The sequence below is a fragment of the Ruegeria faecimaris genome, assembly GCF_900182615.1.
Taxonomy (GTDB): Bacteria; Pseudomonadota; Alphaproteobacteria; order Rhodobacterales; family Rhodobacteraceae; genus Ruegeria; species Ruegeria faecimaris.
Genome location: NZ_FXTE01000001.1, coordinates 853,863 through 969,205 on the forward strand (window position 1 = coordinate 853,863; position 115,343 = coordinate 969,205).

The window sequence follows — 115,343 nt, forward strand, 5'->3', positions numbered from 1 at the left end:
TTCTGTCAACACACCATCCCACTGCTCCAGCAGACCGCCGTAATTGGCGAGATAATGGGCAATGGCTTCGTCGACAGAACTGTTAAGCGCTTCGCGATGTTCCGCAGGCAGTGCTTCGTAGGCGTCGACATTGACCACAACCGGACAGTTTACAGTGCCGGGGTTCAGGTTGGCCGTCCACCAGTCGGCTTCGTTGATAGTGCCGAAAGACAAATGTGCGTGCTGAGCAAAGGCCACTGTATCAACTACACCGGATTCCATCGCATTAAACGCCTCGGTCGCGGGCACCGATGTTGGAACACCGCCAACGGCCTCAAACGCCTTACCCAGCCCGCCGGTCGCACGTACACGCATGCCGTCAAAATCGGCAAGCGTTGAGCGCGGATCACCGGTTCCAACGATATTATACTGGGGCATTGGCGACGTCATGATGATCCGGGCATTCCACTGAGCCATCTCATCCTTAACGGCGGGATGATCATATACAGCGTGGCTGACGGCCACCTCTTCTTCCAAATTGTTCACACCCAGGAACGGCAGTTCAAGTACAGTGATCGCCCGATTTTTGTCGCGGTGATAGCCTGCGCAGAACTGCGCCATCTCGAATGCACCGATCTCAATCCCGTCCAGATTCTCTTTCGGCTTTGACAGCCCGCCATAGCTGACATTGATCGTGAATTCGCCACCGGTTTTTTCGCTGACCAGTTCAGCCAGTTTCTCGACATGTTCGGTAAAGGCCCGGCGTTTGCCCCAGACCGAAGCATTCCATTCTGTTGCTGCAGCTTCGGTAACGAATGCAACAGTCAGGGCGGCGACGGCGGCACCGCTCAACATTTTAGTCATAGTGATTTCTCCCATTGATGCGCCCCCTTTTTTGGGTCGCTTGAGCGTAAAGCTAGCGCCAACATCGATATGTGCCAACCCCTGCCAGACCACCCACCAAAATCTGCAAACCGCCCGCCAGCGCTAACAATCATAAGGTGAATATGAAATGTGTAAATTTCACGGGCAAGCACTTTGAAAACAGTGAAAATGTGATTAACATCTATATTATTGTTTTAAATATATTTTTTTGATACCTAACGATTTCCTTTACAATTCCCTCAAAGAGATTGAAATTTATTAACAAATAAACCCTGCTATTTCTGTAATTTATTTCTTTGTTTTCTGATCTCCGTATTATCCTGCATCGGGAGGAAACAGGTCGACATTGCCTGTTCAGCGGGCAAGATTGTCCCAGTGAATTTAAGTCCAGAGGGAGGAACCTCAGAATGACAACCGCTGCTCAGGCAGATGCCAAAGTTTATCCGCCATCCGCAGAAATTTCAGCGCGTGCGCATGTCGATGCCAAGAAATACGGCGAAATGTACACGGCTTCTATAAACGACCCCGTTGCATTCTGGGGCGAACAGGGCAAACGCGTTGACTGGATCAAACCCTATACCCAAGTGAAAGACGTCAGCTATGATTTGGGCTCGGTCGGGATCAACTGGTATGCGGATGGCACTCTGAACGTTTCAGCCAACTGCCTGGATCGTCATCTGAATACACGCGGCGATCAGACTGCGATCATCTGGGAACCTGATGACCCGAATGAACCCGCCCAACACATCACCTATGCCGAACTGCACCGCCGCACCTGCCGGATGGCGAATATCCTGGTTTCCATGGGCGTGCGCAAAGGCGACCGTGTAGTCATTTATCTTCCGATGATCCCCGAGGCTGCATATGCCATGCTGGCGTGCGCACGTATCGGCGCAATCCACTCGATTGTTTTTGCAGGGTTTTCCCCTGATGCCCTGGCTGCACGCGTCAACGGATGCGACGCCAAGGTTCTGATTACAGCTGATGAGGCCCCTCGCGGCGGCCGTAAGACACCGTTGAAGTCAAACGCAGACGCGGCCCTGCTGCACTGCAAGGACACGGTGAAATGCTTGGTTGTCAAGCGTACCAACGGCCAGACCACATGGATCGACGGGCGCGACTACGACTATAACGAAATGGCGCTCGAGGCGGATGACTATTGCGCGCCTGCGGAAATGGACGCCGAAGACCCTCTGTTCATTCTGTATACCTCCGGGTCGACCGGTCAGCCGAAAGGTGTGGTGCATACCACCGGCGGATATCTGGTCTATGCGGCAATGACGCATGAGATCACCTTCGATTACCATGAAGGCGACGTCTATTGGTGTACCGCCGATGTCGGTTGGGTGACCGGCCACAGCTATATCGTCTATGGCCCGCTGGCCAATGGCGCGACCACGCTGATGTTCGAAGGTGTTCCGACCTATCCGGATGCATCCCGCTTTTGGCAGGTCTGTGAAAAGCACAAGGTCAATCAATTCTACACGGCCCCTACCGCTTTGCGCGCCCTGATGGGGCAAGGCAATGAATGGGTCGAGAAATGCGATCTGAGCGATCTGCGCACGCTGGGCACTGTGGGTGAGCCGATCAACCCGGAAGCGTGGAACTGGTACAATGACGTTGTCGGCGGTGGGCGCTGCCCGATCGTGGACACCTGGTGGCAAACCGAAACCGGTGGTCACCTGATGACCCCCCTGCCCGGCGCCCACGCAATGAAGCCCGGCTCGGCTATGAAGCCTTTCTTTGGTATTCAGCCCGTTGTTCTTGACCCGCAGTCGGGGGTCGAGATCGACGGCAACGGAGTCGAAGGCGTGCTGTGCATCAAGGACAGCTGGCCGGGTCAGATGCGTACGGTCTGGGGCGATCATGAACGGTTCGAGAAGACTTATTTCTCGGACTACAAAGGCTACTACTTCACCGGTGACGGCTGCCGCCGGGACGAGGATGGCGATTACTGGATCACCGGACGTGTGGACGATGTGATCAACGTCTCGGGGCACCGCATGGGTACGGCCGAGGTCGAAAGCGCTCTGGTGGCACATGCTGCCGTGGCCGAGGCTGCGGTTGTGGGCTATCCCCATGATATCAAGGGGCAAGGCATCTATTGCTATGTCACCTTGATGAATGATCGCGAACCCTCGGACGAGCTTGTGAAAGAGCTGCGCACCTGGGTTCGGACCGAGATCGGACCGATTGCCAGCCCGGATGTGATCCAATGGGCTCCTGGCCTGCCAAAAACCCGCTCGGGCAAGATCATGCGCCGTATCCTGCGTAAGATCGCCGAGAATGATTTTGGATCGCTCGGTGACACATCGACCCTGGCTGATCCGTCCGTGGTCGACAACTTGATCGAAAACCGCGCAAGCAAGTGAGGATGTGATGGACGCTGCCACGATCACTACACCCACCGTACTGATCCTTCTCGGCCCCCCGGGCGCCGGGAAGGGTACACAGGCCCGTATGCTCGAAGACAAATTCGGGCTTGTCCAACTCAGCACGGGTGACCTGTTACGGGCGGCAGTTGCCGCGGGAACCGAAGCCGGAAAAGCCGCCAAAGCTGTCATGGAGGCGGGTGACCTGGTCAGTGACGATATCGTAATTGCAATCCTGCGGGATCGTCTTGCCGAACCGGACTGCGCCAAGGGCGTCATTCTGGACGGCTTCCCCCGCACCACGGTTCAGGCACAGGCGCTGGACGCGCTGCTGTCAGAGACCGGTCAGCAGATCAACGCAGCCATCAGTCTTGAGGTTGAAGACGCTGAAATGGTGATCCGTATTTCCGGCCGTTACACATGTGCCGGATGTGGCGAAGGGTTCCATGATCGGTTCAAAACGCCCGCAGTCGAAGGCAAATGCGACAAATGCGGCAAGACCGAGTTCAAGCGCCGCGCAGATGACAATGCTGAAACCGTCGCCTCACGGCTGGCTGCCTATCATGCGCAGACCGCGCCGCTGATCACTTATTACCAAGACCATGGCGTTCTGAAAGGTCTGAACGCCATGGGCAATATCGAAGACATCGCCGGCAATCTGGAACGGATCGTCAGCGACACAATGAACTAGGGGAATATGGCCCGCCCTCAATAAGGGCCGAATTCCTAAAGGAAAACTTCAAAGGACCCGCTCCGGCGGACCAGAGAAGTCTTGCCTGATGCCACCTGGCATCAAGCATATCGAAAAGTGGCCCCGCGCGCTGGAGGGTTAGGACAACGGGCCGCTCAAAGAGGAAGCGAAGGAGGAACCCGCGATGGCGGATCAATCAACACACTCCGCGCAGACTGCCGAAGCCGATAAGGGCTATTGGCAGGCCAACCTGCGTCTTATCTACATCAGCCTGGTGATCTGGGCGCTGGTGTCGTTTGGATTCGGCATTTTGCTGCGTCCACTTCTGTCCGGCATTTCCGTCGGCGGAACCGATCTCGGCTTTTGGTTCGCGCAACAGGGATCCATCTTGGTCTTTCTGCTGCTGATCTTCAACTACGCCTGGCGGATGAACAAGCTAGACGCTGAATACGGCGTTGAGGAGGAGTAAGGCCCTATGGACCAGTTTACCATCAACCTGCTGTTTGTGGGCGCGTCCTTTGCGCTTTACATCGGCATCGCGATCTGGGCCCGTGCTGGGTCCACATCAGAATTCTACGCCGCCGGTCGCGGCGTTCACCCGGTCACCAACGGTATGGCGACAGCGGCAGACTGGATGTCTGCGGCCTCGTTCATCTCGATGGCGGGCCTCATCGCCTTTACCGGTTATGACAACTCGTCCTTCCTGATGGGTTGGACCGGTGGTTATGTGCTGCTGGCGCTGCTTCTTGCCCCTTACCTGCGTAAGTTCGGCAAGTTCACCGTGTCAGAGTTCATCGGCGACCGCTTTTACAGCCAGACCGCGCGTATCGTGGCGGTGATCTGTCTGATCGTAGCGTCTGTGACCTACGTGATCGGCCAGATGACCGGCGTTGGCGTAGCTTTTGGCCGCTTCCTTGAAGTGTCAAACACCACCGGGTTGTTAATTGGTGCAGCCGTTGTTTTCGCCTACGCGGTGTTTGGGGGGATGAAGGGCGTGACCTACACACAGGTCGCTCAGTACTGCGTGCTGATCACCGCCTACACAATCCCAGCCATCTTTATTTCCCTGCAACTGACTGGCAATCCGGTTCCGGCTCTGGGTCTGTTTGGTGATACCGCCAGCGGTGAACCGCTGCTGACCAAGCTGGATGCGATCGTGACCGAGTTGGGCTTTAACGAATACACCGCCCACCACTCGGACACGCTGAACATGGTGCTGTTCACGCTGTCGCTGATGATCGGTACGGCCGGTCTGCCGCACGTAATCATGCGTTTCTTCACCGTGCCGAAAGTGGCTGATGCCCGCTGGTCTGCCGGTTGGGCGCTGGTGTTCATCGCACTGCTTTACCTGACCGCCCCTGCGGTTGGCGCAATGGCCCGTCTAAACATCAGTGACATGATGTGGCCAAATGGCGGCATCGAAGGTGGCGCCGTATCCGTCGAAGATATCGACAACGACGCCCGTTATGACTGGATGGCTACATGGAAGAAAACCGGCCTGCTGGACTGGGAAGACAAGAACGGCGACGGCAAGATCCAGTACTATAACGACAAGAATGCCGACATGCAGGCGCTTGCGGAAGAGAAGGGCTGGGTCGGAAACGAGCTGACCAAGTTCAACCGTGACATCCTGGTTCTGGCCAACCCCGAAATTGCCAACCTGCCGGGTTGGGTGATCGGTCTGGTCGCTGCCGGTGGTCTTGCGGCTGCTCTGTCGACCGCTGCGGGCCTGTTGCTGGCGATCTCGTCCGCTGTGTCACACGACCTGATCAAAGGCGCGATCAACCCGCAGATTTCGGAAAAATCCGAGCTTCTGTCGGCGCGGATCGCAATGGGCGTGGCCATTGTTGTGGCGACATATCTGGGCCTGAACCCTCCAGGTTTTGCAGCGCAGACCGTTGCCCTGGCGTTTGGTCTGGCAGCTGCCTCGATCTTCCCGGCGCTGATGATGGGGATCTTCTCGACCCGCATCAACAACACCGGTGCGGTTGCTGGTATGCTGGCTGGTCTGACTGTGACCCTGGTCTACATCTTCCTGCACAAGGGCTGGTTGTTCATTCCGGATACCAACTCGTTCACGGATGCTGATCCTCTGTTGGGTACGATCAAGTCGACTTCGTTCGGCGCAATCGGTGCATTGGTCAACTTCACTGTCGCCTATGTGGTGGCTGGCATGACCAAAGAAACCCCGCAAGAGATCAAGGATCTGGTCGAAAGCGTCCGCATTCCCCGTGGCGCGGGTGCCGCTCAGGATCACTGAGTAGAGATGCGGCCCCTGAGCACCTTGCCAAAGGCCGTTTCTTTCGACTGACTACTCCCGCCCGGCATTCCACCGGGCGGGATTTTTCGAATAGAAACCGAGGAGTATCCGATGCCCCTGCCCCAAGCCGAGATCACGCGGTTTCTGAAATCCGTTCACCCTTATGACGCCCTGCCCGCCGATGATTTGGCAACGCTGTCTGATCAGATCGAAGTTTGGGAGGTCGAAGAAGGATCCCCGGTGTATCAACTGGGCGCGCCCCTGCCCGGCGTATTCGTGATTTACGAAGGACAGGTTGAAATCACTGACAGGAACGGCGCGATTGTCTCTCATCTGGGGCTGCGCAATTCTTTCGGGGAACGCGGTTTGCTGAAAGACGGTAAAGCCGCGACCAAAGCGCAGGCGCACGCAAACTCGGTTTTTCTGGTGATCCCGCCCAACCTGATCCGAGACCTCATTGATGAACATGAAATCGTCGCCAAATTCTTTGATCGGACCCGCACGGAACGCTCCAGCCCCCAAAGCCTTGCAACCAGCGCTATCGACGTTCTGATGGCACATAACCCCGCAACCTGCCCCCCTAATACCACCGTTCGCGAAGCGGCGCAGATGATGAGGGACAGACATATTTCCTCTCTCTGCATCACCGAGGGGGACATTCTTTTGGGGATCGCCACCTTACGAGATATCTCGGGCAAATACGTTGCCGATGGGATGTCTGTGGATACCCCTGTATCGGCAATAATGACGGCAAACCCGGTGACGCTGTCGCCGTCGGATATCGGATCGGATGTTCTTCACATCATGATGGAGCGCGGCATCGGCCATATTCCGGTATCCGAAGCTGGGCGTCTAGTCGGAATTGTCACGCAGACAGACCTGACCCACTATCAGGCGGTCAATTCCGCCGAGTTGGTGCGCCGGATAGCAAATGCGCAAACCGCGCAGCAGATGGCAGAAGTGACCGAAGAGATTCCCCGGCTTCTGGTCCAGCTTGTCGCTGCCGGAAATCGACACGAGATCGTTACACGCCTGATTACCGATATCGCCGACACAGCCACCAGACGTTTGCTGGCAATGGCGGAAAAACAGCTTGGACCACCACCTGTGCCTTACCTATGGCTGGCTTGCGGATCGCAGGGACGACAGGAACAAACCGGGGTGTCGGATCAGGACAACTGCTTGATGCTGGATGACAAAGTAACCGATGACGACATGCCATATTTCCAGACACTGGCAAAAATCGTGTCGGACGGGCTGGATAAATGTGGGTACTTTTATTGCCCGGGCGACATGATGGCGACAAATCCACGCTGGTGCCAACCGGTAAGTGTCTGGCGTGATTATTTTCGCGGGTGGATCGCCAAACCAAACCCCGAGGCGCAGATGCTGGCCTCGGTCATGTTCGACCTGCGCCCCATTGGCGGCGCATTTCACCTGTTCGATGACCTGCAGGCCGAAACGCTGGCCGCGGCCCAAACGAATTCAATCTTTGTGGCGCATATGATCTCGAACTCGTTAAAGCACACGCCGCCGCTGGGCCTGTTACGCGGGTTTGCCACGGTACGCTCGGGTGAGCATCGCAACACGCTGGATCTAAAGCATAATGGCGTTGTGCCTGTGGTTGACCTGGCCCGGATATACAGCCTTCAGGGGCAACTGTCCCAGGCCAATACACGTGCCCGCCTGAAAGCAGCTGGGGCGGCAGGCGTCCTCAGCCCCTCAGGTACCCGCGACCTGCTGGACGCTTACGATCTGATCGCCGAAACGCGGCTGGACCATCAGGCCCGTCTGGTGAAAGGCAACAAGAAGCCGGACAATTTCCTGCCCCCTTCCGATCTTTCGGACTTTGAGCGAAGTCATCTGCGAGATGCCTTTGTCGTGGTAAAAACAATGCAATCGGCGGTCGGCCACGGTAAAGGAATGCTGGGCTAAACCCTCAGGAACCTTGGAGAGTATTCATGTTCTTAGAACTGATCGGCACGATATTTGCAGGCGTCGCCCTAGCCGGCATCGTGATGGTGATCAACAAACTGACAGGTGGACGCCTGCCTCGTTGGTCCGCACCAGTCGCGGCGGGCATTGGCATGATCGGGATGACGATCAACAGCGAGTATTCATGGTTTGACCGCACGCGCGATACGCTTCCAGATGGTCTGATCATCATTCAAGAGGTCGAAAGCCGCGCTTTGTACCGTCCCTGGACCTATGCGATGCCCTTTGTTGATCGTTTTGCCGCAATCGACACCCTATCTGTGCGCACCAATGACCAAGTGCCTGAGCAGCGCCTCGTTGAACTGTATTTCTTTGGTCGTTGGGCACCGGTTTCAAAATTGCCGGTCGCTGTGGATTGCGACAAGAACCAACGCGCCAATCTGGCGGATGGGGCAGAGTTTGGTGACAACGGCCAGTTGCTGAACGCAGATTGGGTAACAGGCTCTACCAACGATCCGATCATCGAGGCCACTTGCGGAGTGTAACATGCTGACCCGATTAAGCCTGCGCCTGCGGATTTTCCTCTTCTTCTGCCTGCTGGCGGTCGGCGGGGTTGCCGTCAGCTCGGTTGCGCTTTGGGTCAGCTACAGGCGAGCGGCGGATCCGGCCCTTTTCGACGCGTTCATCTTTGCAGAGATCGTCATCGGGTTCGGTCTGCTGGCCCTGATCGCCGCTGTCTGGCTATTGTTCGACGATAATGTCGCCAAGCCGATCGAAAGGCTTTCCGCTGAACTGCGCGCACGAGCGCATGCCGGTGTCAGCCGCGACCTCGATCTGCAAGCCGCGCGGTATCTTGGCGACCTGGCCCCTGCGGCTGCCGGTCTGGCCAACCAACTGTCCGACAAGACCATGGGCGTGGCAGAGGCTGTCGCTGCTGAAACCGAGCATCTGGCTGTGGAACAGCAAAGGCTTAGGGCGCTTTTGACTGAAATTCCTGTAGCCATATTGCTGGCTAGCCCCTCTCACAGGCTCGTTTTGTATGACGGACAGGCGGCCGAGGTTCTGGCACAGATTTCGCATCCACGCCTGAATGCGCCACTGTTCGATTACTTCCAGCCAGACGCGCTGCAGAAAGCCTATGCCAAACTGGCCAAGACCGGGATGGAGGCATCCTGTTCGCTGACCAGCATTGATGGGGCGCAGACCTATTCAGCCCGCATGAAACCGCTGGGGGAAACTTCCGGCTATATGCTGATCCTAGATGACAGCGCCGCCAATATAGCGCCTGAGGCTGCCAGACCTCTGGTCTATGACTTTGGTTTGCTGAACACATCCACCGACCAATCATTCGAGACATTGCCTCTGCGCGAGCTTTGTTTTGTTGTCTTCGACACCGAAACCACAGGCCTGCTGCCGCACAAAGACGAGATCGTCCAGATCGGCGCAGTCCGTGTGGTAAATGGACGGATGGTCGAAGGCGAAAGGCTGGATATGCTGGTGAACCCGGTCATGCCGATCCCTGCCGCCTCGACCAAGGTTCACAAGATCACGGATCGAATGGTCGAAGGCGCGCCGGAAATCGCCGAAGCCGGGCGTATCTTTCACGAATTCGCGCGAAATGCCGTAATCGTGGCGCATAATGCACCTTTTGATATGGCGTTTCTGCGACGCCACGCCGACCGTATGAAAGTTGAGTGGACGCATCCCGTACTGGATACGGTCCTGCTATCAGCGGTCCTGTTCGGCGCCAGCGACACGCACACTTTGGACGCGCTGTGCGAACGGCTGGACATTACAATTCCGCATGAGCTGCGCCATACGGCATTGGGTGATGCAGTTGCCACCGCCGAGGCGCTGGTTCGGATGCTTCCGATGCTGCAAGCGCGCGGGATGAATACGTTTGGCGAGGTCATCGAAGCAACCCGCCGGCACGGTCGTCTGCTTGAGGACCTGAACTGAGGGCGTAATATGCACCTCAGGCGCAGCTTTTCATGGACAATCCCGACTTGCCGTGGCACCTGAGGCGCGGCCACAGAATGAGCGTGAGATGACGGACCGCACCTTCACCCCAACCCCGGACAACAGCACCGCGTTTCGCGAAGCATTGGGGTGTTTTGGAACCGGGGTCACGGTCGTCACCACCGAAACAGCGCTGGGGCCCCGCGCAATCACGGTCAATTCGTTTTCCTCGGTCTCGCTGACGCCTCCGCTGGTGCTGTGGTGCCTGGCGAAGGATTCGAACCGGTTCGACGCTTTCAAAGACTGCGATCACTATTCGATCCATGTGATGGCTGAGGAACAGCAGGAACAGGCCCTAAAATTCGCGCGCGAGGGTGCGGATTTTTCACATGTCAACTGGGCCGCAGATCACCGTGGTCGCCCTCGTCTGGCGGATTGTCTGGCGCGCTTCGACTGCCAGCTTCATGCCCGGCACGAGGCAGGGGATCATCTGATCATCGTGGGTGAAGTCGAACAGGCCATGTTCCGCACCGGCAAAGGTCTGATCTTCAAACGCGGTCAGTTCGGCGGGTTTGCCGATCTTCTATAAGCCCTATTCGTCCAGCGATCCGTGGACGGCCAGCGCCTCAAGCTGGGTTTCCTGCGGTGTGATGATGCGAAACGCCTCAAGCACCCCGGTTTCAGACAGCTCACGGGCGACCGTCAGCAAGGTATTGGCGGCGTGATCATCGCATAGCTCTGCCATATGCGCGATCTCTTCCTGCGCAACACCCATGGCGGCCTCGACCGATGGGGCTCCGTAAAATTGCACGAAATGTTCCGCCAAATTCCGGGCAATCTGGTCGATCTCAGCCTGTTCAACCTGCGTCACTGCTACAAAGGTCACCCGGCCGAATGTCTCAACCCCCAACCAACCATTCGCAAAGGCCTGGCGGGCTTTACCCTCCAAATCGCCTTCGCCCCAATTCGAAAACTCGAACCCGCCGGAAATGCACCATTCACCCGTTCTCGCCGGAGAATGAAACACATTCATGTCGCTTTCATCGAAATGGATCGCACGGGCCAGTTTCATCATCCGTTCTCCAGTAAGTCAGTCAGCGGGTGCAGGCGGGTGTCTGCACCATTGCGGATAAGCATGCCAAACCGTTCATCAGTGCCCAAAAAAACCCCGATCTCGCCAAAGGGTTCGCCAACACCACGCAGCAGCCCCAACCATTCGCTGTGCAGGGGCGCGTTGCCGTCTTCTTGCCAACGGTTGAGCCATGTCAGCATGTGGCGCGACCAGCTTTCGACCAGCTGGACAGGCTGGACCTCGGCACACCCTTCATCATAGAGCGCTGTGATATCCGGGGTCTGGCCTGGCGCAGTGCTGGTCTGTAGCAAGGCCAGCTCCCAGCCGACAATCAACCAGTCAGGCTCAATCTGAGGGTCTGAAGTCGACGCAGCAACCTGAAACTTGCCGCAGGTCGCACCATTCACACAGATAGGGCCGCCCCAGTCCAGATGAACGGCAACCTCGGGCGGGGCCAGAGCGCCCAGCGCATTCTGAAACCCAACTCCGCAAAGCGGCAACATCACCATGGCGTCCTGCAATGGAACCTCAGGTGCAAATACAATGGCAACGCGCAAACGGTTGGCCTGAATATTGTAGACCACCGTTCCGGCATCACAGCCCAGCGCCGCCATCGCCTGGGCGCGTTCGAACGGGTCTTCCCCGCCCTGAACGGCATGTCCAGTCAGCAACGGAGGAAAGACCGGCTGGGTCATGCATTGCCCTTGGTGATCATGTCGCGGGCAATCTTGCGGAAAGCTTCGGCCTGTGCGCTGTCTGGCTTGCTGACAACGATGGGCGCCCCCCCATCCGCCGCAACCCGGATATCCAGATGCAGCGGAATCTCACCAAGCAGCGGAATGCCCAGCGCCTCGGCCTCAGCGGCGACGCCGCCATGTCCGAACACATGTTCCTCATGCCCGCAGTTGGAACAGATATGGGTCGACATATTCTCGATCATCCCAATAATCGGCGTCTTGAGCTGATTGAACATATCGATCCCTTTGCGCGCGTCGATCAGGGCCACGTCCTGCGGGGTCGACACCACGATGGCCCCGTCCACCTTGAACTTCTGGCTGAGCGTCAGTTGCACATCGCCGGTGCCCGGCGGTAGGTCGACAATCAATACATCCAATGCTCCCCACTGAACCTGCCCCATCATCTGCTGAAGCGCGCCCATCAGCATCGGACCACGCCAGACGACCGCCTGCCCTTCGTTGGTCATCAGTCCCATCGACATCATCGTGACGCCATGATTGCGCAGGGGCAGGATCGTTTTGCCATCCGGGCTGGCCGGGCGGCCAGAGACACCCAGCATCCGAGGCTGTGATGGGCCATAGACATCAGCATCCAACAACCCGACACGCCGCCCTTCTGCAGCCAAAGCACAAGCCAGATTTGCGGATACGGTGGATTTACCGACTCCGCCCTTACCGGATGCAACGGCGATGATCCGATCGACACCCGGAACGGCCTGCGGACCTGTCTGAGATGGTTTCGGCTTGGGCTTCAGTTCAGGCGGGGCCTTTTCGGAATGCGCAGTCATCATGGCGGAAACCTTGTCGACCCCCTCCACCAACTGCGCAGCCTGCTCGGCGGCGGCGCGCACCGGCTCCATCCGCTCTGCCTGTTTCGGATCAATCTCAAGCACAAAGCGCACTGTATCGCCATCGACATTCAACGCGCGGACAACTCCGGCGCTGACGATATCCTGGCCTGAAACCGGATCGGTGATTTTCTTCAGGTTCGCCAGAACCGCGTCACGAACACTCATGCCATTACCCTTTTGGTTTGCCCGGTCGTTGGGATACGTTTCATTGCATGTGTCTCCGTCTTTTTTTCGTTCATTTGACGCATTCGGGCGCAGGCCGATAAGCTGCCTCCATGCGGGTTACCTTCTTTTGCCTGAGCTTGCTGCTCTCTGCTACCCCCTCTTGGTCGCAAGAGGCGCTGGGGCTTGCCGCCCCGGATGAGGTTACAGACTCTGGTCTGTTGCAACATATTCTTCCGCGTTTTTCTCTCAAGACCGGGATACGCGTCGTTGCGGACGATACCGGCGCTATGTCTCTGGGTGGATCACCGCCAGGCGATCCGGTTTTCGCGCGTCACGGGGTCACTTACCACCTGCGCATACTGGACGACACAAAGCAGCTTCGGTTTCGGGACTGGCTGCTGTCTGACATCGGCAAGCGCACCGTTGAGAGTTTCGCGCCCGAAAGCGGCCCGCCCTATTCCGCCAGCTTAACGGTCGAGGCCGCGACCGAGACCGACAAGATCGACGGCGACGCTGTCCTGGGTGCGGAGCTGTCGATGACCCATTGCGGGCGCTGCCATGTGATCGGTCCGCAGAACCAGATGAACGGGCTTGGCTCCACCCCCTCATTCGCTGTGCTGCGGGCGATGCCAGACTGGTCTGATAGGTTTCAGGCCTTCTTTGCCCTGAACCCTCATCCTGCTTTTACGCAGATTGAGGACGTAACCCCGCCCTTTGACCCTCTGCGTCCCTCGCCAATCCACCCGGTCGAGATGACGCTGGAGGAGTTAGAGGCGATTCTGGCCTTTGTCTCGGCCATCGAGGCAGCAGATCTGGGCGCGCCGCTACAGCTTCAATGATCCTTTCTTTTCGAGAAATAGTCCTCGGTCGTGACGACTTTGGGTTTCGGGTTTGACTGAAACGGGTTGTCCTTGTGCTGGAACTGCGCGTTCACACGACAGTTGTCACACATCTGGATCATGCGCGCCTGTTCGGATGTCGCAAACATCGGATGCGTACCAGACAGCTTTTCCATGATACGTTCGACGGTCGATTTGACACCAAAGAGGGCACCGCATTCCACACACGCAAAAGGGTCTTCTTCGTTCAACACGTCCTGAGACAGGGCCGCATCACTTAAATCCAGTTGCGGTACCAGAGTTATCGCATTCTCGGGGCAGATTGTTCGGCATAGGCCACATTGCAGACAGGCATCCTGTTGGAAGTTCAGCTGCGGCATATCCGGGTTGTCGGCCAAAGCGCCTGACGGACAAAGGGACACGCAGCTGAGGCACAATGTACAGGCGTCCGTATCCACCGCGATGGCCCCATAGGGTGCATTCTCGGGCAAGGGCAACGGGGCTGCGGCCTGCGGGTTCAGCGCCTGTGCGGCCAGTCGCGTAATCTGCCTGCGATTTCCCAGCGGCAGAACCGGGTCGGCCAAGGGGGGCGGCACGTCCTGCGCATATAGCAGGTCGGACAGCGCATCGGGATCAGCCTCATCGATCTGTGCCAACCCTGCAGTCCCAGCGATAGCCTGCGCCAGCGCCAGTTCGCGGTCCAAGGCATCCCTTTCGGTTGTTGGGGCCAGCAGCACATCAACCCGCGCAAACCCATGTGCCAGCGCGGCCAGCATCTCGGCATGGCCAAAGCCCGAGATCACGTTCAGCTCCAGCGGGATCACATCCGCTGGAATCCCGCGTCCGAAACGGGCGGACAGGCGGATCATTTCGGCCCCATGCGCGTCATGCACCAACAGTCGGGGTGCTTGCCCGCCTGCACGCCGGTAGGTTCGCGACAGAATGTGCATCCGTGACAGCAGCGCAGAAACGGGCGGATCCTCGTAAGTTATCGCGGTAGATGGGCAAACCGCCGCGCATTCTCCGCACCCCGCGCAAACCATAGGGTCGATGGCTACATGTTCGCCCGCAGGGGTGATCGCCCCCGTCGGGCAGATATCCAGGCAATTCGTACACCCGACCTGTTCGGCACGGGAATGCGCACAGAGGGATTCTTCCAACCGGACATAGAGAGGCTTTTCAAATGTCCCGACCAGTTGCATGGCCTCAAACGCCAGCCGTTCGACAGCGACCGCATCTTTGGGATCAGCTCGCAAATACCCTTCGCGCTTGGCTGGGGCCTGAACCAGAGGCGTGCCGCCGGTCAGATCCACAACCATATCGCATGAGGAGTTCGCCCCATCGCGCGGTTCGGTCCAGCCAAAGGCCCCGCGCCCACCGGGTTCAAGCTGTTGCAACGCATCCAGCTTTATCGAAAACCCGCCCAGCGCACCTTTCACAGTACGAACGCGCCCGCGCACCACATCAAAGCTGCGCGACATGGGGTCCATGTCATCAGTAGCCAAGACCGTCACGGCCAACTGGTCCGACAGGCGTTCTGCCACTTCAAAGCTCAGCGCGCCGGGCCCGACGATGAAACACGTCCCTTCGCTGACCACATCGACACTGGGTGTGATCGGCTGAGGCAACACCGCCTCAGCAGCCAGCGCGGCCATTTTGGGGGCAGCATCCTGCCCTTGTTCAGACCACCCAGCACGATCGCGAAGATCGACAAACCCTGGCACCTCGACACCTAACTCATCGGCCAATGCCAGAAAAACATCCTGCTCTTGTGTACAGGCTATTACGACTTTGCCCTCTTGCAGCGGCTGTGCGACGCTTTCCAGTTCTTTCGTACATAATGCGGTGTGAATTCTGGAGCAGGCGACATCGCAAGCTGACGATAGTTTCTCAGCGTCAATGGTTTGCGTTCCCGCGCAGTCACATAGCAGCAATCTTGTTCCCATAACCTCCCCCGGATGTCCTCCCCAGTCCAAGGTAAGCTTAGAACCTCTGAAGAAAGTAGCAATGCCCGTGGGGGTCGGATCGCCGGAACAAAGCCCGATAAGAGCCGCGAGGACCGTAAACAATCGGTGAAGGGTGCATATTCGACCACCCAAGGACTTGGCAGGAAGCTACTTTGTGTACCATAGTAGACCCTGAGGAAGGCAGGGGAGAGCTTTCCAGGGAGGACTTAGTGGCCAAGGCCGCCAGCCAGATTGAAATGCCAATCGGCGTCGTCGTGCGCAAAACACCCGGGGTTACACGCTGGGCGCAATGGAACTGGCGCGCCGTCGCCGTGCTGCCCGGCGCTGGACCGGCCGATTGGCTGGAGATGCGGCGCGAGGGTGAAGCGGTCGAGTACCACGCGGCCACCCTGCCCCTGACCCTTTGGTCAGATGAGGCCGAAGCCTACATGGTCAACCTGTCGGACGGGCAACCCTCGATCTATCTGGTCCTGCGCGATGCGCTGGATGGAACACAGCCGATGGACGCGGTGCTGGTGACCGCCTCACCCTTCGAAGGACAGGACTACGCCGATACCGGCGAAGAGCTTGTCGAGAAAATCCCAATGACTGATGGGCTGATCGCTTGGGTACGTGATTTCGCACTGGAGCATCATCGCAACGAAGTCTTCGTCAAGCGCCGCCGTGATAAGAAACGCACCGATCTGGTTGAGGACGGCAAAGGGGATGTACGCATCCGGCAGGACTCGGATGTTTTCCGCGCCCCGCGGAGGATTGTGCAATGACAGAAACCCGTGATTTCTGGTCGCGCCGCAAAGCCGCCGTTCAGGCTGAGGCCAAAGCCGAGGTTGTAGCAGCACAAGAACAGGCTTTCGCTGAACAGCGGGGCGAACTGGAAGAAAAGACTGACGCTGAAATTCTGGCGGAATTCAATTTGCCCGACCCTGATCAGTTGCAAGTTGGTGACGACGTCTCGGGCTTTATGGCCAAGGCAGTGCCTGACCGGTTGCGCCGCCGCGCCCTTCGGCAGCTCTGGCGCCTAAACCCGGTTTTGGCCAATGTCGATGGGTTGGTGGATTACGGCGAAGACTATACCGATGCCGCCTGCGTGATCGAAAATATCCAGACCGCCTATCAGGTCGGCAAGGGAATGCTGGCTCATATCGAGGCTTTGGCCGCTCAGGCCGAGGAGGAAGACACCGACCAGATCCCTGAGGTTGAAGAAACCACGCAAGAGCCTGAGTTGCCCGAGGTACCCGAGATGCAATCGCCAGAGCCTGTAGTGATTTCTGAAATCGACGACCCGGAAGAGGCAGAGCTTACGCCTGCCCCACGCCGCATGAAGTTTGAATACGAAGGATAACCGTATGACCGCAAGCAACGCGCAAAACCTAGACGTCTCAGCCGAGGATCGTCTGCGCGCGGATTTCTATAACTTCCTTGGGCTGTTGCTGGCCTCTCCACCGGATCATATTTTGCTGTCTCAGGTGGTCGGTCTGACCGGCGATGACACCGATCTGGGACAGGCCATCAAGGCGATGTCGCGGGTGGCAAAAGTGACAAAACCTGCGGCTGCCGAACGCGAATTCAATGCCCTGTTCATCGGGCTAGGACGCGGAGAACTGCTGCCCTATGCCAGTTTCTACCTGACTGGTTTCCTGAACGAAAAACCGCTGGCGCAACTGCGCAACGACATGGCGGTTCGTCAGATCACACGGGCGCAGAACGTGTTTGAACCCGAAGACAATATCGCCTCGTTGATGGAGATGATGGCGGGCATGATTGTCGGACGCTTTGGCGCGCCCGCCTCATTGGAAGATCAAAAAGCGTTCTGGAACAAACACATCGGCCCCTGGGCCGCACATTTCTATTCAGATTTGGAAGCTGCGGAAAACTCGGTTTTCTATGCCTCGGTCGGCACCGCCGGTCGGGTTTTCATGGAAATCGAGCGTGAAGCCTTTCGAATGACGGCGGGATGATCCCGCCATTCGCCAGCGCCCCAATAGGCGCTAGATCGCAATTGGGAAAGGAGGATCCCATGAGCAAAACCAAGGAAGAAGGCGCCACGCGCCGTGACTTCTTGAAACTGGCCGGAACCGCAGCGCCCGCTGCAGTTGCCGCCGCCAGCCTGAGCGGACAAGCCGAGGCAGCCGAGCTGCCGACGGATGAGACCCGCATGCAGGACACCGCGCATACGCGCGCATATCTGGACAGCGCCCGGTTCTGAACCCCGGACGATGTCACCACCCGACTGACGGTTGCGATTGGCCCTGACGTCGGCACCAACAGTACCAAGCCAGCCATAGCTAACATGGCCAGCAAGGGAGGAAAGAAATGCTTAGGAAAAAGACCAACGGGGTTGCGAGACGCTCCCAGCGGACAAGTATCCTGTCCCAGGTCGGCGAGAAAACCGTCGATCGCCGCGCGTTCCTGCGCGGATCGGGCCTGACGATCGGCGGGTTGGCCGCGATCAGCGCCACGGGTGGAACCGTGACGCCAGCCAGTGCCCAGTCAGCGGCCAATCAAGCCGTCGAAAACATCAAATCCATATGCACGCATTGCTCGGTCGGCTGTACCGTAGTGGCCGAGGTGCAGAACGGCGTCTGGATCGGGCAAGAACCCGGCTGGGACAGCCCTTTCAACCTGGGTGCGCACTGCGCCAAGGGGGCCTCGGTCCGTGAGCACGCCCATGGTGAACGCCGCTTGAAATATCCGATGAAAAAGGAAGGCGGCGAGTGGAAGCGCATCAGCTGGGAAGAGGCGATCAACGAGATCGGCGACGGCATGATGAACATCCGCGAAGAATCCGGACCGGACAGTGTGTACTGGCTTGGTTCCGCGAAACATAACAACGAACAGGCCTATCTTTTCCGCAAGTTCGCCGCCTATTGGGGCACGAACAACGTGGACCATCAGGCCCGTATCTGCCACTCGACCACTGTTGCTGGTGTTGCGAATACATGGGGCTACGGCGCCATGACCAACAGCTACAATGACATCCACAACTCCAAGGCTATCTTCATCATCGGTGGCAACCCGGCTGAGGCACACCCGGTCTCGCTGCTGCATGTTCTGCGCGCAAAAGAGCAGAACAACGCGCCGCTGATCGTTTGCGACCCGCGCTTTACGCGCACCGCCGCGCATGCGGATGAATATGTCCGCTTCCGCCCCGGCTCTGACGTGGCTCTGATCTGGGGTATCCTCTGGCACATCTTCGACAACGGCTGGGAAGACAAGGAGTTCATCCGCACCCGTGTCTGGGGCATGGATCAGATCCGTGAAGAGGTCGCCAACTGGAACCCGGAAGAAACCGAGCGTGTGACCGGCGTACCCGGATCGCAGCTTAAGCGCGTGGCGCGCACCATGGCCAACAACCGTCCTGGCACGGTGATCTGGTGCATGGGCGGCACCCAGCATACCAATGGCAACAACAACACACGCGCCTATTGCGTGCTGCAGCTGGCTTTGGGCAACATGGGAACGTCGGGCGGTGGCACCAACATCTTCCGTGGCCACGACAACGTGCAGGGTGCGACGGACCTTGGTGTTCTGTCCCATACCCTACCCGGCTATTATGGCCTGTCCGCAGGGGCATGGGGCCATTGGGCGCGCGTTTGGGGTGAAGACCCTGAATGGCTGTCCGGCCAGTTCGCCTCGATCAAGGACAAGGAGGGCAAGGATAAACCGCTGCAGAATGAGCGCGGCATCCCGGTCTCTCGTTGGATCGACGGTGTTCTGGAAGACCCCGCCAACATGGATCAGGACAACAATGTCCGCGCCATGGTTCTGTGGGGGCACGCTCCGAACTCGCAAACCCGTGGGCCGGAAATGAAGACGGCGATGGAAAAGCTGGACATGCTGGTCGTGATCGACCCGTATCCCACCGTTTCCGCCGTTCTGCATGATCGGACCGATGGCGTTTACCTGTTGCCCGCCTGTACGCAGTTCGAAACCCGTGGCTCGGTCACGGCCTCGAACCGGTCGTTGCAGTGGCGCGACAAGGTGGTCGAACCACTGTTCGAAAGCCTGCCGGACGAGGTCATCATGGCCAAGTTCGCCAACAAATTCGGCTGGGCAGATCGGTTCTTCCGCAACATCGAGATGGAGGACCCTGAGACCCCGAATGTAGAAAGCATCACGCGTGAGTTCAACTCGGGCCTCTGGACCATCGGCTATACCGGCCAGTCGCCAGAGCGTTTGAAAAGCCACATGGCCAATCAGCACACGTTCGACAGAACCACGCTGCAAGCTATTGGTGGACCAAACGACGGCGAATACTACGGTCTGCCCTGGCCGTGCTGGGGAACGCCAGAGATGGGTCATACAGGGACACCAAACCTCTATGACATGTCCAAACCGGTGGCCGAAGGTGGCCTGACCTTCCGCGCGCGCTTTGGCGTGGAACGTGATGGCGACAACCTGCTGGCGGAAGGGGTCTATAGCGTTGGGTCGGAAATTCAGGACGGATATCCCGAATTCACGATGCAGATGCTAATGGATCTTGGTTGGGACGGCGATCTGACGGCCGAAGAACGTGCGGCCATCGACGCCGTTGCGGGGCCAAAGACCAACTGGAAAACCGACCTGTCAGGCGGCATCCAGAGGGTTGCGATTGCACATGGCTGTGCGCCCTTTGGCAACGCCAAGGCCCGCACCGTGGTCTGGACTTTCCCGGACCCGATCCCGTTGCATCGCGAGCCGCTTTATACCAACCGGCGTGATCTGGTAGAGGATTATCCGACCTATGAGGATCGTCAGTCCTATCGCCTGCCAACCCTGTATGCTTCGATCCAGAAGAACGACTTTTCAAAGGATTACCCGATAATCCTGACGTCTGGTCGTCTGGTCGAATATGAGGGCGGAGGTGAGGAATCCCGGTCGAACCCGTGGCTGGCCGAACTGCAACAGGACATGTTCGTCGAGATCAACCCACGCGATGCCAACAACCTGGGCATTCGCGACGGGGCTCAGGTCTGGGTCGAAGGGCCTGAGGGTGGTAAGGTCAAGGTGATGGCGATGCTGACCAACAGGGTTGGTGCCGGCGTGGCCTTTATGCCATTCCACTTTGGCGGCCATTTCCAGGGTCAGGATCTGCGGGACAAATACCCCTCAGGCGCTGATCCCTATGTGCTGGGAGAAAGTTCGAACACCGCCCAGACCTATGGCTATGATTCAGTAACCCAGATGCAGGAGACCAAAGCGACTCTCTGCAAGATCTCAGCAGCGTAAGGAGGACGACAATGGCTAGAGCAAAGTTTCTCTGCGACGCTGAACGCTGCATCGAATGCAACGCCTGCGTAACCGCGTGTAAGAACGAGCACGAGGTGCCTTGGGGCATCAACCGCCGCAGAGTGGTGACGATCAATGACGGCGACCCGGGCGAACGCTCGATCTCGGTTGCCTGTATGCATTGCTCGGATGCGCCCTGTATGGCGGTGTGCCCGGTTGACTGCTTCTATCAGAACGAAGAAGGGGTCGTCCTGCACTCCAAGGACCTGTGCATTGGCTGCGGCTATTGCTTCTATGCGTGCCCCTTCGGCGCGCCGCAATACCCACAGGCAGGCAACTTCGGATCACGTGGCAAGATGGACAAATGTACCTTCTGCGCCGGTGGCCCCGAGGAAACGCACTCGACCGCAGAGTTCGCCAAATACGGTCGCAACCGGATCGCAGAAGGCAAACTGCCCATCTGCGCCGAGATGTGTTCCACCAAGGCCCTGCTTGCCGGTGACGGCGACGTGGTATCGGCCATCTATCGCGAACGCGTCGTGGCGCGCGGTTTCGGGTCTGGCGCCTGGGGGTGGGGCACAGCCTACGACCAAAAAGACGGCTGATCCTTGGCCAAACCTTCCCCGGCGCGCAAACCGTGTGCCGGGGAGCACTAAGATTTTTCGACGAAAAATCTTTGCCCGCCCAGAAAAGGGCCTACGCCAATGACCGCGTCACGAGGTTCATATGACTTTCCTGCGACTTCTGTTCTGTCTCATTGTTTTGGCTGTTCCTGCCCTTGCTCAGGATGCTCCGGATCGCAATTCGACGGGTGGTGCGACCACGCTCGAGGATATCTTGGCCCGGCAGCGTGGCGAGACGGTCGATAACGGTTATCGCTCAGGTAACACCGGTCAAGGCAACGCCGAAGGTCTGATGGGCCAGTTGGGCACACGTGGCGTTGCGTCTGACAGCGACGTCTATCGCGCTTTGCGGTATGGCTCGGCGGATGTGACCGTTTCGTCGAACGGCCCTGCAGCCAGCGTCTTGATACAGGACGGTGGCATGTGGTGGTTGAATTTCCGAACAGGCCCATTGCGCGATTACGGCACGTATATTCTGGCCGGGATGCTTGGCATTCTGCTGCTGTTCTTCTTGATCCGGGGTAAAATCCGCATTGATGGTGAAAAGACGGGACGCACGGTTACGCGCTTCTCGGGCTTTGAGCGGTTCGGACATTGGCTGTTCGCGGGCTCTTTCCTGATCCTTGGCCTGACCGGTTTGCTGACCCTTTATGGTCGAGACTTTCTGATCCCAATCTTCGGGAAAGAAGGCTTTGCGGCCATAGCGCAGGGCTGCAAATGGCTGCATAACAACCTCGCCTGGGCCTTCATGCTTGGTTTGATCATGGTCACTGTGAACTGGATCGCCCACAACATCCCCAACCGCACCGACCTGAAATGGCTGGCCGCCGGCGGCGGGTTGTTCACGAAAGGCAGCCATCCTCCGGCCAAAAAATTCAACGCGGGTCAAAAGATCATCTTCTGGGCCTGTATCCTGCTGGGCGTATCGATCAGCCTGTCTGGCCTGTCTCTGCTGTTCCCGTTTGAGATGCCGCTGTTTGCTAAGACCTTCTCAATCGCAAATGCCACCGGCATTCCGCAGATGTTGGGTATGAACCTTCCGGTGCAGATGTCCCCCCAGGAAGAGATGCAATATGCTCAGGTTTGGCACGTGATGGTCGCCTATGTCTTCATCGCCATCATCATCGCGCATATCTACCTGGGCTCGGTGGGGATGGAGGGCGCTTTCGACGCGATGGGCACCGGCGAGGTCGAGGAACAATGGGCGCGTGAGCACCACTCGCTTTGGCTCGAAGAGGTACAGGAAAAAGAGGCCAATAAGGCAGCGGCCTCGCCTGCGGAATAGATGCGCGGTCTAATCCTTGCACTGGTATTGACCCCCCTGCCCGCAATGGCCGAGTTCTTTACGCTCAAAGGTCATGGAGGACCGATCATGGGGATTGCCGCCGCGCCGGACGGCCGGATTGCGACGGCCAGCTTCGACAACTCCGTCGGCCTGTGGTCAGACCGCACGCCGCAATGGCTTGAAGGGCACGAGGCTGCCGTGAACAGCGTCGCCTTTGGCGACACAGCGATCTATTCTGCTGGTGACGACTTTACCCTGCGCCGGTGGCCGGATGGCCAAATCCTCGGGCGGCACAAAGGCAAGATCGTCGATATTGCTGTTTCAGACTCCTACATCGCCACTGCCAGTTGGGACGGCACGATAGGGGTTTGGCCGCTTGACGGGTCAAAGCCAAGGATATTGGGGCCCACAGGCAGCGGTGTGAATGCTGTTGTGTTCACACCAAACGGAGATGCGCTGTATACCGGCGGGGTTGATGGGGCGGTTCGTCTTTGGGATGTCGCAACCGGTCAGGAAAAACTGCGACTGGTTGATAACGGGTTCGGCATCAACGAACTGGTCCTGAACCCCCATGAAAACTGGATTGCCTATGGGGCCGTCGATGGCGTCACGCGCATTCGTGATCTGATTACAGGCGACGAGCATGATTTCACCCTGGACCGCCGTCCAATCCTTGCGCTGGCTCTCAGCCCGGACCGCCGCCTGCTGGCGGTGGGGGATGGTGAGGGTCATATCATGTTGGTCGATACGATCGAATGGCGTATCGCTCAGGATTTCCGGGCCACACTCCGCGGCCCGGTCTGGGCGCTGGCCTTCTCAACCGATGGTAAAAACATCTATGCAGGTGGTATAGATGAGGCGATGTATAGCTGGCCGGTATCTGACCTAAATGATCAACAGCGGATGGCCGCGACTGAACCAAATTTTCTGAAGAACCCTGACCAGATGGATAATGGCGAACGCCAATTCGTGCGCAAATGCTCGATCTGTCACAGCCTGACGGCGGACGGGCACAGACGTGCTGGACCTACGCTCTCTGGTGTGTTTGGTCGCCGGGCGGGCAGCTTACCGGGATATTTCTACTCGGACACGCTGCAAGACTCTGATATCATTTGGAATGACGAGACGATAAATGCCCTTTTCGACCAAGGACCAGACCATTACATTCCGGGATCGAAGATGCCCATGCAACGGATTACACAAGCGGATGACCGCAAAGATTTGATCGCCTTTCTGCGCCGCGTCACGGCACCGGAAAACTGAACCGGAGGTAAATATGAAAGCCTTTCTAGCCGCAGTTGCCACGATGGCTGTAATTGCCGTCGCTGCGCCGTTTGCCTTAGGCCAATTCGGATTCAGCGCGGCGAATGTCAGCGCGGGTTCGGCCGTGCGCCTCGACTGAATGTCAGAATACCTGACCACCAAAGAACTGGCGGACCTGCTGCGCATTGGCGAGCGTAAAGCCTATGACCTTGCCTCATCCGGCGAGGTCCCCTGTGTCCGTGCCATGGGCAAACTCTTGTTTCCAAGGGCCGAAGTCATTGCCTGGCTGAACGCATCGCGCAGCGGACCGCAGGTCGCAGAACCGTCGCTGCCGCCAATCGTGGCGGGCAGTCATGATCCGCTGTTGGATTGGGCTCTGCGGGAAAGCGGGTCAGGCCTGGCAACTTATTATGACGGCTCATTTGACGGCTTGAATCGCCTGAAAGAACGATCAGCGCAGGCTGCGGCGCTGCATATCCACGAGACAGACGGATTCAACACGCAATCTCTGCAGGACCATCTGGGAGAGGCACCCGTCATTCTGTTCGAACTAGCAAAACGCCAGCGTGGGCTACTGATGGCCCCCGGTGTGACTGGGATATCGGACTTTTCTGACCTCAGGGGCCGTCGCATTCTTCTTCGTCAGGACAGTGCCGCCAGTCAACGGTTGTTCGACACGCAACTGCAGGCGCACGGCCTGAACCGAGACGATCTGGATACCCTGCCGACCTGCGCACGTACCGAAGAAGAGCTGGCCATAGCCCTGCATGACAATAAAGCCGATGCCGGATTCGGCCTGGGTGCGCTTGCGGGGCTGTACAATCTGGGCTTTGCCCCGACCCATACCGAACGCCTGGACCTTGCCATCTGGAGACGCGCCTATTTCGATGGCCCGATGCTTCGGTTGCTCGGCTTTGTGCAATCCGACCGCTTTGCCACCCGGGCAGAAGAATTCGGCGGGTATGACTTGTCGGATCTGGGAACCATCCATCACAATGGAGCCAGCGGCTGACCCTAGTGGGCGTTGGGAAAGAACAGCTGCTGGCCGTCGAGCGTGTAAGATGCGATGGCCGCCTGCCCTTCGGGCCCGGTCAACCAGTCAATAAAGCGCTGCCCCGAGGCCGCCCGCACTTTGGGATGCTTGTCAGGGTTCACAAGAATAACCCCATATTGATTAAACAGGCGCGGATCGCCCTCAACCATAACCTCTAGGTTTCCCTTATTGCCAAAGCTCTGCCAGGTCGCCCGGTCTGTCAGCGCATAGGCCCCCATCCCGCTGGCCACATTCAGCGTTGCCCCCATCCCGGATCCGGTTTCCCGGTACCAAGTGCCCGAAGCGTCGGTCGGGTCAATACCGGAGGTGGCCCAATGGCCCAGTTCCGCCTTATGCGTCCCGCTGTCATCCCCGCGTGAGGCGAAGGGCGCCTTGGCTTTAGCCACGGCGGTCAGCGCCGCGACAATGTCAGTCCCACCTTTCACTCTGGCGGGATCGGATTTTGGCCCCACAAGGACAAAATCGTTGTACATCACGTCCGACCGCTCAACACCCCAACCATCTGCCACAATCTTCTCTTCGGCAGGTTTAGCGTGAACCAGTAAGACGTCCCCGTCACCATTTATCGCATTGCGGATCGCCTGCCCTGTACCAACGGCCACTACGCGGACATCAATCCCGCTTTCGGCCTCAAAGCCTGGCAGGATATGGTCAAACAAGCCCGAATTCTGCGTCGACGTGGTTGATTGGACTACAATAAATGGCGTTTCGGCCAATGCGGCTGTAGTGTTCAGGCCAAGCGCGATTACTGCAGCCCCGACGAATTTGCGGATCATTTGAACTCCATACTCTGATTAGGTTACCAGACCACCGGCAACAAACCGGCGCGCGGCGTCACTTGTCGGGGCATCCAGAACTTGTTTGGCAGCACCGTGTTCGACCACGTGCCCGGCCTGCATCATGACGATATCCGCAGCCAGACGGCGTGCCTGACCGATATCGTGGGATACCATGACAATGCGTACCCCTCGGTTCGAAGCGCGCAAGATCATCCGTTCGATCATCTGCGTAGCACCGGGATCAAGCGAACTGGTTGGTTCGTCCAGGAACAAAGTCTCCGGGTCCAGCGCCAGCGCGCGCAGAATGGCCAGCCGTTGCGCCTCGCCCCCGGACAGCGATCTGGCGGACTGGCGTGCCTTACCCTCTAGCCCACCTTCGGCCAGCAATTCGTCGATCCGGGATTTGCGAATTGCACGGGACATGCCCTGACGCTTTAGCACAAAATCAAGATTGGCTGACACGGACCGGCGCAACAGAACCGGTCTTTGAAACACCATCGCCTGTCGTGATTTGTGATACGCATTCAGGGCAATCCCGTCCTGCTGAACCCTGCCGCTATCCGGGACGATAAGCCCGTGCAAACAGCGCAAAAGCAGGCTCTTGCCCGCTCCGTTCGGCCCAAGGATCAAAGTTGGTCCCAGCCCCATCAGGGATAACTCTGGCACTTGAAGCAGTGTCTTTCCCTTGCGGGAAATCTGTAAACTGTGAACAGAAAGACATTTCACCATCTCGGGCACCAGATCACGCATGGCGCAACCCTTCCTTCTCGGCCCGCAGGCTAAGCGTGCTGACCATGGCGTTTACTGCGATGGCTATGGCAATCAGGATCGCCCCAAGCGCAAGCGCCAAGGCCAAATTACCCTTGGACGTTTCAAGGGCGATTGTCGTCGTCATCACCCGCGTGACGTGATTGATATTGCCGCCAACGATAATAACCGCTCCAACTTCGGCAATCGCACGGCCAAACCCCGCCAGAAATGCCGTAACAAGAGACAGCCGCGCATCCCACAATAGCACCGGAATCGATGCCATCCGCGACAGGCCGAGTGAGCGGAGTTGCTCGGAATATTCCTCGGCCAGCATTTCGACCACTTGACGTGTCAGTGCGGCAACGATCGGGGTCACCAGAACGACCTGAGCAATAATCATCGCCGTCGGTGTGTAGAGCAATTCAAGGACCCCCAACGGGCCGGAACGCGACAGCATCAGATAGACCAGCAAACCAACCACAACCGGGGGCAAGCCCATCAAGGCATTCATCAAGACGATCAGAATCCGCCGCCCTGGAAAACGCGCAACGGCCAAAGCCGCGCCCATGGGCATCCCGATAACGGCAGAAATCAGAACGGCAAAAACAGAGACTTTCAGGGACAACAGAACAATCGCCCACAGCTCCGGATCCCAATGAAGGATCAAAGCAAGCGCCGACCTGAATTCTGTTGTAAAATCCTGCATTATCTACCTGATATCTCCCATGTTGAACAGTTTGCTATAATTTACAGGTAATTACTATGACAAACGCCATACAAGTTCAGTCACATTTTCGACGCTTCCAACAAAAAACGCGGCCCCATTTGGGACCGCGCCATATTCCATCGTGAACCTGACTCAGTTCAGTGCTGCATCCGAAATCTGATGCGTCCAGGCACCTTCGGGTTGTTTTGTGATAACGGGATCAGAACCACCGGCAAGCAGCGTCCCTACAGTGCGCTCAAAATCCGCCGGATCAAGCGATCCGTTTGAGCCCGCAGTCAGCTTGGCAATCTCACCCATCATACGTTTCTGATGCGCTTCGGTCTGGGCGCCAGTCGCGTCATTTTCAAGCACGATATCGGCCGCTTCATCTGGGTTCTCCTCGGCATATTTCCACCCCTTCATCGACGCCCGCACGAAACGTTCCATCTTGTCGACAAATGCCGCGTCGTTCAGGTTCTCTTCAAGAACGTACAGGCCGTCTTCCAGCGTCGCGACGCCCTGATCTTCGTATTTGAATGTGACCAGTTCGTCGGGGCTGACGCCGGAATCTATGACCTGCCAGTATTCGTTATAGGTCATGGTGCTGATGCAATCAGCCTGACGCTGCAGCAGCGGGTCGACATTAAAGCCCTGCTTCAAAACCTCGACGCCATTTTCGCTCTTGCCACCGGTATCAATGCCCAGCTGGCTCATCCAGCTCATGAAGGGGAATTCGTTGCCAAAGAACCAGACGCCCAGTGTCCGGTTCTTAAGGTCTTCTGGTGCGGAAATACCGGCATCTTTCCAGCAGGTCAGCATCATACCCGAGCTTTTGAAAGGCTGGGCAATATTCACCAGCGGCAGGCCCTTTTCGCGCGCGGCCAACGCAGCTGGCATCCACTCGACCGTCACGTCAGCGCCGCCACCGGCAATGACCTGTGTCGGCGCTATGTCCGGGCCGCCTGGCAGAATGGTGACATCAAGACCTTCTTCTTCGTAGAACCCTTTGTCTTTGGCTACGTAATAACCTGCGAACTGAGCTTGCGTGACCCATTTCAACTGCAATGTCACCTCATCCGCTGACCAGGCTGCACTGGCGGCCAGGCTAAAGGCGGCAACCGCCCCGCTGAGTATCTTTTTCATCTTCATATCTCCTAGTTTCAGTTGGCGCCCCATTTTTCATTTTTGGGGTCTGTTGAATTTTTATCCGCGCTGCGATGGGTGCCAGAAGGTCACCGCCTTTTCGATCATGGCCACCAGACCATAAAATGATGTCCCGGCCAAAGCCGCCACTACGATCTCGGCCCAGACCATATCCAGTGAGAGCTGCCCCACGCTGGTTGATATCCGAAAACCCATGCCAAGCGTCGGTGAGCCAAAGAACTCGGCCACGATAGCGCCGATCAATGCAAGGGTGGTGGATATCTTGAGACCATTGAAAACAAATGGCATCGCGGCAGGCAAGCGCAGCTTCAGAAAGCTTTGCCAATAGGTGGCGGCATAGGTCTCCATCAGGTCGCGCTGCATTGCTGTCGCCTCGCGCAGCCCGGCGACGGTGTTCACCAGCATTGGGAAAAAGACCATCACGACAACCACCGCCGCTTTGGAGTGCCAGTCGAACCCGAACCACATGACCAGAATCGGCGCGGTGCCAACAATCGGCAGAGCGGCCACGAAGTTGCCCACGGGCAAAAGCCCGAGGCGCAGAAAATCCCACCGGTCCACTGCAATCGCCATCAGGAAGGCGGCTCCACAGCCGATGATGTAACCGCTCAGCGCGCCCTTGATGATGGTTTGCACGAAATCCATCCAAAGCGTTGGCAAACTGTCCCAGAACCGAATCCAGATAACCGATGGAGCGGGCAGAATGACCAAAGACACCTCAAGGCCGCGCACTAAAAGCTCCCAGATGATGATGATAGTCAGACCAAAGATCAGCGGAGCCAGAAACCGGACCATCCGCGTATCAGCATAAGGCCCGCTGGCCAAGCGGCTGTTCAACCACCATCCCAACAGCCACACACCGAGTGCGCCCAGAATTGGTATCATTGCGCAATCCCCATCCGTTTCAGGACCGACTTTTCAATCAGCCCCAGAAGCCCCACAAGACAGGCCGCAAGAATCGCCGCCGCAAACAGGGCCGACCAGATTTGCACGGTCTGACCATAATAGCTGCCTGCCAGCAGGCGCGCGCCCAGTCCCGCAACTGCCCCGGTGGGCAATTCACCCACGATGGCCCCTACCAATGAAGCCGCAATGCCTATCTTCAGCGATGTGAACAGATACGGCATCGAGGCCGGCAAACGCAGTTTCCAGAACCCCTGCGCGTGGCTCGCGCTATAGGTACGCAGCAAATCCAGTTGCATCGCATCCGGGCTGCGCAAACCTTTGACCATGCCCACCACGACAGGAAAAAAGCTGAGATAGGCCGATATGACTGCCTTGGGGATGATCCCCTGCACGCCAACGGAATAGAGGACCACAATGATCATCGGGGCCAGAGCGATGATCGGGATGGTCTGGCTGACTATCGCCCAGGGCATGACCGACAGGTCCATGACCCGGCTATGTACGATCCCAACAGCCAGCAGAATTCCCAGACCGGTGCCAATGGCAAAACCCAATATCGTCGCACTCAGCGTCACCCAGCCGTGATAAACCAGCGAGCGCTTTGAGGTGATTTTCTTCTGAACTGTTGTCTTCCATATCTCAACGGCCACCTGATGCGGAGCGGGCAACCGAGGACGATCCTGTTCCCACGTGGCTGGAATGGCAAAGCTATTGTCCAGAACCAGGCTGAATTCGGACAGATCGCGACGATCTTTTGCCGAGGGTGGCTGAACTGTGGCCCCGGCCCGTTCTTGTTCGGTCAGAACGCCTTTGATATTCATCGGAATACAAGCGGCGTACCAAAAGGCTACTATGACGGCCAGTACCGTCAATACAGCCCAGAATGCCTTGAACCCGCTGCTATTCATCCGAATGCCCCGCGCGCAACCCTTCTCGCACCCTATGGGCAACTTCGATGAATTCCGGCGTGTCGCGAATATCGAGCGGCCGCTCTTTCGGCAACGGACTGTCGATCACGTCAGTGATCCGTCCGGGCCGAGGGCTCATTACAACGATCTTGGTGCTCAGATAGACGGCCTCAGGGATGGAATGGGTGACAAACCCAATGGTCTTTTCAGTCCGCGCCCAAAGTGCCAGAAGCTGCTCGTTCAGGTGATCGCGGACAATCTCATCCAACGCGCCAAAAGGTTCGTCCATAAGCAGGATATCCGCATCAAAGGCCAGCGCCCGTGCAATGCTGGCCCGTTGCTGCATTCCCCCCGACAACTGCCAAGGAAACTTTCCACCAAACCCTTCAAGATCAACAAGTTCCAAAACCTTTTTTACGCGTTCTTCCTGCTCGGCAGCTGTAAACCCCATGATTTCAAGCGGGAGCTTGATGTTCTTGGAAATGGTGCGCCAAGGGTACAGACCCGCGGCCTGAAATACATAACCATAGGCCCGTTTCCGCCGCGCCTCATCCGGGGTCATACCGTTGACGGTCAATGTCCCGCCAGTCGGTGTTTCCAACGCAGCGATGCACCGCAAAAAGGTGGTCTTACCACAGCCGGAGGGTCCGATGAAGCTGACGAATTCTCCCTTTTCGATGGTCAGGTTCACATCCTTCAAAGCGTGGACCGGCCCGTCATTGGTCTGAAAGGTCAGATCCAGTTGCCGCGCCTCGATTACAGGCGGTGCAGCGGTTTCAATATTCATTCCATCCCCTTGAACTTAAACCGTAATAAGACGTGATATCTGCCACATATTCTGTCATACACCGGTTGCTGGAATACCGGTGCGCACCACCGGTCGCGGCGCTGTCAGCTCTTTCCAAGTACTCAGCGCCTTGTTGACGGTAGTATTGGCCTCGCGTTCAACAAATTGGCCATGGCCTTCCTGAGTCCTGATCTCTCCGTCATGCACTGCAACCTGCCCACGGGTCAGAGTAAAGCGCGGCAAGCCTTTGACCTCTTTGCCCTCAAACACGTTGTAGTCGATCGAAGATTGCTGCGATTTCGCGCTGATCGTCTTGCCTTTCTCAGGATCCCACACCACCAAATCGGCATCGGCACCTACAAGAACTGCGCCCTTTTTTGGATAACAATTCAATATCTTGGCGATGTTTGTTGAAGTAACTGCCACAAATTCATTTGGCGTCAGCCGACCAGTATTCACCCCATGAGTCCACAGCATCGGCATCCGGTCTTCCAACCCTCCGGTACCGTTCGGGATCTTGGTGAAATCCCCCACGCCAAAGCGTTTCTGATCCGTCGTAAAGGCGCAATGGTCGGTGGCCACGACACTCAACGAACCAGATTGTAATCCGTTCCACAGGCTATCCTGATGCTGCTTGTTTCGGAACGGAGGGCTCATGACCCGCCGCGCCGCGTGGTCCCAATCCTGGTTGAAATACTCGCTCTCATCCAAGGTCAGATGCTGGATCAAAGGTTCCCCCCACACCCGCTTGCCCTGCATCTTGGCACGCCGAATGGCCTCATGCGCCTCTTCGCACGAAGTGTGCACCACATACAGCGGCACTCCGGCCATATCCGCGATCATGATCGCGCGGTTGGTCGCTTCGCCCTCGACCTGCGGCGGACGGGAATAGGCATGTGCCTCGGGACCTGTATTGCCTTCGGCCAACAGCTTGGCGCTGAGCTCGGCAACAACATCGCCATTCTCGGCATGCACCATGGCCGTTCCACCCAGCTCAGCAAGACGCTTGAACGAAGCATACATTTCATCGTCATTGACCATCAACGCGCCCTTATAGGCCATGAAATGCTTGAACGTGTTGATGCCGCGTGTCTCGATCACCGTCTTGAGGTCATCAAACACCTGCTCGCCCCACCAGGTCACCGCCATGTGGAAAGAATAGTCGCAATTTGCACGTGTCGACTTGTTATCCCAGCGCTTGAGCGCATCCAACAGGCTTTCACCTGGGTTGGGCAGAGCGAAATCAACCACCATCGTGGTTCCTCCGGCCAATGCCGCCCGGGTTCCGCTCTCAAAATCATCGCTGGAATAGGTGCCCATGAACGGCATTTCCAAATGCGTATGCGGGTCGATCCCGCCAGGCATCACATAGCAGCCTGTCGCATCCAGTTCCGTATCACCTTTTAGGTCCGGCCCAATCTCGGTGATCACCCCATGCTCGACCCTCACATCCGCATGGTAAGACAAATCCGCGGTTATGACGGTCCCGTTCTTGATAACAGTGCTCATATCAATCTCCCTGATGCGGTCTGCGCCGCTTGCTTCATCTGGCTACAAATACCTCGGGGGGAGTCGCCCAACGGGCGACGGGGCAGAGCCCCCTATTCCACAATTCCAGCCGTCTCTACGACCGCATGAAACAGAACATCCGCCCCGGCGGCAGCCCAATCCTTGCTGATTTCTTCAGCTTCGTTATGGCTTAGCCCATCCACACAAGGGCACATCACCATCGCTGTTGGTGCAACCCGGTTGATCCAGCAGGCATCATGACCGGCGCCCGAAATGATATCTGTATGAGAATAACCCAACCGTTCAGCCGCATCGCGCACGGCTGCCACGCAGCCTTCATCAAATTGCACCGGATCAAATCCGCCGACCTTCTCAAACTCGATCTGTAGGCCCATCTCATCCACGATATCTTCGGCCGCTACGCGCAGACGATTTTCCATATCGGTGATCACGTCCAGATCGGGCGAACGGAGATCGACAGTAAACACAACTTTCCCCGGGATCACGTTACGCGAATTCGGAAACACATCAATATGCCCCGCCGCACCCACCGCGTGGGGCGCATGGGACCAAGCAATCTCGTCAACCTTTTCAAGGATACGCGCCATCGCCAATCCGGCATTCTTGCGCATCGGCATCGGCGTAGACCCGGTATGGGCGTCCTTTCCGGTAACTGTAATCTGGGTCCAGCTGAGACCCTGACCATGGGTGACAACGCCGATATCCTTCCCCTCGGCCTCAAGAATGGGGCCCTGTTCGATATGCAGCTCAAAAAAGGCGTGCATCTTTCGGGCGCCAACCTCTTCGTCACCGCGCCAGCCAATGCGGCTCAGCTCATCTCCGAACTTCTTAGCTTCGGCATCCTCACGGTCATAAGCCCAATCCTGCGTATGCATCCCGGCAAAAACCCCCGAGGACAGCATCGCAGGTGCATAGCGCGTGCCTTCTTCATTCGTCCAGTTGGTCGCGACGATTGGATGTTTGGTCTTGATCCCCAAATCATTGAGCGTGCGGATGATTTCCAACCCGCCCAATACACCCAGAACACCGTCATATTTGCCGCCTGTCGGCTGCGTATCCAGATGTGAACCCACATAGACCGGCAATGCCTCGGGGTCCGTGCCCTCTCGATGCGCAAACATATTGCCCATTTGGTCCAGCCCCATGGTGCACCCGGCCTCTTTGCACCATTTCTGAAACAGCGCGCGGCCTGCCGCATCTTCATCCGTCAGGGTCTGACGATTATTGCCCCCCGCAACACCCGGGCCAATCTTGGCCATCTCCATCAGGCTGTCCCACAACCTGTCGCCATTGATCCTGAGGTTCTGCGCCGGAGCTGCCATCCTAGTCTTCCCTGTTGCTTGCGATTTGCTCGCTTTTGGTGTCTTGATTTGACCATCTGGTCAAACTCACGCTATCACGGGTTCGACATCAGTCAAGAAATAGCAGAGCTCGGTGGGAATTTTTGGCATATTCCGCACTTGCGAGCCCAAAAATCAGACAGGCAAAGACATGTCCAAAGACCGCGCACCAACACGAATTCAGAAAAAAAACCGCGCTGCAATTCTAGAAGCCGCTTTGAACGTGTTTTCTGCCTACGGTTTCCGCGGTGCCACCGTCGACCAGATTGCTGCCGAGGCCGGGTTGAGCAAGCCGAATCTTCTATATTATTTCCCCTCAAAAGAAGCGATTCACACGGCCCTTCTATCTGGCCTTCTCGAGATTTGGCTGGCCCCTCTCCATGATCTCGACGCCGACGGGGACCCATTGGAAGAGATACGCGCTTATATCCATCGCAAACTGCAAATGAGCCGGGAACTTCCGCGCGAAAGCCGTCTGTTTGCCAATGAACTGGTCCAGGGTGCGCCACGCATACACGATGCATTGTCCAATGATCTCAAAACTTTGATGGATGAGAAGACCGCAATCCTTACGGCCTGGATGGAACAGGGTAAAATCGCGCGCCTCCACCCCTACCACCTTATTTTCTCCATCTGGGCTTTGACACAGCATTATGCGGATTTCGATGTCCAGGTTCGGGCCATTCTTGGCGACGAAGACCCATATGAGGGTGCTGAACCGTTTATCGACACGCTCTACCGCAAATTGCTGGCGCCTTAGGTTTTCGTTAGCCGGAACCCGCTCACCCTGAGCCTAGGATGACGCTACTCTTTTCTTCCCTGTCCACACACAGGTGCCGTGGTAAGGCTTTCGTTGGGTGGGTAGAGCGAGAAGTGGGACATAAGGCGTTCCAAGACTAAGTGAGGAGGCGCGGATATCATCTGATCCGCACCGCCACCCAATATGTCGCAAACTGCCACAACGCCCCCCATCGACATCCTGTTCTAAGAAGATTCGACGAATTTTCTTGGACTACTCGGCGGCTTTCGCCATTGGATTGTTGGGATGGGTTGTCCAGTTGCTATATTCGGGCTGCACTTCCTGTCCCGTGCGCGGGTCGATTTCGCCAGCGTCCATCGGCACCATGGAAATACATCCCTCGACCGGGCACACATCCACGCACAGGTTACAGGCCACACATTCGTCATCCATAACCTCGAACACGCGCTCTTCGGACATTGAAATGGCCTGGTGGCTGGTGTCTTCGCAGGCGGCATAGCAACGACCACACTTGATGCACTGATCCTGATCAATCTTGGCTTTGGCGACATAATTCAGGTTCAGATATTGCCAGTCGGTCACGTTCGGAACCGCAAGACCGACAATTTCCGAGACGTCCTGATACCCTTTTTCATCCATCCATTTCGACAGACCCGCCGTCAGTTCGTCAATGATCTTGAACCCATAGGTCATCGCCGCCGTGCAGACCTGAACATTGCCGCAACCCAATGCCATAAACTCTGCTGCATCGCGCCAGGTGGTCACACCGCCAATACCCGAGATCGGCATTCCGTTCGTTGCCTGTCCACGCGAAATCTCGGACACCATCGACAGGGCAATCGGTTTCACCGCAGGGCCACAATAGCCGCCGTGGCTGCCTTTGCCGTCAATCGAGGGTTCAGGGCTGAAGCTATCCAGATTGACACTGGTAATCGAGTTAATCGTGTTGATCAGCGATACCGCATCCGCACCACCATTCTTTGCGGCCTCGGCGGGCTTGCGGATATCAGTGATATTCGGCGTCAGTTTCACGATGACCGGACGGTCATAGTATTTCTTGCACCAGCGCGTCACCATCTCGATATATTCCGGCACCTGCCCTACGGCTGCCCCCATCCCGCGCTCGCTCATCCCGTGTGGACAGCCAAAGTTCAGTTCGATCCCGTCGGCACCGGTTTCGGCAACACGCGGCAAGATAGCCTTCCAGGCTTCTTCCTCGCACGGCACCATGATCGAGGCGATCAGGGCGCGATCTGGATAATCAGCCTTAACCCGCGCCATTTCTTCAAGGTTTACCTCTAATGGGCGGTCTGTAATCAGCTCGATATTGTTCAGACCCAACAACCGACGGTCTGCGCCGTAGATCGCCCCATACCGCGGGCCATTAACATTGACGACCGGTGGACCTTCGGACCCGAGTGTTTTCCACACGACCCCCCCCCATCCGGCCTCAAAGGCACGGCGGACGTTATATTCCTTGTCCGTCGGCGGCGCAGATGCCAGCCAATATGGGTTGGGGCTTTCAATTCCCAGAAAGTTCGATTTCAAATCAGCCATTTATCCGGCCTCCCTGATGCTTGCAGGCATCTTGATCATTGAGTTTCAGACAATCAGACTTGCGTGGATATCCATCGCGGCATCGCGCCCCTCGGCCACTGCGGTCACGGTCAGGTCATCCCCACCTGCGGCGCAGTCGCCTCCGGCCCAGACCGCTTGTACCGATGTGCGCCCGGCGCCCGTGACGGCGATCTTGTTCCCGTCCAACGTCAGCCCTTCGGGCGCTCCTTCCAGCGTCTGACCTATCGCCTTCAGCACCTGATCGGCAGGCAGGCGGGTTTTCTCGCCGGTGCCCTTCAACTGACCGTCATGGCTAGCAGTATACTCCAATTCGATCTCGGCGGCTGCCCCGTTGCCGTGTACGGCTATGGGCTGAACATTGGTCATGATCCTGACGCCGTGCGATGCGGCCAGATCCTGCTCATAGCGGCTGGCACCCATCGCCTCGCGTCCGCGCCGGTAGGCGATGGTGACGTTTTCCGCGCCCAGCAATTTCGACTTTACAGCTGCGTCAACCGCGGTCATGCCGCCTCCGATGACGACGACATTCCGCCCAACGGGCAGCTCAGCCAGATCGGCCGCCTGACGCACATCCGAGATAAAGTCGACCGCGTCGCGCACGCCGGTCAGATCCTCGCCGCCCGCTCGCAATGCATTCACACCTGTCAGACCGATGGACAGGAAAACCGCATCATAGTTGTCAACAAGGCCATCCAGCGACAGGCCCTCGCCCAGCACCGATCCGGTCTCGATGGTGATGCCGCCGATCCTCAGCAACCAATCGATCTCAGCCTGAGCGAAATCATTGGTCGATTTATAGGCGGCAATTCCATATTCATTCAGACCGCCGGGTTTTGGGCGGCTTTCGTGAATGACCACATCATGCCCCAGCATCGCCAGCCGATGAGCACAGGCTAGCCCTGCGGGCCCTGCCCCGATCACGGCCACCGTTTTGCCGGTGAATGCGGCGCGCTGGAACGGATGGTCGCCCGATACCATAACGCTGTCAGTAGCAAACCGCTGCAAACGCCCGATCTCGACTGGCGATCCTTCGGCGGTTTCGCGTACGCAGACTTCCTCGCACAGCGTTTCGGTCGGACAAACACGGGCGCACATGCCACCCAAGATATTCTGGCCAAGGATGGTTTCACCCGCAGCTTCAGGCTGACCGGCTTGAATCTGGCGCATGAACAATGGAATATCAATGTCTGTCGGACAGGCCGTCACACACGGCGCGTCATAGCAGAAATAGCACCGATCCGCGGCCACTGCGGCCTCATGCGGGGCAAGTGGTGGATGCAGATCCGTGAAATTCGAGGTCAGCTCATCGCTGGAAAGCCTCCCGGAGACTATGCCGGGGACCATCTGGCCCTGTGCCATCGCTCTACTCCCTGTAGATATGTTGTTATGGCCTCAGCTTGGCACAATCTGATTTTTTATCAAATGGTAAATTTTGCCAAATGGTCAAAAAATGAATAACTAGGCCGAAACACCCGGTTTTTTACTGTACATTGCTGGTTTTTTGGGCCGGAACCGCTCAGATCATCTGTGACAGGTGCCCCGATTTGATCCAAATTCGCGCGCCCTCTGCTCCTGCCAAAGCAGTGGAACGCGCACCTGGCGGTAATCTCAACCAGTCCCAGACCGAAAATTCTTCGTCGGATTCCTGCACCGAACCTGCGATGACAAACAACTCCAACCCATCGACTGCATCCAGATCCAGCTTTTCGCCAGGTGACAAATTCAATACGCGAACATCTTCGCGTGAGTCCTTGAAAAGCTGAAGATTCGAATCCCCAGTAATCGACCGACGAATTTCGGTCCTGTCCTCAGGGTCAAACTGGTGCAGTTTGACTAGTATCGTCGCGCCTTCTTTTGCCGAAGGCGTATGGGAAGATGTCGGAGGATTGCGCACATAACTACCTGCAGGAAAATCACCGGTCTCGTCCTGAAACACACCGTCCAGCACCAAATACTCCTCTCCTCCATCATGCGTATGGGCGGCAAAGGCGCTTCCTGGGGCAAAGCGGACAATCGTGGTGGCGCGGGCGACCTCTTCCCCGATCCGGTCCAACATCTTGCGCTCGACCCCTGCGGCAGGTGACGCAATCCAGTCATTCCGGTCGAAATGCACAGCAACACGTTTTGTGAAATCTGCGTTAACTCTCATGCGGCTTCTCCTGTTTGGTCTGGTCTCTAGATGGTTGCGCAAGTCCTGAATTCAAATTTCAGATGCATGATCTATGATCACATCTGGTTTTGTGCCACGTCTCTACCTAGTGTACGCCCAACCAAAATTCGAGCAGTGCTGGCCCAACGCCACGAACCCGAGAGACGCCCGATGCAGACCGCCAACAATAAATTCAATATCGTGGTCATCGGCCAAAACAACCGGCTGCAATACGAGGCACTGCTGTTTGCAGCCTCGTTACGACACAGCTGTCCCGATTTCGCTGGCCGCCTGTTCGTTGCCGTTCCTCAACCGGGGGCCCGATGGTCACAGGACCCCAGCATTCAGGATGAGGATGTCCTGAAAGCGTTACACCAGCTTGGGGCCGAAATTCTACCGTTTGAAAACCGGGCTTTCGGTGGAAGCTATCCCTATGGAAACAAGATCGAGGCGCTCTTTTCCTTGCCCAAGGGGGAACCATTTGTCTTTTTCGACAGCGATACGCTTGTCACCGGAGACCTGAATAGTGTGCCCTTCGATTTTGACCGCCCCGGTGCCTCGCTGAAAGTTGAGGGGACATGGCCGCGCCCGACCCTGTATGGTCCGGGGTATGACGGTATCTGGCGCGCCCTGTATGAACGGTTCGAACTGGATTTCGACAGCTCCTTGGACAAGGCCCAACCAGCCGAATACTGGCGGCGCTACCTGTATTTCAATGCGGGTTATTTCTTTTACAGATGCCCACGCCAGTTCGGCGAACGGTTCCTGGAATATGCCTGCACCATCCGGGATGAGGATATCCCGGAACTCGCGGGCCAAACACTGGACCCATGGCTGGATCAGGTCGCATTGCCGCTGGTTATCCATGCCCTTGGCGGCGGCCGCGACGCACTGCCCACTGGCCTGCTGGACGGGTCGGTCACGTGCCACTACCGTCTGTTTCCTCTGCTGTATGCACGCGAAAGCGACAATGTGATCGAGGTTCTGGAAACTGTGGTTGCGCCCAACAAGTTCAAGAAAGTGCTCAAGGGCTATGACCCAATAAAGAAACTGGTGCTCCAGCGCAAAGGGCACAAAATACGCGAGATGTTCGATCGCGAAAACCTGCCTCAGCGCGAGCAGGTCATTCGCAACAAGATCAAAAGCAAAGGTCTATGGATGCGCTGACAGCAATGTTGTGCGCACGCGTCCAATCGCCTAGAGATTCTGCAACACATAGTCCAACAGGAGATTTCCACCATGTCTGACGGCCCCACCTACGGTTTCGACACGCTTCAAATTCACGCAGGCGCGCGCCCTGATCCGGCAACAGGTGCCCGTCAGACGCCGATTTATCAAACAACGGCATATGTGTTTCGCGATGCAGACCACGCGGCGGCTCTGTTCAACCTGCAGGAAGTCGGCTTTATCTATTCCCGCCTGACCAATCCCACCGTGGCGGTTCTGCAGGAACGCGTGGCAACGCTTGAGGGTGGCGTTGGAGCAGTTTGCTGCTCGTCCGGTCATGCCGCCCAAATCATGGCACTGTTTCCGCTGATGGGACCTGGCTGCAACGTGGTGGCCTCGACCCGGCTGTATGGCGGCACGATCACTCAGTTTAGCCAGACGATCAAACGGTTCGGCTGGTCTGCCAAGTTTGTGGATACTGACGATCTGGACGCTGTGAAGGACGCGATCGACGAAAATACACGAGCGGTGTTCTGCGAATCCATCGCCAACCCTGGCGGCTATGTCACCGATATACGCGCACTGGCGGATGTGACAGATGGCGCCGGCATTCCGCTGATCGTCGACAACACCTCGGCCACACCCTATCTGTGCCGCCCGATTGAGCACGGCGCGACGCTGGTTGTGCATTCAACCACCAAATACCTGACCGGCAACGGCACTGTCACCGGCGGCTGTATCGTGGATTCGGGCAAGTTCGACTGGTCCGCGAATGACAAATTTTCCTCGCTCAGCCAGCCGGAACCGGCCTATCACGGGCTGAAATTCCACGAGACATTCGGTCCGCTGGCTTTCACATTCCACGGCATCGCAATCGGCCTGCGTGATCTGGGCATGACGATGAACCCACAGGCGGCGCATTACACGCTGATGGGGATCGAGACTCTGTCTCTGCGAATGGAGCGTCATGTAGAGAACGCGCAAAAGATCGCAGCCTGGCTAGAGGCCGATGACCGCGTGGAATATGTGACCTATGCGGGCTTGCCCTCGTCGCCCTATCACGACCGGGTCAAGACGCATTACCCCAAAGGGGCCGGTGCGCTATTCACTTTTGCGGTCAAGGGCGGCTATGACGCCTGTGTCAAACTGGTGAACGCGCTGGAGATCTTCAGCCATGTGGCCAACCTGGGCGACGCGCGGTCGTTGATCATTCATTCGGCCTCGACCACCCACCGTCAGCTGACCCCGGAACAGCAAGAGGCCGCAGGCGCCGGTCCCAGCGTTGTTCGGGTGTCCATCGGCATCGAAGACGCCAACGATCTGATTGCCGATCTGGATCAGGCGCTGGCCAAGGCAACGGCCTGACAAATGGCTGGGCACGATACCAACGATCTAGGCCAGCCCATCGGCCGGCCGGTTTCGGGCAATTTTCCGCGCCCGACGCCGCCTTATACACCGATGGAAGGTCAATACTGCTCGGTCGTGCCCCTTGATGTGAACAGGCATGCGCCCGGTCTGTACCGGGCGTTTGCCAATGACACTGATGGGCGGAACTGGACTTATCTGCCCTATGGCCCATTCGACAGCGAAGAAGATTTCGCCGCCTGGACCCGCGCGTCCTGTATGGATGCCGATCCCATGTTCCACACAGTGCTAGACGGTGATGGCACCCCGATTGGCATGGCCTCGTTCCTGCGGATTGAACCTGCGGCCGGTGTGGTCGAGGTTGGGCACATCCATTTCTCACCGCTGCTGCAGCGCAGTCCGAAATCCACCGAGGCGATGTACTTGATGATGCGCCGCGTGTTCGACGAGCTGGGGTATCGCCGGTACGAATGGAAATGCGACGCGCTGAATGCCCCGTCCTGCAGCGCGGCCCAAAGGCTGGGCTTTACCTTCGAAGGCGTCTTTCGGCAGGCCACCCATTACAAAGGGCGCAACCGCGATACGGCCTGGTACTCGATCCTCGATACAGAATGGCCGCGCATCCGCTCGGCTTTCGAGGGCTGGCTTTCACCAGAAAATTTTGATCAGTCGGGCCAGCAGCGGCAATCCCTGATGGCCCGAACCAGCGACACATCCTAGTCGGAAATCAGAAATTCCATCGACACGTTGACCGAGACCGAAATCTCGCCCCCGGAAACCGGAACGCCGCCCTCAGCCGCCATGTTCATTGCACGCATTTGAGGCATGGGATTGAACCCTCCGGCCTGTTCGCGGATCATCTGAACCGGGCCCAGCGTGACTTCGGCTGCCTGTGCCAGTTGGTTGGCCTTTGCCCTTGCCTCACCCACTGCCTTGGCCCGCGCCTGTGCCTCAAGCGGTGCAGGGTCCTGAATTCCGAAACTCAGCCCGCCGAAATTGTTGGCCCCGTCGTCAATGACCGCATCCATGATGGTACCCAGCTGCGACAGATCGCGAACACGCACCACGACGCTGTTGGATGCGACAAAGCCGGAAATCTCTGGCCGCTCTCCGCTAGAACTGTTCCGCCCAGACCATACCGGCGACAAAGACAGATCACGTGTCTGCACATCACGGGTTTCGATCCCCATCTCATCCAGTCGAGTCAGAATTTTGGTCACCGCGTCCGAAGTCGCCTGCATCGCATTTGATGCCTGTGCATCTTCGTTTGTTACACCCAGGGTAATGGTGGCCATATCCGGGGCCGCATGCACCATGCCTACCGCATCAACAATGATGCGACGTTCTTCCGCAGTTGCCATCCCTACCGACGACATGGCCAGCACAGCAGCCAGAAAAGCGATTTTCTTCAATATCTTCCCTCCAATTATCCTGATTTCAACATGGGGCTGCACCGGGTCACGGGGCAAGAGGAGACGCAGGCTTTTTCTTTCCCTCGGCGAGATCCTGCTTTAATGTCGGTCTGCGGACGAGGCATCGTTTGCATTGCAACTGACAATTATGGTTCCTCCGGATTATGAAACCCGCTTTTGCGCTGTCCATTTCTACAACCGGAATTTCTTTGCACCACAATTCCGATGGCGACTGGTTCGCCATAGGTGAGGTGTCGTTGGATGCCTCCTACTTGGAAGAGCAGTTGAAAGTGCTTCGGGACAAGGGGTTTGCGCTTGAAAATGACCTGAGTTGCAAGGTCGTTATCCCAAGGGATCAGGTCAAATTCATCAAAGTCGATACGGCCGGATCATCCTTCGAAGAAACCGAACAGGCTGTGCAAAATGCTGTATCCGATGCCACCCCTTATGACCTGACAGAGCTGGTATATGTCACGGCAGATGACGGGGCGACCACATGCGTCGCCGTCGTTCCACGCGATACACTGGAAGAAGCTCGGGGGTTTGTGCTGGGATACGGATTCGTTCCGGTCGCGTTCAGCGCTGCATATGAAACAGATGACTTTCCGACCGAACCGTTTTTCCCGCTTGGGGACGCGCCTGCGACCACGAACGCGCCCAAAGTGATCGCCACAGACCCCGCGCAGGATAGTCCGGTTGTTCATGCGATCGCCGATTCTACCGCTCCGACCAGCTTTTGGCCTGTCCAAAAAGTGGCCGCACCTACCTGGACCTCTCTGCCATCAGTGCGAATTGCAGCGGCGGTGGCTTTGATGTTGGTGGCCGGTGGCATATGGAGTCTTTTCAGAGAAGACAGCCCTGCCCCTGCCGATTCAGAACTGGCCCTGCTGGACGAAACAATATCCCAACCCGAACCGAGTTCTGGACCTGTCGAGCCTGCAGAAACACCCGCAGCACAGGCCGAAGTCACAGTGCCCGAGGCCGCAGAGCCAGAAATGGCACCGACCTCTGAATCAGAGCCAGAGCTGTCTGCAACCGACCAGGCAATTCTTGAGGCGCTGAACGTTGCGCCCACGTTGGTAGACGAAATCGAGCTTGAGCCTGAACCTCAGTTAGTTCCGACACAGCCGGAGATCGAAATCACGTCACCAGGCCTTTTGATAGCGCCAGCGCAGGATCCGCAAATTGAGCTGTATCTGGCCTCCAAAGACGACTCGAATCTGTCGCGTGATGCAATCGCATTGCCGCCAGTACACACATACGACACCGACCTGCCATTTGATTTCGAACCACTTTCAACCGCTGCCGGGGCAAGGTTCAGCCTTGACGAGCGCGGGCTGGTAATACCAACCAAAGAAGGCGTCTTGAACCCGGACGGAGTGGTTGTCTATTTGGGAACACCTTCGAAAACTCCCCCTCCATCGGCTTTGGTCCGGCTGGAAAAGGCACCTGTTGAGGAAGTGGTCGACAACAGGCTGGCGACATTGCGACCAAAACCAAGGCCCGAGAACCTGACCGAAAATTTTGAACGGCAACGGCTTCAAGGGCGTACATTGAAGGAATTGTCCGGAATTCGCCCGAAACCGCGCCCGGAATCCCTGTTGCGTGCCCCGCCGCCCCCGGAATCGACTGAGCCCCTTGCGGAAATGAGGGTGCCGCGCCCCAAACTCCGACCGGCCGGACTGACCCGGCAGGCCAGTGCAGGTACTGCGACTTTGGGTTCGGCAGCTGGAATTGAACAGCTCAACAATGAGGTCGGAACGTTCCAGCCCAAAACCACAGCGCCCAAAATCCCATCCTCGGCTTCGGTTGCACGGCAGGCCACAATCGACAATGCAATCAACCTGCGGAAACTGAACCTGATCGGGGTTTACGGCAGCCCATCCAATCGCCGCGCATTGGTTCGGCTGCCCAGTGGCAGGTACAAAAAGCTTAAGATCGGGGACAGGCTTGACGGCGGCAATGTCATTGCTATCAGCGACAATGAATTGCGCTATCAGAAACGCGGGCGAAACGTGGTTCTCAAGATGCCACGTGGTTAAGGGGCGGCCTGCGCGAGTGACCACGCAGGATTACCTTCTTGCATCAAGCTGCTGAAATTTCTCCACTTTCAATCTGCTCTCGCTCGATGGATTCGAACAGCGCCTTAAAGTTTCCCTCGCCAAACCCATCGTCGCCTTTGCGCTGAATGAACTCGAAGAAAATCGGTCCGATGACCGTTTTCGAGAAGATTTGCAGCAGAATCCGGGTCTCACCACCGTCCAGAACGCCCTCTCCATCAATCAGAATGCCGTGCTTCATCATCCGGTCCAACGGCTCTTCATGATCGACCACGCGGGTTTTAGACAACTCATAATAGGCTTCGTTCGGGCCGGGCATGAACTTCAGCCCCTTTTCGGCAATCGCATCGGTCGAGGCATAGATATCCTCGCTGCCCACAGCGATATGCTGGATGCCCTCGCCCTTGTATTTCTTCAGGTAGGAAACGATCTGCCCGGTTTCACCGCGATCTTCGTTGATCGGAATGCGGATACGCCCGCATGGAGACGTCAGCGCGCGACTAAAAAGACCGGTGAATTTGCCCTGAATGTCAAAAAAACGGATTTCACGGAAGTTGAACAAATCACCATAGAACTTGAACCACTTGTCCATATTGCCCTTGTAAACATTGTGGGTCAGGTGATCGAGATAATAGAACCCATCCCCCCGGGGCTTGGACTGTTCGATCCATGTGAATTCCTGATTATAGGGCGATGTTTCGTAATATTGATCAATGAAATAGATCAACGATCCGCCAATCCCCTTGATTGCAGGCACATTCAGTGTCTTGTCTGCCGCGTCATAAGGTTCAGCCCCTTTCGCTACAGCGTGCTCATAGGCTTTCTGCGCATCCACAACGCGCCATCCCATCGCCGGAGCACAAGGGCCATGCTCGCCCACGAACCGGGCAGAATAGCTGTCGGGATCTGCATTCAGGATGTAAGTCACATCACCCTGTTGCCACAACTCAATCGCAGGCTTGTCCTTGTGGTGACCTACCAGCGCGAATCCCATCTTTGCGAACAGATCGCGCAGCTCTTGCGGCTCGGGATGTGCGAACTCGACAAACTCGAACCCATCGGTTCCGGCGGGGTTTTCATCCGATATGATTGATTTCGGGGCGTTGTGAGGGAAAGGACCCATGGCGCGTCTCCGTTAATACAGGAATTTATTTGCTGATTTCAAAATACGTCTTAATCGGCACTTTTTTCGCGCATAGTTTTCCAATAACTTAAAGGGGCGCGCGTAAATTGCGCATAAGATTGGCCAATCACGGAGTTTTTCCGCACATGCTTGATTCCACTGATACGCGCCTGCTGTCAGCGCTGCAGAAAAACGCCCACCTAACAGCACACCAACTTGGAGAGATGTTGAACCTGTCGCCCAGTCAGGCTGGTCGCCGGCGCCAACGGCTGGAGGCTGAAGGGTATATCACCAGCTATGTCGCTCGCCTCGATCCTCTAAAGTTAGGGTTGCAGGTGCAGGGTTTTGTTCAGGTTCATCTGAGTACGCACGGCCCCGAGCAATCTGAAGGCTTTGCCCGTATGGTCGAAACACGCGCCGAAATCACCAGCGCATGGACAATGACAGGTGAGGCCGATTATTTACTACATGTCTATTGCGACGATCTATCCGCGCTTAATCGCTTGCTTCATCAGGTAATCCTTCCACATCCTGCAGTGGCTCGGATACAAAGCCAAATCGTTATGGATCAGCTCAAACGCGACGCCCCCCTGCCCACCTGAGCGCATTGAAAGGACGATCATGGACAACTTCCTTTACCAGGCGACGATCTATCTGGCTGCGGCTGTGATCGCCGTGCCGCTTTCGGCGCGTCTGGGACTGGGCTCTGTACTGGGATATCTGGCCGCGGGCCTTGTCATAGGGCCGTTGTTCGGATTGGTGGGTGCGGAAACGGAAAACCTGCAGCATGTGGCTGAATTCGGCGTAGTCATGATGCTGTTCCTGATCGGACTTGAACTGGAACCGCGCGCTCTTTGGGATATGCGGGACAGGCTTTTGGGGCTTGGCGGCCTCCAGGTGCTTTTATCGACCGCAGTGATCGCCAGCGTCGCCATGTATGCAAATCATCCATGGTCCGTAGCCCTGGCAGTGGGGTTGACGCTTTCCCTGTCATCAACTGCGATTGTTTTGCAGACCCTGTCGGAAAAGGGCTTGATGAAAACGAATGGAGGACGGGCGACCTTTTCAGTACTGCTGACTCAGGACATCGCGGTCATACCAATCCTGGCACTGCTTCCACTGCTGGCTCTGCCTGCCATTCCCCAGATTGCAAATGACGGATCTATCAACCGCATATCCACGGGGCACCACGGCGCGGCGCATCATAGCTTGTCATTGGTCGAGGGGTTGCCAGGGTGGGCGGTAACGCTTGTCACCATTGCCGCGATCGGTTTCGTCATTCTCGCCGGAGTGTACCTGACCAGGCCCTTGTTCCGCTTTATTCATGCGACCCGGCTCCGCGAGATGTATACGGCGCTGGCGTTGATGATTGTGGTTGGCATTTCCTTCCTGATGACGCTGGTTGGCCTGTCACCCGCTCTGGGCGCGTTTCTTGCAGGTGTGGTGCTGGCCAGTTCCGAGTTCCGGCATGAAATGGAGAGCGACCTAGAGCCGTTCAAAGGCCTTTTCCTTGGTCTGTTTTTCATCACCGTTGGCGCGGGCATCGATGTCGCCTATTTCTTTGACGACCCCTTCGACCTGATCGGACTGGCCCTGTTGGTAATCTTGGTCAAAGGGATCATTCTGTTCCTGGTTGGCCGCGCCTTTAAACTGCGCGGACGCGATCACTGGCTGTTTACACTGGGGCTGGCGCAAGCAGGTGAGTTCGGCTTTGTCCTGCTGGCGTTTTCGACCCAGCAGAATGTGATTCCAGGGGATCTGTCACAAAAACTTTTGATGATCATTGCGCTGACCATGCTGATCACGCCGCTTTTGTTCATCATTTATGATCTTCTCTCGCGCCGGATGGGGGATGGCACACCGGCACCCGAACCGGATGAGATCGACGAGAAAGGCCCGGTCATCATCGCCGGGATCGGGCGATTTGGTCAGATCGTCAATCGTCTGGTGCAGGCAAGCGGGTTCAAAACCATCGTTCTTGACCATAACATCGAAACCATCCAGCTGATGCGTCGCTTTGGCGTAAAAGGGTTCCTGGGGGATCCGACCCGTCCGGAATTGTTGCGCGCGGCCGGCCTTGAAAAAGCATCTGTTCTGGTGGCTGCGATGGATGATCGCAAGAAGGTGACGCGTCTTGTCGGCTATGCGCGCCGCCAGCGCCCAGACCTACACATCGTCGCGCGGGCACGGGATCGGACCCATGTGTACGAGCTGTATCAAGCCGGCGCGAACGACATTGTGCGCGAGACATTCGATGGCTCATTGCGGGCCGGGCGATATGTGCTCGAGAATGTGGGTCTCAGCGAATACGAGGCAGCGCAGGCCGAACAGACTTTCTACCACCATGATCGCATGTCGGTTCGTGAACTGGCAGAGCTCTGGATTCCCGGGCTGCCCACCGCCGAGAACAAAAAATACATCGAGCGGGCGCAGCAGCTGGAAAAAGACCTTGAGACCGAACTGCTGGAATTGGCGGAAGAAAACGACAAAAAATCGGCCTGACCTTCAACTGACGGTCAGGCCGCGCGGATCAACTGTCCGAGACGCCAGCTTCGGCAAAGGTCGCCATGCCGGAATGACAGGCAACAGCGCTTTTGAGGATATTGATCGCCAGCGCCCCGCCAGAGCCCTCACCCAGTCGCAGCCCCAGCTTCAGCAAAGGCTCTTTACCGAGCTTGGCCAACACAGCGCCATGCGCACCTTCCGCGCTCTGGTGCCCGGCGATCGTGTGATCCAGCGCGCTCTCTGAAATGTCAGACAGACACGCGGCGGCCGCTGAGCAGATAAAGCCATCCAGAATAACCGGAATGTGCAGCGCGCGTGCGGCGGCAATGGCTCCGGCCATAGCGGCGATCTCGCGTCCGCCCAGACGGCGCAGAATCTCTAGCCCATCGCCCGAACCGCCATGTAGCATAACACCTTCGGCCACCACACGGGTTTTGTTTGCTAGTCCCGCATCATCGACACCTGTTCCGCGACCAGTCCAATCACCCGCCTCACCTCCGAACAAGGCGCAAGCAATCGCCGCTGCGGGGGTCGTGTTGCCGATACCCATTTCACCAACAACAAGAAGATCGGCGTCTGGTCTGACCGCAGCCCACCCGGTGCGCAGCGCCTGCAACAGGTCGTCCTCTGACATAGCTGGACCTGATGTGAAATCCGCGGTCGGTCGTTCAAGCTCCAGCGCGTGGACATCCATCGTAGCACCAGCCGCCTTGGCCAGCTGGTTGATGGCCGCCCCGCCATGTTCAAAGTTCAACACCATCTGCACGGTCACTTCCGGCGGAAAGGCCGAAACACCCTGTGCTGTGACACCGTGGTTTCCGGCAAACACGATAACCTGCGGCGAGGTGATCTGCGGGCGGGCATCCCCGCGCCAGCCTGCATACCAGATTGCCAGGTCTTCCAACCGACCAAGCGCGCCCGGAGGTTTGGTCAGCTGCCCATTACGGTCAGTCGCCCCTTGCGCAGCGGCATCATCGGGCCCGGAGGCTTGCCGGACAGCTTCGCGGAAAGAATTCAGATTGTTAATTTCGGGCAGCATCCAAAGCCTCGTTGCATCAGAGTGGTCCTGCGTGTTTAACCGAAGCGATCAAACCGACAAGACCCTGAAAGGCGCAGGAGTGCTAAAAAACGACACCAAGCTCATTTCTGCCTGGGATATTCCGCTGGCTTTGGTCCTGTTGACGCGTTTGCCCGTGCCGCGGCTGCCTGACAGAGTGTTCTCGCGTCAGGCCAGTGCCGTTTGGGCCTTTCCATTGGCGGGGCTTGTTGTCGGCCTATTGGCCTGTGCCGTGGGATGGATGGCGACGGCCATGGGGCTGCCGTCGATAGCGTGTGCCATACTTGTCGTTCTTGTCCTGACCATCACCACCGGCGCGATGCACGAGGATGGGCTTGCAGATACCGCCGACGGGCTGTGGGGCGGTTTCACGCCTGAACGGCGGCTAGAGATCATGAAGGACAGCCACATCGGCACCTATGGCGTCCTTGCCCTGACTTCTTCGCAACTGCTGCGCGTGTCGTTGATTACTGCGATCCTTTCGAATGCGGGTTTTACCACCATATTGGCCGCATGCATCGTTTCGCGGGTTATGATGCCTGTTGTTATGTCCTTCCTTCCAAATGCCCGCCAATCAGGCCTTAGCCATTCAGTGGGCGCACCCGGATCGACCGCGGTGATACTCGGCGGGGCCATGGCGCTGCTGCTCACTCTGCCAATGATCGGGTTGCAGGTGGTTTTCCCTACGCTGATTGCCGCTTTGTCTGCGGTGGCAATGGCGATGCTAGCCAAGGCCAAGATCGAGGGTCAGACCGGTGATATACTGGGCGCCACTCAACAACTGGCCGAGATAGGGTTTCTTATGGCCGTAGCTACGCAGGTTTAGTGGCCCCGATTTCATCTGGTGACTGCAATATAAAAAGGCCACCTCCTTGCGGGGATGGCCCTAAAATTTTGATTTCAGCAGGTTCAGGCCGCCGCTGCCGCGCGCGAGGTCAGAACCTCATCCACCTGCCTGGCCGCAGACACTTCGCCTGCGCCGGATACTGCCGCGACTTCGCGGGTCAGACGCTCAAGCGCGGCTTCATAAAGCTGACGTTCGGAATAGCTCTGTTCGCGCTGATCATCGGTGCGGTGCAGATCGCGGACAACTTCGGCAATCGAGATCAGATCACCCGAGTTGATCTTTTGTTCATATTCCTGTGCCCGGCGGGACCACATGGCACGCTTGACCTTGGCCTTGCCCTTAAGCGTTTTCATCGCCTGGCTGATGACATCCGGCGAGCTGAGCGACCGCAGACCAGACTCGGTCGCTTTGTTGGTCGGCACGCGCAGGGTCATTTTGTCTTTCTCAAAGGAAATGACGAACAGCTCGAGCGAGTATCCGGCAACTTCCTGCTCTTCGATCGAAATGATCTGACCGACACCATGGGCCGGGTAAACAACATAGTCGTTGGGGCGAAACTCAAGCTTCTTCGACTTAGACATACAGGTTCTTCCTTGGTTACGAGAGCGCGGGACAGACAACAAAACGACCCACCCCGTGCCAGTACGGCCCGGTCAGGTTGCTGTGTTTTCAACTAATCAGAACTCCAAAGCGAGCATACTTACGGAGTCATCCCCATCTCAATCAACGTTCAATTTTCGAGTATATCACAAAATTGAGACACTCGAAAGGCTGCCCCTTTCCACATGAAAGAAAGGTGTTAAGAAACAGATAGATAAGGCGCCATCCCACTGCTGAACTGACAAGTTCAGAGCGCGAATCGCTTAGCCGCCCTCGCCGGGGGCCTCAGAGAAATATTTCTCCATCTTACCCTCTTCGCCATCACGCTCTTCTGCGTCGGGCAGCGGGTCTTTCTTGGTCACGATCACCGGCCACTGCTCGGAGAACTTGCGATTGAACTCGACCCATTGATCCATGCCCGGCTCAGTATCCGGACGGATCGCATCAGCGGGACATTCAGGTTCACATACTCCGCAATCGATGCATTCATCGGGATGGATGACCAGTGTATTCTCACCTTCATAGAAACAATCCACCGGACACACTTCGACACAGTCGGTGTATTTGCAGGCGATGCAGTTTTCAGTGACAACATAGGTCATGGTGAATTTCCCGTTTGCGGTTTGGGCGTCTAGCTAAATCAGTATGGCGTCAGCTTCAAGATATGTTCAGCTATCTTGATTGCGAGAAAGATCAAGTAGACGCCGATCCTTCTTGGTGGGACGACCTTTTCCCTCAAACCCTGGATTTCGCGGCTGCGTGTCCTGCTTTTCGGTCAAATCGGTATATAATGTCTGCGCCTCGGATGCTGGTCCGCGCCGATCACCCAGTTTTTCGATACGCACTACGCGCACAACGCGCGCCTGAGGGAAGGTCAGAACATCACCGGGGGCCACAGGCTGCGCCGGTTTCAGGATCCGGTTTCCGTTGACGCGGACATGGCCGCCACTGACCTGTTTGGCGGACAGGCTGCGGGTCTTGAAGAACCGAGCCTGCCACAGCCATTTATCGATCCGAAGCCGGGCCTCGGTCATCAGGCGTTAATTGCCTTCCTTCAAACCCATAAGCGCGGCCGCGAACGGGTTATCGGGATCAATGGGCTTTTCTTTCCTGGGCGGACGAGACGAGAAGGTCTTGGCACCCTGCGGCTTGCCACCTTTCTTGCCCTGCGGCTTGCCCCGGCCATCCTGTGGCTTACCGCGCGGCTTACCTTTGCCCTGCCCCTGCCGCTGTTCACGGCGTGGGCCTTGGTTGGCCTGACGCTGACGGCCCCAGGTGAAGGTATAGAAAACCTCAACCTCGGGTTCATCTGTTGCTGCTGTCGGCACGGTGGCCTCGGCTGCTGCCGCGGTGCTTTCGGTGGCCTCGGCTGACGCCTCGGTGGGTGCGGCGACCTCTTCGGGGGTTCCCTCTGGTGCGGGTACTTCCTCGGAGGCAGCTGCTTCCGTGGCCTCTGCGGCAGGTAGCTCTGCCGGCGCGGGCTTAACCTTTTCACGCTCGGCGCGTTCGGCCTTGTAGCCCAGCCCCTGCATCAGGTCGGCGAATTGTTCCAGCGTCATACCGGTGATCGACAGCATGTCAGGCTTGGCCTCGAACCCACCACGGCTGTCTTCAGCGCGCAACATGTCGGCCAGACGTTCCAGCATGTCGATCCGGATCGAGCGTTCGCCCGCATCGCGATAACCACACATAGTGTCATAACCGTCAGGTGCGCCCTTGGCGATGGGCACAGTAACAAGACCCGGTGGCGGCGCGTCGGGAAATTCCTGCAGGCCATTTGCCAATGCCCACAGAACAAGACGCAGACGCGTTGGGGCCGGTTTCAGCAGCAGCGGCATGAAAATGGTGAACTGACCAAAACGGATACCGTGTTTGCGCAGCGCGCCACGGGCGTCCTGATCCAGATCCTTGACGTCTTGCGCGACACCTGCGCGCGGCAATACGCCCAGCGCCTCAACCATGCGGAAGGCAAAGCCCCTAGCCAGCCCATTGAGTTCTTCATCGCGCGACAGGTTCAGCAACGGCTCGAACAGTGCGGCCACTTTGCGGTCGATGAAATGCTGCAGGCGACGCTGAACTTTCTGTTCAACATCAGGGCCCGCGGCCTCGTCCACAAAAACCTCGACTAGCGGCTTGAGAGGCTCTGCCCCGGCAACCAGCTTGCCAACGGCATATTCACCCCACATCAGGCCACCCTGATCGGTAAAATCAATTTCGGTATCGGGTGCATTATAGAAGCGATCGGCACGCAGATGGAATTGCGGCGCGAGGGCTTGCAAGGACGCCGATTTCAAGGCTTTCGCCTCGGCTCCTTGCGCGCTTTTGTCCGGACTGAACCGGAACCCTTCCAGACGACCGACGAATTCACCTTCGACGGTCACTTCACCCTTGTCATTTACTTCGGCCAAAAGGGCCTCCTTCTGTTTGAGCCGGCGCAACAAAACGGATGTGCGCCGGTCCACAAATCTCTGAGTCAAACGGTCATGCAGAGCGTCTGACAGCCTGTCTTCTACAATGCGCGTCTCATCACGCCAATGGGATTCGTCACGTACCCAACCATTTCGTTGCGCAACGTAAGTCCAGGTGCGAATATATGCCAACCTTTTTGACAGTGCATCTATATCGCCATCCGTTCGGTCGATCCGGCGGATTTGCCGCGCTATAAAGTCATCTGGAATCGAACCACCTTCATGCAGGTAGCCAAAAATCACTTCGAGCAGGCTGGCATGTTCGGCATGGCTGATGCCGCGAAAATCGGGGATTCGGCAAACATCCCACAACAAACGAACGGATTGCGGATCACTGGCACGGGCCGCAATTTCGGCAACTTGCGACAAGGATTTAAGCACATTCAGATCATCTGCCGGACGGGCTTTGATCAGGTGTTCGCTATCCGGGCTAATCTCGAGCGTGTGGATCAGAGCGTCAATCGAACCAAACTGCAAGGCGGCATTCCGCCAATTCAGTTTTTTCATCGGCGCAAAGCGGCTGTCCATAATGGCCTGCGCGACACCGTCGTCCAGAGGCGGCGCCTCGCCGGTAACGCCGAAGGTTCCATCGGACATTCCACGCCCTGCGCGGCCAGCAATTTGGGCAAGCTCATTCGGGGCTAGGGGCCGCATGCGCCGGCCATCGAATTTGGTCAGGGACGAGAACGCAACATGGTTCACATCCAGGTTCAACCCCATCCCGATGGCATCGGTGGCAACCAAATAGTCGACCTCACCATTCTGATAGAGCTCAACCTGTGCATTCCGTGTACGCGGGCTAAGCGCCCCCATGACCACAGCTGCCCCACCCTTTTGACGGCGTAGCAGCTCGGCGATGGCATAGACGTTGTCGACCGAAAACCCGACGATGGCGCTGCGCGGTGGCATGCGGCTGATTTTCTTGGAGCCAGCATAGACCAGTTGCGACATCCGCTCTCGCCGGACGAATTGTGCTTCGGGCACAAGTGCCGCGATGGGACCGCGCATGGTATTGGATCCCAGAAACAGGGTTTCATTGGTGCCGCGCGCGCGCAGCAACCTGTCGGTGAAGACGTGGCCGCGTTCCGGGTCGGCGCAGAGTTGGATTTCGTCGATAGCCACAAAATCGGCACCCATGCCTTCGGGCATCGCCTCGACTGTACAGACCCAATATTTCGCACGCGGCGGTACGATACGTTCTTCCCCGGTGATCAGCGCCACCACCGACGACCCGCGAATGGCGACGATTTTGTCGTATACCTCGCGCGCAAGCAGACGCAGCGGCAAGCCGATCACCCCCGTGCGGTACCCCAGCATACGTTCGATTGCGTAATGGGTTTTGCCTGTATTGGTTGGGCCAAGTACGGCCACGATTCGGGATGACCCGCTCACCTTTGCCCCCTGCCCCCGGTCCTCAGAGGGCCGAGCCCTCGACCTGGGCTTTCAGTCGATTCACTGCATTGGTTACTTCTTCGTAATGGGGATGTATAGCCAAGGCATGGGAATAGGCCGCAAATGCTTTTTCGGGCTGACCCAGAATCTCAAATATCAATCCAAGCCCGTAGATGGCCTCATAGTTGTTCGGGTTCAGCGTCAGGGCATGTTCCAGATCTGCGGCAGCCATCCCGAACCTTTCGATCCCAAAAAACGCAGAGGCCCGCGCGTGCCAGCCTTCGGCGAAATCAGGCGCGTGGTCTGTCAGGGCCGTCAAATGCTCGATCGCGGCATAGGTGTCACCATCATCCAGTGCTTCGCGCCCACGCTCCAGCAGCAGATCGGCGGAGGCCGAACCAGATTGCGACCAGAGCGCCCGTAACTGGCGGTCGATTCCAGTCGCCTGGTCCGGTGTGGCCTGCGCAAGGTTCTGCAACAACTCGGCCTCGTCGCGGGAATCCTCCTGCTGTGCAAGGCAAGTGGAGGAAAACATGACTAGGACAAAAAGTGCCGCAACGGTACCTTTGAGATTGTTGATTGCATTGCTCATAACAAGTGTCAGTGTAGCGTTGCGACCGAGGATGTCCATTCACGGCGTACTAACAAAATGAGGAAGATCATGAGCGATTCATTGGAAAAAGCCGCAGCAGTGCTGAATGAGAAACTGTCGGGCGGCGATTTCGACGCATCGGCTAAATTTGCCATCGCGGATTTGGGCGCGATCGTAGTTGATGCAAGCGGCGCGCGCATCAGCGATGAAGAAACGGACGTGACTTTGAACGCTGATGCGGACACGTTCGAGCAAATTCTCAATGGTGATCTGGACCCGACAAGCGCCTTCATGGCCGGAAAACTGAGCATCGACGGCGACATGGGCGCGGCAATGAAACTCGCCTCGGCCCTGGCCTGATGGAATATGCGTCGGCCCCTTTGTTCGAAGACGTGGCTGGCGGCCCCGCTGGCGGTGTTGCACATTGGTTGAACACCGCCGACGGTACCCGAATTCGCGTGGCGCATTGGCGCCCCGAAGGTACAGCGAACGGGACTGTCATGCTGTTTCCCGGTCGCACTGAATACATCGAAAAATACGGTGATGCGGCGAGTGAATTCGTCAAGCGTGGCTTTGCCGTGCTGGTGATCGACTGGCGGGGTCAGGGATTGGCAGACCGGTTGCTTGACGATCCTCGGGTTGGCCATGTCGATAAATTCACTGACTATCAGCAAGACGTAGATGTGTCGCTGGAGCTGGCCACAAAGCTTGATCTGCCCAGGCCCTGGCATGTTATCGGCCACTCTATGGGCGGTGCCATTGGATTGCGGGCAGTTTTGGAAAACGATTGTTTTGCTACCTGTGTTTTTACCGGTCCGATGTGGGGGATTTTCTTTACGTCCCTTATGAAACCCATCAGCCGGTTGACCGCAAATTGGGCCCCACGACTGGGGTTTGGCGAAAAGACGCCCCCGACCACATCACTGGACAGCTATGTTCTGACACAGCCTTTCGAAGGCAATAGCCTGACGCGCGATCCTGCCATGTACAAAATGATGCAGGATCATCTGGCCAAGTATCCCGAACTGTCCCTTGGTGCACCGTCGACGATCTGGCTGCGCGAGGCATTAGATGAATGCGACTGGTTGATGGTGCAGACTGCCCCAGCCATTCCATGCCTGACATATCTTGGCTCCCACGAGCAGATTGTGGACCGCAAGGCCATCCGCGCACGCATGGCAAACTGGCCGAACAGCACGTTGATCGAAATTCCAGACGGTGAACACGAAGTCCTGATGGAACCGCCAGAGGTGCGCGACCCTGCATTTGACCAAATCGCCGCGCATTTCAAAGCTGCATAGACGGATCACCCCCTGGAACCGGCGCTTTCCCTTTGACTGTCCGCTTGTGATCCTCGCCGGTCGCGCCTAGATGTTTGCCAAAGCAGATTTTCGAGGTGATCCATGCGCGACCTTCCTTTTCCAGTACGTGACGCAAACGCGGTCGGCGGGGCCGATAATCTTGGCAACCTGCCGGAATGGGATCTGACGGATCTCTATGCTTCGGAAGGCGCGGCCGAGCTTGCGCGTGACCTGGACTGGCTGGAAACCGAATGCGCCGCCTTTGCCGCAGATTACGAAGGCAATTTGGCGGATCTTGATGCCCAGGGCTTGCTGACCTGCGTGTTGCGGAACGAAAAGATCAATTCGATCGCCGGGCGTATCATGTCCTTTGCCGGACTGCGCTATTATCAGCTGACGACCGACGCCGAGCGCGCCAAGTTCCTCTCGGACATGCAGGAAAAGATCACTGTCTTTACCACGCCGCTGGTGTTCTTCACGCTGGAAATCAATCGCCTCGACGACGACGCGCTAAAAGCGCATTTCGACGCCAACACCGATCTGGCCCGTTACGAGCCCGTATTCCGCCGCATCCGCGCGATGAAACCCTATCAGCTATCTGACGAGCTAGAAAAATTCCTGCACGATCTGGGTGTTGTTGGCGATGCCTGGGAACGCCTTTTCGACGAGACCATCGCGGGCTTGACCTTTGATGTTGACGGAGAAGAGTTGAACATCGAAGGCACACTCAACCTACTGACCGAGCAGGACCGCAGCAAACGCGAAGCGGCTTCTGGCGAATTGGCCCGCGTGTTTCAGGACAACGTCAAGACCTTCGCGCGCGTTCACAACACGCAGGCCAAGGAAAAGGAAATCGTCGACCGCTGGCGCAATATGCCGACCGCGCAGACTGGTCGCCATCTGTCGAATGACGTCGAACCCGAGGTCGTCGAGGCCCTGCGCGAGGCGGTCGTGGCCGCCTACCCCAAGCTGAGCCACCGCTATTACGAGCTGAAACGCAAATGGCTGGGTCTGGACGTGATGCAGGTCTGGGATCGCAACGCACCCCTGCCGATGGAAGACACGCAGATTGTCGGCTGGGATGACGCCGAGAAAACCGTGATGGATGCCTATGAGGCCTTTGATCCGCGTATGGGTGAGATCGCCGCGCCGTTCTTCTCGAAGGGTTGGATTGATGCCGCGGTGAAACCGGGCAAGGCGCCGGGCGCCTTTGCGCATCCCACCGTAACTGACGTCCACCCCTATGTGATGCTGAACTATCTGGGTAAGCCGCGCGATGTGATGACCCTGGCGCATGAGCTGGGCCATGGCGTTCATCAGGTGTTGGCCGCCGATCAAGGTGAGATGCTGTCTTCCACCCCGCTGACGCTGGCCGAAACCGCTTCGGTTTTTGGTGAAATGCTGACCTTCCGCAAAATGCTGGACAAGGCCGAAACCCCTGAGCAGCGCAAGATTCTGCTGGCTGGCAAGGTCGAGGACATGATCAACACGGTCGTGCGCCAAATCGCGTTCTATGACTTCGAATGCAAATTGCACGCCGCCCGCCGCGAGGGCGAGTTGACCCCGGACGACATCAACGCCCTGTGGATGAGCGTTCAGGCCGAAAGCCTCGGCCCCGCATTTGAATTCATGGAAGGGTATGAGACGTTCTGGGCGTATATCCCACATTTCGTGCACTCGCCCTTCTACGTCTACGCCTACGCCTTTGGTGATGGCCTCGTGAACGCGCTCTATTCCGTCTACGAAAGCGGCGCGGACGGGTTCGAGGACAAGTATTTCGACATGCTGCGCGCCGGTGGGTCAAAACACCACAAAGAGCTACTGGCCCCGTTCGGTCTGGATGCCAGCGATCCCAAGTTCTGGGACAAAGGCCTGTCGATGATCTCGGGCTTTATTGATGAATTGGAAGCGATGGAGGGCTAATGCGGCCTGTCTTGGAGGCGGTGATGTCAGCTTTGGGGACATTGCCGACCTTGATTTTCCTTCAACCAACGTCTGCTTTGACATCTCTTAGTCTGAGGTTATTGCGTCTCAAGTTCGATTCGACGTAGCAACTGGTCAGCATAAGGCGTCCTGTCTCTATAGGCAATCTTCGTGGGGTCTCCACCCAGCCATTTTACCAAATGTTCGGGGTAGTACCGGCGACGATCAGGTATGACAAAAGGTACCGGGCCAGCCTTCAATTTGAACGGGTTACCTTCAAGAAAATCAGAATCTCTAAAACTGCGTTTAGAGCACTCCCATGAGCCACCAGACTTTTTTGTAACTGGGTTGAATGCGTTAGAGCCGTATCTGTAGCAGAGCTGAACGCCTGCAGAGTTGAAGTCTTGGGCTCGCCATTGGCCTACTACGATTGTGCGATTTCCCGGGTACCATAGATACGATTTACCGTTAGACGCATGATATTCTATCTGCGTCCCGTGTTGTTGAACTAAAGAATTGGGGTCTTGAGTTACTAGTGTTGCATCGCTTAGGGCACTCATCATTGCATTGACAGAGCTGCTATATCCATCTCTGCGATCAATCCATGCCCATACTTCGGCCCGGCTCTCGGGCGTGCCGCAAGCGGCCAGTAGTGTACACAACAGCAAAATGCCGGCCATGCCCTTTGTTTTCTCAAATCGACTTTTGAGCATTTAGGGTCTCCAAAATTCTAATGCCATACAGTACAATTGTTGGAACTACCGCAAGGGCAAAATCCATGCTAGCGCCGGTTTTCACCACAGATCACAAACGTCGGCCATTGTCTCCCAAGTATGGTCAGAAATCACGGCTTGCTTTGACCAATGCCGATGGAAAGCTGACTTTGATGCGCTGTGCGGCATCCTCTACTTTGGGCTCAAAGCAAACATAATAAACTCACCTCAACTGACTGTCCTTCGACCCGCGCCGGTTGATACCGCCGCGCATTTTATGCGCCCCGTCACGTTCTTGCTGGCACTCGAGGCACAGTTTCACGCCAGGCAGTGCTGTGCGGCGCTTTTCGGGGATTGGTTCTTCGCATTCGGCACAATGGGTCAGGCTTTCGCCTACGGGCCGTTTCTGGACCTGCATTCGGGCCAGCTCATCCGAAATGGATGCCTCGATCTGTTCGCTTACTGCGCCGTCGCGCGCCCAGCCACCTGCCATCGGGATGCCTCCTGTAAAGGTGTTAGCCGATTTTGCAGCGGTTCAAGAAGCGTGGCAAGTCATGGCAGCGCCACTGCATTCTCCAGCACACGGTCAATCACTTCCTGCGTGCCGCGTGAAAACTCAAGCGGGCACGGATATTCGGCACCCTCACGGACCGACCGACAAAAAGCTTCGACCTGCAGCTTATAGTGATCGTCCGCGGGGAAACGTGTGACCTGTATTTCCAGGCCGGGGCGGTGCAATTCGACACGCGCCTCTCCGAACACACGCGGATTGAACGGCGCAGTCAGCCGGATCATGCCGCGGTCGCCATGAAACACCATCTCTTGATGCGGATGCATTCGGATCGAGACATAGCTGGAATAGGTGAAATCCGGGAACTGAGCGCGAATCTCGGTAAAAGCGTCGACCCCATCCTCCCACCGGATGGCGGATTCGACCTGAACCGGCTCCTGCCCGGTGACAAAGCGCGCGCTGCCAATCACATAGACGCCAATATCACGCAGCCCACCTCCGCCGGTCTCAGCCCGGTTGCGAATGTTTGCCGTATCCGCCCGGCTGTCAAAGCTGAACGCACCTGTCACATGGGCCAAATTCCCGATCGCCTTGTCGGCGATCAGCTTGCGTACAAACTTCCATTGAGGGTGTTGGACGATCATATAAGCCTCGGCCGCCAACAATCCGGTCTCATCCCGTTTGTTGATCAATGGGGCAAATTCGGACACGGTCATAGCCATCGGCTTTTCACACAGCACATGTTTACCGGCGTCCAGTGCCTTAAGGCTCCATTCGACATGCAAATGGTTGGGCAGCGGGATGTAAACGGCCTCAATCTGTGGGTTGTTCAGCAACGCATCATAGCTGTCATAAACCGTCAAATCCGGGCAAAAGGCCTGAAACGGTTCGGCTTTGGTGGGATCGGACGTCGCAAGGCCTGCCAGACGCGCGCCCTCAGCTGCGTGGATTGCTGGGGCCATATATTGCCGCGCGAATTTCGCAGCTCCCAATACGCCCCAATTCACCGGATTCTGCATCATGGACACCCCTTATGGCTTTGATCCGGTCTGTTGTAATCGCCCTCAGTCCGAGTGTCATTAGCGCTAACACAAATAGAAATCCCGGCACGGCCAATGTCGCACCGGGTCCGTTCAATAAACGAAGAGGTCAGGCTGTGGCCAGCATCCCTTTTTCGCGGGCAAGCTCTCGCATCTTCTTCTGAAGTTTCTCAAATGCGCGGACTTCAATCTGGCGAATGCGTTCGCGACTGACATTGTACTGCGTACTCAGCTCTTCCAGTGTGACGGCCTGATCCATCAGGCGGCGTTGGGTCAGGATGTCTTTTTCCCGGTCATTCAAAACTTCAAGAGCAGCCGCCAACAGCTCGCGGCGGGCGTCGAGCTCATCGCGGGCCTCATAGTCGCCCGCCTGATCGGCATCCTCGTCCTCAAGCCAGTCCTGCCATTGCATGGTGCCTTCGCCCTCGGACCCGACGGTCGCATTCAGAGAGGCGTCGCCACCGGACATCCGGCGGTTCATGCTGATCACTTCTGCTTCGGTCACACCAAGGTCATTTGCGATCCGGGCCACGTTTTCCGGACGCAGGTCGCCCTCTTCCAGCGCACCGATGCGTGCCTTAGCTTTGCGCAAGTTGAAAAACAGCTTTTTCTGCGCCGAGGTTGTACCCAGTTTGACCAAAGACCATGACCGCAGAATGTATTCCTGAATCGAGGCGCGAATCCACCACATGGCATAGGTCGCCAGCCGGAACCCTTTTTCCGGATCAAACCGTTTCACGGCCTGCATAAGACCGACATTGGCCTCGGAGATCACTTCGGCCTGTGGCAGCCCATAACCGCGATAACCCATAGCGATCTTGGCCGCCAACCGTAGGTGGGAGGTCACCATTTTATGTGCAGCTTCAGTATCTTGCTTCTCAACCCAGCTTTTGGCCAGCATGTATTCTTCTTCTGGCTCCAGCAGGGGAAACTTCCGAATTTCCTGCATATAGCGGTTCAGCCCGCCTTCCGGCGTCGGCGCGGGGAGATTTGCGTAATTGGCCATGTTTCTTGTCCCTCCGACAAATGTTTAAGTCGTTAACATGGATATGGGAGGTCGTCCCGATCCGTTCAAGAGGTACCGTTAACAGTTTGAAATTAACGTTTGATAAAGGAAACCTAAGAAAACGTTATTCACGTAACTTTGCTTATTATGTCAGCGGTGTGCGCAGCTGTTCAATCAGATTTTCCATATCATCCGGCAACACAGCCTCGAAGCGAAGGTTTTCACCCGATATCGGGTGCTCAAAACCCAAAACCGCAGCATGAAGCGCCTGACGAGGAAAGTCTCGTACGGCCTCTGCGGCAGCCGCGCTAAAGGCTTTGGCTGCGAGTTTCCGCTTGCCCCCATAAACCGGATCACCGACCAGACCATGACCGGCATGGGTCATGTGAACCCGAATCTGATGTGTGCGGCCCGTTTCCAGCCAGCATTCGATCAGAGCCAGCCCCTGCGGCGCCCCAAACGTTTCGACCAGGCGGGCGCGCGTGACAGCGTGGCGACCACCGTGAAACAGCACAGCCTGTCGTTGCCGGTCTGTCTTGTGACGGGCCAGCTGAGTGGTGATCCGCATGATGTTTCCGGGCTCAAAGCTGACACCTTTGACGCCGCGCAAACGGGGATCATTGGCATCCGGGACACCGTAACAGATGGCGCGATAATAGCGTTCGACACTATGCGCCTCGAACTGCGCGGCAAGCCCGTGATGGGCCGCGTCGGATTTGGCCACCACCAGCAACCCGCTGGTTTCCTTGTCGATACGATGCACGATGCCGGGGCGCTTTACGCCGCCTACGCCAGACAGGTCATCACCGCAGTGATGCAGCAACGCATTGACCAATGTCCCGTTCGGAGAGCCGGGCGCAGGATGCACGACCATACCCGCAGGTTTATTGACCACGATCAGGTCGGTATCCTCGAACACGACCTCCAGCGGGATGTCTTCCGGGCCGATATGGCTGTCTTCGGCCTCGGCCACAGTGATCGCCACCACTGCGCCTTCGGCCACCTTGGCCTTGGGGTCGCGGGCGGCGGTTCCGTTGATCATCACGGCCCCCTCTTCGATCAGCTTCCCCAATCGGGTCCGCGACAGGCTTTCCTCGGCTGGCACATCGCGGGAAAGCGCCTTATCAAGGCGGGGCGGCGGATCGGCCGCGATTTGAAACTCAATCTGGCGAGTGCCCATGACTGTCCCTTCCGAACCCCAAGAACCGCAGGAAACGCCGCAGCTTCGCCTGCTGCGGAGAATGGTCATGCTGCTGACCGCGGTGATGATTGGCGGGGTTCTAGTGACATTCGCACTGATTGTCATCCGGCTATCGGACCGGACCCCTACCCTGCCTGATCAGGTTGAGTTGCCCGATGGCGCAAAAGCGCAGGCGGTCACCATTGGAAACAACTGGTTTGCGGTTGTGACTGATGACAATCGCATCCTGATCTTTGACAAAACCACTGGCCGGCAGCGCCAGGAAATTACCGTCGAATAAGGTCAACCCTCTAGCGCCATGCGAAACACGATCTCGGATGCCTGGCGCAGCGCCTGATATTCCGCGGCTGTGTCCCGGCGAAACGACTGATCATGCATGCTCAACCTGACAGGGGCAAAAAGCTGCGTCCGGTCGGGAAAGAACTCTTGATGAAAACTCACATCTTCATTTGCCATAAACGCGTCCAGCCAGGCGCGTTCATCCGGTTCAAGCACATCATTCTTACGCATCATCACGGGATCATCGACAGCCCGACGTCGCAACTGGCGACTTTTCTTGCGTCCCATAGCCCTAGTGACCACACCAAACGCCTCACACGCGGCTCTTGAATGCGAAGGATTGGACGATGTTTCGGTCTTGCTGTCCAAGGGCAGTTGGACGCCGATGCGATCCAGAAAATCATCGATAATGTTGCCATTAGCCATTTCAGAGCGCTCATACAGCATAGGCACCAACGAGACGCCCGGAAAAGCTGACCTTATCCGAGCCGCAGCACTGGCAAAGCTGAAACGCTCAGGATGCGCACGTATCTCGTCCAGCTGGGTACGAATATATTCAGAGCCGCCCCCGGCAAGCCTGCCGTTCTTTGCCCTTTGTTTATAGTCGGCTTCGAAAAAGTCAGAATATCTACGGCAGTAGAAAGCAATCCTCATCTCACGCGCGGGGATCTCAGCGAAAATCTCGGCCAGTTTGTGCAGATCGACTGAGTACAACATCTCAGACGATACCAAGCATGCCTTATCCTCATGCTCAGCATATTCCCTTGCCATCGCTTCGCGCAGGGCGGTGACCGGCTGATCGGTTTGGTTCATGTGGAAGGCAATCAGGTTATGACTGCTGGCCAGACGCCCCTGCCCCTCGGTTCGCCTGCGGCCCGTTTCCATATAGTGTAATCCGGCCCCAGCCATCACTTGACCGTTTTTGCGAACAAACCCCTGTAACGCAGTCGACCCAGTCTTGGGCATTCCTATGTGTAGCCAAAGCATGAAACGTTCCTATTCGCCAAGCGACCTCAGGTCTCGGCCTTGGCTGAGAACCCGGCGGTCATCTGACGCATGAGGTCTTGCATCTCGGGTTGTTCGCGCAACTGGGCAACCTGCTGGCGATGCAGATCGCAGGTCATATGGTGCAGGCGTGCCGTCTCAGCGTCTGACAGCATTTCGTAGTACAAAGCCCGTTTCCGATCGAGGATTGTGTCGATCGAGGTCTCAGTTTCGGCGTTTTGGTTCATCATGTTCCAATATTCCATCCCAAGGCTTTCCCCCAGATGATGGGCCCGACCACGCATTTTCTTGACCAGATAACTTTCACAGGATTTCAGAGCATAGTGATTGATCTGAACATGCTCGTACCCGACGGAGTCCCGCGCCGATCGCCAACTGGCAGTAAAATACCTTTCGGGCATCGGTTGACCGGATCCGTTGTACCAATGGCATTCTTCCATCGTTTCAACGGTCGGCCTTTTCGGTCGATGGACACCGAGCGCATCCCATACGCCGCGTTGGAACATAGTCTTAAAGCCCCAAGCTTGCGGCGGTCGAAAAATACGCTCAGGTGCAGCCTGGCGAAACTGATCCGACAGAAAACGGTCCTCGTACCGAACAATGCCGGCGTTTCCGAATAGACGCCAAGTCATTGAAATCGTTTTTGCATCCGGCATGGCACCTGTCAGCGCACGCAATGTATGGTCGCCGGTTCTGACGTTAATATGTTCATCCGCGTCGATAACGATCACCCAATCCTGTGGACGGGCCACATCCATTTTCAGAAAGGCGTTATAGGCGCGTTTTTGCGGGCTGGTCTGACGTCTCGAGTTGTTGTCGACATGTGTGACAATGCCAAGGTCATGCAATCGCTGCAGCAAGGCATCTGTACCATCGGTACAGTCATTGGTCATGACCACAATCTGGTCCACACCAATGGCACGATTATGGGCGATCCATTCAAGAACGAATGGTCCTTCGTTCTTCATAGGGGTAACGCTGATATATCGAGGATCCTGTTCGGCCATACCTGACTGCCCTGCTTGTTTTCATTGCCCCGATGGTATCGGAGATTTGTTTAAGATTTTGACCGCAAACTACCGGTATTCAAGCTGGTCACCAAGAGAAATCCGTCTATTTTCCACCTGCACGTTTCAGCTGATTGGAATATCGTTTAAGGGTTGGGCACAGCGCGTGGGCCTTGGAAAGATGAACGCGCGCATTCTGCTTTTCACCTCGTTGCAGATATATCCTGCCGGCCTCGCCTTGGATCGCCGCTGTATTGTCATCCAGTTCCCCAGCCTGAATAATTTGGTTTTGCCCCTGTTCTTCAGCCCCGTTCCTTTCAAGGTACTGCCCCATCGCAAAGACCAGAAATGGGTTTCCCGGATCACAGGCCAACGCATCTGCCATGGCCAGCCTTCCGTTTACAAAATCTCCATCTTTCTCATACAGTTCGGCCAGTCGCTTTAAGTATAACGGGTTATCCGGAAGGCGCTTGGCCACTTTCCGCGCTATATCCAAAGACTGCGCCAAAGATGTATCTCCCAAATGCAAACGCAGCAAAGATTGCACCCCTTCAAAGCGCGGGTCTTCGCGGGAAATGCAAACGTCCTCGGGCAACTGAGTTGAGCTTTCTAGCCCGTCAGCCAAAGTCTGCAAACGGGATCGGTTGGAGGTTAGACGGCGCGCCCTTTGATCTACGGACAGACTAGCCCAATCCAATAGGATCAGGTCGAAATTACAGGGCGGACGACCCAGTACCTTCCTCTGCGCAACGTGCGCATTGTAGTTGAACCAAGGCCTCCGAATAGCCTTCTGCATCACCCAATCCATTGGCGGCATTGCGCGCTGCGCAATCTGTTCACGATACAAAAGCCGAGAGCCAAATATGATGACATCCGGGCGCATTGGTTTTGTCCAAAACGCCCTGCTGAACACCTGCGCAGCCTTCCAGCGTTTCTTCTGCCCTCCAAATATCGCGGCTTGAAGTGCAGTTACCACAGCAAAATCTTCGGGCCAGATATGCGGGTTTTCGAAGGCTGCTTCAGTCATCTCTAACGCTTCGGCCCAACGATTCAGATAAAAGTAATTCAACGCCTGAAGAAGTGGAAGGAATGCATTATCCGAACCTGCATCCATCAACGGCTGCACCAGTTCCAATGCCTCTTCGGCCCGATCTCCCGCGCCCAAACCATGAAGATAAAACGAAGCCTTGGCATAGATATGAGCGGCTTCTGAGAGATTCAGAAATTCTTCTGGACCGCGGTGCAGGCGTGCGATCACTTGTTCGTTGGCGCGTTTGACTTCATCTTCGTTCAAAACATCGCGAAAAACTTTTCCCTGCTGCCCTGAAATTCGCGCCGCTGCCATGGAAAAGGCGGAAACGTACGGCGCTATCAACTGATCCGCGCGCGACATGGTATAGAGCTCCAGAAAGTCTCGTTGTGCGCGGGTCAGACTGGAAAGATCCGCGATATCTGACATTTGCATAAGGTGCGGAAACTGCACTTGGAATCGGGCCACAAGCTCGGGCTGATCTGAAAACATGATCGCGGCACACCCTGCGTTCTTTCCAAGATGCGCCGCATACAGTTCTTCCGGTTCGATCTTTGCCGGCCAGGTCGTATGCTTCCACGGCAGGCCATTCAGGATGTCGCCACGGCGAATGTGATAGGCCGACACCCCCTTGCCACTTAGTTTGGCATCTGCCTTTTCCATGATCGTCCGGATTTCATCCGTGAACCCGATCTTATGGATGAACTCTCGGTACCGGGGACGGATCTGCTCGATATCTTCCCATTGAAAGGCCAGAACCTCAAAGCCTTCCTCGACGACAACAGAGCGGCCGGAATTCAGATGGGATATCAGCCGATCCGGTGTCGCATCGCCCTGAAACGACCATATCGGCAGGGAGTTCTCGCCTAGAGCATCAAAGGATTCGGTGCTCAGGAAATGCTCATCCATCCACTCTTGTGAGAACAATTCTTGCGGCTGGTCCAGCTCTGGCGCATCCGCACCTTTGGGAAACCAGTTGACCCGATAGCTGGTGTCAAAATCCTCGGCCAACCGGATGCAGGTCAGCATCATCAGCAACCGAGCACCCATCCGGTCTTTGCGCTGGCCGATAAAGACCCCCTTTTCGGGCTTCATGAGGCTGCTTCGGCCAAGGCTGCGCGCCGCAGCCGTCGGAACCTCTGCCTTGCTTGCGCAACAAGCTGTGGGTGACGTTCGCCACCAATCGCCTCGATCCCGCGCATATACAAAGGCAGTCGCCGCCGTGCCCGCATCATCCGGTAATAGGCCTGGGGTTCCAGTGTGCCGTCCATCGCCTCGAGCATAACCGGCTTCAGTATATCCAATTTGCGCAGCATCGGGGCCGCGAAATGGTTTGAAAACCATGTCTTAAGCAGCAAAACGTTATCGCCCTTCAATCGCGACACCTGCTGACGATCGAGATCAAAAAAGGGATCATAGAAAACGTAGGCTTTCCCCACATTCTCAACGGTTTGCGCGGCATCGCTAAAGGGAAGATCCCAGTCTTGCACCTGCCCGAACCGATACCGGGTCTCCCACGGGACCAGCCGTTCATCCAGCGTTGTCTGCGGATTAAAAGCGACGACATTGGCGCCGGGAACAAGGGCCGAGAATGTCAGCGCTCCAAATCCGCCCATCGAAGCGCCCGCAAACACAACCTGATCAAACTGTGCAAAAAAACCCTGATCCGCTTGGGCCTGAAAATACGAGATGATCTCGGGATCGCGGTACCAGGCTTTGGTCCGCGCAAATATCCCCATATGGGACCAGCCTTCGTCACGGAAGAACTTCCAGCCCCAGGGTTCGCGGGAAAAAGACAGGTCGTTGGCATTGGCAATGTTGTCAAAGCTGACCACAAGCCGGGACGCAGACCTTTGGTGAAACAAAACCGAGTGTCTGTTCAGCTTTTGCAGAAACCCGGTCCCGTCCCCACCTGGATACAGCTCGACAAACCAAGGGGGCGCAGGGTCTGTCAGAATCCGTTCATACCCCGTCTTACGATCGGGGTGATCAGGCTTGAGCTGCTCTTTTGAAAGGTCTTCTGCCATGGTGATCAGACCAGATTTTCCGCAAGCCAGAGGCGGAAATCCACCCAGTCAGGCCGCAACTTGATCTCTGATATCTTGGCGCGATGCCAGTCACATGCCTGCGCGTGCAGGCGGCCGAGTTCTTCATCGGCTTTCAGTTCGGCCAGCAATGGGGCCGCGCGATGCGCCGCTGGCAGTATCGAGTGATCTGTTTCTTTGTTGGCATTCATGTCCTGCCAATAGGCTTGCCCTTGGTCTACGCGGATATGATTGGTCCGGCCCCGATCCCTTTTGACCAGAAACCCATCCAAAGACCGGACGGAATAGTGATGAATCCGCCCCAGAGAATGATCAAATTTCCTCCATGCGCGCCACCCGACCTTCTCGGACGGAAACAGCCTGCCACCGGCATCGGACCAAGCGATTTCGCTTTCTTTCCCTTCTTCGACCCCTTTCGGGCGATGCGGGCCGAACCGCGTAAATTTTCCGTTGTTACGAAACAGGGTTTTCAGACCATAGGCCCGGCCGGAATGATACGGGAATTCCTGATCCCCCATCGAAAAGGACTCGGTCACAGGTTTGTCTTCAAAGCTGATATTCCCCGAACTACCAAACAATTTCCACGCGAATGAGATCGCATCCACCGGCTTTCCGGCCCGCTGTTCGGTTTCTGCGATCAGCGCCGCAAAGCTGTTGTCCCCGCAGCGGATGTTCCAGAATTCATCAACATCCAGACACATCAGCCAGTCGGCCTCTTTCACTTTGGGCTGACGCCGCGCGCGCCGTAGCATCTGATGCTGCGGGTTTCCCCCTTCTTTGACCTCGTTCGGGACATGTGTGGCAAGACCCAATTCCTGCAGCCTGCGGGCAATGGCATCCGTGCCGTCTTCACAGCTATTGGTGAAGATCACAAAGTGATCGACTCCCAGTGTTTTGTGGAATGCGACCCATTCCAGCATATAGGGGCCTTCGTTCTTCATCGTCGTGAATACGGTGAGCGCCTGAGACATGTATTTCCTGCCATAACTTCTTTGCCCAAGTCATACACAACCCGGCAAGCACGAGCGAGATGGGATTTGGGTGCAAAAGAAATACTGCGCGAAACTGGTGCAAAGCTACACCCACTGGATAGGGATCATACTATTTCGAATGAATATCCAAGCGGTTGAAGCGGCTAACCTTAATCACGCCAAAATGCGCCCACTCTTTCTTTGGTTGCAGCAGGACGCATTTGGCTGGTTCAAGGTTAGTCGGTTCTGAATCGTCGTGAATCAGGTCAGAATCTCAGCGACAGACATGACATTCCGCCATCCAGTTTGGCGCATTCCACATTGTCGATTTCGACCACATCATAGCCGTTCTGGCGCAACATCTCGGTGGTACGCGGGAAGCCGGCCGGAGCCAGGACAAATTGGTTGAACCGGATCGAGTTTGCAGCGGCTTCTTCGCCTTCTGCCACATGCAGAACCCGATATCCTTCGAAGCACCCGGATGCGTCCAGCCGTTTCGTGGACAGGATGGTTTCCCCATCCAGCAACGAACAATCCGTTTTGAAGTGCAACACGCCCGGTGGTGTAAAAACCTCGCGTACGGTGTGGCCCCAGTCGGAAACAATTTCGGTCAGCTCTGTGACACCGGCCGCATCGGTCCGATCTGACCGGCCAACCAGAATTTCGCGACCCGTTACCAGAATGTCCCCGCCTTCAATATGGCCGGGCCCAGCGATCTGCCGAACCTCGTCATAAACGCCGCGGATTGTCGGCTCCATCTCGGCCACCTCACCCATGCGGCTGGGTGCACCGGGGCGCATCATCACCGCACCCTGAGGAAGACACAGTGTGGTATCTTCGACAAAGACGGCATCCGGATACGACTCAAGGGGAGCCAGTTCGATAACCTCTGCTCCGGTTTTCTTGAGGGTTTCGACATAGTGCGCATGAGATGCAAGCATTCGGCCTAGGTCCGGCGTACCGATATCTTCTGCACGCAGACCATCGGTGATGGACGCTGCTGGGCGACGGGTGATCGCGCGCGAGAATTCATAGGTCGGGTCAGTCATTTTCGGTCTCACTTTTCATCAAGAGTGTGATTGGTTGGGCGCGCGGATTTCAACAAGCCGCGGGCCATCTTGGGATTGTGCTGACGACAAAGCTTGGGCCACATCCAACGGGTCGGGGCCAGTGCGCCAGAACGGCATGCCGCACGACCGGGCGACGCTTTCAAAATCCGGTGGGGTCGGATCGCATCCCAGCACAGTCACACCGACCGCCTGCATTGATGTGGCGATTTCCTGATAACCGTGGTTGTTCCAGATCACGAAGGTGATCGTCAGTTTTTCATCAACGGCGCACATCAGCTCAGGAAGGCTGAACTGCGCCCCGCCGTCGCCTGCGATACAAATGACCGGAGCGTCAGGGTCCGCCAATGCAGCGCCGATCGCGGCGGGTATGCCATATCCAAGCGCTCCGAACCCGGTCGCGGCGTTGAACCACCCGCCGGGCCGATCATGATCGTAGTACAGGTTTCCTGCATAGATCGGATAAGCAGAATCGCCCACCATGATCGCGTTAGGGACTGCATCGCGCATGGCGTTCAGCACAGCCAGTAACGCCTGCATTTCCGGCCCGATTTCTTCGACCGCGTTCCGCCGCGAAGTAGCTGCGCGCGCGGCACCGTTTGCCGACTTAGGCGATGCGGCAAACCGATCCACAAGCTCGGCCGCTGCCATCGCCGCATCACCAACAATGGCAATGTCCGCCGCGTGGCGCTTCAGCTGATCGGGGCATAGGTCCACACGGATCAGGTATGGCATTTCAGCCATCGTGCCGGTGGCGTACATATCGTAGTCCGTCTGGCCCAGCTCAGTCCCCAAAGCCAGAACCACGTCGGCCTGTTCGATCAAAGCACGCACTGAATTCAGGCTCGGGCTTGCTGGTACACTCAACGGGTGATCGTACATCAACCCGCGCGCATTCACGGTTTGAACAACCGGCGCATCCAGCGCTTCGGCCAGCTGCCGGATCGACCTGCCGGCGCTGCGCCCACCTCCGCCGACCAGAATGACCGGCGCTTTTGCCGACCCCAGTAGCTTGGCAGCACGGTCAAGAAGCGCCGGATCAAGAGACTTATCGACGGGACCTTTCGCAGCATCGGTCGGACCAGCAAACTCGTCCCCCGCAACGTCTAGCGGGATTTCGATATGTGTTGGCCCTGGGCGACCGGATTGAAACAGGGCGAAGGCGCGGTCCAACGCGGCTGCTAGTTCAACTGACTTTTCAACTCGGTCCGATGACAGAGCGACTGTTCGCGCCATCGCTCGTTGATCCGGTAACTCATGCAAGTGACCAAGCCCTTTGCCAAGACTGGACAACGTGTTGACCCCCGACACCACCAGCATCGGAACGCTGTCTGCCCGAGCCTGCCCCATCGCCGTGAGTGTATTGGTCAGACCGGGGCCGGTAATCACAAAGGCCACGCCGGGCTTGCCGGATACCCTGGCATAACCATCAGCCATGAACCCTGCCCCCTGCTCGTGTCGTGGGGTGACATGGCGAATGCCCGATGCGGCCAGCCCGCGGTACAATTCGACCGTATGCACGCCGGGGATGCCAAACACGGTATCCACATCGCGCCTGACCAGTTGATCAACCAGCGCCTCACCAATGCTTGTCATGCGTTTTCCAGTTGCAGTTGGGTCGCGTGGGCAACGATCCGGTCACAGGCTTCGGTAAAGATCGCGTCGTCCACCGTCAGCGCGATACGGACCCAGTTATCAACCGTGTCACCGAAAGACGGCCCCGGCATCACCGCGACTTTGCCATGTTCGAGCAGATGAAAGGCGTACTCGTTTCCATTCATCCCGGTGGCCGAGACATCAATCATCGCAAACATACCTGCCTGTGGAAGATGCACACGCAGATGTGTCTCGTTCGGCAGCCTGTCGTTCAGCATCCGGGCGCGGCGGGCGTACCGTTGCGCCATGCCTTCGGCCACGGTTGAACCGTTGCGAATGGCCGTCTCGGTCATGTCGGCGATGAAGGGCTGATTTCCAAACAGCATGGTTTCCGACAGCGACAAAAGGCGCGCGGTAAATTCCTCGGGACCAATGCACCAACCGCTGCGGAATCCGGGGGCGGCATGGGATTTTGATATCGAAGAGACGACGATTACCCGATCCGCCAACTCGGACAGCGACAGGGGTGAGGAAAACACAGATCCGTCAAAGATCAGTTCTTCATAAACCTCATCAGAAATGATCCATAGATCATGCTCGATGGCCAGCTTGCCGATTGCGTCGATGTCTTCGCCTGTCAGGATCGACCCGGTAGGATTATGCGGTGTGGTCAACAAAAGCGCAGTGGTCTTCGCGGTAATCCTGTCCGCGATATCATCCGCAGAAATACGAAAACCGTTTTCCGGCCGCAATGGTACCGGCACAATATCCGCACCGCTTGCGCGTACCACACCTTGATAGGTTGCATACATCGGATCGCCCACCAGCACCTCACAACCCGCCTCGGCCACGCCCATCAGGACGGTAAAAAGCGAGGTCTGGGTGCCTGGAAAACACAGCACTTGATTATCCGTGATCGTGCGCCCGGATCTGGCCGAATAACGATCGGCCAGTGCAGAGCGCAGTCCAGCCTCACCACGCCCATTGGAGTAGGTGGTTCGCCCGGCGCGCAAAGCGTCCACAGCGCTTTCCACCAGTTCGGTGGGCGTTGGCACATCCGGCTCGCCAATGGTCAATTCGATGATATCCTGCCCCTGCTCGACAAGTTCTTTGGCCTTGAGATAAACTTCCCATTTGGCGCCACCCAGGCCGGCAAGGCGTTCGGTAATCGCTGTTTTCTTCATGTCTGCCTCTGCTCAAGATCCGTCAATTCAACACCGATAATTGCCCCAACCGAAGCCAGCCCAATCTTGGGCAGCTCATCCGGCTCAAAGGCGTATGGCAGGGCGCCGCCTTCCATCCACAAGCCGTCGACCACGGCGTTGCATGCGATAGCCAACCTGCGCAGTTCCGCCGGGCTGGCTGGTATGCCTACCTCGTTCAGCGCATCTGCAATGAGTGATTCCAAGCGGTCACGAAAATCCCGATATGTTTGTTCGTGGATCGCTTGCATTTTGTCGTCCGCCAGAACTTTGTTCAAAAAGCCCGCCCATAGGGACACTGACCCCGGATCGACCACCGGATGGGTCAACCCGGTCGTTACAAACGTCGCCAGCCGCAATCTAGCTGTGCTATAATCTCCGTCTGCAGGGGCCGACGTCATATCCGTCAGTCGCCGCATATGAAAGTCATAAGCTGCTGTAATTAAATCTTCTTTCGAAGAAAAATAGTGCCGGATCAGACCCTGAGTTACACTGGCCCGCTCGGCAATCGCCCGAACGGTCGCACCTTGCAAACCTTGCTCGGCGATCAAAGACAGCGTGGCCTGGATCAACGCCTCTTTGCGCTGCTCCGCGGGTTCTCGCTTGAATTTTGTTGCGTGATCCGACATCTATCTTTCCAGAAATTATAATTATACAGTTGCATAATTGTAGGGATTTGCTAAAGCTGCAAGTAAAAAAACGGTTGAGAGGGATGAAACTGCAAAATGAACGCTGACCCAGAAACCACGCCGGATGAAGCCATTCGGGTCACTGACTTGCACAAGTCTTTTGGCTCGCTCGAAGTTCTCAAAGGCGTTTCACTTACTGCCCATCAGGGTGATGTCGTCGCCATCATCGGAGGCAGTGGTTCGGGGAAATCCACGTTCCTTCGCTGTATCAATTTCCTTGAAACGCCCAGTTCCGGAGAAATCGTCGTAAACGGCGAGCCGATTGAGATGCGCCCGGATGGCACGCCTAAGGACCGGCGTCAGCTGGAACGCATCCGCACCCGACTGGCAATGGTGTTTCAGGCCTTCAACCTTTGGACCCACCGCACGTTGCTGGAAAATGTCATCGAGGTGCCCGTTCACGTGCTGAAAGTGCCGCGGGACGAGGCGATCAAACGCGCGCACCAGCTGCTTGAGCGCGTTGGGCTTGGCGACAAGGCGGATACATTCCCTTCCTTTCTGTCAGGCGGTCAGCAACAGCGCGCTGCGATTGCGCGTGCTCTTGCCGTTGATCCCAGCGTAATGTTGTTTGACGAGCCAACCAGCGCGTTAGATCCAGAACTTGTTGGTGAAGTACTGACCGTAATTCGCGATCTGGCGGCCGAGGGCCGAACCATGTTGCTGGTCACGCATGAGATGAAGTTTGCGCGCGAGGTTGCGACCCATGTTGTGTATCTTTTCGAAGGAAAGATCGAGGAACAGGGGCCACCCGACGAACTTTTCGACAATCCAAAATCCGCAAGGCTGCAACAATTCCTAAAATCAGTCGGCTGAACAAACAAAATATCAAACAGGGAGAATATCAATGAAAAACAAAAAGCTAATCGTGGCCGCTTTGGCTGCTGCTGTGCTTTCGGCTGGAACGGCTGGCGCAGATGAAGTCAAGATCGGGATCGCAGCCGAGCCTTATCCGCCGTTCGCATCGCTGGATGCCTCTGGCAAATGGGTCGGTTGGGAGATCGAGGTTATTGATGCGGTCTGTGCCGCCGCCGAGCTTGAGTGTGTGATCACTCCGGTTGCGTGGGACGGTATCATCCCCTCGCTGACCGGTCAGCAGATTGATGCCCTGATGGCGTCGATGTCGATCACCGAAGAGCGCATGAAAACGATCGACTTCAGCGACCCTTACTACAACACTCCGGCCGTTATCGTCGCCGACAAGTCGATGGACATTGAACCGACACCAGAATCTCTGGCCGGTAAGATCATCGGTATTCAGGCGTCCACGATCCATCAGGCCTATGCCAACGAGCATTTCAAGGATGCGGCAGAAATCCGGGTGTATCAGACTCAGGACGAGGCAAATCAGGATCTGTTTGCCGGCCGTATCGACGCGACCCAAGCCGACAGCATCGCCATGGCGGATTTCGTCTCATCTGACACCGGTGCCTGCTGTGAAATCAAAGGCGCGGTCGAAAATGACGTCTCGATCCTAGGTCGCGGCGTCGGCGCGGGTGTCCGCAAGGGCGATGACGCGCTGCGTGAAAAGCTGAATGCGGGTATCGCGGCAATTCTTGCCGACGGCACGCATGACGAAATCACCTCGCGCTATTTCACAGCCAGCATCTATAGCGAGTAAGGTTCGCCGTGGAAGCTATCCTCGAAAGCCTGGGTTTGGCCCAAAGCATGGAGTTGCTTGCCCTTAGTCCTCCGGGATGGGGCGGCAACCTTCTGCGTGGCCTCGCTAACTCGTTGCAGATCGCTTTTGGAGCGTTCGGGTTCGGGTTGATCATCGGGCTTTTCGGGGCCTATGGAAAACTATATGGCGGGCCGGTCACACGTGACCTGCTCGGCATATATACGACTGTAATGCGCGCCGTGCCTGAACTGGTGCTGATCCTGATCCTGTATTACGTCGGGACCGACCTGATCAATCAGGCCGCGCAGGCAATGGGGTATGACCGCGTCGAAATCAGCGGCGTCGTTGCCGGCATCTGGGTTTTGGGCATCGTTCAGGGCGCCTATGCGACCGAGGTCCTCAGGGGGGCGATTCAAGCGGTTCCTACTGGTCAGATCGAAGCCGCCCGTGCCTATGGCATGCCCTCTCTTTTGCTCATGCGGCGGGTGACAATTCCCGCGATGATGTCTTTTGCCACACCTGGCCTGGCCAACCTGTGGCTGATTGCTACAAAAGATACGGCCCTTCTGGCCATTGTCGGATTTAGCGAATTGACGCTGGAAACCCGTCAGGCTGCCGCCAGTACGCGCGCCTATTTCACCTTCTTCCTTGCTGCAGGTGCCTTGTACTTGATCGTCACGCTTTGTTCCGGTGTCGTGTTCGCGCGTATCGAGAAATGGGCCCGTCGTGGGCAGCCTTCGTTGAAGGGAGGAAGCCGATAATGGACTGGCGAGCACTCATGCAGCCGCATCGGATCGTGCTGATGGCGCTATTTGCCGCCTTCGTTATCTGGTGCGCCGTCTCACTGCGCTGGGATTGGATTCCAACCTATGCGCCCCTGGCACTTGAAGGTCTGTGGAGAACCATCTGGCTGTTGGCCGTCACCTGTGTGCTTGGGTTCTTGCTGGCTGTTCCGCTGGGCCTCGCTCAGGCGATTGGGCCCTGGTATCTGTCGGCACCGGCGCGGGTGTTCTGCACGATCATTCGTGGCACGCCCATCCTTTTGCAGATCTGGCTGCTATACTATGGGCTTGGATCGCTTTTCCCTCAGATTCCATGGATACGCGGCAGCGAGCTGTGGCCCTATCTGCGACAGGCTTGGCCCTATGCGGTTCTGGCCCTGACCTTGTCGTACGCAGGCTACGAGGGCGAAATCATGCGCGGTGCCTTTGCCAGCGTTAAGAAGGGTCAACTCGAAGCGGCGCAATCCTTTGGCATGCCTCGGTTTACCATGTTCCGCAGGATCTGGCTACCTCAGGCCATTCGCAGCGTGCTGCCGACACTAGGCGGTGAGACGATCCTACAGCTGAAAGCAACCCCGCTGGTGGCGACGATAACAGTGGTTGAGATCTACGCTGTGTCGTCAAGAATTCGGGCGGACACCTTCGTGGTCTATGAACCGCTGCTGCTGTTGGCACTGATCTATCTGATCATTGCAGGCATCATCACACTGATCTTCCGCCGCATCGAGCTGCAGGTCCCTGCCCGGTAACGCGACGCCAGGCACCTAAGAAACCTGACACATGGTCAGACTCCCGGCTGCCAGCCCCCCCTATACCTTGCTTAACAGCAGGCGGCTGGCGACCGGTTTTACAGGTCGGCTGAACGCACCGAGGGCGTCGCGAATACAAGCTATAAGAAGATTGAAAGCCAATCACTTGGTGCGGTCGAGAAGACTCGAACTTCCACGGGTGTTACCCCACAGCGACCTCAACGCTGCGCGTCTACCAATTCCGCCACGACCGCACTGTTAGTGACTTGGTAGTGGGGCGTATAGACCTTGATGATCAAGATGTGAAGAGGCAAAAATCACGTTGGTTTGAATTCCCATTCGGCGCTCTTATCTTTAACAGGTTGTCGTCCAAATGACCCCGTCAGGAGCCCCGCCATGACCTCGCCCGACCCTCGCCCCATCGTTCAGATCGACATAGTCTCGGATGTGGTTTGCCCCTGGTGCATTGTTGGATTCCGGCAGTTGGATCTGGCGCTCAAACAGCAAAATATTCTGGCAAAGCTGCGCTGGCATCCGTTCGAATTGAACCCAAACATGGCGTCCGAGGGTCAGAACCTGCGTGAGCACATTGCCGAGAAATACGGCTCCTCGACGGAACAAAGCCAAGCGATGCGGGATCGATTGACGCAAATCGGGGCTGACTTGGGCTTTACCTTCGCCTTTGATGAAGAAAGTCGCATCGTAAACACATTTGCTGCACATCAGCTTCTTGACTGGGCCGAGGCTCAGGGTCGCCAGCATCCACTGAAACTGGCTTTGTTCGAGGCCTATTTCACCAATCAAAAAGACGTCTCGAATATCGATATCCTACTTGAGGCCGCCGAAACCGCCGGTCTGGATCGGAACGCAGCGCGCGCGGCGCTGGAATCGGGCGCTCATGTCGGCCCGGTCCGAGAGAAGCAGCAATACTGGACCAGCCGTGGCATTTCCGGCGTGCCCTCAATGGTGTTTGGCGGAAAGTATCTGCTGACCGGAGCGCAGGGGGCGGACACCTATGCGCAGGTCCTGCAGCGCTGTTTGACCGAAGCGGCCTAGGCCCTTTCCATCCATGCAACCAGCCGCTAAGGAGCCGGCATGGAATGGAAGATTACTGACGGATTGACCGACTATGATGAGGCCATCGCCTTTATGGAGGCGCGCGTGGCCGATATCGCGGCGGGTGAGGCGGATGAGTGTATCTGGCTACTTGAGCACCCTGCCCTGTACACAGCGGGCACTTCAGCCAAGGTCGAAGACCTGAAAGACCCGGACAGATTTCCAGTCTATACGTCAAAACGCGGTGGTGAATACACCTATCATGGTCCGGGGCAGCGCATTGCTTATGTCATGCTGGACCTGAACAAACGCGGCAGGGATGTGCGCAAGTTTGTAAAGCAGCTTGAGAATTGGGTGATCGCAGCTTTGGCCGAGTTCAACGTGACCGGGCAAATCCGCGACGGCCGTGTTGGTGTCTGGGTGCAACGGGATGACAAGCCGCTGACGCCAGCAGGCGAAAAAGCCGAGGACAAAGTCGCGGCGATCGGCCTGCGATTGCGTAAATGGGTCAGCTTTCACGGCATCTCGATCAATGTCGAACCGGATTTGAGCCATTTCTCTGGGATCGTACCCTGCGGCATCTCGAACCATGGCGTGACTTCTCTGGTCGATCTGGGTCTTCCGGTCGCGATGGATGATGTGGACAACGCGCTTAGAAAAACCTTCGCTGAGGTTTTTGGACCCTCGGGGGCGGATTAACTCGGATCACGAATCGAAAAACAGCCCGGCACCGACTACAATCCTGCCGTCAGATCCGCTCTGTTTCAAAATTTGGAAACAATTCCCGATCGGTCCGTCTGGTTTCCGACGGAATCTAGTTAAATTTCACAAATATGAATACTTGGGTCCCATTAACGCCTAGTATGGATTTACCGTTCTAGAGTGAGTGGTGTGTTAAGCCGGTGATCGCAGGTATCCCCTGGGAAAACAGGTAAGTGTTTTGGTTACGAGTCTGCCGTTCCGACCCCAAATCGGAACGGCAATTTCTTTTTTAGTGCTCATGTTTGTCATGTCCAAACCGGGCCAGATGGCCACAAACCTCTTCCCCACTTTCAATTTCAAGCGTTGCATGGCCGATCCCGAACTGATCCTGCAGCGCATTCTTGATGGTTGTGGAAAGCCACCTGGCATCTTCGTCTGCGTGGCTGGTCGCAACCACATGTGCAGTCAGGGCAGGTTCATGCTCCTGCATACTCCACAGATGAACGTGATGGACCGAAACAACGCCCTCGGTGGCCTCGATCATCGAAGCGACCTCTTCTGGGTCAAGGTCGGATGGTGCACCCAACATCAAGACGTGAATGGTTTCGCCAATTTCAGATTTCACATGCCAAAGGATGTAGACCGAGATCAGAATGGTTACGGCGGGATCCACCCATGTCCAGTTGAACACGATGACCATGGTCCCGGCGACGATCACTGCCAACGAGCCCAATGCATCTGCCACATTGTGCAGAAAGGCCGCCCTGATATTCATACTGTCCTTTGCCATCGAATAGGTCAGTGCAGCCGTGATCAGATCGACGATCAGGGCCAGCGCTGCGATCCAGACGACGATCCAGCCATTCACCGGTTCGGGCTCTATAAACCGCATGACACCTTCGTACATCAGATAAACGGCAAGAACGACAAGAGTGGTGTAGTTAACAAGAGCGGCCACAACCTCTGCCCGACCATAACCAAAGCTCATCCGTGGATCTGCCGGGCGTCGCGCAATCTTACGAGCGAAAAACGCGATGATCAGCGCGATGGCATCTGAAAAATTATGCAAGGCATCTGCGATCAAGGCCAGTGAGCCAGACAAAATGCCCCCCACTATTTGTGCAAGCGTCAATACCATATTGACGCCGATCGCTCCGACCACCCTCCGGTCACCGGCATTCGGATCAATGTGAGAGTGGGTGTGGTTATGTGACATGGCAGATCAGATCCTTGTTTTGAACTGCCATCTTATGTAATTCCTCTAGTCACTAGAGGTTCAAGAGGCAAAAAGCACAAAATGTACTCAATCGGAGATTTGTCGCGGCAAACCGGGGTCAAGGTGCCCACGATCCGTTTCTATGAGGAAAAAGGCTTGTTGGCCAAACCGTATCGGACGGCGGGCAATCAGCGCAGATATGACGAGACTGCTCTGAAACGCCTCCAATTTATCCGGCACTCGCGTGATCTGGGCCTGCCTTTGCCGGATGTCGAGGCGTTGCTTTCTTTGGAAGGGGCGCAGGGGGCGGATCTGGACCATGTTCATGAAATCGCGGATCGTCAGCTGACTGAACTGCGCAACCGGATAACATTGCTGCGCAGCCTTGAGGCCGAACTGGAACGCATCACAGCCGCCTGTGACGGCACCCACGACCATGTATGTGAAGTGCTGAACGCGTTTGGCGACCATAGCATATGCCTTGGATCGCACTGATCCTGTAGCGGGTGATCAGGCCAGCGCGTCTTTGATTTTACCGGCGTTTTTAGCGATCAGGTCAAAATCACCCATATTGCCCGGTGGTCGCATCGAAACGCCTTCGTGCCGCGGCAGAACGTGAAAATGCAGATGAAACACTTCTTGCCCACCTGCAGCCTCGTTGAACTGCTGGATGGTGACGCCATCCGCATCAAAGGCCGCTTTCACCGCCTGCGCCATCTTCTGAACCGTTGAGATCACAGAAGCAAGCTGTTCTGGGCTGGCATCCAGCACGTTGCGACAAGGCGTTTTCGGGATCACCAGCAGATGCCCGTCCGTGCGCGGCATGATGTCCATGAAGGCCAGTGTGTCGTCGTCTTCATAGACCCGGTTTGCAGGGATTTCACCACGCAGGATCTTGGCGAAAATGTTATCGGGATCATAGGCAGACATACTCGGCCTCCGTTTGGACGTTTTTCATGAGGTGTTTGTGCGGTGCCGCATCTTGGCGGTCAAGACGCAATGCACATGTGATCAGAGCGACAAAGGTGTTTCCAGAAAATCGCGGTATACCCTGTCCCGATGCAACAGCAAACCTGCCGAAAGAGTATCCCGTACAGGATCGGATATATGCTCGAAAACCCTTCGGGTACTCAGCCGCATAGCACACAACTCTTCCGGCAACGGTGCGAACAAAGCCATGAAGGCAGCGCAATAGATATCTGCTGCAGTGAGCGTGTTGCCAAACAGAAAATCACCACTTTCTGCGAGCTTGCTACTGACGCGTTTCAATATTCCATCAGCGCGACCGGCAGCCATTTCACCTGCTTCTGTATCATAGCCGTATTTCTTGCCAAGATAGTCGGCAATCTTGGGATGGAACCCACCTTCTTGGCCTCGCATACCAGCATGGATTTGCTGAAGCCGCCTTTGCCAGCCCAATCCATTGGGGGCCGCCAGTAAGTCAATGAAGGCGAGAATGTCGGGCGCCATTGATGCTGGCAACAAATCTGGTTCAGGCGCGATTCGTTGTGCCAAGGCGACAATATCGGCCGTTTCGGAAAGCGGTACTTCATCTTTCCAGAACACAACCGGTGCGCTGTCCGTTTGCGCCCAGATGGTCTGCGCCCGGTCCTGATGGTCCAGATAAACTGGCAGCCAAGGCAGACGCTTTACGTGAAAAATACCCTTTGCGGCTTCGCTCCAAGGGCTTGGCACACCTCCGACAACGATCATGCGTAGCCCGGTGGCCGCCTGAGCCTTTTCGGTTGTCACGTAGTTCAGAACCATCCGGTCTCCTCCATTTGCCGAAAGTTGTGCTCTTTTTCGAAGCCCTGCAACCGGCACCCGCGACAATTAATCTTGATCCAGATCAAACTCGACCATTGAAGGTCGCCCCCACGCAATCTAAAACCAGCAGGAATCCCGCGCGTTGGAGAGGTCCGACAGCGCGGTGTAGTTGCAACAGGAGGCACCTAATGGCAGACGCAGCCATTCATGGTCACGACCATGAAGACCAGCGCGGGTTCTTTACCCGCTGGTTCATGTCGACCAACCACAAGGACATCGGGATTCTGTACCTGATCGTCTCGGCCCTGGCCGGTCTAATCTCGGTTCTGATGACTGTTATCATGCGGATCGAATTGATGGAGCCCGGGGTACAGCACATGTGCATGGAAGGGTTCCGCTTGTTCGGCAGCGGTGCCGAGCTCTGCACTCCGAACGGGCATCTGTGGAACGTGATGATCACCTACCACGGTGTTCTGATGATGTTCTTCGTGGTCATCCCTGCCCTATTCGGCGGATTTGGCAACTATTTCATGCCGTTGCAGATTGGCGCGCCGGACATGGCGTTCCCGCGGATGAACAACTTGTCCTTCTGGCTCTATGTCGCCGGTACTTCGCTGGGCGTGGCCTCGCTGCTGAGCCCCGGTGGTAACGACCAGCTTGGTTCGGGCGTCGGCTGGGTTCTGTACCCGCCGCTGTCGACGAGCGAGGGCGGAATGTCCATGGACCTCGCGATCTTTGCCGTGCACGTATCGGGCGCCTCCTCGATCCTCGGCGCGATCAACATGATTACCACCTTCCTGAACATGCGTGCCCCGGGCATGACCCTGTTCAAGGTGCCGCTGTTCAGTTGGTCGATCTTCATCACCTCGTGGCTGATTCTTCTGTCGCTGCCGGTTTTGGCAGGTGCGATCACCATGTTGCTAATGGACCGCAACTTTGGTTTCACCTTCTTTGATCCGGCCGGTGGTGGTGATCCAATCCTGTATCAGCACATCCTGTGGTTCTTTGGCCACCCAGAAGTGTACATCGTGATCCTACCTGGATTTGGCCTTATCAGCCACATCATCGCGACCTTCTCGCGCAAGCCAGTCTTCGGTTACCTGCCGATGGTTTGGGCACTTATTGCGATCGGTGTACTGGGCTTTGTCGTGTGGGCACACCACATGTACACAGTTGGCATGTCGGTCCAGCAGCAAGCCTACTTCATGCTGGCAACGATGGTCATCGCGGTTCCTACCGGCGTTAAGGTCTTCTCGTGGATCGCAACCATGTGGGGCGGCTCGATCGAGTTCAAGACACCGATGCTGTTTGCTTTCGGTTTCCTGTTCCTGTTCACCGTTGGTGGTGTGACCGGTGTGGTTCTGTCGCAGGCCGGTATCGACCGCGCCTATCACGACACATATTATGTGGTTGCACACTTCCACTATGTGATGTCGCTGGGCGCAGTGTTTGCGATCTTTGCTGGGATCTATTTCTACTTCTCCAAGATGACAGGCCGTCAGTATTCAGAGTTCTGGGGCAAGGTTCACTTCTGGCTGTTCTTCATCGGCGCCAACCTGACCTTCTTCCCCCAGCACTTCCTGGGCCGTCAGGGCATGCCACGTCGCTACATCGATTATCCCGAAGCGTTCGCGCAGTGGAACTATGTCTCGTCGATTGGCGCCTTTGTATCCTTCGCCTCGTTCCTGCTGTTCTTTGGTATCGTGTTCTACGCCTTGTTCCGTGGCGCACGTGAGACCCGGAACAACCCGTGGAACGAATACGCGGATACGCTGGAATGGACCCTGCCCTCGCCGCCGCCCGAACACACGTTCGAGCAGCTGCCCAAGCAAGAAGACTGGGACAAGGGCCACGCGCACTGATCCCTCTGAACCAACAGAAAACCCCGCCAACTTGGCGGGGTTTTTCATTTCTAAGTGGCGTGCCACCGGAAATTCGCCAGATCGGTCAAAATAGGGTACTCTGGTAAAGGCAAAACAATCGGCAACCCCGAGGGTTCATATGCCCGATCTTGATTTCTGGTACTCTATCGGAAGCACTTACAGCTTTCTGACGATCATGCGCCTGGACGATTGGTGTTCTGAACACGATGCGTCCGTCACATGGCGGCCGTTCAATGTACGCACAGTGATGTCGCAGCAGAAGAACATCCCCTTTGCAGGGAAACCCGTCAAATCCGCCTATATGTGGCGCGACATTGAGCGTCGGGCGGCCAAGTACCATATGCACGCCCAGCTTCCTGCGCCCTACCCCATTTCTGACCTTGCCTTGGCAAATCAAGTAGCGCTGTTGGGAATGGAAGAAGGCTGGGGCAAGAACTTTACGCAAATTCTATATCGGATCTGGTTCGAAGAAGGTGTAGAGGCCGGCAGCGAAACCGCCCTGTCCGAAGCGCTACATCGCAGTCAGCAGGATCCCCGACTGATCCTGTCCCGCGCGCGCAGCCCCGACATTGTCGCCGCACTTGAGGCGGAAACACTACGCGCAATCAAGCTGGGCATTTTTGGCGCCCCAAGCCTGGTTGTGGGGAACGAAGTCTTTTGGGGGGATGATCGGCTGGACGATGCCCTATCGTGGGCCCGCGTCGGGCACGTCATCTGAATTTTCAGCGTCGACTCGGACGCGCTTTGGGCTATCTTCCGGCCATGCCCTACAGATGGAATCAAACCACCACATCAGAACTTGAGCTGCGCTTGTGGCCGCATAACTCGCTGCCGCGTCATTGGGCAGTTCGGGTTGTGTTTAGTGTCTTTTTGTTCGGGTTGATCCCGCTTTTGGCCGTGCTCGGCTCGGCCTTGCTTTGGGGGTTGCTGCCCTTCCTGCTGCTAACAGTTATTGGCCTTTGGCTGGCTCTCCGGTCAAACTATCGGGCCCGTAGCATATTCGAAGTCCTGACGCTGACCGGAACACAGGCGCATCTGATACATCATGACCCGCGACGGGGGCAGCAGGAATGGGCCTGTAATCGCTATTGGGCCCGCCCCGAGATCCATCAGAGCGGCGGCCCGGTTCCGAACTACGTCACCCTCAAGGGTGAAGGTCGCGAAGTAGAAATCGGCGCATTCCTGTCCGAGGAAGAGCGGATTGCGCTTTACGATGACCTCAAAGAAAAACTGCGCGAACCAGTCGCGCAGTAAGCTCTCAGCATGTCACGGCAGTCAGCCGCTGGCAGCCGCACAAAGCTGATCTTTGACCATGGGCCCAACTTTCCCAAAATCCATCTGGCCAGTATAGCGTGTCTTGAGCTCGCCCATGACCTTGCCCATATCCCGGATCGACCCGGCACCAGTGGCCGTAATCGCTGATTGGATGGCTTTCGTCACCTCATCGTCGTCCAGTTGCTCGGGCAGGAATTCTTCTATGACTTCTATCTCGCGCAGTTCACGCTCCGCCAGATCGAGGCGTCCACCCTCTTCGTAAGCACGCGCACTTTCCTTACGCTGCTTGGACATTTTCCCTAGAATTTCAAGAACTTCGGCATCACCGCAACCCTTGGCTTCCTCGTTGACCGCAGCACGAGACGCGATATCCCGGTCCTTGATTGCTGCATTGATCAGACGTAGGGTCGACAGACGCTCGGCGTTCTTGTCTTTCATTGCTTGCTTCAGGGCGGAATTCACCCGTGATCGCATATCCATTTAGTTTGTCCATCCCCATGACAAAAGGAACCCCGACCATATCGAAACAAAAAGCGTGATACAACCGGGGGCCTCAACATCTAAGTCATTGATATTGCTCAATAGCCCAAAAATTGAACACACTTGACCCAAGCGCATAACCCCCTTAGGTATGCGCCGATTTACCCTGCAGGAGAGTCGCGCTATGGCCCAGAACGCCCCGTCTAAGCCCACCGCATGTCTGGCTTTGGCCGATGGAACACTGTTCTACGGGGTCGGTTTCGGCGCCACAGGCCAGACCGTGGCCGAGCTGTGTTTCAACACCGCAATGACCGGCTATCAAGAGATCATGACCGATCCTTCTTATGCCGGACAGATCGTGACCTTCACTTTCCCTCATATCGGAAATGTTGGTGTGAACCCCGAGGATGACGAAACCGGTGATCCTGTCGCGGCAGGAATGGTCGTCAAATGGGACCCAACCGAACCGTCCAGCTGGCGGTCTGCTGAAGAGCTGAAATCATGGCTTGCCCAGCGTGGGCGTATTGCCATTGGCGGTGTCGATACCCGCCGGTTAACCCGCGCAATTCGCCAGCAAGGCGCACCTCATGTGGCATTGGCTCATGATCCTGAGGGCAATTTCGACATCGAAGCTCTGGTTTCGGCTGCGCGTGGCTTTGCCGGGCTTGAAGGTATGGATTTGGCCAAGGAAGTGACTTGTGCGCAAAGCTATCGCTGGGATGAGATGCGTTGGGCCTGGCCAGATGGCTATAAACGGCAAGAGGCCCCAGTACATAAGGTTGTGGCACTGGATTTCGGGGCAAAGCGCAATATCCTGAGATGCCTTGCCTCGACCGGGTGCGATGTCACTGTGCTGCCCGCAACGGCCACCGCGGCTGAGGTTCTGGCCCATAATCCCGACGGCGTATTCCTGTCCAATGGCCCCGGTGATCCAGCGGCTACGGGTGAATACGCAGTACCGATGATCAAAGAGGTATTGGACACCACCGACCTACCCGTATTCGGGATTTGCCTTGGTCATCAGATGCTTGCGCTGGCCCTTGGCGGTCAGACTGTCAAGATGAATCACGGCCATCACGGGGCGAACCACCCGGTAAAAGATCTCGAGACTGGTAAGGTGGAAATAACGTCGATGAACCATGGGTTTGCGGTAGACGCTCAAACCCTTCCCGACGGTGTCGTTGAGACTCATCGTTCGTTGTTTGATGGTTCAAACTGCGGAATCCGCATGACGGATCGACCGGTCTATTCGGTACAGTACCACCCAGAGGCATCTCCAGGTCCACAAGACAGCTTCTACCTGTTCGAGCGGTTCTCGCATGCGATGTCCGCCCGGAAGGCAAAGGCATAATCATACAGCCTTAACGGCCTGTTAACCTTAATCGCTCCACCCTGACGCAGATTACCACGTCTGGGTTGATTGAATGGTTGAACTGAACCTGCAGCATTTCGCATCGGCCGCGCCGATTTCTGCAACGGTGCGCAAGCCTTTGGGGGCTTGCCTGATCGACCGCGGGCTGCTTTCGAACCATCAGTTGCAAAAAGCCCTGCACCTGCAATCCAGACAAAATGTTGCACTGGGCGAAATCCTGGTCGGCGAAGGCTGGGTAGATCGGTCCGAGGTTCTGACGGCGCTGTCTGAACAAACAGGATTGCAGATCGCGGACCTGGATCTGCATCCACCAAATCCGGACCTTTGCAAAACCCGCCCCGCCAGCTTTTGGCTGGATCACAACATCATTCCCTGGATGCGCATCGGTCCCATTCTGCTGGTCGCTACCGCCAATCCCGATCAGTTCGACGCAGTTCGCAAGCAGTTGGCAAAGGAAAAGCAAACGATCATACCCGTGCTTGCCGATGCGGACCGGATCGACGACGCGATCGCCAGCATTTTCTCGGAAAGCCTTGCTGAAAAGGCTGAAACCCGTGTGGCAATAGCTCAGAGTTGCCGGTCCTGGACTCGGCACTCGCGTATTGGGCCGATTGCCATAGTGCTTGGCCTCGCCACACTGTTCCTGGCGCAACCCATTCCGGGGCTGCTGGCTCTGGTCGTATTGGCCGTTACGTCGCTTGTATTATTCCTGACATTGCGACTGGCGGGATTGCTCTCGTTTCTATGTTACAAAGGAAAACGCCACAGTCAGACCGCCACCACGCTTCCTCTTCGACTGCCTCGCGTTTCCATCATGGTCCCTTTGTACAAAGAGCGAGAGATTGCTGGCGCTCTGATCCGTCGATTGCGACGTCTGACATATCCCAAAGCTCTTTTGGACGTCATTCTGGTTTTGGAAGAAACGGATATGGTAACCCGTGCAACCCTGGCCAAAATCGAGCTGCCCTGTTGGATCCGCACGATCGAAGTACCGGCATTAAGCGGGCTGACGACAAAACCGCGCGCGATGAACTATGCGCTGGATTTCTGTCGTGGTGATATTCTGGGCGTTTGGGATGCCGAGGACGCCCCTCTTCCCGATCAGATCGAACGCGTCGTCGGACATTTCACCCAAGCCAGTGAAGACGTCGTCTGCTTGCAAGGCGTTCTGGACTATTACAACCCGCGCACCAACTGGCGGTCTCGCTGCTTTACCATCGAGTATAACAGTTGGTTTCGGGTCATCCTGCCTGGCATTGCCCGGTTGGGACTGGTGGTTCCACTTGGTGGTACAACCTTTTTCTTTCGTCGCGAAAAGCTGTTGGAACTGGGCGGTTGGGATGCCCATAATGTGACCGAAGACGCAGATCTGGGCGTCCGCCTCAGCCGCGCGGGTTATCGGACCGAGATGGTTGATACCGCCACTTTCGAAGAAGCAAACTTTCGGGCCTGGCCTTGGGTCAAACAGCGTTCACGATGGCTCAAGGGCTTTATGGTCACATATCTTGTCCACATGCGCGCGCCGATCCATCTGCTGAAAGAGCTGGGTGTGCTGCGCTTCCTTGGGCTTCAGGCGTTTTTTCTGGGCACCGTCGGACAATTCCTGCTGGCCCCGGTTTTGTGGCTGTTCTGGCTTACCACATTCGGATTGGCCAGCCCGCTGGATCCCGTCATTCCGGGCAAGGTCATGACCATACTGATAGCTCTGTTCGTATTTGCAGAGATCACGAATGTGACCATCGGGATACTGGCTGTCTCTGCCCGTGAAAGACGGTTTCTGATGCCGTGGGTGCCGACAATGCCGTTGTATTTCCCCTTGGGTGTGCTGGCAGCTTACAAAGCCCTTTGGGAATTGGCTATCAACCCGTTCTTCTGGGACAAAACCCAACACGGTCAAGCCAGTGAAGAAGCCTTCGACATGTGACCGTCAGCTTTCGCGACGAACCGCATCCTGCTTGAGACGCGTCATGAAAGCGACCGAGATATGCTCTTTCAACGCACGTTCCGCGGCTTGCTCGTCACGGGCGGCTATCGCCTCGACGATGCCTTTGTGTTCACTTTGCGCGATCTCACCGCGCCCGGAAACCGCAAGCGATGTCGTTGCCATCAAGGCCATTGTGCGGTGCACAAGGTTCAGCTGTTGCACCAAATAGCGGTTGTGCGAGGCCAGATGGATCTGTTCGTGAAACCGCCGGTTCGCCCGAGACAGGGCGTTTGGATTGTCCACCAGCGCATCATCTTCGGCAACCATTTCCTGCAGCACCTTGATCTCTTCCTCGGTCGCGTGCTTGGCGGCCAAACTTGCAGCGAGACCTTCAAGTTCACGGCGAACGACATATAGCTCTGCCATCTGATTGTGGTCCAATGAGGCCACAATCAGCGAACGCCCGTCGCGTTCAAGCAAGGATTGGGTCTCTAACCGCTGCAATGCCTCGCGGATTGGCGTGCGCGAAACACCGAACCTTTCGGCCAGCTCGCTTTCGACCAGCCTGTCACCGGGCTTGTAGATGCCCACATCAATCGCTTCGAGAATAAGGCTGTAGGCGTCGCTGTTGGACTGCTTGGATTGGGGCATCTTTAGTTTTTCTCCTCGTTCGGACATGTCTATCCGTCTGCAGTGCGCACAATCAAGTACTGCATTGAAAACCTGCGCTGCGCGGCTTAAACGGCAGGCATGGTCAAACCTGCCTTCAGCCATGTCTCCCAATGGGTGTTCGATCTGGACAACACCCTGTACCCGCCGCATATGCGCCTGTTCGATCAGATCGAGGTGCTGATGACGGATTATGTGGTCCAGGCCATCGGCGTCGACCGGGCCGAGGCCGACCGGCTGCGATCCCATTACTGGCGCGAATATGGCACCACGCTGGCCGGGCTGATGGCCGAACATGATCTGGATCCCGACCCTTACCTGCATGCCGTGCATCAGGTGGATATGAGCCATATGGACCCGGACGTGGATCTGGCGGCACATATTCGTGCTCTGCCCGGTCGCCGCATTGTCTATACCAATGGCAGCGCGCCCTATGCCGAACGCGTCCTTGCGGCGCGTGGCCTCAGCGGTTTGTTCGATGCCATCTATGGGGTTGAGCATGCGGGATACCGTCCCAAACCCGAAAAGGCCGCATTCCAGGCCATCTTTGCGCAAGACGGAATCAAGGCAGAAAAAGCGGCCATGTTCGAAGACGATCCGCGCAATCTGGCGGCCCCGCATGAGATGGGGATGCGCACAGTTCATGTCGCGCCCGAACCGCACATGGCCGATCACATCCACCATCATACAGACGACCTGACCGCCTTTCTGGCCCGCCTGCGATAGGCTGTCACACTGCGACGATCTGCACGTACTGCGACCCAGGCGCCGCCCCTATATCCCAACTGCGACGAACAGAACGGAGACCCAGATGTCCGCAATCGAAATACCCCCGCGCTCACCCATCTGGCAGCGCCTGCTATTTGCTGTTCCTCTGTTTGGCTGGATGGCGCGCGATGCGGCCGATGCAGATGGGGACGACTGGTATTACACCGCCGCCGCCATCTTCAGCATGTGGGGCTGTTCAGTGATGCTGTTTGGCTTGCCGGGCTTGTATATCCCCGCCGTCGTGATGGTGCCCGTGATATTCCTGATCCTCATCCTGATCTCGCGCGGCTGACCTGCGAGACAGGATGTCACTTGGCGCGGGAAGTCGAACCGCTCTAGGGTCGGCTCAGAACCAAAGAGGGCGCCATGAACGACCAGTGTGACATCCTGATTTCCGGCGGCGGAATTGCCGGTTTGACCGCAGCGGCGGCCCTTGGCGCGGCTGGATTCAATGTGGTCTGTGTTGATCCTACCCAACCTGTGACCCAGCGGGACGTGGACGGATCGGATTTACGGACCACCGCGTTTTTGCAACCAGCCCACGGTCTTTTGGAACAATGCGGGCTGTGGGAAAAACTCGACGCGCATGCCGCCCCTCTTCAGATCATGCGGATTGTGGATGCAGGCGGCGATGTGCCCGAGCCGCGCGTTGTGCGCGACTTCAATGCCGCGGATATCTCGGACCAGCCCTTTGGTTGGAACCTGCCAAACTGGCTCTTGCGGCGTGAAATGGTGGCCCGTCTCGCTGAACTGCCCAATGTCGATTTTCGCCCCGGAACGGGCACGGTCAGCTTGTTCACCCGTACAGCCGAAGCCCGCGTTGGCCTGAGCGACGGGACGCGCATCCGCTGTAAACTGGTGATCGCCGCAGATGGTCGCAACTCGCCCATGCGAGAGGCCGCCGGGATCAACGTGCACACCACGCGCTATGGGCAAAAGGCGTTGGCCTTCGCGGTTACACACTCGATCCCGCATCAGAACGTCTCGACCGAGATTCACAGGTCCGGCGGCCCGTTCACGCTAGTTCCCCTGCCCGACTGGCAGAGTCAGCCCTCGTCCGCGATTGTATGGATGGAGCGTGGCCCGCGCGCGGTAGAGCTGTTGAACACCGATCCGGAAAGCTTTGAAGCGCTGATGACCGAACGGTCCTGCGGGTTGTTCGGTCCGTTGAAACTGGCTTCACGCCGAACAATCTGGCCGATCATCAGCCAATCGGCAGAGCGCCTTTCGGGCGAACGCGTGGCCCTGATGGCCGAAGCCGCCCATGTCGTGCCCCCCATCGGTGCGCAGGGGCTGAACATGTCCTTGGGTGATCTGCGATGCCTGCTGGATTTGGCACAGGCCCGTCCCGAGGGCCTGGGTGACGCGCAGATGTTGGATGCCTATCACAAAGCGCGTCATACCGAGATCGAGGCCCGGGTCAAGGGTATCGACCTGCTGAACCGCGCCTCGATGATCGAAGCGCGGCCTTTACGGGACATACGTGCAATGGGGTTGAACGCGCTGTATTCGCTGCCGACCGTGCGCAAGACGCTGATGCAGATGGGCCTCGGCGTCCGCTAAAGCCCGATGGTCACAAAACCTGGTCCAGCACGCGCTTTAGACGCGCGATTGTGCCGTCAACATCGTACAGCTTGTCCAGACCGAACAGGCCCAGACGGAAGGTGCTGAACCCGTCTGGCTCATCACATTGCAAGGGTACACCAGCAGCGATCTGCATGCCCAGGGCGGCGAATTTGCTGCCGTTCTGGATATTGGGATCCGAGGTATAGCTGACCACCACACCCGGCGCACCAAACCCATCGGCGGCGACAGAAACAATGCCCTTATCCTTCAGCATTGCCCGTACACCGTCCCCCAATGCCCACTGGGCGTCACGCAGTTTGTCAAAGCCATAGTCTCGAGTCTCAGCCATCGTGTCGCGGAAGGCTTTCAGCGCATCTGTTGGCATCGTGGCGTGATAGGCGTGACCGCCATTTTCATAGGCTTGCATGATCTGACGCCATTTCTTCAGGTCGACGGCAAAACTGTCCGAAGTCGTCTCCTCCAGCCTTGCCTCAGCCTGTTCGGACAGCATGACAAGACCCGCGCAAGGCGATGCGCTCCACCCTTTCTGAGGGGCCGAGATCAGGACATCCACACCCGTCGCCTTCATGTCCACCCATGCGCAACCCGAAGCGATGCAATCCAGAACCATCAGCGCCCCAACCTCGTGGGCTGCGGCTGCCATCGCCGAAATATAGTCGTCGGGCAGAATGACCCCGGCCGCTGTTTCGACATGCGGCGCAAAGACCACATCCGGGCGCCCATCGCGGATCGTTTCGATGACTTCCTCGATCGGAGCAGGCGCAAATGGGGACGTTGCCGAGTTGCCGGTCTGGCGCGCCTTCAGAACTGTTGCCGACGCTGTCAACCCACCGGACTCGATGATCTGGCTCCACCGATAGGAAAACCAGCCATTCCTGACCACCAGAACATTGGCATTGCGGGCAAACTGGCGCGCGACTGCTTCCATTGCATAGGTACCACCGCCCGGGATAACGGCCACACCGTCAGCGTTGTAAACGCCTTTCAGCATCTCAGAGATGTCGCGCATCACATGCTGAAACTGAACCGACATGTGATTAAGCGAGCGATCGGTGAAGACGACCGAAAACTCCTCTAACCCATTGGGGTCAATTTTGTCCAAAAGCGGGGGCATTGGTATTCCTTTCAAATTCCACGAAACGAGCGGGTGTTCGCAACTTCGCTCACTGCCTCTCAGTTATTACTGAAAATTGACCCAACGGAACCCGTTTTCCTAAGAAAATTTTAACGCCTCAAAGGCCCTATCGACAACTAATGACGCCAAACAGTGTCAGCAACCCTTTACACCCCTACGTGTTTCTGACCAGATACATACACTTTGGAGAAGAAAGGTATTTTCACTCGTGACTGCGCATAAGCGGATCAGTTTTCAGTTTGTACGTGACGAAGTAAAACGACGAATAGAAACCAGAGTTTGGCCACAGGGGTCGGTGCTGCCGACAGAAACCCAGTTGGCAGAAGAATTTAATTGTGCCCGTGCCACGGTGAATCGTGCTTTGCGGGAACTGGCAGATCAGGGCTTCGTTGAAAGAAAACGTAAAAGCGGAACGCGGGTCAAAAAAGAACCCAGCAAACACGCAAAACTGGAGTTTTCCCTGACCCGACTGGATGTCGAGGGGCAGAACTCCACCTATCGTTATGCGCTGGTCGAGCGTAATATCGTCTCCAGCCCCGGATGGCTTGCCTCTCAGTTAAGCGTCTCGCAAGAAGCGCGTGTTTTGCATATTGTCTGCATGCACTATGCAGACAACCGGCCGTTTCAACTGGAAGAGCGCTGGATCAATATCGATGCAGTTCCAGAAGTGGAACATGCTGACCTCGACACCAAAGGCCCGCATGAGTGGCTGTTGCACGCCGCCCCCTTCACCGATGCTGAGGTCGCCTTTTGCGCGATTTCGGCAGATGGACGGCTGGCTGAATTCATGGGGACAACCTCGGGGACGTCCATGATCCAATTAGAGCGCACGACATGGAAAGACGGGCAGCCAATTACCTTTGCGCGCATGACACATCATCCCGGATATTACATCCGTACCAGGTACTAAAACGGGCCTAGCCGATAGGCCCGGGTAGCCTCTCTTCGCTCAGCAATACATTGGCTTCGACATCTCCGGCCCCGGGCAAAGTCATTATCCGGCGGCGCAGAACACGTTCAAAGTCCGAGAGATCCCGTGCCACGACGCGCAAACGGTAATCATAGAGGCCCAACACATGTTCAACGGTTTGAACCTCGGGGATCGCACTGACGGCGCGTTCGAAATCTTCAAGGCTGACCTGACCTTTCCGCGCTAACTTGACCCCCAGAAAAACTGTCACCCCAAACCCCAACGCTTCTGCATTCAAACGCAGGTGGCGCCCCTTTATGATCCCCGTCGTTTCAAGTCTCCGGATACGGCGCCACATCGCGGGCTGAGACAGGCCAAATCTACGCCCCAAGGCACCCGCGCTTTGCGTTGCATCCTGGATCAGAGCGCGCAGAATTTTGCGGTCGAGCTCATCCAATTCGGTCATAGCGGCAGCACCTCATCGCTTTTGACCCGCGCGATATGCATCAATGCCTCGATATCTGCGATATGCGGTAAAGTCAGGATACGGTCACGATACAGCTGCTGGTAATGTGCCATATCCTTGGCAAGCACAGATAAGCGCACATCCACACGGCCCAAAAAGGTCTGAATCTCGATCACCTCGGGAACCTCACGCGCGACACCCATGAACTCGTCAAATGCACGCGGTTGGGTCTTATCCAGCGTCACCCGCAATGAAACCTCGACCGCATATCCCAATGCGGCCCAGTCAATGATCGCCTCTTGGTCTTGAATAATCCCGGCCTCTTGCATTTTTTCGATACGCCGCCAGCAGACACTTGTGCTGATACGGCAAAGCTCGGCCAACTCAGCGGTTGTCAGCGTCGGGTCGGCCTGGAAATGACGCAGAAGCCTGCGGTCAACATCATCAAGCATGATTTTTTCTTTTTTCCGAATTTTTAAGAATATATACTCGATGTTCAGGTGATTTTTCAAGGATAACAGTATCGCTATCCTTGGAAAACCACCGTAAACCCACAGCAATCGAAACAGAAAGGACCAGCATCATGCGCGTCTATTATGATCGCGATTGCGACATCAACCTGATCAAAGACAAAAAAGTGGCCATCCTGGGTTATGGCAGCCAGGGTCATGCACACGCGCTGAACCTGCGCGACTCGGGCGCGAAGAATCTGGTCGTTGCCCTGCGCGAAGGCTCGCCTTCGGCTAGGAAAGCCGAAGCCGAAGGCCTGGCGGTCATGGGCATTGCAGAAGCGGCAGCCTGGTGTGATGTCATCATGTTCACCATGCCCGATGAATTGCAGGCCGAAACTTACAAGAAATACGTGCATGACAACATCAAGCCGGGTGCTGCGATTGCGTTCGCCCACGGCCTGAACGTTCACTTTGGCCTGATCGAACCGAAAGCAGGCGTCGACGTCATCATGATGGCCCCCAAAGGCCCCGGCCACACCGTCCGTGGTGAATACACCAAAGGTGGCGGCGTTCCCTGCCTTGTGGCTGTTGACACCGACGCAACCGGCAAAGCGCTGGAAATCGGTCTGTCTTATTGCTCGGCCATCGGTGGCGGTCGTTCGGGCATCATCGAGACCAACTTCCGCGAAGAATGCGAAACCGACCTGTTCGGTGAACAGGCGGTTCTGTGTGGCGGTATCGTCGAGCTGATCCGCTGCGGCTTTGAAACTCTGGTCGAGGCTGGTTATGCACCCGAAATGGCCTATTTCGAGTGTCTGCACGAAACCAAGCTGATCGTAGACCTGATCTATGAAGGCGGTATCGCCAACATGGATTACTCGATCTCGAACACTGCTGAATACGGCCAGTACGTCACTGGTCCGCGCATCCTGCCTTATGAGCAGACCAAGAAGGCAATGAAAGAGACCCTGTCGGACATCCAAAGCGGCAAGTTCGTACGCGACTTCATGCTGGAAAATGCTGTGGGTCAACCCACCATCAAAGCCTCGCGCCGTTCCAATGACGAGCACCAGATCGAAGTGGTCGGCAAAAAGCTGCGGGACATGATGCCCTGGATTTCGGCCGGTAAACTGGTCGATCAGGAAAAGAACTGATCCTATCGTGACGCCGCCCCCCGGGGCGGCGTCATTCATTTAATGGGCGTCAAAAATTTCTATCGACGGCCCGCCAACAATATCCACATGGGTATACATCGGGTTCGAATGCTGCTCGAACCGCACCGGCTTGTCGACAACCACCGAGGGCCATTTCCCGGGCTTCTGACAGAGGAAGATGTTGAGCAGCAAATGGCTGGGATTGATCCCCTGCGGATTGGCGATAACCAACATGGGCTCGACCCCTGGATTACCAACCGTGACAATGCCCGTCACAATCAACCTAGCGGGCCCCGGAGGCATCTTGTTGTTCCAAGCATACCAATCTCGTGAAGCCACATCGTCTCCGGGCTGGCAAACAGCATTCACTTCTTTGTAGTCCATAATTTATCTCCAAATTCTTTTTCCAATACCCCTACAATACCACACTCGCAGCTAATTGTGACGAAGCAGGCAATACCATGAGCGAACCCTCTGAAATCACCAACAAAAACTGGCTTATGGTCGCTGTACTTGGCTTCATCTGGGGCGGCACATTTATGGTCGTCGCCATCGCGCTCGAAGGGTACGGGCCCGTCACAGTAGCAACAGCACGCACGACTCTGGGCGCGCTGACCCTTATACTGCTGATGGGGGCGACGGGTCGCAAATTGCCAACAACCATGCGGGGCCTTTGGCCCTCAATCATCGTGATCGGCATTCTGTCGACGGCCCTACCTTTTTTGCTGCTCAGCTGGGGCCAGCAATATGTTCCGTCCGCCTTTGCGGGCCTGTCGATGGCGGCCATCCCGTTGATGGTGTTGCCACTGGCACATTTCTTTTCGGATGAACCCCTCAACGCGCGGCGTTTTGTTGGCGTATCACTTGGATTTGCAGGCGCGCTGGTTCTGATTGGCCCTGGCCTTGCACAGCTTGGTCAAGGTGCGGAACCACTGGCACAGCTGGCCTGTATTGGTGCTGCACTGTGCTATTCCTGCGCTTCTATATTCACGCGCAGATGCCCTCCGGTCGATCCGGTTGTTCTGGCTGCGCTCACTTTGCTGGTCGGCGCGGCGATCTTGTTGCCCATCATGCTGGTAACCGAAGGGGTGCCAAATTGGCATGGCGCACGGCCTAGCCTCGCCATAATCGCATTGGGCCTTGTTCCGACCGCCTTTGCCACGTTGCTGCGCGTCTCGATTATTCGCAGCGCCGGGTCTGTTTTTCTGACGCTGGTCAACTACCAAGTTCCGATATGGTCGATGGTGTTTGGCGCGTGGGTTCTGTCCGAGGCATTGCCGATACGGTTTTACGTTGCTCTAGCGATGATCCTGACCGGGCTAGCGATCAGCCAGTGGTTCAGCCTGCGCAGAATGCTGGCCGGTCGCTAGCCTGCAACCGCCGCGACCTCAGCAACGATACTGTCAACGACTTTGGCCAACAGCTGATCATCTTCACACTCCGCCATGACGCGGATCAGAGGTTCAGTGCCGGATTTACGGATCAGTAATCGGCCTTTTCCTTTCAGACGCTCTTCGGCATCCGAGATTGCGGCTTTCACACCAACTGTTTCCAGCGGGGCCTGCCCCTCGCCATAGCGCACGTTCTTCAACAGTTGCGGTACTGTTTCGAACTGAACCGACAGTTCGGATGCGTTGCGCCCGGAATGTACCATTTCAGCCAGGAAATGCAGGCCCGCCATGAGGCCATCGCCTGTGGTGGCATAATCGCTCATGACGATGTGGCCAGATTGTTCACCACCCAGGTTGAAATCTCCTTCACGCATCCGCTCGACTACATAGCGGTCGCCTACGGCCGTTCGTTCAAGCCTGAGCCCCTGCGAACCGAGATGGCGTTCGAGACCAAGGTTGGACATGACTGTCGCGACCAAAGCGCCGCCGCGCAAGCGGTCGGCCTTGGCCCAAGAGGTCGCTAACAACGCCATCAACTGATCGCCGTCGGCCACGTGTCCGTGCTCATCCACGATCACAACCCGATCGGCATCACCATCCAGGCAGATCCCCACATCGGCCCCGTGCGCCACCACCGTTTCAGCTGCTAGCTGAGGTTTGGTCGAACCGCAATTCAGGTTGATATTCTTACCGTTAGGAGAGGTGCCTACAGGAATGACCTCGGCCCCAAGTTCCCACAAAACTTCGGGCGCAGTACGGTGCGCGGCGCCATTGGCGCAATCCACCACCACTTTCAAACCGTCCAGCCTAAGATCGCGGGATAGCGAAGATTTCACCCGCTCGCCATAGCGAAACCGCGCATCGTCTACCCGGCGGGCCCGACCGATATTTTGGGCCTGCGCAGGCTTAACCCCTTCTTCGATCAGCCGTTCGATTTCAATTTCCGCCTGATCCGACAGTTTGAAGCCATCAGGCCCGAAAAACTTGATCCCGTTGTCTTCGGCGGGGTTGTGACTGGCCGAGATCATCACGCCCAGATCGGCGCGCATTGACCGCGTCATCAGGCCGACAGCCGGCGTTGGAACTGGTCCCAGCAGCAAAACATTCATCCCGGTCGAGGTCAGCCCCGCCGTCAGCGCGTTTTCCAGCATATACCCAGACAGGCGCGTATCCTTGCCAATAACAACACGGTGCACGCCGGATTGGTCACGGCGGAAGTACCGCCCAACCGCGGCCCCTATGCGCAGGGCCATCTCAGCCGTGATCGGATGCGTATTGGCGGTGCCACGCACCCCATCGGTTCCGAACAGCTTGCGCATTGGTATCTCTCCGTAAATTCTTGCTTGCGACCGGATTACCGGACGGCGGCCCATAGACGCAAGGCCTGAGCGGTTTCAGCGACGTCATGAACACGCAGGATCTGCACACCCTGTGCCAATCCGGCCAGCCCCACGGCGATGGATCCCGGCGCACGCGCGTCTTTGCGGGGCTCTTTGCCTATCTGCCCGATAAACCCCTTTCGGGATACGCCCAGCAGGATCGGACACCCCAAACAGTGAAACAGGCTGAGATTCTGCAGAAGGATAAGATTGTGCTTTTCGGTTTTGCCAAATCCTATGCCAGGGTCGATAATGATCTGGTCCCGGCTCATGCCGAGGTCTTCAAGAAAACCAACCTGCCCATGTAGGAAGTCATAAACATCCAGCAAAACACTGTCGTAAGTCGGGTCGTCCTGCATCGAACCGGGATCGCCCTGCATGTGCATCACGCAGACAGGGGCCCCAACCTGGGCACAGAACGGCGCAAGGTCCGGGTCGAAGGTAAAGCCCGAGACGTCATTGATCAGCCCTGCCCCGGCTTTCCAGGCGGCTTTGGCGACGGCGGCTTTGCGGGTGTCTATGGAAATCAGCGCATCGGTGGCCGATCTGATCGCTTTGATCAGCGGTTCGGTACGGGCGATTTCCTCGTCTTCAGGAACAAAACTTGCGCCGGGGCGTGTCGACTCGCCTCCGATATCAAGAATACTGGCGTCCTGCGCGACCATGTCCCGCGCCGCAGCCTGTGCCGCCTCGACCGAGTTATGCACCCCGCCATCCGAGAAACTGTCCGGCGTGGCATTGAGGATGCCCATGATCTGGGGCCGATCCATCGCAACGCCAGAAATAGCGGCCCGTGGACGTGTCAGCCGATCCAGCACATCGCCGGGAACCTGCGCAGCCGGGAGGATGCGCGCGGCTGCGGTCCGGCTGAGGCGTTCGACATGGGTGAACCACAGCCCCTGACCGGCCAAGGCGACCGCCCCCTCGGGGCGCGCCTCACCATGCTGAACCAAAGGGCGGTAGTAAGCAGTCACAGGGTCGCCTGATCCACCGGCACAGCGCGCAGCGGAATCTGCGGCGAGTCCGGCAGGGCGCCTCCGAAAACCAACAGCTCACTTGCTTCGAAAGTCGCGGCAAACCATGCCGCCAAAGCGACCGCGTCAGAGGGTGCGGCAGATGGCCCATCCACCGCATCAAGAACGATCTTGGACGGTGCCCAAACGCAAATCTGTCCGTTCTTCATGGCCCAATCCAATTCAGTCCGCGTGGAAACGACGACACAGCGCAGGTCACGCGCGGCCAATACCCAGGCGTTTTGCTCGATGGCTAAAAGGTCGATCCGGCGTTGTGTCATGGCGTGCCCCGTTTGTGAAACGGCCATATCCGCCGCCCCAACGCATAGGATCAAGGGACGTTTCCGGTTCTCCAACTGGTCGATCCAACCGGTCAGATTGTCCGAAGCGATTGCTTCGTTTGACAGGAAGGCCAAACGCGGGTGCGGACGCTCTTCCTCGACCAGATCGTGGTGAGTTGCATCTTTACCGCGCACGATCTCGACGCCCAAAGCGCCGGGTCCTCGGTCCAGTTTTTCTATTCTGACAAAAGCTCTTACGGCCTGAGGCTCAAGCAAAATTCTTTCCGCAATCCGATCTGCCAGAGTTTCCAGCAGGTTCAACCGCTCGGCTGACAGTTCAAAGGCGATAGCCTCGGTCACACGATCATATGACAAAATGCGATCAACATCATCGTCAATCGGATCGGTCAAAGGGCGCACTTCGACAACGATATTAAAGCAAATGCGTTGCGTCGTTCCGCGCTCGGCCTGAAAAGCGCCAATTTCGACCTCGACAATATGGTCCCGCAGAGAAATGCGATCCAGAGGTCCCCGCGTGGCTGTCGCTTCGGACCGCTCGGAGGGGTGCGCAAAGGCAAGACGGATTTCAGAACTCATGCGGTTGACCCTTTGGGCTTGGTGGACTTTTCGGACCTATTTACACATTGCAGGCCCTATAACACTGCAACAAGCGCCATTCCAGTCTTCGAATGCGGCGTCAGCTGACGCGAAACCAGCTCATCATTCCCGATGCTGAATGACCCAGCATATGGCAGTGTAACAACCAGTCGCCTGGATTGTCAGCAATCAGCGCGATTTTATGGGTCTGACCCCGCCCTATCAGTATTGTGTCGCGCCAGGGGCCCAGCGTGCCGTCATCCAGGATGATGCGGAAATGGTGCCCATGCAGGTGCATAGCGTGGGGAAACGCCGTTTCATTGACAAACTCAATCTGATGAGCACTTCCCAATCGTGCATCCAGAAACGGCTCATCCGGTCGATCAGAATAGCCATTCAATGCCCAAAACCTCCCGAGTTGGGCCAATTCACGGCCTGATAGCTCGGTCTCGCCCAAATTGGCGGAATCCAGCCAGCGCATGGCCCCGCCTTGCAGCGTCATGCGATGGATCGGTGCGTCGTCCAGCCGAACCTTAGGCATCTCATTTGCTGGCAAAGGGCGGATTCCAGTCCTGTTTGCCGCCGCCTGACCGGCCACCGCAAGCCGAACCAGACCGAAGCTGTCACCGCGTTCTTGACTTACAAGCCCGGCAATCTGACCCTCATCACTTTGCACATCCACGATCAGATCCATCCGCTGAGCAGGTGCAAGCGGGACGTTCCCGGAAACCGGCAAAGGGTCAACCAGAGGCATTCCATCCAAAGCGACGATCCAACCTGTCAGACCATCCAGCCCCAGATCGAATATCCTGGCATTTGCCGCATTGATCAGCCGCAGCCTCAGGCGCGCGCCGCGCGCCACTGCATATTCTGGATCAAACTGGCCATTAACTGTGACGAGATTGCCCAAACGCCCGGCGTGGCTGAGGTCGTGCTGGTTATCAAAATCTTCTACGATCTGCCCGGTTTCCGGGGCCAACCTCCAGTCGTCCAGGACAAGGGTCAAATCCTGATCCACATCAGGCAGATTATCTTCTTCGACAATCAATGGGCCGTAGAGGCCACGCGCAACCTGCTCCATGGATCGGTTATGGGCATGATACCAATATGTCCCCGCATCCGGGACCACAAAGTCATAGGTAAAACTGTGGCCAGGCTGAACAGCGTCCTGCGTCAGACCCGGAACTCCGTCCATTGCATTGACAATCCGAATGCCATGCCAGTGGATCGTAGCGGGTTGGGGCAAATCGTTTACCAATCTGCGCCGGACGCTTTGCCCTTTGCGCAGGCGAATTTCTGAACCGGGCACATTTCCACCAAAGGACCAAACCGAGGTCTCGGAGTACCCGTCAGGGGCCAGCTGTCGGGAGACGATCTGGGCAACCAAATCATCTATTGCGGCATGCACTGCCTTGGGCAACAGCAACATTGCTGTACCGGATTGCAAAATCTGTCTGCGTGATAACAACAATACGGGCCTCCTTGGCCCGCAATCTAAACCGATTTTCGTCCCGCGCCAGTAGGGTTCCAGCGCGGGTGCGTCAATCAGTTACTCGCCGTCTGATAGTTGTGACGGTAGAAAATATGGACACCGATACGCGCGGTTTCCTTGTAGACCTTGGCCCAAGACGGGCGCACTGCGGTCGTGTGATAATGCGTAGCCCCTTCGGTCAGCTTTTTGGCATCCCCGTCGATGGCTGTACGCGCAACTTTTGCCACACGCTCATAGGCCTTCTTTTCACGGATCACTTCCTCTTGACCGTCACAGGTATAGGTGAACTGGCACTGGTATTTCTTACCTGTGCCCTGATTGATCACACCACACAGCGTGTCGGGAAAGCGGCTGCTGGCAACACGGTTGAGGATAACCTCCGCCACAGCAAACTGACCGCGCACACCTTCGCCGCGCGCTTCAAAGTACAACGCCTCGGCCAGGCACTTGAACTGTTCACCTCCGGTGGCGGTGGGTTGCTCGTCCAACCAGCTCTTGGAGTAGGACACTTCTTTCGACTCAGGCTCCTGTCGGGGCTTGAACAAATTCAGATAATCGCGAAAATTCTGACCGGGCAGTTCGCTACGGGCGACCAGCTCACGTTTCGCAGTATCGGTTGCTTCCCTCTCAGCGAAGGACACACTAGGCAGCATGGTTGTCGCCATAACGGCAACAGCCAGAATATATCTTAGCATCAGATAACCTCGCACAGGCACATTCTGCGCCATACCCTCCCCCGGCGGGCGCGATGAGGCTCATACCGAATTGAATCGGAAACGTCCAGATCAGAAGAAGATGCAAGTGGAAAATCGCCGTAACGTCAAAATAAGTTGACGACGGCTACCTTCTTTACCCACTAATCCTTGGGTCGGCAGTTACTGTCAACCCCCAAGTCTGGACGAAATCGCCAGTTGAGCGGCAGCCAGCCGAGCGACAGGTACCCGGAAGGGTGAACATGACACATAGTCGAACCCCAAATCCCGACAAATTGCGATTGATTCGGGGTTTCCGCCATGTTCGCCACAGACCGACAGGGTCACGTCCGGCTGAACCCGGCGTCCGCGTTCAGACCCCAGCTTCAGCAATTCCCCTACACCATCGGGATCTAGCACGTGGAACGGATCCTCGGCGAAAACACCCTGACGCACATAAGCAGACATGAAGCGACCAGCGTCATCACGAGACAATCCGTAGGTCATTTGGGTCAAATCATTGGTGCCGAAGCTAAGGAACGCAGTTTGTGGAGCGATTTCGTCCGCCCGCAGGCAGGCACGCGGCGTTTCCACCATGACCCCCAGCCGATATTCGAACTCTTGCCCTCGTTCAGCGGCTACCGACGCCGCAACCGTGTCTATCCGAGATTTGACAAGCTCAACCTCGCGCTTGGCCGAAACCAGCGGTATCATCACCTCGGGGACCACCAGAGCGCCCTCTTCGCTGGCCTCAAGCGTCGCCTCAAAGATTGCCCGGGCCTGCATATCATAGATTTCCGGCACCGTGATGCCCAGCCTGACGCCGCGCAATCCCAACATCGGATTATATTCGGTCATCTCGGCGACACGGCGTTCCACATCCGAAACCGGCAGATCAAGTGCCTCTGCTAATTCACGCTGGCCACTGCGAGTCGTGGGCAGGAACTCATGCAACGGCGGGTCGAACAGGCGGATACAGACCGGTTGACCTTCCATAATTCGAAAGAGTTGCACGAAATCTGCGCGTTGCATCGGAAGCAGACGTTCCAGAACCGCCGCACGACCGGAAGAGGTTTGGGCAAAGATCATTTCGCGCATCACGATCAGGCGGCCGGGATCAAAGAACATATGTTCCGTCCGGCACAGGCCGATCCCTTGTGCCGAAAAGTTCCGAGCGGTCTGCGCATCCGCAGGCGTATCGGCATTGGCGCGGATCTCAATATCACGTTCGGCGTCTGCCCAGCTCATAAGCGTCTGAAAACAATCGTCTAGCGCCGCCTCAAGCATCGCGGGTTGCCCCGCCAGAACCTGCCCCGAAGTTCCGTCTATCGTCAGCTTGTCGCCCGTTTTGAAAACGCGGCCATCCTGGGCTGTCAACATCTTCTCTTTGGTCTGAAACCGCATTTCAGAGGCGCCAACGATGCAAGGCAGGCCCAAGCCGCGACCGATCACGGCCGCATGGCTGGTCATCCCACCCTTTTCGGTCAGAACAGCCACTGCGGCGTGCATTCCCCGGACATCTTCCGGGGACGTCTCTCGGCGCACCAGAATACAGGGCTCGCCCCGCGCGGCACTGGCCTGCGCCTCGGCCGCAGTAAACACAAGCTTTCCGGTTGCCGCCCCTGGACTGGCTGCAATGCCTGTGGTCAGCACATCACGGCGCGCGTCGGGGTGAACCTGCCGGTGCAGCAACTCGTTCAGAGAATGCGGATCGACCCGCATCACCGCCTCTTGCTGAGGAATGATGCCATCCTCGGCCAACCGAACGGCAATCCGCATGGCAGCACGGGCACTGCGCTGCACGCGCACACCGTCCAGAATGTGAACGTGCCCATTTTCGATGACGAATTCGACCTGCATTTCCTCACGCAGCTTTTCGCGCATGATTGCAGCATGTGCCTTGAGTTCCGCGAATGCCTTGGGCGCAACTTCCTCAAGCGACTTACCACGCGGATCCTTTTCCAGATACAGCGCAGCGACCCCCTCGCCCAACGCATCGCGACCCTGGCTTTGGCTGAGGTAACGACCGGTTATCTGCTGCAGCCCTGTTGTCGGATCAATCAGTTGCAGAACGCCGGACCCGCATTCGCCCTGCCCCACACCCGGGACCATCTCCTGAATGACCAGACCCAGACCTGCATCCGCTGGCGCACCTTTTGCCTGGCGTAACAGCCGGGCTGAGGTTCCATCCCATGCCCGCGCCATCGAACGCAGAACCGCAACCAGCTGCTCACCACGATCCTGTGGGAAGGGCTCGTCGGTCTCATCCTCATAGGCCCGCAACGACTGGCGCAGACCTTCCAGCCCATCGGCCTCGATGTCGTCAAACACATCCGCATCCAGACGCGCCACATGAATGGCATAGCTTTGAACAAAGCGCAGCGACAGTGCGGCCGCGGCCTCGTTCCCCATCTCGTCTGACAGATCCACATAGCGCGCATCATTCATACCGATGTTGAGGATTGCCCCAGGCCCGCCCCAATCGGGGTCCTCGGAACTTGGACGAACACATAGCAGCGCCGCCTCGTCGAACTGTTCGAGAATAGCCGCAATGTCGGGCACCTGCCCGCCGGCGATCCGCTGCACTGCATCAAAGGACAATGCAACCGTTCGTGGTACGGGAAAATCCAGCCGAACCAGGCGCTGCAGGCATTTCGCGCGCCCGCCATGAGTATTCGCCGCTACGGGCGCTTCGGCTGTGATCAGAGTGGTATTCGGGTTATTCTGCACTGCGGCACCTTTTGGTTTCACCGCAGCATAGGCCCCTGCGCCCGTGGCGCAAGAGCGTTAACCTTCGATTCGTGCCAGATCGGCCACGCTGGAACAGACCTTCCTGATCTGGCTGAGCAGGTTCAGACGGTTGCGGCGCAGGATGTCATTGTCGGTATTGACCTGCACATCCTCAAAGAACGCATCTACCGGCCCGCGCAGCGCGGACATAGCCGTCATCGCGGCCGGGAAATCTTCGGACGCCAGCGCTGTGCCGATCTGTGCCTGAGCCTGATCCAATGCTGCAAACAGTGCTTTCTCGCTGTCTGTTTCGGCAAACTTCACATCCGCACCATAGGAGTATTCCACCCCATCCTTCTCTTCCGCCTGAGACAGGATGTTGTTGGCCCGCTTGAACCCCTGCACGAGGTTCTCGCCATCCTCGGTCGCAATCACCGCATTCAGCGCGCGGGCACGTTTGACTAGCAGGTTGAGGTCGTCATTCCCGTCCATAGCAATACAGGCGTCGATGATGTCGTGGCGGATGCCCTCGTCGCGGAGGAAGGTTTTGAGGCGGTCGTGGAAGAACGAGAGGAGGTCGCGAGTTGTGGCATGGTCACGCACGATCCACTCTTTGAGGTTTTCTTGAAGATTGGATTGAAGGTCAGCAAAGAAGTCTTTCACACCTTCTTTGGGTAAGCCTTCAAGCCCAAATCGTTTGAGGGTATCTGCATCCGCCTGAATTTGGTTTCTAAAGATTTTTTCAAGATGCTCTAGTTCTCTGTCGGTTCCGCATTTCTTAACGCATTTCCAAGCTGTCGAAAGAAATCCAAATCGAAGATTATTCTCCAGAACCAACCGAATAACCCCCAACGCCGCCCGGCGCAGGGCAAACGGGTCTTTCGACCCGGTCGGTTTCTCATCAATCGCCCAGAACCCAGTCAGCGTGTCCAGCTTATCGGCTAGCGCCACGGTCACTGAAAGCGGTGCTGTTGGCACATCGTCAGACGGACCCAGAGGCGAATAATGCTCCTGCGCCACGGCGGCGACAGCGGCGTCTTCACCTGCGGCTTCGATGTAATAGCGCCCCATAAGCCCCTGAAGTTCGGGGAATTCATAGACCATTTCCGAGCTCAGGTCGGCTTTGGCCAGACGCGCGGCTTTCTCGGCCACTGCCGGTTCGGCACCTGCGATCGGTGCCAGCTCGCGGGCCAGCGCGGCGATGCGATTGATCCGTTCGGCCTGCGTGCCCAGCTTGTTGTGGAAGGTCACATTCTCCAACGCGCGGGTCCATTGGGTCATATCCGACTTGGCAACGCGCAGGTCATTCTCCCAAAAGAACTTGGCATCCGCCAGACGGGCCGACAGCACCTTCTGGTTCCCCGCCAGAATGGTCGCGCCATTATCGGCGGTCTCGCGGTTGGCGACGGTGATAAAGCGTTCAATCCGGCCGGTTTTGGGGTTCTTCACAGAAAAGAATTTCTGGTGTTCCTTCATCGAGGTCTGCAGCACCTCGGGCGGCAGTTCCAGGAATTCCTCGTCGATCTGCCCCATGAGCACCACGGGCCATTCGACCAGCCCGGCGACCTCGGCCAGCAGGCCCTTGTCATCGACCACTTCCAGACCGGCGGCAAACGCCATGTTCTGCGCGTCGTTCCAGATGTGTTCGGCGCGTTCCTCAGGCGATAGCACAACAAAGGCGCGTTTCAGCTTGGCGGCATAATCCTCGAACGACGTGACAGAAAACCGGTTCGGGGCCATAAAACGGTGGCCCTCGGTCGTGTCGCCGGATTTGATCCCTTCGACCTCAAGAGGCACGACCTGCGCGCCTGCCTCATCGCTGAGGAGGCACAGGATCGAATGCAGCGGACGTACCCAGCGCATCGGTCCACTGCCCCAGCGCATCGACTTGGGCCAGGGGAAGTTCCTAATGGTCGCCTCAAGCACGTCGGCCACGATATCAGCCGCCGGGCGACCAGGCTTTTCGATCATCGCGAAATAGACCGCACCTTTGGGCGTTTCACGCTCTTCCAACTGATCGCGGGTCAGGCCGGCGCCGCGCAGGAAGCCTTCGATGGCCTTATCGGGTGCGCCCACTTTCGGGCCTTTGCGTTCCTCGCGGATGGACGGGCTTTCGGCCAGCAAGCCTTCGACCGCCAAAGTCAGACGACGGGGCGTGGTCAGAGAGGCGGCCCCGGCATAGGTCAGACCGGCCTCGACCAGACCATCGGTGATCCGCTTTTTCAGGTCTTCACCGGCACGGGTTTGCATGCGTGCAGGGATTTCCTCGGAAAACAGTTCGATCAGCAGGTCGGGCATAGTCGGTCCTTAGAAATTGACGATCGTCTGGATGACGATGGCATTAGCGATATCCACAAAAAAGGCGGATACAAGGGGCAGTACGATAAAGGCAATAGGGGACGGGCCATATCGCTTGGTTACAGCGGTCATATTGGCAATGGCGGTCGGAGTCGCGCCCAGCGCAAACCCGCCGAAACCCGCGGCCAGAACCGCGGCGCGATATCCTGACCCCATCACCGGAAACAACACGTAGATAACGAAGATTACCGTAAAGGCGGTTTGTGCCGCCAGTACGACCAAAATGGTCACACCAAGTTCCGCAATCGTCCACAACTGCAGGCTCATCAGCGACATGGCCAGAAAGGTACCCAACGCAAGCTCTGAAACCAGCCCAAGCGCGGATGTGCGGCTGACGGGAACTGCATTTGGCCGCAACCAGCTGCGCAGGTTGCCGATCAAAATGGCAATGATCAGACAAGGTACAAACAGGGGAAGTTTCAGGCCGGCCTCTGCGATCAGGACATTCACGCCATAGCCAATGATAATGGCAAGATGGAGGTACAGCATGACCCGCATCAGACCAAGCGGCGTAATATCAGGATAACGCTGTTCTTCGGTTGCGACACCAACTGTCAGTTCTTCGTTGGGGCGGTCGGGGGTCAGATTATAGCGTTCGACAAGATACTTGGCCACAGGACCACCAACCACCGCGGCCAACACCAGACCCAATGTCGCCACTGCGACCCCCAACTCGGTCGCGCCTTCCAACCCAGTTACGGCACCAACGTCCGGCGCCCATGCAATGGCGGTTCCATGCCCTCCGATCAGGGCAGCTGACCCGAATAACACTCCGGATTGGGCAGGAAAGCCAAATGCAACCGCCCCGACGGCACCAATGCCGTTTTGCATGATGATGGTGATCAGTGTCAGAACCAACAGCAAGAACAGAGGTTTGCCGCCGGTAAGCAGATCCAGGAACCGGGCATTCAGGCCGATTGCCGCAAAAAACAGCACCAGCATGTAATCCCGCGTGGCCATCTCAAAATCGAATGAGATGCCTGTGGCCATGTATAATCCCAACATCACCAGCGCTGCGACCAACCCGCCGCTGACCGGTTCGGGTATGTTGAAGCGCTGAAGCAGCTTCACCTGCTGGTTCAACTCCGCCCCCAAAAGATAGACAGCCAGACCCAACGTGGCGGCGATCATATCCGGGATGAGATAAGTCATTGCCCCGTTTCCGGTTGCTGCGGGCATTCCTCTCCGACGACCGTGCCGTCATAGGCCTTTTCCCCGCAGTTGTTCAGCGCGTGCCAAACATAGCCTTTTCCATCCTGGGTTACAGCGACGATCCGGTCCACGCCAAAGTGTATATTCTTAGCCCCGATAAAGGCCTGCGCCTGACCGGTCTGCAACGCGTTGGCAATCTCGATGGCATCGTAGCACTCAAACCATCCGGGCGCCGTCAACGGTTCGGGGTCATTGGCGGTCTGATAACCCGCCAGATCTGCGGGCGTCAGGTCAGTTTCAAAGCAGGCGCGGTATCGAATCGGAGAGCTGTCCGCATCAATCGCCTGAAAGTCCGTATAGGCGATGGTCTCGGGCTCATCTGCGCCGATTGCAAGCAAACGGACATCCTGTCCCGGCTTTGAGACCACTCCATAATAAAAGCCGTAAACTTGCAGATAGTACATGGCCCCACCAGCCAGAACAGCCGACCCAAGAAGGAGAATAGCAAGTAGTTTTCCGGTCATCGTTCGAGCATCCTATTCACGTGGCCTCTTTCATTGAGGTCGAAAATGGGCCAGTTTCCAACCTGATACAGGCTGACATTAGGGTAATGAAAATGGACACGACTCTCGCCGCAGGTTTTTTCGGCGCGCTTTTTGCGATCATGAACCCGATCACCAACTTGCCCGTTTTTCTGAGCGTGACTGATGGTCTGACCCCCGCAGATCAACGCAAGGTTGCGGTGAAAACCGTCACCTATTGTCTGATCCTGGGCGGTGCTTTTGCAGCCATTGGCAGCAAGACATTGGGACTGTTCGGCATCAGCGTCAATGATCTGCGCGTTGCGGGCGGTCTTGTTGTCCTGATGATCGGCCTGAACATGCTGAGCGGCACCGAGAGCACGGCGCATCACGGAACCGAAGGCGAAAAGAAATCTTATCCCGAGGCCGACACCGTCGCCTTTTATCCGTTGGCCTTTCCCATCCTCGTTGGGCCTGGCACAATCACAACGTTGATCCTCTATGCACATCAAATGTCCAAACCTATGGACGTCATACTCTATGCGGGCGTTTTTCTGGCAGTGCTGTTTTTGCTGTTCGTCACATTCTGGAACGCCGCGGCGCTGTCCAAGCGGCTTTCGGACAACGCTCGGGTGATCATGAGCCGCTTTATGGGTATGATCCTGTCTGCCATCGCAATCAGCATGATCGCGGACGGACTTAAAGTTCTGCTTCCCGGTTTGGCGTAACTGCCGCATCAGACCTCGTACCCGGCGGCTTCGGTCTGGACGAAGGCGTCGGCGCATTGCTTGGCCAAGGCGCGCACGCGTCCGATATAGGCCTGCCGTTCCGTCACCGAGATCACGCCACGCGCATCCAGCAGGTTAAAGATGTGCGACGCCTTGATGCACTGATCATAGGCCGGATGCGCCATGATGATGCGTTTGCCGGTCTTGGGATCGTCATGATCCTGCGCCAGAATGGTGGCACATTCAGCCTCGGCCTCTTTGAAATGGTCGAGCAGCACGTCGGTATTGGCCACGTCAAAGTTCCAGCGGGCATATTCTTCTTCGGTCTGTTTGAATATGTCACCATAGGTCAGCGGGCTGGGTGACTGCGGATCGTTGAAGGGCATGTCCATCACGTGATCAACACCCAGCACATACATCGCCAGCCGCTCCAACCCATAGGTCAATTCACCTGAAACCGGCGCGCAGTCATGGCCTCCGACCTGTTGAAAATAGGTGAACTGGCTGACTTCCATGCCGTCGCACCAGACCTCCCAGCCCAGGCCCCAGGCGCCCAGGGTTGGGCTTTCCCAGTCATCCTCGACAAACCGGATGTCATGCAGGTCCATGTCGATGCCGATTGCCTCAAGGCTGCCCAGATACAACGCCTGCAGGTCCGGCGGGCTAGGCTTGATCAACACCTGATACTGATAATAGTGCTGCAAGCGATTGGGGTTCTCGCCATAGCGCCCATCTGTTGGGCGGCGCGAGGGCTGTACATAAGCTGCGGCCCAGGACTTGGACCCCAACGCGCGCAAAGTAGTCGCGGGATGGAATGTCCCTGCCCCCACTTCCATGTCATAGGGCTGCAGAATGGCGCAGCCTTTTGACGCCCAATAGGTCTGAAGGCGCAGGATGATCTCCTGAAAAGAGCGAGGTGCGTTGGACTTAACGGTCATCACATTCCCTTTGGACGCCATTGCGCCCTGTTCCGGTGGGTTTTGCCCTTCCTATGCAAGGGGCCAAGGGGCGTCAACGGGACAGTGTGCCCGGGAAGCCACTGAGCGGCCGAACTGGAAATTCCCCGTATTCCAGGCATGGTGTTTCAACCCGCATATCGCGTACTCTTCATCGCAGAAAAACACCGCGGACACAGGCACACAATGAGACGCATATTAACGGTAATTTCAGTTCTTTTCCTTTTCGGCGTGCGGGCATCATTTGCTCAGCAAGACGGAGGTGTTTGGGTCCAGGTCGAGGCGCAGCCTTCGCTGCGTGAAGCCCAGGAACGCGCACAAGCCTATTCTGGCGCGTTGCCAGACGTGAATGGATTTCGCCTGAATTCGGGCTGGTATGCCATTGTGATCGGCCCGTATCTGCGCGGCGATGCCGAGCAAGTTCTGCGGGTGTACCGCGCAGAGGGGCAAATTCCAGCCGACAGCTTTATCGCCTTCTCGAACACACTGCGGCAGCAGTTCTGGCCGGTCAGTGCGAATACTCAGGACCAGGCCGCTGTGACAGCGCCGGTCGCACCTGAACCGGAACAGCCAGTGGCCGAGGCAACCCCGCAAATTGCCGATGAAACCAGATCACAGGCGCTGCAAAGCGAACGATTGCTGAGCGCGCAGGAGCGTATGGGCCTTCAAACCGCACTTCAAGCAGCCGGTTTCTACAACTCGACGATTGACGGTGCCTTTGGACAGGGAACGCGTCGCTCGATGGGCGACTGGCAAAGTTTCAACGGATACGAGGCGACCGGGGTTTTGACGACGGCACAACGCAAGGCCTTGATGGATGACTATAACGCGCCATTAATCAGCGCCGGAATGCAGCTCTACACAGACCCACAGGCAGGTATCGAGATGGCCATGCCGCTGGATGTTGTTGCATTCGACCGTTACGAGGCCCCCTTCGTGCATTTCAACGGCTCGACCGACCTGAATGCTCAGGCCCTGCTGATCAGTCAGGATGGCACCAAAGCAACCCTGCGGGCCCTTTTTGAAGTCATGCAGTCGCTGGAAATCGTTCCGCTTGAAGGCCCTCGCCAGCTGCGCGGTGACAGCTTTACGCTGGAAGGTCGCGGCAATGACATTGTATCCTATACCGAGGCCAAGCTGAAAGATGGTCAGATCAAAGGTTTTACCCTGGTCTGGCCCGAAGGGGACGAGGCGCGCCGTACCCGCGTTCTTGCCGCCATGAAAGCGGGCTTTAGCACCACTGATGCGGTTCTTGACGCCGCCGCCGGATCAGACGCTACGCAAAGCATTGATCTTGTATCCGGCCTGCAGGTTCGCAAACCGCGCCTGTCACGCTCGGGGTTCTTTGCGGATGCCAAAGGCACCGTCCTGACCGTGACCGAGGCGGCAGATAGCTGCTCGCGGATCACGCTGGACGGCGCGCACGAGCTTGAGGTCGCCTCGACCGATCCCGATCTCGGCATCGCCGTTCTGCGGCCAAGCCGCGACCTTTCCCCGATCAGCGTGGCCGAGTTCAGCAGCACCAAGCCGCGGATTCAGTCCGAGGTTGCGGTCTCCGGATTCTCGTATCAGGGCGTTTTGGGCGGTCCGACGCTGTCATATGGGCAGATCGCCGACCTGCGCGGCCTGAACGGTGAGGATGGCGTGAAGCGTCTGGCGCTGGCCACCCAACCCGGCGATGCAGGAGGCCCCGTGTTTGACGGCAACGGTCAGGTGGTCGGGATGCTTTTGCCGACCCCGACGAATGGGCGGACCCTGCCCGCCTCGGTCAGCCTGTCTGCCAATACAGAGAGCCTGAACAAGGCGCTGAGCAAGGCTGGGCTGGCAGGTCAATCCAGCGCCACCGCCGCCACGCAGGTCTCACCCAATGAGCTTAGCCGCCGGGCAAATGGGATGACTGTTCTGGTACAATGCTGGGATTGAGTTCGTAAAATCGCGCATTAACGCCGCCCATCCGGGCGGCGTTTTTTATTCTGCGCGCCATATGTCCGGAGTGATCCGGATCAATGTCGGCCCCTTAGCGGAAAACGCTTTTCGCACCGCAGACTGCATGTCATCCAGTGTTGAGGGCGCAGCAGACAAGGCGCCGAATGCCTCGGCCAGTTTGCAAAAGTCAGGGTTTCGCGCAACGACAGCATTCGGCGCGATCTGACTGCCCACCATGCTGTCTTCGATCTCTTTCAGCTTGCCATTGTCCCAAAGAATGATCGGCAGGGGCAAACCCAGCTCTACCGCCACGCCCAATTCCATCATCGTGTAGTGAAAGCCATAATCCCCAGCAATCACAGCAGTCGGCCTGCCCGGCCGCGCGATAGCGCCACCTATTCCAGCCGGCAACGCATAGCCCAGCGTGCCAAAGCCGTTCGGGTGGTGCCAATGATAGGGGAAAGGCATTTCCCACACCCCCTTGGCAACATAGGCGAACTGGGTCATGTCCGAATACACCATCACATCCGCTGGCATTGCCTTACGCAAGGCATCCAACACCGGGACAATACCGGGCCGTTCCGCATCAATCTCGGCGCGCCATTTACTGCGGGCTTCGGAGACCTCATCCGAGGACCAGCCATTTGCCGGTTTGACATGGTCAATAGACGCCCACATCGCGTGGGCAAAGCTTCCGCCATCCGCCTGCAACTTGACAGAGGCCCGATGATGGTCCGACAGGACCTGAGGGTCCAGATCAATGCGGATCATATTGGCCGTATGCCCCAGCGCATCGCGCCACAGATCGACCTCACCCAGCTCGGCTCCGACGACCACCACAAGATCGGCGGAGGCGATGATCCGGGCGCTTTCGGGACGAGACAAGGCAGCGCCAAAATCCAACGCATAATCCAACCCCACCATTCCACGCCCCGCATAGGTGGTGAAACAGGCGGCTCCGATCTGTGTCAGAATCTGCCGCCACAAGTTTGATCTTGCACCACCTCCCAGAACGAACAGCGGCCTGCGCGCAATGTTCAGCATCGACAAGACCGGCGCGACGTCCGGCGGCAGAGCCTTTGTCCGCAAACCCGGCTGGTTCGGGAATGGGGCTGGGTCAGCCTGTGCCTTAAGTTGCGAAATCGGCACCTGTATGTGCTTGGGTCTGGGGCGGCTCAACGCGAACTCTTCGAAAGCACGTTCAACCAGGCCATAGGCGGCCGAAGCTGTATTAGCCTGCAACGACCAATCCGCGACCGTTTCTCCGGCGGCACGTTGATCCTTCATCTGATGAAGCTGTCCCTGCAGCGCCTGATCATCATCAAGGCAGGAGGACAGCACCAGCATTGGTACCGAATCCGAATACCCCTGCCCCATGGGTGTCATGATGTTGCACAGCCCAGGCCCTGTGATCACATAGGCCACGCCAGGATTGCCGCTTGCGCGCGCATATCCGTCCGCCATGAAACCGGCCCCCTGCTCGTGACGCGCAAGAACATGGGTGATGCCGGCTTCTTCGATCCCGCGATACATCTCTTGATTATGGACGCCGGGGATACCAAAAATCACATCAACACCCCGATCCCGGAGCATGTGCGAGATTTGAGCGCCAAGTGGTCTTTTCATCAACTTCTCCAGAAATGGACTGTGAACAGCGCATAGACGGCGAGCAGTTCAAGCCGACCGACCAGCATCCCCGCAGATAGTAACCATTTGGCTGTATCGCTGAGCCCGCTGAAATTACCCGCTGGTCCGATCTGATCCCCAAGGCCCGGACCAACATTGGCCAACGCTGTTGCTGCACCCGAGACAGAGGTAATGAAATCCAGCCCGGTCAGCGCCAGCGCCCATGCCAGAAAACCCAAAGACAATACGAAGAACATGAAAAAGCTCATGACCGAAGTCAGGACATCCGTTCCGATGGGACGCCCGTCATAGAGAGGCATGAACACCCCATGCGGTGAACGGATACGCCGGATTTGAGTTTTGATGGATGCAAACAGCAGTTGATAGCGGAAAATCTTGATCGAACAGGCAGTTGATCCCGCACACCCTCCGATCAGGCCAATCAGGAAGAACACCATGATCGGAAAACTGCCCCAACCCATATAATCGACGCTGGCATATCCGGTACCTGAAATGATCGATGTGATGTTGAACAGCGATTCCCGCACCGCCTGTTCCCAGTGATGCGGAAAGACAGAGGTCAAAAACACCGCCATGACGGCTACAAGAATCAGGATCGTGGCCAAAAACGCCCGAATCTGACTGTCGCGGAACAGGGAGCCGGTGCTGCCATTGGCAAACTGAACATAACGCACAAATGGCAGGGCAGCGAGGATCATGAAAATCGACGCCGCATATTCCGCCGGACCCGAGAAGGTACCGAACGATGCATCATAGTTTGAAAACCCACCGGTCGAGATTGTGGTCATAGAATGAACCACGGCGTCAAAAAAGCTCATGCCAAGACCGGTGTAAACAAG

The 115,343-nt window shown here is 56.9% G+C and carries 110 protein-coding genes and 1 tRNA gene (2 of these 111 cut by a window edge); 51 read left to right on the forward strand and 60 right to left on the reverse strand.

The genetic code is table 11. The features are described from left to right. Positions 1–843, reverse strand: partial view of a TRAP transporter substrate-binding protein DctP gene (gene dctP / locus FN806_RS04210; protein ID WP_142634323.1) — the 5' portion only. It extends 174 nt beyond the left edge of the window; 843 of the gene's 1,017 nt are visible here — the first part of the coding sequence; its start codon is at positions 841–843; its stop codon lies off the left edge, out of view. Between the two features lie 428 nt (positions 844–1,271). Between dctP and acs the strand changes: the two genes are divergently transcribed. From acs to FN806_RS04250, 8 genes are all read left to right on the forward strand, one after another. After that, entirely contained in the window at positions 1,272–3,236 is a 1,965-nt protein-coding gene (gene acs, locus FN806_RS04215; RefSeq protein WP_142634325.1) for an acetate--CoA ligase, read from the forward strand. A gap of 7 nt (positions 3,237–3,243) precedes the next feature. Continuing rightward, a complete protein-coding gene (locus FN806_RS04220) occupies positions 3,244–3,927 on the forward strand; it encodes an adenylate kinase (RefSeq protein WP_142634327.1) in 684 nt (227 codons plus the stop codon). Between the two features lie 184 nt (positions 3,928–4,111). Beyond that, positions 4,112–4,396 (forward strand): DUF4212 domain-containing protein, encoded by a 285-nt coding sequence (locus FN806_RS04225; RefSeq protein ID WP_142634329.1) that lies wholly within the window; start codon positions 4,112–4,114, stop codon positions 4,394–4,396. Between the two features lie 6 nt (positions 4,397–4,402). Then, positions 4,403–6,187: a sodium:solute symporter family protein gene (locus FN806_RS04230; protein WP_142634331.1), complete on the forward strand. Its 1,785-nt coding sequence runs from the start codon at positions 4,403–4,405 to the stop codon at positions 6,185–6,187. 111 nt (positions 6,188–6,298) lie between these two features. Then, positions 6,299–8,122 carry a DUF294 nucleotidyltransferase-like domain-containing protein gene (locus tag FN806_RS04235; protein WP_142634333.1) on the forward strand — a complete coding sequence of 608 codons (1,824 nt, stop codon included), beginning with the start codon at positions 6,299–6,301 and terminating at the stop codon, positions 8,120–8,122. A gap of 26 nt (positions 8,123–8,148) precedes the next feature. After that, a complete protein-coding gene (locus FN806_RS04240; RefSeq protein WP_142634335.1) occupies positions 8,149–8,667 on the forward strand; it encodes a hypothetical protein in 519 nt (172 codons plus the stop codon). Between the two features lies 1 nt (position 8,668). Beyond that, positions 8,669–10,081: a 3'-5' exonuclease gene (locus FN806_RS04245; RefSeq protein ID WP_142634338.1), complete on the forward strand. Its 1,413-nt coding sequence runs from the start codon at positions 8,669–8,671 to the stop codon at positions 10,079–10,081. A gap of 88 nt (positions 10,082–10,169) precedes the next feature. Next, positions 10,170–10,670: a flavin reductase family protein gene (locus tag FN806_RS04250; protein ID WP_142634340.1), complete on the forward strand. Its 501-nt coding sequence runs from the start codon at positions 10,170–10,172 to the stop codon at positions 10,668–10,670. 3 nt (positions 10,671–10,673) lie between these two features. Here the strand turns inward: FN806_RS04250 and FN806_RS04255 are convergent, their stop codons facing one another. The 3 genes from FN806_RS04255 to FN806_RS04265 are packed head-to-tail and all read right to left on the reverse strand — an operon-like array spanning position 10,674 to position 12,906. Next, positions 10,674–11,153, reverse strand: a complete 480-nt coding sequence (locus FN806_RS04255; protein ID WP_142634342.1) for a DUF6505 family protein — start codon at positions 11,151–11,153, stop codon at positions 10,674–10,676. Then, positions 11,153–11,848, reverse strand: a complete 696-nt coding sequence (locus FN806_RS04260; protein ID WP_142634345.1) for a biotin/lipoate--protein ligase family protein — start codon at positions 11,846–11,848, stop codon at positions 11,153–11,155. Before FN806_RS04260 ends, FN806_RS04255 begins: the two co-directional genes overlap by 1 nt. Then, entirely contained in the window at positions 11,845–12,906 is a 1,062-nt protein-coding gene (locus tag FN806_RS04265) for an Mrp/NBP35 family ATP-binding protein (protein WP_142634347.1), read from the reverse strand. The genes FN806_RS04260 and FN806_RS04265 overlap by 4 nt, the downstream gene beginning before the upstream one ends. A gap of 110 nt (positions 12,907–13,016) precedes the next feature. Here FN806_RS04265 and FN806_RS04270 point away from each other — a divergent pair, with 110 nt between their 5' ends. Beyond that, positions 13,017–13,745, forward strand: a complete 729-nt coding sequence (locus FN806_RS04270; protein ID WP_142634349.1) for a c-type cytochrome — start codon at positions 13,017–13,019, stop codon at positions 13,743–13,745. Here the strand turns inward: FN806_RS04270 and FN806_RS04275 are convergent. Continuing rightward, a complete protein-coding gene (locus FN806_RS04275; RefSeq protein ID WP_142634351.1) occupies positions 13,739–15,691 on the reverse strand; it encodes a 4Fe-4S binding protein in 1,953 nt (650 codons plus the stop codon). The two genes, FN806_RS04270 and FN806_RS04275, sit on opposite strands and share 7 nt — an antisense overlap. 230 nt (positions 15,692–15,921) lie before the next feature. Between FN806_RS04275 and FN806_RS04280 the strand changes: the two genes are divergently transcribed. The 10 genes from FN806_RS04280 (at position 15,922) to FN806_RS04320 (ending at position 25,103) form a co-directional block, all read left to right on the forward strand. Next, positions 15,922–16,476 carry a DUF3305 domain-containing protein gene (locus FN806_RS04280; protein WP_142634353.1) on the forward strand — a complete coding sequence of 185 codons (555 nt, stop codon included), beginning with the start codon at positions 15,922–15,924 and terminating at the stop codon, positions 16,474–16,476. After that, entirely contained in the window at positions 16,473–17,054 is a 582-nt protein-coding gene (locus tag FN806_RS04285) for a DUF3306 domain-containing protein (protein ID WP_142634355.1), read from the forward strand. Before FN806_RS04280 ends, FN806_RS04285 begins: the two co-directional genes overlap by 4 nt. A 4-nt stretch (positions 17,055–17,058) precedes the next feature. Continuing rightward, on the forward strand, positions 17,059–17,670 hold the full coding sequence (locus FN806_RS04290) for a TorD/DmsD family molecular chaperone (RefSeq protein WP_142634357.1): 612 nt from the start codon (positions 17,059–17,061) through the stop codon (positions 17,668–17,670). Between the two features lie 59 nt (positions 17,671–17,729). Next, positions 17,730–17,918, forward strand: a complete 189-nt coding sequence (locus FN806_RS04295) for a ubiquinol-cytochrome c reductase iron-sulfur subunit N-terminal domain-containing protein (RefSeq protein ID WP_142634359.1) — start codon at positions 17,730–17,732, stop codon at positions 17,916–17,918. A gap of 107 nt (positions 17,919–18,025) precedes the next feature. After that, positions 18,026–20,920, forward strand: a complete 2,895-nt coding sequence (locus FN806_RS04300) for a formate dehydrogenase subunit alpha (RefSeq protein WP_142634361.1) — start codon at positions 18,026–18,028, stop codon at positions 20,918–20,920. Positions 20,921–20,931: 11 nt separating this feature from the next. Next, entirely contained in the window at positions 20,932–21,525 is a 594-nt protein-coding gene (gene fdh3B / locus FN806_RS04305; protein ID WP_085821701.1) for a formate dehydrogenase FDH3 subunit beta, read from the forward strand. Positions 21,526–21,646: 121 nt separating this feature from the next. Continuing rightward, complete coding sequence (locus FN806_RS04310; RefSeq protein ID WP_142634363.1) at positions 21,647–22,828, forward strand: formate dehydrogenase subunit gamma; 1,182 nt, start codon at positions 21,647–21,649, stop codon at positions 22,826–22,828. Further along, on the forward strand, positions 22,829–24,091 hold the full coding sequence (locus FN806_RS04315; RefSeq protein ID WP_142634365.1) for a c-type cytochrome: 1,263 nt from the start codon (positions 22,829–22,831) through the stop codon (positions 24,089–24,091). 13 nt (positions 24,092–24,104) lie between these two features. Further along, on the forward strand, positions 24,105–24,230 hold the full coding sequence (locus tag FN806_RS20725) for a hypothetical protein (protein WP_281286232.1): 126 nt from the start codon (positions 24,105–24,107) through the stop codon (positions 24,228–24,230). Continuing rightward, positions 24,231–25,103 carry a helix-turn-helix transcriptional regulator gene (locus tag FN806_RS04320; RefSeq protein WP_142634368.1) on the forward strand — a complete coding sequence of 291 codons (873 nt, stop codon included), beginning with the start codon at positions 24,231–24,233 and terminating at the stop codon, positions 25,101–25,103. It begins immediately after the preceding gene. 2 nt (positions 25,104–25,105) lie between these two features. On the opposite strand, the gene FN806_RS04325 is transcribed toward FN806_RS04320, so the two are convergent. The 9 genes from FN806_RS04325 to FN806_RS04365 all read right to left on the reverse strand — a co-directional run bounded on the left by FN806_RS04325 (position 25,106) and on the right by FN806_RS04365 (position 33,997). Then, positions 25,106–25,921 (reverse strand): ABC transporter substrate-binding protein, encoded by an 816-nt coding sequence (locus FN806_RS04325; protein ID WP_142634370.1) that lies wholly within the window; start codon positions 25,919–25,921, stop codon positions 25,106–25,108. 18 nt (positions 25,922–25,939) lie between these two features. Continuing rightward, the gene (locus tag FN806_RS04330; RefSeq protein WP_142634372.1) at positions 25,940–26,674 is read right to left on the reverse strand and encodes an ATP-binding cassette domain-containing protein; all 735 of its coding nucleotides are present in this window, start codon (positions 26,672–26,674) and stop codon (positions 25,940–25,942) included. Continuing rightward, complete coding sequence (locus FN806_RS04335) at positions 26,667–27,380, reverse strand: ABC transporter permease (protein ID WP_142634374.1); 714 nt, start codon at positions 27,378–27,380, stop codon at positions 26,667–26,669. Before FN806_RS04335 ends, FN806_RS04330 begins: the two co-directional genes overlap by 8 nt. A 153-nt stretch (positions 27,381–27,533) precedes the next feature. Then, positions 27,534–28,523, reverse strand: coding sequence for an ABC transporter substrate-binding protein (locus FN806_RS04340; RefSeq protein WP_142634376.1), 990 nt, complete (start codon positions 28,521–28,523; stop codon positions 27,534–27,536). 60 nt (positions 28,524–28,583) lie between these two features. Further along, complete coding sequence (locus tag FN806_RS04345; protein WP_142634378.1) at positions 28,584–29,429, reverse strand: ABC transporter permease; 846 nt, start codon at positions 29,427–29,429, stop codon at positions 28,584–28,586. Next, positions 29,426–30,358, reverse strand: a complete 933-nt coding sequence (locus FN806_RS04350; RefSeq protein ID WP_142634380.1) for an ABC transporter permease — start codon at positions 30,356–30,358, stop codon at positions 29,426–29,428. Before FN806_RS04350 ends, FN806_RS04345 begins: the two co-directional genes overlap by 4 nt. Next, positions 30,351–31,145, reverse strand: coding sequence for an ABC transporter ATP-binding protein (locus FN806_RS04355; protein WP_142634382.1), 795 nt, complete (start codon positions 31,143–31,145; stop codon positions 30,351–30,353). Before FN806_RS04355 ends, FN806_RS04350 begins: the two co-directional genes overlap by 8 nt. A 54-nt stretch (positions 31,146–31,199) precedes the next feature. Then, the gene (gene hydA, locus FN806_RS04360) at positions 31,200–32,654 is read right to left on the reverse strand and encodes a dihydropyrimidinase (RefSeq protein WP_142634384.1); all 1,455 of its coding nucleotides are present in this window, start codon (positions 32,652–32,654) and stop codon (positions 31,200–31,202) included. Between the two features lie 92 nt (positions 32,655–32,746). After that, a complete protein-coding gene (locus FN806_RS04365; protein ID WP_142634386.1) occupies positions 32,747–33,997 on the reverse strand; it encodes a Zn-dependent hydrolase in 1,251 nt (416 codons plus the stop codon). Positions 33,998–34,166: 169 nt separating this feature from the next. Between FN806_RS04365 and FN806_RS04370 the strand changes: the two genes are divergently transcribed. Continuing rightward, the gene (locus FN806_RS04370) at positions 34,167–34,775 is read left to right on the forward strand and encodes a TetR family transcriptional regulator C-terminal domain-containing protein (RefSeq protein ID WP_142634388.1); all 609 of its coding nucleotides are present in this window, start codon (positions 34,167–34,169) and stop codon (positions 34,773–34,775) included. 252 nt (positions 34,776–35,027) lie between these two features. On the opposite strand, the gene preA is transcribed toward FN806_RS04370, so the two are convergent. The 3 genes from preA to FN806_RS04385 form a co-directional block, all read right to left on the reverse strand. Then, positions 35,028–36,332 (reverse strand): NAD-dependent dihydropyrimidine dehydrogenase subunit PreA, encoded by a 1,305-nt coding sequence (gene preA / locus FN806_RS04375; RefSeq protein WP_142634390.1) that lies wholly within the window; start codon positions 36,330–36,332, stop codon positions 35,028–35,030. Positions 36,333–36,377: 45 nt separating this feature from the next. Next, on the reverse strand, positions 36,378–37,712 hold the full coding sequence (locus FN806_RS04380) for an NAD(P)-dependent oxidoreductase (protein ID WP_142634392.1): 1,335 nt from the start codon (positions 37,710–37,712) through the stop codon (positions 36,378–36,380). A gap of 157 nt (positions 37,713–37,869) precedes the next feature. After that, positions 37,870–38,502 carry a cupin domain-containing protein gene (locus FN806_RS04385; RefSeq protein WP_142634394.1) on the reverse strand — a complete coding sequence of 211 codons (633 nt, stop codon included), beginning with the start codon at positions 38,500–38,502 and terminating at the stop codon, positions 37,870–37,872. A 171-nt stretch (positions 38,503–38,673) separates the two neighbouring features. On the opposite strand from FN806_RS04385, the gene FN806_RS04390 reads away from it, so the two are divergent. The 3 genes from FN806_RS04390 to FN806_RS04400 all read left to right on the forward strand — a co-directional run bounded on the left by FN806_RS04390 (position 38,674) and on the right by FN806_RS04400 (position 41,754). Beyond that, entirely contained in the window at positions 38,674–39,669 is a 996-nt protein-coding gene (locus FN806_RS04390; protein WP_142634396.1) for a hypothetical protein, read from the forward strand. Positions 39,670–39,741: 72 nt separating this feature from the next. Beyond that, the gene (locus FN806_RS04395) at positions 39,742–41,034 is read left to right on the forward strand and encodes an O-acetylhomoserine aminocarboxypropyltransferase/cysteine synthase family protein (protein ID WP_142634398.1); all 1,293 of its coding nucleotides are present in this window, start codon (positions 39,742–39,744) and stop codon (positions 41,032–41,034) included. 3 nt (positions 41,035–41,037) lie between these two features. Further along, the gene (locus FN806_RS04400) at positions 41,038–41,754 is read left to right on the forward strand and encodes a GNAT family N-acetyltransferase (RefSeq protein ID WP_142634400.1); all 717 of its coding nucleotides are present in this window, start codon (positions 41,038–41,040) and stop codon (positions 41,752–41,754) included. Here FN806_RS04400 and FN806_RS04405 read toward each other — a convergent pair. Continuing rightward, entirely contained in the window at positions 41,751–42,446 is a 696-nt protein-coding gene (locus tag FN806_RS04405; RefSeq protein WP_142634402.1) for an SIMPL domain-containing protein, read from the reverse strand. The genes FN806_RS04400 and FN806_RS04405 overlap by 4 nt on opposite strands. A gap of 164 nt (positions 42,447–42,610) precedes the next feature. On the opposite strand from FN806_RS04405, the gene FN806_RS04410 reads away from it, so the two are divergent. Continuing rightward, positions 42,611–44,488 carry a hypothetical protein gene (locus FN806_RS04410; RefSeq protein ID WP_142634404.1) on the forward strand — a complete coding sequence of 626 codons (1,878 nt, stop codon included), beginning with the start codon at positions 42,611–42,613 and terminating at the stop codon, positions 44,486–44,488. Positions 44,489–44,531: 43 nt separating this feature from the next. Here the strand turns inward: FN806_RS04410 and hppD are convergent, their stop codons facing one another. Next, on the reverse strand, positions 44,532–45,629 hold the full coding sequence (hppD, locus tag FN806_RS04415) for a 4-hydroxyphenylpyruvate dioxygenase (protein WP_142634406.1): 1,098 nt from the start codon (positions 45,627–45,629) through the stop codon (positions 44,532–44,534). 146 nt (positions 45,630–45,775) lie between these two features. Between hppD and FN806_RS04420 the strand changes: the two genes are divergently transcribed. Together FN806_RS04420 and FN806_RS04425 are read left to right on the forward strand one after the other, a co-directional pair. Then, positions 45,776–46,231 carry an Lrp/AsnC family transcriptional regulator gene (locus FN806_RS04420; protein ID WP_142634408.1) on the forward strand — a complete coding sequence of 152 codons (456 nt, stop codon included), beginning with the start codon at positions 45,776–45,778 and terminating at the stop codon, positions 46,229–46,231. A gap of 19 nt (positions 46,232–46,250) precedes the next feature. Next, complete coding sequence (locus tag FN806_RS04425; RefSeq protein WP_142634410.1) at positions 46,251–48,131, forward strand: monovalent cation:proton antiporter-2 (CPA2) family protein; 1,881 nt, start codon at positions 46,251–46,253, stop codon at positions 48,129–48,131. 28 nt (positions 48,132–48,159) lie between these two features. Here the strand turns inward: FN806_RS04425 and cobT are convergent, their stop codons facing one another. After that, positions 48,160–49,173 carry a nicotinate-nucleotide--dimethylbenzimidazole phosphoribosyltransferase gene (gene cobT, locus FN806_RS04430; RefSeq protein ID WP_142634412.1) on the reverse strand — a complete coding sequence of 338 codons (1,014 nt, stop codon included), beginning with the start codon at positions 49,171–49,173 and terminating at the stop codon, positions 48,160–48,162. A gap of 79 nt (positions 49,174–49,252) precedes the next feature. Here cobT and cobS point away from each other — a divergent pair, with 79 nt between their 5' ends. Further along, positions 49,253–50,017, forward strand: coding sequence for an adenosylcobinamide-GDP ribazoletransferase (gene cobS / locus FN806_RS04435; RefSeq protein ID WP_142634414.1), 765 nt, complete (start codon positions 49,253–49,255; stop codon positions 50,015–50,017). A gap of 83 nt (positions 50,018–50,100) precedes the next feature. Here cobS and FN806_RS04440 read toward each other — a convergent pair whose 3' ends face one another. The 5 genes from FN806_RS04440 to FN806_RS04460 all read right to left on the reverse strand — a co-directional run bounded on the left by FN806_RS04440 (position 50,101) and on the right by FN806_RS04460 (position 55,129). Continuing rightward, a complete protein-coding gene (locus FN806_RS04440) occupies positions 50,101–50,619 on the reverse strand; it encodes a CarD family transcriptional regulator (protein WP_142634416.1) in 519 nt (172 codons plus the stop codon). Between the two features lie 282 nt (positions 50,620–50,901). Then, positions 50,902–51,240, reverse strand: coding sequence for a ferredoxin FdxA (gene fdxA, locus FN806_RS04445; protein WP_085821728.1), 339 nt, complete (start codon positions 51,238–51,240; stop codon positions 50,902–50,904). A 66-nt stretch (positions 51,241–51,306) separates the two neighbouring features. Then, the gene (locus FN806_RS04450) at positions 51,307–51,672 is read right to left on the reverse strand and encodes an RNA-binding S4 domain-containing protein (RefSeq protein ID WP_142634418.1); all 366 of its coding nucleotides are present in this window, start codon (positions 51,670–51,672) and stop codon (positions 51,307–51,309) included. A 6-nt stretch (positions 51,673–51,678) separates the two neighbouring features. Further along, on the reverse strand, positions 51,679–54,498 hold the full coding sequence (locus FN806_RS04455) for a helicase-related protein (protein WP_142634420.1): 2,820 nt from the start codon (positions 54,496–54,498) through the stop codon (positions 51,679–51,681). Positions 54,499–54,520: 22 nt separating this feature from the next. Further along, positions 54,521–55,129 carry a tetratricopeptide repeat protein gene (locus FN806_RS04460; RefSeq protein WP_142634422.1) on the reverse strand — a complete coding sequence of 203 codons (609 nt, stop codon included), beginning with the start codon at positions 55,127–55,129 and terminating at the stop codon, positions 54,521–54,523. A gap of 30 nt (positions 55,130–55,159) precedes the next feature. Here FN806_RS04460 and FN806_RS04465 point away from each other — a divergent pair, with 30 nt between their 5' ends. The 3 genes from FN806_RS04465 (at position 55,160) to FN806_RS04475 (ending at position 58,314) form a co-directional block, all read left to right on the forward strand. Next, positions 55,160–55,450: an SCP2 sterol-binding domain-containing protein gene (locus tag FN806_RS04465; RefSeq protein WP_142634424.1), complete on the forward strand. Its 291-nt coding sequence runs from the start codon at positions 55,160–55,162 to the stop codon at positions 55,448–55,450. Beyond that, positions 55,450–56,391, forward strand: coding sequence for an alpha/beta hydrolase (locus FN806_RS04470; protein ID WP_142634426.1), 942 nt, complete (start codon positions 55,450–55,452; stop codon positions 56,389–56,391). Before FN806_RS04465 ends, FN806_RS04470 begins: the two co-directional genes overlap by 1 nt. A gap of 102 nt (positions 56,392–56,493) precedes the next feature. After that, positions 56,494–58,314 carry a M3 family oligoendopeptidase gene (locus FN806_RS04475; RefSeq protein WP_142634428.1) on the forward strand — a complete coding sequence of 607 codons (1,821 nt, stop codon included), beginning with the start codon at positions 56,494–56,496 and terminating at the stop codon, positions 58,312–58,314. A gap of 936 nt (positions 58,315–59,250) precedes the next feature. On the opposite strand, the gene FN806_RS04480 is transcribed toward FN806_RS04475, so the two are convergent. The 4 genes from FN806_RS04480 to FN806_RS04495 all read right to left on the reverse strand — a co-directional run bounded on the left by FN806_RS04480 (position 59,251) and on the right by FN806_RS04495 (position 62,764). Further along, entirely contained in the window at positions 59,251–59,520 is a 270-nt protein-coding gene (locus FN806_RS04480; RefSeq protein ID WP_142634430.1) for a DksA/TraR family C4-type zinc finger protein, read from the reverse strand. Positions 59,521–59,579: 59 nt separating this feature from the next. Beyond that, positions 59,580–60,557: a Gfo/Idh/MocA family protein gene (locus FN806_RS04485; RefSeq protein ID WP_142635148.1), complete on the reverse strand. Its 978-nt coding sequence runs from the start codon at positions 60,555–60,557 to the stop codon at positions 59,580–59,582. 130 nt (positions 60,558–60,687) lie between these two features. Continuing rightward, complete coding sequence (gene rpoH, locus FN806_RS04490) at positions 60,688–61,584, reverse strand: RNA polymerase sigma factor RpoH (protein WP_142634432.1); 897 nt, start codon at positions 61,582–61,584, stop codon at positions 60,688–60,690. A gap of 145 nt (positions 61,585–61,729) precedes the next feature. Further along, positions 61,730–62,764, reverse strand: coding sequence for an RluA family pseudouridine synthase (locus FN806_RS04495; RefSeq protein WP_142634434.1), 1,035 nt, complete (start codon positions 62,762–62,764; stop codon positions 61,730–61,732). Here FN806_RS04495 and FN806_RS04500 point away from each other — a divergent pair. After that, the gene (locus FN806_RS04500; RefSeq protein WP_142634436.1) at positions 62,763–63,065 is read left to right on the forward strand and encodes a DUF6476 family protein; all 303 of its coding nucleotides are present in this window, start codon (positions 62,763–62,765) and stop codon (positions 63,063–63,065) included. The two genes, FN806_RS04495 and FN806_RS04500, sit on opposite strands and share 2 nt — an antisense overlap. Positions 63,066–63,067: 2 nt before the next feature. Here FN806_RS04500 and FN806_RS04505 read toward each other — a convergent pair whose 3' ends face one another. From FN806_RS04505 to FN806_RS04545, 9 genes are all read right to left on the reverse strand, one after another. Then, positions 63,068–64,051, reverse strand: a complete 984-nt coding sequence (locus tag FN806_RS04505) for a hypothetical protein (protein ID WP_221929473.1) — start codon at positions 64,049–64,051, stop codon at positions 63,068–63,070. Between the two features lie 26 nt (positions 64,052–64,077). Further along, entirely contained in the window at positions 64,078–65,076 is a 999-nt protein-coding gene (locus tag FN806_RS04510) for a glycosyltransferase family 2 protein (RefSeq protein ID WP_142634440.1), read from the reverse strand. 106 nt (positions 65,077–65,182) lie between these two features. After that, positions 65,183–67,201, reverse strand: coding sequence for a hypothetical protein (locus tag FN806_RS04515; RefSeq protein ID WP_142634442.1), 2,019 nt, complete (start codon positions 67,199–67,201; stop codon positions 65,183–65,185). Then, the gene (locus tag FN806_RS04520) at positions 67,198–68,133 is read right to left on the reverse strand and encodes a hypothetical protein (protein ID WP_142634444.1); all 936 of its coding nucleotides are present in this window, start codon (positions 68,131–68,133) and stop codon (positions 67,198–67,200) included. Before FN806_RS04520 ends, FN806_RS04515 begins: the two co-directional genes overlap by 4 nt. 5 nt (positions 68,134–68,138) lie before the next feature. After that, complete coding sequence (locus FN806_RS04525; RefSeq protein ID WP_142634447.1) at positions 68,139–69,122, reverse strand: glycosyltransferase family 2 protein; 984 nt, start codon at positions 69,120–69,122, stop codon at positions 68,139–68,141. 266 nt (positions 69,123–69,388) lie between these two features. Continuing rightward, positions 69,389–70,171, reverse strand: coding sequence for a dimethylarginine dimethylaminohydrolase family protein (locus FN806_RS04530; RefSeq protein WP_142634449.1), 783 nt, complete (start codon positions 70,169–70,171; stop codon positions 69,389–69,391). An 18-nt stretch (positions 70,172–70,189) separates the two neighbouring features. Then, entirely contained in the window at positions 70,190–71,785 is a 1,596-nt protein-coding gene (locus FN806_RS04535; protein ID WP_142634451.1) for a 5-guanidino-2-oxopentanoate decarboxylase, read from the reverse strand. After that, entirely contained in the window at positions 71,782–72,969 is a 1,188-nt protein-coding gene (locus tag FN806_RS04540; protein ID WP_142634454.1) for a pyridoxal phosphate-dependent aminotransferase, read from the reverse strand. The genes FN806_RS04535 and FN806_RS04540 overlap by 4 nt, the downstream gene beginning before the upstream one ends. Beyond that, positions 72,966–73,616, reverse strand: a complete 651-nt coding sequence (locus tag FN806_RS04545) for a TetR/AcrR family transcriptional regulator (protein ID WP_142634456.1) — start codon at positions 73,614–73,616, stop codon at positions 72,966–72,968. The genes FN806_RS04540 and FN806_RS04545 overlap by 4 nt, the downstream gene beginning before the upstream one ends. A gap of 96 nt (positions 73,617–73,712) precedes the next feature. Here FN806_RS04545 and FN806_RS04550 point away from each other — a divergent pair, with 96 nt between their 5' ends. Genes FN806_RS04550 through FN806_RS04565 form a run of 4 tightly spaced genes read left to right on the forward strand, consistent with a single transcriptional unit; the run spans position 73,713 to position 76,825 of the window. Continuing rightward, positions 73,713–74,489, forward strand: coding sequence for an ABC transporter ATP-binding protein (locus FN806_RS04550; RefSeq protein ID WP_142634458.1), 777 nt, complete (start codon positions 73,713–73,715; stop codon positions 74,487–74,489). Between the two features lie 31 nt (positions 74,490–74,520). After that, on the forward strand, positions 74,521–75,294 hold the full coding sequence (locus tag FN806_RS04555; protein WP_142634460.1) for a transporter substrate-binding domain-containing protein: 774 nt from the start codon (positions 74,521–74,523) through the stop codon (positions 75,292–75,294). Between the two features lie 47 nt (positions 75,295–75,341). Continuing rightward, positions 75,342–76,055, forward strand: a complete 714-nt coding sequence (locus tag FN806_RS04560) for an ABC transporter permease (protein WP_425471964.1) — start codon at positions 75,342–75,344, stop codon at positions 76,053–76,055. Beyond that, positions 76,055–76,825, forward strand: coding sequence for an ABC transporter permease (locus FN806_RS04565; RefSeq protein WP_425471946.1), 771 nt, complete (start codon positions 76,055–76,057; stop codon positions 76,823–76,825). The genes FN806_RS04560 and FN806_RS04565 overlap by 1 nt, the downstream gene beginning before the upstream one ends. Before the next feature lie 167 nt (positions 76,826–76,992). Here FN806_RS04565 and FN806_RS04570 read toward each other — a convergent pair. Beyond that, positions 76,993–77,079 (reverse strand) — tRNA-Leu (locus FN806_RS04570). Between the two features lie 142 nt (positions 77,080–77,221). On the opposite strand from FN806_RS04570, the gene FN806_RS04575 reads away from it, so the two are divergent. Both FN806_RS04575 and lipB read left to right on the forward strand, forming a co-directional pair. Then, positions 77,222–77,881, forward strand: a complete 660-nt coding sequence (locus tag FN806_RS04575; protein ID WP_142634464.1) for a DsbA family oxidoreductase — start codon at positions 77,222–77,224, stop codon at positions 77,879–77,881. Between the two features lie 39 nt (positions 77,882–77,920). Continuing rightward, entirely contained in the window at positions 77,921–78,580 is a 660-nt protein-coding gene (gene lipB, locus FN806_RS04580) for a lipoyl(octanoyl) transferase LipB (protein WP_142634466.1), read from the forward strand. Between the two features lie 292 nt (positions 78,581–78,872). On the opposite strand, the gene FN806_RS04585 is transcribed toward lipB, so the two are convergent. Beyond that, the gene (locus FN806_RS04585; protein WP_142634468.1) at positions 78,873–79,799 is read right to left on the reverse strand and encodes a cation diffusion facilitator family transporter; all 927 of its coding nucleotides are present in this window, start codon (positions 79,797–79,799) and stop codon (positions 78,873–78,875) included. 81 nt (positions 79,800–79,880) lie between these two features. Here FN806_RS04585 and FN806_RS04590 point away from each other — a divergent pair, with 81 nt between their 5' ends. Beyond that, positions 79,881–80,294, forward strand: coding sequence for a MerR family transcriptional regulator (locus tag FN806_RS04590; protein WP_142634470.1), 414 nt, complete (start codon positions 79,881–79,883; stop codon positions 80,292–80,294). Between the two features lie 15 nt (positions 80,295–80,309). On the opposite strand, the gene FN806_RS04595 is transcribed toward FN806_RS04590, so the two are convergent. Further along, a complete protein-coding gene (locus tag FN806_RS04595; protein ID WP_142634472.1) occupies positions 80,310–80,729 on the reverse strand; it encodes an HIT family protein in 420 nt (139 codons plus the stop codon). Positions 80,730–80,810: 81 nt separating this feature from the next. Next, complete coding sequence (locus FN806_RS04600) at positions 80,811–81,566, reverse strand: glutathione S-transferase family protein (RefSeq protein ID WP_142634474.1); 756 nt, start codon at positions 81,564–81,566, stop codon at positions 80,811–80,813. A 188-nt stretch (positions 81,567–81,754) separates the two neighbouring features. On the opposite strand from FN806_RS04600, the gene ctaD reads away from it, so the two are divergent. From ctaD to FN806_RS04615, 3 genes are all read left to right on the forward strand, one after another. Continuing rightward, positions 81,755–83,428, forward strand: coding sequence for a cytochrome c oxidase subunit I (ctaD, locus tag FN806_RS04605; RefSeq protein WP_142634476.1), 1,674 nt, complete (start codon positions 81,755–81,757; stop codon positions 83,426–83,428). Between the two features lie 139 nt (positions 83,429–83,567). Further along, complete coding sequence (locus FN806_RS04610) at positions 83,568–84,167, forward strand: 2-hydroxychromene-2-carboxylate isomerase (RefSeq protein WP_142634478.1); 600 nt, start codon at positions 83,568–83,570, stop codon at positions 84,165–84,167. 44 nt (positions 84,168–84,211) lie between these two features. Then, complete coding sequence (locus FN806_RS04615; protein WP_142634480.1) at positions 84,212–84,703, forward strand: DUF2244 domain-containing protein; 492 nt, start codon at positions 84,212–84,214, stop codon at positions 84,701–84,703. A gap of 21 nt (positions 84,704–84,724) precedes the next feature. Here the strand turns inward: FN806_RS04615 and FN806_RS04620 are convergent, their stop codons facing one another. Continuing rightward, entirely contained in the window at positions 84,725–85,204 is a 480-nt protein-coding gene (locus FN806_RS04620; protein ID WP_142634482.1) for a GatB/YqeY domain-containing protein, read from the reverse strand. Between the two features lie 184 nt (positions 85,205–85,388). Between FN806_RS04620 and carA the strand changes: the two genes are divergently transcribed. Continuing rightward, positions 85,389–86,555, forward strand: a complete 1,167-nt coding sequence (gene carA, locus FN806_RS04625; RefSeq protein WP_142634484.1) for a glutamine-hydrolyzing carbamoyl-phosphate synthase small subunit — start codon at positions 85,389–85,391, stop codon at positions 86,553–86,555. A 73-nt stretch (positions 86,556–86,628) separates the two neighbouring features. Further along, entirely contained in the window at positions 86,629–88,500 is a 1,872-nt protein-coding gene (locus tag FN806_RS04630; RefSeq protein ID WP_142634486.1) for a glycosyltransferase, read from the forward strand. A gap of 3 nt (positions 88,501–88,503) precedes the next feature. Here FN806_RS04630 and FN806_RS04635 read toward each other — a convergent pair whose 3' ends face one another. Then, positions 88,504–89,151 carry a GntR family transcriptional regulator gene (locus FN806_RS04635; RefSeq protein WP_142634488.1) on the reverse strand — a complete coding sequence of 216 codons (648 nt, stop codon included), beginning with the start codon at positions 89,149–89,151 and terminating at the stop codon, positions 88,504–88,506. 99 nt (positions 89,152–89,250) lie between these two features. On the opposite strand from FN806_RS04635, the gene FN806_RS04640 reads away from it, so the two are divergent. From FN806_RS04640 to FN806_RS04650, 3 genes are all read left to right on the forward strand, one after another. Next, on the forward strand, positions 89,251–89,895 hold the full coding sequence (locus tag FN806_RS04640) for a pyrimidine 5'-nucleotidase (protein ID WP_142634490.1): 645 nt from the start codon (positions 89,251–89,253) through the stop codon (positions 89,893–89,895). Between the two features lie 85 nt (positions 89,896–89,980). Then, positions 89,981–90,229, forward strand: a complete 249-nt coding sequence (locus tag FN806_RS04645; protein ID WP_142634492.1) for a hypothetical protein — start codon at positions 89,981–89,983, stop codon at positions 90,227–90,229. Positions 90,230–90,303: 74 nt separating this feature from the next. After that, complete coding sequence (locus FN806_RS04650) at positions 90,304–91,500, forward strand: UbiH/UbiF family hydroxylase (RefSeq protein ID WP_142634494.1); 1,197 nt, start codon at positions 90,304–90,306, stop codon at positions 91,498–91,500. A gap of 10 nt (positions 91,501–91,510) precedes the next feature. Here FN806_RS04650 and FN806_RS04655 read toward each other — a convergent pair whose 3' ends face one another. Continuing rightward, a complete protein-coding gene (locus FN806_RS04655; protein ID WP_142634496.1) occupies positions 91,511–92,638 on the reverse strand; it encodes an aminotransferase class V-fold PLP-dependent enzyme in 1,128 nt (375 codons plus the stop codon). Between the two features lie 229 nt (positions 92,639–92,867). Between FN806_RS04655 and FN806_RS04660 the strand changes: the two genes are divergently transcribed. Next, positions 92,868–93,569 carry a histidine utilization transcriptional repressor HutC gene (locus FN806_RS04660; protein WP_142634498.1) on the forward strand — a complete coding sequence of 234 codons (702 nt, stop codon included), beginning with the start codon at positions 92,868–92,870 and terminating at the stop codon, positions 93,567–93,569. Positions 93,570–93,576: 7 nt separating this feature from the next. On the opposite strand, the gene FN806_RS04665 is transcribed toward FN806_RS04660, so the two are convergent. Together FN806_RS04665 and FN806_RS04670 are read right to left on the reverse strand one after the other, a co-directional pair. Next, the gene (locus FN806_RS04665) at positions 93,577–94,035 is read right to left on the reverse strand and encodes an Lrp/AsnC family transcriptional regulator (protein ID WP_142634500.1); all 459 of its coding nucleotides are present in this window, start codon (positions 94,033–94,035) and stop codon (positions 93,577–93,579) included. Next, on the reverse strand, positions 94,032–94,487 hold the full coding sequence (locus FN806_RS04670) for an Lrp/AsnC family transcriptional regulator (protein ID WP_142634502.1): 456 nt from the start codon (positions 94,485–94,487) through the stop codon (positions 94,032–94,034). Before FN806_RS04670 ends, FN806_RS04665 begins: the two co-directional genes overlap by 4 nt. Before the next feature lie 131 nt (positions 94,488–94,618). Between FN806_RS04670 and ilvC the strand changes: the two genes are divergently transcribed. Further along, the gene (ilvC, locus tag FN806_RS04675) at positions 94,619–95,641 is read left to right on the forward strand and encodes a ketol-acid reductoisomerase (RefSeq protein ID WP_142634504.1); all 1,023 of its coding nucleotides are present in this window, start codon (positions 94,619–94,621) and stop codon (positions 95,639–95,641) included. Between the two features lie 39 nt (positions 95,642–95,680). Here ilvC and FN806_RS04680 read toward each other — a convergent pair whose 3' ends face one another. Then, positions 95,681–96,025, reverse strand: a complete 345-nt coding sequence (locus FN806_RS04680; protein ID WP_142634506.1) for a hypothetical protein — start codon at positions 96,023–96,025, stop codon at positions 95,681–95,683. A 77-nt stretch (positions 96,026–96,102) separates the two neighbouring features. Between FN806_RS04680 and FN806_RS04685 the strand changes: the two genes are divergently transcribed. Then, positions 96,103–97,011 (forward strand): DMT family transporter, encoded by a 909-nt coding sequence (locus FN806_RS04685; RefSeq protein ID WP_142634509.1) that lies wholly within the window; start codon positions 96,103–96,105, stop codon positions 97,009–97,011. Here the strand turns inward: FN806_RS04685 and glmM are convergent. The 9 genes from glmM to FN806_RS04730 all read right to left on the reverse strand — a co-directional run bounded on the left by glmM (position 97,008) and on the right by FN806_RS04730 (position 109,250). Then, a complete protein-coding gene (glmM, locus tag FN806_RS04690) occupies positions 97,008–98,351 on the reverse strand; it encodes a phosphoglucosamine mutase (protein ID WP_142634511.1) in 1,344 nt (447 codons plus the stop codon). The two genes, FN806_RS04685 and glmM, sit on opposite strands and share 4 nt — an antisense overlap. A gap of 35 nt (positions 98,352–98,386) precedes the next feature. After that, positions 98,387–99,385 carry a dihydropteroate synthase gene (folP, locus tag FN806_RS04695; RefSeq protein WP_142634513.1) on the reverse strand — a complete coding sequence of 333 codons (999 nt, stop codon included), beginning with the start codon at positions 99,383–99,385 and terminating at the stop codon, positions 98,387–98,389. Continuing rightward, on the reverse strand, positions 99,382–100,302 hold the full coding sequence (locus tag FN806_RS04700) for a dihydroneopterin aldolase (protein ID WP_142634515.1): 921 nt from the start codon (positions 100,300–100,302) through the stop codon (positions 99,382–99,384). The genes folP and FN806_RS04700 overlap by 4 nt, the downstream gene beginning before the upstream one ends. Before the next feature lie 100 nt (positions 100,303–100,402). Then, positions 100,403–101,731 (reverse strand): multicopper oxidase family protein, encoded by a 1,329-nt coding sequence (locus FN806_RS04705; protein ID WP_246097140.1) that lies wholly within the window; start codon positions 101,729–101,731, stop codon positions 100,403–100,405. Positions 101,732–101,847: 116 nt separating this feature from the next. Next, the gene (locus FN806_RS04710) at positions 101,848–102,522 is read right to left on the reverse strand and encodes a cell wall hydrolase (protein WP_246097141.1); all 675 of its coding nucleotides are present in this window, start codon (positions 102,520–102,522) and stop codon (positions 101,848–101,850) included. A gap of 153 nt (positions 102,523–102,675) precedes the next feature. Continuing rightward, positions 102,676–105,237 (reverse strand): putative PEP-binding protein, encoded by a 2,562-nt coding sequence (locus FN806_RS04715; RefSeq protein WP_142634519.1) that lies wholly within the window; start codon positions 105,235–105,237, stop codon positions 102,676–102,678. Positions 105,238–105,273: 36 nt separating this feature from the next. Beyond that, positions 105,274–107,514, reverse strand: a complete 2,241-nt coding sequence (gene glyS, locus FN806_RS04720; protein WP_142634521.1) for a glycine--tRNA ligase subunit beta — start codon at positions 107,512–107,514, stop codon at positions 105,274–105,276. 9 nt (positions 107,515–107,523) lie between these two features. After that, positions 107,524–108,726, reverse strand: a complete 1,203-nt coding sequence (gltS, locus tag FN806_RS04725) for a sodium/glutamate symporter (RefSeq protein ID WP_142634523.1) — start codon at positions 108,724–108,726, stop codon at positions 107,524–107,526. Beyond that, positions 108,723–109,250, reverse strand: coding sequence for a DUF6446 family protein (locus FN806_RS04730; RefSeq protein ID WP_142634525.1), 528 nt, complete (start codon positions 109,248–109,250; stop codon positions 108,723–108,725). Before FN806_RS04730 ends, gltS begins: the two co-directional genes overlap by 4 nt. A 92-nt stretch (positions 109,251–109,342) precedes the next feature. Here FN806_RS04730 and FN806_RS04735 point away from each other — a divergent pair, with 92 nt between their 5' ends. Then, positions 109,343–109,975 (forward strand): MarC family protein, encoded by a 633-nt coding sequence (locus FN806_RS04735; RefSeq protein ID WP_142634527.1) that lies wholly within the window; start codon positions 109,343–109,345, stop codon positions 109,973–109,975. An 8-nt stretch (positions 109,976–109,983) separates the two neighbouring features. On the opposite strand, the gene FN806_RS04740 is transcribed toward FN806_RS04735, so the two are convergent. Then, positions 109,984–110,913, reverse strand: coding sequence for a glycine--tRNA ligase subunit alpha (locus tag FN806_RS04740; protein ID WP_142634529.1), 930 nt, complete (start codon positions 110,911–110,913; stop codon positions 109,984–109,986). A 204-nt stretch (positions 110,914–111,117) separates the two neighbouring features. On the opposite strand from FN806_RS04740, the gene FN806_RS04745 reads away from it, so the two are divergent. Beyond that, positions 111,118–112,854, forward strand: a complete 1,737-nt coding sequence (locus FN806_RS04745; protein ID WP_142634531.1) for a serine protease — start codon at positions 111,118–111,120, stop codon at positions 112,852–112,854. Between the two features lie 45 nt (positions 112,855–112,899). On the opposite strand, the gene FN806_RS04750 is transcribed toward FN806_RS04745, so the two are convergent. Next, the gene (locus tag FN806_RS04750; RefSeq protein WP_142634533.1) at positions 112,900–114,483 is read right to left on the reverse strand and encodes a thiamine pyrophosphate-binding protein; all 1,584 of its coding nucleotides are present in this window, start codon (positions 114,481–114,483) and stop codon (positions 112,900–112,902) included. After that, positions 114,483–115,343, reverse strand: partial view of a TrkH family potassium uptake protein gene (locus FN806_RS04755; RefSeq protein ID WP_142634535.1) — the 3' portion only. The gene runs 588 nt beyond the window's last position; the window shows 861 of its 1,449 coding nt (coding positions 589–1,449); its start codon lies beyond the right edge, outside the window; the stop codon is at positions 114,483–114,485. Before FN806_RS04755 ends, FN806_RS04750 begins: the two co-directional genes overlap by 1 nt.

Coding starts and splice junctions, on each gene's coding strand:
- FN806_RS04370 (WP_142634388.1), top strand. CDS start 34,167: ATGTCCAAAGACCGCGCACCAACACGAATTCAGAAAAAAAACCGCGCT.
- FN806_RS04670 (WP_142634502.1), bottom strand. CDS start 94,487: ATGCTTGATGATGTTGACCGCAGGCTTCTGCGTCATTTCCAGGCCGAC.
- FN806_RS04320 (WP_142634368.1), top strand. CDS start 24,231: ATGTCAGAATACCTGACCACCAAAGAACTGGCGGACCTGCTGCGCATT.
- FN806_RS04285 (WP_142634355.1), top strand. CDS start 16,473: ATGACAGAAACCCGTGATTTCTGGTCGCGCCGCAAAGCCGCCGTTCAG.
- lipB (WP_142634466.1), top strand. CDS start 77,921: ATGGAATGGAAGATTACTGACGGATTGACCGACTATGATGAGGCCATC.
- FN806_RS04290 (WP_142634357.1), top strand. CDS start 17,059: ATGACCGCAAGCAACGCGCAAAACCTAGACGTCTCAGCCGAGGATCGT.
- FN806_RS04275 (WP_142634351.1), bottom strand. CDS start 15,691: ATGGGAACAAGATTGCTGCTATGTGACTGCGCGGGAACGCAAACCATT.
- FN806_RS04230 (WP_142634331.1), top strand. CDS start 4,403: ATGGACCAGTTTACCATCAACCTGCTGTTTGTGGGCGCGTCCTTTGCG.
- ctaD (WP_142634476.1), top strand. CDS start 81,755: ATGGCAGACGCAGCCATTCATGGTCACGACCATGAAGACCAGCGCGGG.
- FN806_RS04380 (WP_142634392.1), bottom strand. CDS start 37,712: ATGGCACAGGGCCAGATGGTCCCCGGCATAGTCTCCGGGAGGCTTTCC.
- FN806_RS04565 (WP_425471946.1), top strand. CDS start 76,055: ATGGACTGGCGAGCACTCATGCAGCCGCATCGGATCGTGCTGATGGCG.
- FN806_RS04440 (WP_142634416.1), bottom strand. CDS start 50,619: ATGTCTAAGTCGAAGAAGCTTGAGTTTCGCCCCAACGACTATGTTGTT.
- FN806_RS04510 (WP_142634440.1), bottom strand. CDS start 65,076: ATGGCCGAACAGGATCCTCGATATATCAGCGTTACCCCTATGAAGAAC.
- FN806_RS04520 (WP_142634444.1), bottom strand. CDS start 68,133: ATGGCAGAAGACCTTTCAAAAGAGCAGCTCAAGCCTGATCACCCCGAT.
- FN806_RS04395 (WP_142634398.1), top strand. CDS start 39,742: ATGTCTGACGGCCCCACCTACGGTTTCGACACGCTTCAAATTCACGCA.
- FN806_RS04590 (WP_142634470.1), top strand. CDS start 79,881: ATGTACTCAATCGGAGATTTGTCGCGGCAAACCGGGGTCAAGGTGCCC.
- FN806_RS04480 (WP_142634430.1), bottom strand. CDS start 59,520: ATGGCAGGTGGCTGGGCGCGCGACGGCGCAGTAAGCGAACAGATCGAG.
- FN806_RS04325 (WP_142634370.1), bottom strand. CDS start 25,921: ATGATCCGCAAATTCGTCGGGGCTGCAGTAATCGCGCTTGGCCTGAAC.
- FN806_RS04650 (WP_142634494.1), top strand. CDS start 90,304: ATGAACGACCAGTGTGACATCCTGATTTCCGGCGGCGGAATTGCCGGT.
- FN806_RS04630 (WP_142634486.1), top strand. CDS start 86,629: ATGGTTGAACTGAACCTGCAGCATTTCGCATCGGCCGCGCCGATTTCT.
- FN806_RS04515 (WP_142634442.1), bottom strand. CDS start 67,201: ATGAAGCCCGAAAAGGGGGTCTTTATCGGCCAGCGCAAAGACCGGATG.
- preA (WP_142634390.1), bottom strand. CDS start 36,332: ATGGCTGATTTGAAATCGAACTTTCTGGGAATTGAAAGCCCCAACCCA.
- FN806_RS04560 (WP_425471964.1), top strand. CDS start 75,342: ATGGAGTTGCTTGCCCTTAGTCCTCCGGGATGGGGCGGCAACCTTCTG.
- fdh3B (WP_085821701.1), top strand. CDS start 20,932: ATGGCTAGAGCAAAGTTTCTCTGCGACGCTGAACGCTGCATCGAATGC.
- FN806_RS04730 (WP_142634525.1), bottom strand. CDS start 109,250: ATGACCGGAAAACTACTTGCTATTCTCCTTCTTGGGTCGGCTGTTCTG.
- FN806_RS04545 (WP_142634456.1), bottom strand. CDS start 73,616: ATGTCGGATCACGCAACAAAATTCAAGCGAGAACCCGCGGAGCAGCGC.
- FN806_RS04460 (WP_142634422.1), bottom strand. CDS start 55,129: ATGGACATCCTCGGTCGCAACGCTACACTGACACTTGTTATGAGCAAT.
- FN806_RS04655 (WP_142634496.1), bottom strand. CDS start 92,638: ATGCCCCCGCTTTTGGACAAAATTGACCCCAATGGGTTAGAGGAGTTT.
- FN806_RS04665 (WP_142634500.1), bottom strand. CDS start 94,035: ATGACCGAATTGGATGAGCTCGACCGCAAAATTCTGCGCGCTCTGATC.
- FN806_RS04635 (WP_142634488.1), bottom strand. CDS start 89,151: ATGCCCCAATCCAAGCAGTCCAACAGCGACGCCTACAGCCTTATTCTC.
- fdxA (WP_085821728.1), bottom strand. CDS start 51,240: ATGACCTATGTTGTCACTGAAAACTGCATCGCCTGCAAATACACCGAC.
- FN806_RS04300 (WP_142634361.1), top strand. CDS start 18,026: ATGCTTAGGAAAAAGACCAACGGGGTTGCGAGACGCTCCCAGCGGACA.
- FN806_RS04530 (WP_142634449.1), bottom strand. CDS start 70,171: ATGACTGACCCGACCTATGAATTCTCGCGCGCGATCACCCGTCGCCCA.
- FN806_RS04220 (WP_142634327.1), top strand. CDS start 3,244: ATGGACGCTGCCACGATCACTACACCCACCGTACTGATCCTTCTCGGC.
- FN806_RS04465 (WP_142634424.1), top strand. CDS start 55,160: ATGAGCGATTCATTGGAAAAAGCCGCAGCAGTGCTGAATGAGAAACTG.
- FN806_RS04680 (WP_142634506.1), bottom strand. CDS start 96,025: ATGGACTACAAAGAAGTGAATGCTGTTTGCCAGCCCGGAGACGATGTG.
- FN806_RS04685 (WP_142634509.1), top strand. CDS start 96,103: ATGAGCGAACCCTCTGAAATCACCAACAAAAACTGGCTTATGGTCGCT.
- FN806_RS04390 (WP_142634396.1), top strand. CDS start 38,674: ATGCAGACCGCCAACAATAAATTCAATATCGTGGTCATCGGCCAAAAC.
- FN806_RS04225 (WP_142634329.1), top strand. CDS start 4,112: ATGGCGGATCAATCAACACACTCCGCGCAGACTGCCGAAGCCGATAAG.
- glmM (WP_142634511.1), bottom strand. CDS start 98,351: ATGCGCAAGCTGTTCGGAACCGATGGGGTGCGTGGCACCGCCAATACG.
- FN806_RS04500 (WP_142634436.1), top strand. CDS start 62,763: ATGACTGTCCCTTCCGAACCCCAAGAACCGCAGGAAACGCCGCAGCTT.
- rpoH (WP_142634432.1), bottom strand. CDS start 61,584: ATGGCCAATTACGCAAATCTCCCCGCGCCGACGCCGGAAGGCGGGCTG.
- FN806_RS04595 (WP_142634472.1), bottom strand. CDS start 80,729: ATGTCTGCCTATGATCCCGATAACATTTTCGCCAAGATCCTGCGTGGT.
- FN806_RS04260 (WP_142634345.1), bottom strand. CDS start 11,848: ATGACCCAGCCGGTCTTTCCTCCGTTGCTGACTGGACATGCCGTTCAG.
- FN806_RS04330 (WP_142634372.1), bottom strand. CDS start 26,674: ATGCGTGATCTGGTGCCCGAGATGGTGAAATGTCTTTCTGTTCACAGT.
- FN806_RS04410 (WP_142634404.1), top strand. CDS start 42,611: ATGAAACCCGCTTTTGCGCTGTCCATTTCTACAACCGGAATTTCTTTG.
- gltS (WP_142634523.1), bottom strand. CDS start 108,726: ATGACTTATCTCATCCCGGATATGATCGCCGCCACGTTGGGTCTGGCT.
- FN806_RS04585 (WP_142634468.1), bottom strand. CDS start 79,799: ATGTCACATAACCACACCCACTCTCACATTGATCCGAATGCCGGTGAC.
- FN806_RS04265 (WP_142634347.1), bottom strand. CDS start 12,906: ATGAGTGTTCGTGACGCGGTTCTGGCGAACCTGAAGAAAATCACCGAT.
- FN806_RS04735 (WP_142634527.1), top strand. CDS start 109,343: ATGGACACGACTCTCGCCGCAGGTTTTTTCGGCGCGCTTTTTGCGATC.
- carA (WP_142634484.1), top strand. CDS start 85,389: ATGGCCCAGAACGCCCCGTCTAAGCCCACCGCATGTCTGGCTTTGGCC.
- FN806_RS04745 (WP_142634531.1), top strand. CDS start 111,118: ATGAGACGCATATTAACGGTAATTTCAGTTCTTTTCCTTTTCGGCGTG.
- FN806_RS04550 (WP_142634458.1), top strand. CDS start 73,713: ATGAACGCTGACCCAGAAACCACGCCGGATGAAGCCATTCGGGTCACT.
- FN806_RS04245 (WP_142634338.1), top strand. CDS start 8,669: ATGCTGACCCGATTAAGCCTGCGCCTGCGGATTTTCCTCTTCTTCTGC.
- FN806_RS04610 (WP_142634478.1), top strand. CDS start 83,568: ATGCCCGATCTTGATTTCTGGTACTCTATCGGAAGCACTTACAGCTTT.
- FN806_RS04615 (WP_142634480.1), top strand. CDS start 84,212: ATGCCCTACAGATGGAATCAAACCACCACATCAGAACTTGAGCTGCGC.
- hppD (WP_142634406.1), bottom strand. CDS start 45,629: ATGGGTCCTTTCCCTCACAACGCCCCGAAATCAATCATATCGGATGAA.
- FN806_RS04425 (WP_142634410.1), top strand. CDS start 46,251: ATGGACAACTTCCTTTACCAGGCGACGATCTATCTGGCTGCGGCTGTG.
- FN806_RS04700 (WP_142634515.1), bottom strand. CDS start 100,302: ATGAGTTCTGAAATCCGTCTTGCCTTTGCGCACCCCTCCGAGCGGTCC.
- FN806_RS04340 (WP_142634376.1), bottom strand. CDS start 28,523: ATGAAAAAGATACTCAGCGGGGCGGTTGCCGCCTTTAGCCTGGCCGCC.
- FN806_RS04495 (WP_142634434.1), bottom strand. CDS start 62,764: ATGGGCACTCGCCAGATTGAGTTTCAAATCGCGGCCGATCCGCCGCCC.
- acs (WP_142634325.1), top strand. CDS start 1,272: ATGACAACCGCTGCTCAGGCAGATGCCAAAGTTTATCCGCCATCCGCA.
- FN806_RS04400 (WP_142634400.1), top strand. CDS start 41,038: ATGGCTGGGCACGATACCAACGATCTAGGCCAGCCCATCGGCCGGCCG.
- FN806_RS04240 (WP_142634335.1), top strand. CDS start 8,149: ATGTTCTTAGAACTGATCGGCACGATATTTGCAGGCGTCGCCCTAGCC.
- FN806_RS04295 (WP_142634359.1), top strand. CDS start 17,730: ATGAGCAAAACCAAGGAAGAAGGCGCCACGCGCCGTGACTTCTTGAAA.
- cobT (WP_142634412.1), bottom strand. CDS start 49,173: ATGCTGCCCGAAATTAACAATCTGAATTCTTTCCGCGAAGCTGTCCGG.
- FN806_RS04255 (WP_142634342.1), bottom strand. CDS start 11,153: ATGAAACTGGCCCGTGCGATCCATTTCGATGAAAGCGACATGAATGTG.
- FN806_RS04535 (WP_142634451.1), bottom strand. CDS start 71,785: ATGACAAGCATTGGTGAGGCGCTGGTTGATCAACTGGTCAGGCGCGAT.
- FN806_RS04355 (WP_142634382.1), bottom strand. CDS start 31,145: ATGAATATTGAAACCGCTGCACCGCCTGTAATCGAGGCGCGGCAACTG.
- FN806_RS04310 (WP_142634363.1), top strand. CDS start 21,647: ATGACTTTCCTGCGACTTCTGTTCTGTCTCATTGTTTTGGCTGTTCCT.
- FN806_RS04645 (WP_142634492.1), top strand. CDS start 89,981: ATGTCCGCAATCGAAATACCCCCGCGCTCACCCATCTGGCAGCGCCTG.
- FN806_RS04350 (WP_142634380.1), bottom strand. CDS start 30,358: ATGAATAGCAGCGGGTTCAAGGCATTCTGGGCTGTATTGACGGTACTG.
- FN806_RS04315 (WP_142634365.1), top strand. CDS start 22,829: ATGCGCGGTCTAATCCTTGCACTGGTATTGACCCCCCTGCCCGCAATG.
- FN806_RS04420 (WP_142634408.1), top strand. CDS start 45,776: ATGCTTGATTCCACTGATACGCGCCTGCTGTCAGCGCTGCAGAAAAAC.
- FN806_RS20725 (WP_281286232.1), top strand. CDS start 24,105: ATGAAAGCCTTTCTAGCCGCAGTTGCCACGATGGCTGTAATTGCCGTC.
- FN806_RS04335 (WP_142634374.1), bottom strand. CDS start 27,380: ATGCAGGATTTTACAACAGAATTCAGGTCGGCGCTTGCTTTGATCCTT.
- FN806_RS04235 (WP_142634333.1), top strand. CDS start 6,299: ATGCCCCTGCCCCAAGCCGAGATCACGCGGTTTCTGAAATCCGTTCAC.
- FN806_RS04385 (WP_142634394.1), bottom strand. CDS start 38,502: ATGAGAGTTAACGCAGATTTCACAAAACGTGTTGCTGTGCATTTCGAC.
- FN806_RS04620 (WP_142634482.1), bottom strand. CDS start 85,204: ATGGATATGCGATCACGGGTGAATTCCGCCCTGAAGCAAGCAATGAAA.
- FN806_RS04450 (WP_142634418.1), bottom strand. CDS start 51,672: ATGACCGAGGCCCGGCTTCGGATCGATAAATGGCTGTGGCAGGCTCGG.
- FN806_RS04710 (WP_246097141.1), bottom strand. CDS start 102,522: ATGGCGCAGAATGTGCCTGTGCGAGGTTATCTGATGCTAAGATATATT.
- FN806_RS04525 (WP_142634447.1), bottom strand. CDS start 69,122: ATGTCTCAGGCGCTCACCGTATTCACGACGATGAAGAACGAAGGCCCC.
- FN806_RS04485 (WP_142635148.1), bottom strand. CDS start 60,557: ATGCAGAATCCGGTGAATTGGGGCGTATTGGGAGCTGCGAAATTCGCG.
- FN806_RS04540 (WP_142634454.1), bottom strand. CDS start 72,969: ATGAAGAAAACAGCGATTACCGAACGCCTTGCCGGCCTGGGTGGCGCC.
- FN806_RS04505 (WP_221929473.1), bottom strand. CDS start 64,051: ATGCTTTGGCTACACATAGGAATGCCCAAGACTGGGTCGACTGCGTTA.
- FN806_RS04270 (WP_142634349.1), top strand. CDS start 13,017: ATGCGGGTTACCTTCTTTTGCCTGAGCTTGCTGCTCTCTGCTACCCCC.
- FN806_RS04345 (WP_142634378.1), bottom strand. CDS start 29,429: ATGATACCAATTCTGGGCGCACTCGGTGTGTGGCTGTTGGGATGGTGG.
- FN806_RS04600 (WP_142634474.1), bottom strand. CDS start 81,566: ATGGTTCTGAACTACGTGACAACCGAAAAGGCTCAGGCGGCCACCGGG.
- FN806_RS04705 (WP_246097140.1), bottom strand. CDS start 101,731: ATGTTGCTGTTGCCCAAGGCAGTGCATGCCGCAATAGATGATTTGGTT.
- FN806_RS04475 (WP_142634428.1), top strand. CDS start 56,494: ATGCGCGACCTTCCTTTTCCAGTACGTGACGCAAACGCGGTCGGCGGG.
- FN806_RS04740 (WP_142634529.1), bottom strand. CDS start 110,913: ATGACCGTTAAGTCCAACGCACCTCGCTCTTTTCAGGAGATCATCCTG.
- FN806_RS04575 (WP_142634464.1), top strand. CDS start 77,222: ATGACCTCGCCCGACCCTCGCCCCATCGTTCAGATCGACATAGTCTCG.
- FN806_RS04750 (WP_142634533.1), bottom strand. CDS start 114,483: ATGAAAAGACCACTTGGCGCTCAAATCTCGCACATGCTCCGGGATCGG.
- glyS (WP_142634521.1), bottom strand. CDS start 107,514: ATGCCCGACCTGCTGATCGAACTGTTTTCCGAGGAAATCCCTGCACGC.
- ilvC (WP_142634504.1), top strand. CDS start 94,619: ATGCGCGTCTATTATGATCGCGATTGCGACATCAACCTGATCAAAGAC.
- FN806_RS04640 (WP_142634490.1), top strand. CDS start 89,251: ATGGTCAAACCTGCCTTCAGCCATGTCTCCCAATGGGTGTTCGATCTG.
- FN806_RS04365 (WP_142634386.1), bottom strand. CDS start 33,997: ATGGCAGCTCCGGCGCAGAACCTCAGGATCAATGGCGACAGGTTGTGG.
- hydA (WP_142634384.1), bottom strand. CDS start 32,654: ATGAGCACTGTTATCAAGAACGGGACCGTCATAACCGCGGATTTGTCT.
- FN806_RS04470 (WP_142634426.1), top strand. CDS start 55,450: ATGGAATATGCGTCGGCCCCTTTGTTCGAAGACGTGGCTGGCGGCCCC.
- FN806_RS04250 (WP_142634340.1), top strand. CDS start 10,170: ATGACGGACCGCACCTTCACCCCAACCCCGGACAACAGCACCGCGTTT.
- FN806_RS04555 (WP_142634460.1), top strand. CDS start 74,521: ATGAAAAACAAAAAGCTAATCGTGGCCGCTTTGGCTGCTGCTGTGCTT.